We start from the raw sequence: 115,343 nt of genomic DNA, 5'->3' as shown, positions 1-115,343 counted from the left end.
GACTTCGGCGATATCGGCCAGATTGAGATCGTATTGATAGAACTCGGGACGGCGCAGCGGCGAAGTCTCGGCGTCCGCGTCGCGCGCGTGCCTGCCGGCGTCGGCGTGACGCAGAATGTTGAGGCCCTCGGCATACGCGGCCATCAAGCCGTACTCGATGCCGTTATGGACCATCTTGACGAAGTGCCCGGCGCCGAGCGGCCCGCAATGCAGAAAACCCTGCTCCGCCGTGCTGCTGCCCGCCGTGCGTCCTGGCGTGGCGGGCGCGGCGGCTGCGCCCGGCGCGAGCGTCGAAAAAATCGGCTCAAGCCGTTGCACCACGTCGGCCTCGCCGCCGATCATCAGGCAATAGCCGCGCTCGCGTCCCGCGACGCCGCCGCTCGTGCCGACATCCACGTAATGCAGCTTGCGTTCGGCCAGCTCGGCGCCGCGGCGAATGTCGTCGTGATAATAGGAATTGCCGCCGTCGATCACGATGTCGCCCGGCTCGAGCAGGGGCACGAGTTTTTCCAGCGTGCCGTCGACCACCGCGGCGGGCACCATTAGCCAGACCGCGCGCGGCTTGTCGAGTTTGGCGACGAGGTCTTCCAGCGACGAGGCGCCCGCCACGCCCTCCTGCGCGAGCCGCTCGACGGCGGCGGGCTGCACGTCGTAGACAATGCACTGCTGAGCGCCCTTCGTCAGGCGCCGGACCATGTCGGCACCCATGCGTCCCAATCCAATCATGCCTAGCTGCATTTCACCGCTCCCGAAAGTGCCACGTGATGCTGGCTGGTTTCATTCAGATGCCGATGCCGCGTTCACTACCGACCGCCCGGCGACGCGAGCGCGCCACGCGCCGTGTGCACAGGCGCGGGAAGCGCGGTCTGATAACCGCCTGACAACCGCGCTGGCAACCGCTTTGGCAACCGCGCTGGCAACCGCGCTGGCAACCGCGCTGGCAACCGCTTTGGCAACAATACGCCTCTCTGGAGAGGTTGTACGCGAGCTAAAGTTCCGCACGCTGGATCCGTTCAGCTCGCTGCAAGCCTGCGCCAGTCGCAGACCATGCGCTGCGGCTGGATCAAAGCTCGCGCCCTCCACGCAGCGCGCGCCACGCCTGAAGCCTGCCATATTGCGTACTCGCAAAGCGCCGCACGGCTCGCCACATGAGCGGATAGCGATAGCCCGGCACGGCAAACAGGACGAGCGCAGCCAGCGCGAGCAGGCCGCAGAATAGAAACGTGCCGCGATAGCTGAACGCCTGCACCAGCAATCCCGACAACACGCCCGACAGAATGGAGCCGACCCGCGCCGCATTAAAGAACAGCGCCGTGGCCCGTCCAGGCGCGTGCGGCATGAGGTCCTGCACATACGTCATGCCGAGGCACGAGGTCACGGCGACCACGAACGCGTTGAGCATCTGCATGGGAATCAGCACATGCACGTTGCCCGCGAGCGACATGCCCACGAAATACGCCGCGTGAACCGCGGCGCATGCCGCAAGCCAGTTCGGCTTATGCAGCTTCGACGATTTCGCGCCGAGCGCGAGCATCATCGGAATCTCGGACAAAGCGCCGAGCCCGAGCATGACGGAAACGTCGAGATGCGTGCCGTCAAGACCGTGCACGATGTAGAGCGGCAGCACGATCATCGTGGCGTTCGCGGCTAGCCCGAGCAAGGTCAGCGCCGCGACCGCGCGGCCGGTATCGTTCGTCGAAGCCACGCCGGGCAGATCCTCATGCGCATCGGGACCGGGCTCCCTGAGCGGCGGCACGGTGATCGACGCCGACGGCTCGGACGCGGTGTCCTCCACCGTATGGTCGCCGAGATGGCCTTGCGGCTCGCGCATGCGCCAGACAATGGCGGCGCACGCCGCGAAGCTCGCGGCGGCGAACAGGAAAAGCCCGGTGAAGCTGGTCGCCGCGAGCACGAGCGCGCCCACCGACGGCCCGAACACCCACGCCGCCGAGAGAATGGTGCGCAGCGTCGCGCTGGCAAATACACGCTCGGCCGCGTCCGGCACGGGCAGCGCGGCGCGGCTGAAGGAAAACACCATCGAAATGGCCGAGCCGCCCGCACCGATAAACACAATGCCGACGACGAGCAGCAGCCGGTAATCGCGCACCACGCATAACCCGAGGTAGCCCAGCGCGGCGAGCACGAGCGCGACGAGCAAGAGCGGCCGGTGCCGGCCGCTTGCATCGCTCCAGCGGCCGGCGAAGGTGCTCGCGAGCACGCCGCTCGCGGCGATCAACGTCATGAAGACACCGAGCCGGAACGGCGTCATGCCGGCGCGTTCGACGCCGAAGAGCGACAGATACGGAGCAGTGAACGACATGGCCACACCGAGCATCAGCGTGGCGGCGGCAAGCGGCTTGAAGCCGGGAATGTGCAGCAGACCAAAAAAACGTGAGTTTTTCAACACGGGCGGCTGTGGGCTCAGTAGACGCGAGGCTGCGCGGCGCGGCGCGCGGGGCAGGCTTCGTGGCGGGATGAACGGGGCATTATCGACCGGGTGTGCGGCCGCGTAAAGGCGGGGGGGTGCATCCCAAATTTATGGCTTTTTTTTGCGGCGACGGGGATTGGAAATGACAGGCGCGCAAGGGCCGCACCAGGGATCACTGCTTGCATGCGCCGCGCCCGCCCCTCGAACCAATAGCTGGTACTCTTATCAAACCAACGTGCAGCGCGCCTTTGCGGCCGCGCACGCTCGAATTTACAAACACTCGGTGCCCAACCCCATCCGCAGCGGAGCATGCATGGCAACCCGGACAGCCTATTCCACCCACGCCCCGTCACGAGCCGAGGTCGACGCGTTGCCCGGCGCAACCGTCCTCGAGTTCGGCACGGACTGGTGCGGCTACTGCCAAGGCGCGCAGCCTTCCATCGCGAAAGCGTTCGAGGCCCATGCGGGCATACGGCATCTGAAAATCGAGGACGGCCCTGGCCGGCCGCTTGGCCGCTCGTTCAAGGTCAAGCTGTGGCCCACGCTGGTTTTCATGCGCGACGGCGCGGAAGTGGCGCGCGTGGTGCGCCCCACCAGCGTCGAGCAGATCGCGGACGCGTTCGCGTCGCTCTAACCGCACCGAGCGCTTCCATCATGAAGCAAGCCATCCATCACCTGAGCGTCAAGGCCCGCACGCGCGGCCTCGTCGAATTCACCGACGAAGCCCGCCGTTTCGTCGCAGCGCAGCACGTTGAAACCGGCTTGCTGACGCTGTTTTGCCGTCACACGTCAGCATCGTTGCTGATTCAGGAAAACGCGGACCCGTCGGTCCAGCGCGACCTGGAGCGCTACTTTGCAACGCTTGCACCCGAAGACGAGCAACGCTACGAGCACGACGCCGAAGGTCCCGACGACATGCCCGCGCATCTGCGCACCGCGTTGACCCAGGTGCAATTGAGCGTGCCCGTCGAACATGGGCAGATGGTGCTCGGCACCTGGCAGGGTCTGTATCTGTTCGAGCATCGGCGTCATACGCAGCATCGCGACATCGTGTTGCATCTGATCGGCGAATAGGCCGAATCCGCAGCGTCGGGGCGCGCGTCGCGAGCGCAGGTTTTCTTCCGCAACCGGAACAAAGGGAGTGCATCTCATGGACACCCGCAGCGAACTGCAAGCCACCGTCGACGCCATGATTCAACCCGGCAAGGGTCTCCTCGCCGCCGACGAAAGCGGCCCCACCATCGCGAAACGCTTCAAGAGCATCGGCATCGAGTCGACGGAAGAGAATCGCCGCGCCTATCGCAACCTGCTGCTCACCACCCCCGGTCTCGGCGAATTCGTGAGCGGCGTCATTCTCTATCAGGAAACGCTCGGCCAGAAAGCCGACGACGGTACGCCGTTTCCCGAACTCGCGGCGAAAAACGGCATCGTGCCCGGCATCAAGGTCGACCTCGGCAAGATTCCGCTCGCTCATGCTCCCGGCGATGAAATCACCGAAGGCCTGGACGGCCTTGCGCGCCGCTTCGTCGACTACAAGCAGCAAGGCGCGCGCTTTGCGAAGTGGCGCGCGGTGTACAACATCGCGGCCAATCTGCCGAGCCGTCTCGCGATCGAAGCCAACGCCGACTCGCTCGCGCGCTATGCGGCGATCTCGCAGGAAGCGGGCATCGTGCCGATTGTCGAACCCGAAGTGCTGATGGATGGGGACCACACCATCGAGCGCAGCGCCGAAGTCACCGAAGCGGTCCTGCACGAGGTGTTTCATGCGTTGCACCGGCATCGCGTAGTGCTCGAACACATTCTGCTCAAACCGAGCATGGTGCTCGCCGGTTCGGAAAACGCGCGGCAGTCGTCGACTGCGGATATCGCCGCCTACACGCTGCGGATTCTGAAACGCACCGTGCCCTCGGCGGTGCCCGGCATCGTCTTTCTATCAGGCGGGCAATCTCCCGAAGAAGCGACCGCCAATCTCGACGCGATGAATCGCCTCGGACCGCTGCCCTGGAACCTGAGCTTCTCGTATGGGCGCGCGCTGCAGGAGCCGCCGTTGCAAGCGTGGCAAGGCGCGGCCGGCAACGTGAAGGAAGCGCAGCAGGCACTGCTCAAACGCGCGCGCCTGAACAGCGCCGCGGCGCTCGGAAATTACGACGCAGCGCAGGAAAACAGCTAGCGTCAAGGCGGAAAACGTAAAACCAAAGCAAAAGCCGCGGTGTTCGTGAGGCGCTCATCGCGCCTCACTCCCACACCGTTCGCGGCAAGCGAGCAAACGATAAGCGCCTTACTGGCCCTTCGTGTCGCTGCTCGCGTCGGCGCCGGGCATATTGGTCGTGTCGGTTGCGGGCTTCATTTTCTTCGACTTCGACGAATGCTTCTTCATCTTCGAATGCGACATCGAGCTGGAACCCTGCATGTCGCCGCCCTCGCGCGTCGATGCATTGGCGTTCGTGCTCGGGTCGTTGCCGGCCGGGCCGCCGCCGCCACCGCCGCCCGTGCCTTGGGCCATCGCAAGCGAGGACGCCGCGAGCAGTGTGGATACGAGCAATGCCTTCTTGATCTTCATGACTGTTCTCCTGTCGGGATGGAAGCGGAATAGAAGCGGATCGAGCGCGCAGGCGAACCTGCGTGCGCATGCCTCGTCAGGAGTCCAGCAAGGGATGTGCCGCGCCATTGAAAATCGCTCAGGTGTCACTGCTCACGCGCATTGTTCACGATTCACAAGCAACGAGTGCGTGCAGTTCCGCGATATTGAACGGCTTCGCCAATATCGCCACGCCGAGACGCCGGGCGCGTTCGAGTTCATCGGCATAACCGGTCATCAAGGCGATCTTCTGCGAAGGCCAGGTACTGCGTATCTTTTCCGCGAGGTCGATGCCGTTCAGTTTGCCCGGCATCTGGATGTCCGACAGCACCAGTTCGAAACGCTCGCCGCCGGTGAGGACGTCGAACGCCTGATCGGCGGTAGGCTCGTGCCGGACCTCGCAACCAAAGGTCTGCAGCACCGCTGCGACGCCGGCCGCGACATCTTCGTTGTCTTCCACGAGCAGCACCATGCCGGCGTGCCGCAGCGCCGACTGCTCGGCCACCTCTTCTGCCGCGGCCTCTTTCTGCCGGCGTTCGCGATAACGCGGCAGATAGAGGCGCACCGTCGTGCCGCTGCCCTGCACACTGTCGATTTTCGCCGTACCGCCCGCCTGTTCGCACATCGAGAGCACCTGCGCCAGCCCGAGACCCGCGCCCGATCCGCTCAGCTTGGTGGTGAAAAGCGGCTCGAACGCGCGCCGCGCGACCGATTCGGGCATACCCTCGCCATCGTCGGAACAGGCGATCAGCACGTATTCGCCGTCGGGCAGCAGCGTGTCGCTGCCCACCAGCCGGTTGTTCTGGCAGCGGATCACAAAGCGTCCGCCGCGCGGCATGGCATCGCGCGCATTGACCGCGAGGTTCATGATCGCGAGTTCGAGGTCGGTGGGGTCGGCAAGCACTGGCCAGACATCGTCGACGATACTCAGCGCCAACTCGATATGATCGCCAAGCGCCGCTTCGATCAGCGGCGCGGCGCCGGGCATCCATTTCCTGAGGTCGATCGGTTCCTGTTTGAGCGGCTGTTTCTTCGCGACACTCAAAAGACGCCGCGTCAGCGACTCCGCCGTCGCAGTGGCGCGCTGCACCGCGGTCATTTCCTTTTCGAGGTTGTTAAAGCGCTTAAGACGCGCCAACTCGATGTTCGCGGATACGACCATTAACAGGTTATTGAAATCGTGCGCGACGTTGGCAACCAGATTCCCGAGCGCCCCCATGCGCTGCAATTGCCGGCTCGATGCTTCCGCCGAGAGCCGCATGGCGACCTCGCCCTGCCAGCGTTCCCACGCCACCCGTTCGCCGTCCAGTTGACGCAGCGAATAAAGCACCAGTATCCAGATTGCGATGCAGGGCACCGCCGTCAATGAGGCGATCACCACGAAATGCCGCCGCCACGCGTCGACGATCGCGCCGGTTGCATAGGCGCTCGACACGTACAGCGGGTAATCGCCGACGCGCCTGAACGCGACGAGCCGCTCCACATCGTCCACGGGCGATTTAACGCGCACATGCCCCGACCACTGCTTGTCGCGCAAAGCCGCCGCGAAAGCGTTGGCCGCGGGTGCCTTCACGCCGCCGGGCCACGGCGGATAGCGCACCAGCAGATTGCCGTCCGCCCGATAAAGCGCGAGCGCAAGCGACGTGTCGCCGTTCGTCAACTCGCGGTAAAAGCGCGAGAAGTACTCACTGCGCAACGCGACCGACACGACGCCGAGGAACGTGCCGCCCTCGCCGATTCGTCCTATGGCCGTGTTGAACACATTGGTCTGCGAAAGCGTGCCGAGCATCGGCAGCGAGAAATACGGGTGCGGGCGCATGGCGCGCGCGGCGAGAAAGTCCTCGCGTTCGCTCATGGAGATGGCCGGCGCGGGATAAGCGCGGCTCGACACCAGCAGGTCGCCGTTCGCGCCGATCAGGTAGATGGACGCCACTTGCGGAAAGTCTCCGCCAATCTCGCGCAACTGCCGGTTCAACTCCGACGCATGCGCGCGAATCTGTGCGTCGTCCTCGGTGCCGATCAGTTCGACGATGCGCGACGCCATCTGCTGATTCAGGTCGAGCACCTTGACTGCCTGCTCTTCGGTCACGCGCACGAGCCGGTCGATGACATCGTTCGAATCGGCAATTCGCCGCTGGTAATCGAAGTAGCCATAACCGGCGAGACAGGCGAGCGGGAAAAGGATCGATACCGCAAGCACGACAAGAAGCATCCGCCGCGTCGCCGAAAAATTGCGCGACGGCATGGGGAAATCGACTGCGACTCGCTCCGCACGCTGCACGGCCTACGTCTCCACTCAAAGTTCATACAAGTCAGGGAATTGGTCGCACGTATCGTGCCCTGCTGGTCGTGCGCTAATTCCTTACCGGGAATCTACCGCACTTTTCGGCCATGCACATAGCGACGCGCGAACCCACCACAATCTTTCCGCGCAGCTGCGTTCCGCAAACGCTCGGGCACATGAATTGCTCCCCGAGAAGAGATCCCGCGCGCATCGCCGCATCGCCCCGCGGCTTCAGTAAGTCGAGCGCTCTTGATCACTCCGCGAAATGCGCATGCCTCTCACTGTCCGACGCGTCGCCCAGCTTTCGCAATTGCGCGAAGACCGTGCCGAGCGCGTCGTCGTGGACGACCACAAGATCCTCCTTATCCGTGACGGCGATACCGTGCGCGCCTATTCCGCCGACTGCCCGCACGCCGGCGGGCCGCTGGAAGAAGGCGCGCTCTGTCACGGCCGGATTATCTGCCCGTGGCACAAAGGCACGTTCGACGCCGCCACCGGAAAAGTGCTGGAGCCGCCACCGCTCGTGCCGCTGGAACGCTACACGGTGATCGTGGAGGGCGACGACATCATGGTCAGCTCCGACAAGCTGCCCGGCGAAACCGAGCCCGCCCGCACGCCGGAGCCGCACTTCGTCGTGATCGGCGCAGGGGCCGCCGGCGCAGCGGCATGCGCCGCGCTGCGCGAATACGGCTTCACGGGCCGCGTCACGCTGATCGGCGATGAACCGCACGCGCCCTACGACCGCACTTCGCTGAGCAAATTCGTCCCTTCCGCCGAGATGCCTGCCGACGACGTACCGCCGCTTCTCGCGCCCGACTGGTACGAGCGCCACGGCGTGGAGCGGATCGTCGCGAAGGTCGCGCGGCTCGATGTGCCGGCACGAACGATCCACTTCGACACCGGCGGCGAACTCGCTTACGACACCGCACTGCTTGCCACCGGCAGCGCGCCGCGCGTGCCGCGTATTCCCGGCTGCGAGCTGAGCGGCGTGCACGTGTTGCGCCATCTCGACGACGCCGCGGCCCTCGTCGATGCCCTCGGCGACGGCACGGCAGACGGCCTTATGCAAAGCGCCGCGTCGACGCAAGTGGCCATTCTCGGCAGCAGCTTCATCGGACTGGAAACGGCGGCCGCGCTGCGCAAACGCGGCGTGCAGGTCAGTATTATTTCGCCAGATAAGGTGCCTTTCGAAAAGCAGTTTGGCGAGCGTGTCGGCAGCATGTTTCGCGAGCTGCATGAGCGCAATGGCGTCAGGTTTCATCTGCAAGCCAGGGTCGCTTCGCTCGAAGGCGAAGAAGGCAATGTGCACGAAGTGATGCTGGAAAGCGGCGAGCATATTGCCGCTGATCTCGTGCTATTAGCAACAGGCGTTGCCCCCGCCACGGGCTTTGTCGAAGGCTTGCCGCTGCAGAAGGACGGCGGCGTGATCGTGAACGCAGGCATGCAGGCCGCGCCGGGGCTGTACGCGGCGGGAGACATCGCGGTGTTTCCGCTGCGCGAAAACGAGGAGCCGGTGCGAATCGAACATTGGCGCGTCGCGCAGCAACAGGCGCGCATTGCGGCTCAAAACATGTGCGGCGCGCGTAACCGCTACAATGCCGTGCCGTTTTTCTGGACCTATCACTTCGGCAAGAACTTCGAGTACCTCGGCCATGCGAGCGAGTGGGACGAGCTTGTCCTCGACGGCGATTTCGAGCAGCACGATTTTGCTGCGCTCTATATGAAGGACGACAGGGTCGCTGCCGTGCTCGCGTGCAATCGCGACGCTCAAACCGCGCATCTGATCGATGCAATGCGACGGGAGCCGCTCACGCGGGCGCAGGCATTGCGGATTGTCGGGCGCGACTCGTGCGACGGCGCTGATTGGAATCCACCATGAAGGACACCGCCATCGTTCAACTCTACACGTCGATGTAAAAAGCACCCCATGTGGGCCGCGCGAATCGCGAGCCGCTTTGCGCATCACATCTGTTAGTGAAAGGAGAAGCGTCATGCCAGAACCGAAGGAACAACATCCGAATGCCGACAAAACCGAGAAGCAGATCGACAAGCAGGTCGAAGACACGTTTCCGGCCAGCGACCCGCCTTCCACCGGCGGCACCACGAAAATCGTGACCGACGACGAAGACAGTGCGTCCGAAGGCGAGGCCACTGGCAAATAGCCGTCGCCGCTCACTCGCAAAAACGCCCGGACCGCGCAAGCGCCGGGCGTTTTGCCGTGCACTTATTGCTGGCGTTAAGCGCTTGCCGCGGCCAACGGCTCGGCACTCGTTCCCGTGCAGCACAGATGGCACGCGGCGAGCATTTCCTGCAACGAGGTCACGTAGCACTCGGCGCCCATGGCGTTTTGCAGATCGACGCTCCACTTCTCCAGATCTTCCGGCGCCCACAGTCCGACGATAATCGACACTTTCGGCAAGCGCGCGTGAATACGCCGGACCATATAGCGCAAATGCGAAGGAATGCCGTCTATTTGCAAGTAGACGAGGCAGACAAGCGCGACATCGTCGGCGTCCATCTGATCGATCGATGCACGCGAGGCTGCTTCGTGCGGCACTGCGCGCGCCGTGAAGCCATGTTTGCCGAGCAACTGCAGCACAATGGTCGTGGCGAGCGGATCCAGTGGGCCGCGGCCCGGTATGCACAGCACGCGTTGATTCGCGGCGCGCGGCATCGGCTGGGAAATGTCCAGCGCGCGCCTGGCGGCGGGCTCGGACGCAAGCTCGAGCGGTTCTTCATCGGCTTTGTGCGCGCTATCTTCCGCTCGCTCGTCGGCCTCGCCGCGTGGAAGCTGGCTGGCGAACACCATATGCGTGAGCGGCGTCGTAAGCGGTGTATTGCGCCAGGGCGCGAGCGGCCCGACGTCCGTGTTGGTGTCTTCCGCAGACGGCAGCGGCGGCTCGTCCGCATAACTGTCGAGCCCATCGACGAGATCGTTCGTGGTGGACTCGATGCGCGCAAGCTGCGCCGCCGTGACGCTGCCGCGCACCACGTCATTGGCGGCCAGTTGCAGGCCCTTGATCGTCACCTCGTCGTAGTAAGCGGCTAACGAGCGTTCGCGCAGCAGCGCTTCGGCCTGCGCGATCGCTTCGTCGGGGTCGCCCGCGAGAGCGCGTTGATAAAAGTTCTCCACCGGCGTGAGCGCGGGCTGATCGCCCAGCATGACGTCGAGAAATTCCAGACGCCTGATATGCCGGCCGAGCACGAGCAGACAGAGCGTCAACGGCGTCGACAGAATCAGGCCGATCGGCCCCCAGATCCAGCTCCAGAAAATCGCGGCGACCACGACCGAGAACGGCGAAAGCCCGGTGCTGCGGCCATACAGCAAAGGCTCGACCACCTGTCCCACCAGCAGTTCGACTGTCACGAAGAGCGCAATGGACCAGACCGCCATGTCCCAGCCGGGACTGACTGCGGCGGCCAGCGCCGTGGCGAGCGCGCCGGCGATCCAGATACCGACGTACGGCACGAGGCGCAGCAAGGCCGCGAGTATGCCCCACAGAATCGGGCTCGGCACGCCGATAAAAAACAGCCCTGCGCCGATCGCGACCCCGAGCCCCGCATTCAGGCCCAGTTGCGAGACGAAGTAGCGGCTCAGACGCCGCGCGGCCTCGTCCATCACCATGGTCGTGCGGTGCAGATCGCGCGAGCCGAAGAGACGGATTGCGCGGTCGCGCAGATCGTCGCGCTGCAGCAGGATCACCACCATCACGACGAAGACGATGAACGCCGTCTCGAGCGGACTGATGGCCGGCGATAACACCCGGCGTGCGACTTCGAGCGGCGTCGGCACGGGCTCGCGCACTTCGACGGGCACGGCCGCGGGCGCCCGGCCATCCGCCGAAGATGCATCGTGCCGCGGCTCCGGCTGCGACGGTTCGACCGTGGCACGCTGCAGTGCCTGGCCTGCGGCTTTCGCAAAGCGGTCCAGTTTGCCGACAGTCAGCGCATGCGCCGCTTCCATCTTGCGCTCGATCGTCGCCTGATAACGCGGCATGCCCGCGGCGAGCTCGGTCAACTGCATCGTGATCACCGCGCCGAGCACGCCGATTACGGAGACTGACATCACCACCGCCGCGAACACTGACGCAACGTGGCCGAGCTTCAGCCGGCCCAGCGATTTCACGAGCGGCGCGACGAGAAAGCTCAGCAGAATCGCGAGCGTCATCGGAATCAGCACAGCACGCGCGAAATACAGGCACGCGACGAAGCCGGCACCGACAGCCAGCGCAATCAGCGCGTCCAGACCGAACGCGGCAGGCGGTGCGTCGATGCGGGTAGGCGGCGTGGCGCGCGGCGTGTCCTTCATGGCGCTACGTGCAGCGCGTCGTTATTTATTGTGGCGCTCCCTGTCATGCTCGTTATTTTTTGGGTTCCTCTGCAATCGGCCCGCTTTCCACGGGCGGCGCTTCCTTTTCGATTTCACTGCGGGCCTGCTCCCAGTACTCATCGGGTGTGCCTTTGGGCTCGGGCGCGTGCTCCCACAGGTAGTAAGCCCGCGTGCGAATCTGGTCTTCCTGGGAGGTCTGCTCCTGTTCCATTTGATCACCTACGCTTAAAGGTCTCGCGGATGCCGGCATGGCGAGCCGCGCGCATCGTGATGAATGCGCGTGGCCATCGTCAGGAGAGCAAGCCCTATTCCCGCTCAGGGGACAGGCGGTGCGTCGCTTTCCTCGGAGGTGAGCTGCTCTTCGAGTTTTTCGAACACGCGTTGAGTCGCGCGGCTCGGCGCTTCGAGCGCGAACAGCAGCAGCGAACGTGCGGTGACCTGATACTCGTTGCCGGCGCTGAACTGCGGCAGCTCCGCGCGCACCGGCATGTTGGTGTCGAGCAGGCAGGTCCAGCGCTCGCCCTCGGGCACGTCGGGCAATCTGAAGTTGACGACGTCGTGATGCGCGTTCACCACGAGGAGCAGCGTCGCGTCGGACGCGGGACGGCGGATGCCGCTTGCCTGCGCACGCCCGTCGATCACGAGCCCGAAGCAGCGCATCAGCGGATCGGCCCATTGTTCGGGCGTGAGGTCGGTGCCGTCGGGCGAGAGCCAGCGCGCGTCGGTCACATCCAGCGCTTCGTTGTACTCGCCCGTGAGAAAGCGGCTGCGGCGCAGTACCGGCAAACGGTGGCGCAGCGTCGTCAGCTTCCTGACGAACTCGGTAAGCGCGCGGCCGTCGTCGTCGATACCGTCCCAATCCACCCAGCTGATCTCATTGTCCTGGCAATAGGCATTGTTGTTGCCCTTCTGCGTTCGGCCGAATTCGTCGCCCGCGAGGATCATCGGCGTGCCTTGCGACAGCAGCAACGTCGCGAGGAGATTGCGTTTCTGACGCTCGCGTTGCTGGCGGATCTCGGGGTCGTCCGTGGGACCTTCGACACCCATATTCCACGATCTGTTGTCCGAGTGGCCGTCGTTGTTGTCCTCGCCGTTCGCTTCGTTGTGCTTGTCGTTATACGAAACGAGATCGTTCAGCGTGAAGCCGTCGTGCGCGGCGATAAAGTTCACGCTCGCCCACGGACGCCGTCCGCGATGGTTGAACTTGTCGCCCGATCCGGTCAGGCGCGTCGCGAGGTCCGCCACCATGCCTTCGTCGCCTTTCCAGTATGCGCGCACGGTGTCGCGAAAGCGGTCGTTCCATTCGGCCCAGCCCGGCGGAAAGCCGCCCACCTGATAGCCGCCCGGTCCGCAATCCCAGGGCTCCGCAACGAGCCGCACGCTGGAGAGCACCGGGTCCTGCCGGCAACTGTCGAGAAAACCGCCGCCCTCGTCAAAGCCATGCGGCTCGCGGCCGAGAATGGTCGCAAGGTCGAAGCGGAAACCGTCGACCTTCATTTCCGTCACCCAGTAGCGCAAGCTGTCGGTCACCATCTGCAGCACGCGTGGATGAGAGAGATTGAGCGTGTTGCCCGTGCCCGTATCGTTGATGTAATAGCGCGGCTCGTCGGGCATCAGCCGATAGTACGACGCATTGTCGATGCCCTTGAACGAGAGCGTCGGACCGCGCTCGTTCCCCTCGGCGGTATGGTTGTACACCACGTCCAGAATGACTTCGAGATTCGCGTTGTGAAAGGCGTCCACCATGCCCTTGAATTCGCCGACGGATTCCGTCGACGAAGCAAAGAAGCGCGGGTCGGCCGCAAAAAAGCCAATGGTGTTGTAGCCCCAGTAGTTAGTGAGGCCCTTATCGAGCAGATAGCTGTCGTTCACGAACGTCTGGATCGGCATCAACTCGACGGAAGTCACACCGAGGCTTTTGATGTATTCGATCACCGCTTTCTGTCCGAGCCCCGCGAAAGTGCCGCGCAGTTTCTCCGGTACTTGCGGATGGCGCTTCGTAAAGCCGCGCACATGCGTCTCGTAGAAAATCACGCGATCCCACGGCAGCGGATTGCGCTCCGGGTGACTCCATGAAAAGGTCGCATCGACGACCTTGCATTTCGGTACGAAGGGCGCGCTGTCGCGCTCGTCGAACGAGAGGTCCGCGTCTTCCGAATCGAGCGTATAGCCGAAAATTTCCGGCGCCCATTTCAGCTCGCCGATATGCGCCTTGGCGTAGGGATCGAGCAGCAGTTTGTTCGGATTGAAACGATGGCCGTTCTCCGGCTCGTACGGGCCATGCACGCGATATCCATATACCGCGCCGGGTTTCAGGTTCGGCACGAACACGTGCCAGACCTCGTCGGTATATTCCGGCAGTTCGATGCGCTCGATTTCATTTTGCCCCGTCTCGTCGAAGAGACAAAGCTCGACCTTGGTTGCGTGCGCCGAGAACAGCGCGAAGTTCACGCCGCTTCCGTTCCATGTCGCGCCGAGCGGAAAAGGCGTGCCTTCCGCGATGCGCGACGAGTAGTGGGTGGGAGATGACATAGAGGTCCCTGTGAGGAGGATGAGCGCTCGCGCGCCTTTTTAGTGTAGGCGATATGAATATCAGGCTCGCTCGTATAGCAATGTGCGGGCCTGGCCTCCGGCAGGCCGCCCTCGGCGCGGCATGAAATTTGCGTCGACGCGTTTGAAAGCTGACTCCAAGCGCCGCGAGCGGCGCCACATAACAAGGAGAAACATCATGCGTAGCATGCAACTTCGAACGCTGCTTGCAGCGGCGCTCGTCGCGGGTACCCTTGCGCCTTACGGCAGCGCCTGTGCGCAAGGCGCTCCGCAGTCCATCACGGAAAAGCGCACGGACGTCGTGCAGCTCGCAAGCGGCTATCGCGCGTCGAAGCTCACGGGCGCCGACGTGTTCAACAAGAACAAGGACACCATCGGAACGGTCGACGATCTGATCGTATCGCCAGGCAGCGACCGCAGTACGTACGCGATCCTTTCGGTGGGGGGATTTCTCGGCATGGGCAAGCATCTGGTTGCGGTGCCCTTCAACGATCTGCAGATCACCAACCGTCGCGTCGTGTTGCCGGAGGCGACCAAAAAGTCACTGGAAGCGCTGCCGGAATTCAAGTACGCCGATTGAGGGCGTTGTAGCCGGATGAGCGGCGCGCGAGCGCAATGCTTCGGGCGCCGCGAACAGCTTGAGCGCAACGGGGCGCGCGCGGCTTAGGCAAACAGCTTGTCGAGCGTGATCGGCAAATCGCGCACCCGCTTGCCTGTGGCATGCCAGATCGCGTTGCTCACGGCTGCCGCGACACCCACCACGCCGATTTCACCCACGCCCTTGGCGCCGAGCGGATTGACGATATCGTCGTGCTCCTCGACGAACACCACGTCGATGTCGTGAATATCCGCGTTGACGGGCATGTGGTATTCGGCGAGGTTGTGGTTCATCTGACGGCCCAGATCGTGGTCGAACTGGCCTTCCTCGTGCAGCGCCATGCTGATGCCCCACACCACGCCGCCCGCCACCTGGCTCGCCGCCGTCCTGGGATTGACGATGTGCCCCGCGGCCACCGCGCTCACCACGCGTGTCACACGCACCGTGCCGAGCGCCTCGTCCACGCGCGCTTCGACGAAAATGGCCGAATGCGTGCCCATGGAGTAAGCCTGCTGTTTCTCGTGCGGCTTCACGGTCGCCTGCTCCTCGAGCTGGTCGAGACCGGCGCACTCCAGCAACGTGTCGACGTCGATGGCGTCCTGTGCGCCGGCCCCGCACACGAGCCGCGTTCCCATGCGCCGGATGTCTTCTTGCGCAGCGCCCGCGAAACGCGCGCCGCCATATTGCCGCGCCAGTTCGACAAGGCGATTGGAAAGGCGCTTGCAAGCGGCATCGACCGCACTGCCGACTGACGACACCGTCCACGATCCGCCTTCTATCGGCGCCTTCGGCAAGCGCGTATCGCCGAGTTCGAAGACGACGTCCTGAAGCGACACGCCGAGCGCATCCGCCGCGATCTGCGTCATTGCGGTGTAGGTGCCGGTGCCGATATCCGCAGTCGAGCTCGATACGGTCACGCGTCCGTCGCGCGTGAGTACTGCTCGCGCCGATGCTTCGTTCTGCATGGCATCCCACGCACCCGTGGCCATGCCCCAGCCGATCAGTTCGTTGCCCTCGCGCCGGGAGCGCGGCGCGAGCGGCCGCTTATGCCAGCCGAAGCGTTCCGCGCCTTCGCGATAGCAGTCTCGCAAGGCCTTGCTCGAGAACGGCAGGTTCCTGTTCGCATCCCGCTCGGCGTAGTTGATGAGGCGCAGTTGCAGCGGGTCCATCCGCAAGGCTTCCGCCAGTTCGTCCATCGCGACTTCGAGCGGGAAAAGACCTTGTGCCGCGCCCGGCGCGCGCATGTCGGCGGGCGTGGGCACGTCGAGCCTCACGACCTTGTAGCCGAGCGTCACGTTCTCGCATCGGTACAGCTGGCCGGCCCAGTTCACCACCACGTCGCAGTAATCCTCGTATTGCGAGGTCTCCGACACCGCTTCGTGAATCACCGCCTGCAGGCGGCCCTCGGCGGCGGCGCCGAGCGCGACGCGCTGGATGGACTGCGGCCGATGCGCGAATGTGAACATCTGCTGGCGCGTGAGAGTCACGCGCACAGGCCGCTTCAATTCGAGCGCCGCCATAACGGCGAGCGCAAGGTGATACTGCGGTCGCAGACCCGAGCCGAACGCGCCGCCGACGAACGGCGAGACCACTTGCACCTCGTCGTCCGTCAGGCCGAACACGGCCGTCAGATACGACTTCGTATTCACGACGCCCTGGGTCTTTTCATAGACGGTCAGATGTCCCTGTTCGTCCGGCACGACCGTGCAACCATGCATTTCCATCGGATTGTGATATTCAGCCGGCGTACTGTAGAACGCATCGACGCGCGCCGCGGCGCCCGCCAACGCGCTATCGGCGTCGCCGCGCGGTTCGGGCGGCGGATCGAAGCCGCCTTTTTCCGTGGACGGCGGCTCGGCATGCATCAGCGCCTCGCCCATATCCGTCTGATGCGGGGCCGATTCATAGCGCACGTCGACAAGCGATGCCGCATGACGTGCGAGTTCAAGCGACTCCGCGAGCACGAGCGCGACCGGCTGGCCGCTGTACCACACACGGTCGTCCCAGAGGGGCCTCAGCGGGCTTCCGCCGGGCGCGACCTTGTCCTTGTATGGCTTGTCCTCGCGAGGCAGCTGCGGGCGGTTCTGATAGGTCAGCACATGCAGCACACCGGGCAACGCAAGGGCCGCGGATGAGTCGATCGACACGATGCGTCCCGCCGCGATCGTGCTCGATACCACGAAGCCATACGTAAGTCCGGTGGCGGCGAAATCGGCGGCGTATTGCGCGGCGCCAGTCACTTTCAGTCTGCCGTCGACACGCTTGTGCGGCACGCCGCGCGCCCGCAAAGCCGGCAATGTCTCAGTGCGGTTCATCGCGTCGGATCCTCCAGCGAACGTTGCGCTGCCATGGCGAAGGCACGCTCGATGGCGCGCGCGGTCAATTCGATCTTGAATGCGTTGCCGCGGCGGCCACGCGCTTCGCGCAGCAGGTCAGTGGCAAAATCGCGTACCGTGTCGACGGTGAGCGGCTTGCCGCGCAGCGACGCCTCAGCGTCGGCGTTGCGCCACGGTTTGTGCGCGACGCCGCCAAGCGCGCAATGCGCATTGACGATCTTGTCGCCGTCGAGTTCGAGCCCAAGCGCGACCGATACAAGCGCGAAGGCATACGACGCCCTGTCGCGCACTTTCACGTAAGCGTGATGTTCTGCAAAGCCCTGCTTCGGCAATTCGACCGCAGTAATCAGTTCGTCTTCGCGCACGTTCGTGTCGAGGTGCGGCGTGTCGCCCGGCAAGCGGTGAAATTCGGCGAACGGCAGCACGCGCGAGCCCTCAGGACCGCACAGATGAACCGTTGCATCGAGCGCCGCTAATGCGACGCACATGTCGGACGGATGCACGGCGATGCAGTGTTCGCTTGCGCCGAGAATCGCGTGCATGCGATTCACGCCTTCCATTGCCGGACAGCCGGTGCCGGGCTCGCGCTTGTTGCAGCGCGTGCCGGCATCGTAGAAATAGAGGCAGCGCGTGCGTTGCAGTAGATTGCCGCCGACGCTCGCCACATTGCGAATCTGCGGTGACGCACCGGCGAGGATCGCTTTCGCGAGCAACGGGTAACGCGCGCCGATGGTGGCATCGTAGGCGGCGGCGCTGTTCGTCACGAGCGCGCCGATTTTCAGGCCGCCTGTCGCCGTCGGCTCGATCTGCCTGAGCGGCAGACCGTTGATGTCGATGACAAGCTGCGGATGCGCAACGTTCTCGCGCCACAGGTCCACGAGATTGGTGCCGCCCGCGATAAATGCCGCCGCACCATTCGAGCGATGTTGCTGAATGGCCTGCGACACATCGCTCGCACGCGCAAAGGAAAAGCGGTTCATGGCAGCGCCTTTGTGTCCGCGATACCGGCCGCGTCGAGAATTGCAGCAACGATGCCGGCATACGCGCCGCAGCGGCACAGGTTGCCGCTCATCAGCTCGCGCACGTCGGCGGCGGTTTTCGCGCGGCCCTCCTGCAGCATGGCGACGGCGGAGCAGATCTGCCCAGGCGTGCAGTAGCCGCACTGAAACGCGTCGTGGTCGATGAAAGCCTGTTGAACCGGATGCAACTGCTCGCCGTTCGCGAGTCCTTCGATCGTGGTGATCGAGGCGCCGTCGTGGACGGCCGCAAGCGCGAGGCAGGTGTTGATCCGCTGACCGTTCACGATCGCCGTGCATGCGCCGCATTGCCCGTGATCGCAGCCCTTCTTGGTGCCGGTCAAATGGCAGTGCTCGCGCAGCAGATCGAGTAGTGAAGTCCAGGCCTCCACTTCGAAGCTGTGCTTCCTGCCGTTAATGTCGAAGCTCACCGGCAGGCGCTGAACGTCGCTCGGTGCGACGTCGAGCGGCCTTTGCGCAGTGGGAGTGTTCATGAGGATTTCTCCTGACGATGGGTCACGCACAGGAAGCGCAACCGAAGAACTATCCGCGCGCGCAATCGCCGTGCCCGGCAAGATGAGGAAAAATGCGGATGCGCGCAAAGGTCCCGCCAGCGCGGTCTGCCCGGGCTGGCCGACCGCACGGCATGGAACCTTTAATCAAGATGCCTAAATAATCGGCGAGCCGCCCGTGACGGCAATCGTAGCGCCCGAAATGTAACTCGCTTCATCGGATGCCAGCATGACGTAAGCGGGCGCGAGTTCGGCAGGCTGCCCCGGTCGTTTCATCGGCACTTGCTGGCCGAATTTTTCGACTTTTTCCGGCGGCATCGTCGACGGAATCAACGGTGTCCAGATCGGCCCGGGCGCCACGCAATTCACGCGTATGCCCTTCTCGGCAAGCAGTTGCGCAAGGCCGCCCGTGAAATTCTGGATTGCGCCTTTGGTCGTCGCATACGCGAGTAAGCCGGGGTTCGGATGATCGGCGTTGATCGACGTCGTGTTGACGATCGCGCCGCCGCGCTTCATGTGCTGGACCGCGGCGCGCGTGATTCTGAACATCGCGCCGATGTTGGTATCGAAGGTCTTGTCCCACTCGTCGTCGGTGATCGCTTCGAGCGACGGGTAGGTCATCTGGTACGCTGCGTTGTTGACCACCACGTCGAGCCGGCCGAACGCCTCCACTGCCTTGTCCACGATCGCCTTGCAATGCGCGCGGTCCGTGATGTCGCCTGGCACCAGTACCGCCTTACGCCCTGCCTCTTCGACCCAGCGCGCGGTTTCGCGCGCATCGTCGTGCTCGTTCAGATAAGCGATGAGCACGTCCGCGCCTTCGCGTGCAAAGGCAATGGCCACTGCGCGGCCAATGCCGCTGTCGCCGCCCGTGATGATCGCCGCCTTGCCGGCAAGGCGGCCCGAGCCCTTATACGACTTCTCGCCGTGATCGGGCTGAGGTTGCATCTGCGCGGTGCGTCCAGGCGTCTGGTCCTGCTGCTGTCCTTCGAACGGCGGCGTGGGACGTTGGGTGTCGCTCATTACGGTCCTCCAGAATGCTGATGAACATATGCGGCGTGCGAAACGCACGGCGTCGCAACAGTTTTAGCAACCGGCGGGCCCGCACACAGGCGGTAGGAGGGGGATTCGCGCTGCGGCGATATGCATCGGGAATAAAGTGCAAGGCGACGGGACGGAGCGCAACGGCCTGCGAGCGCCTGGGTGCCGCGCGGCAGATGCAAGGATACCGGCCAACCAGATTGGCACCTCAATTGTGCAACCAAGCCGACAACTGAGTCGGTAACCGAGTTCGCGAGCCCGACATCTGTACTCGGGGAACCGCAGTTTTTTCAAACCTCGCGCAGGCTTTACGGCGGTCCCACCGCATGCAAGGCCGCCGCCGATTCCAGCACGCGCAACAAACGCTCGGGCGTCAACGGCTTCGCGCAGTGGGCGTCGAAACCGACGGCACGCGCCCGTGCGCGGTCGTCGCGCGAAGCAAACGCGGTGCATGCCACCAGCAGCATATGGGCCGTCGACGGATGCGCGCGCAAACGGCGCGCAAGCTCGAAGCCGTCGAGTCCCGGCATTTTGATGTCGAGCACCACGGCGAACGGTTGCCACTCCGACGCCATATCGCACACCGCGTGCGGGTCTTCGAGCGCGCGACATTCAAATCCGTCCGCGTTCAACAGCATCTGCAGCGCGTCCGCCGCCTCGCGATAGTCGTCCACCACCAGCACCCGACGGTGTGAAGCCATCGCATACTGTATTGGCCGCCATACGACCACGTCTTCACTGTCGTCGAGCTGGGTATCGAACGTCACCGTGTTCTCCTTGAATCTTGCGGATGCCGCTTCGCAGCACCCGGCGCAGGGTTGCAAGATTCGCTCCCGCGCCGCACTGCGCTATTGACTACATGCTTGCTGATTACATGCTTTCTGACTACATGCTTTATGAATGACTTCGACGTCTAGGCCGCACGATCGTCGATAAAGCCTTTCAGCATTGCGAGCGTATCGGCGTCGTCGATATGCTTGTCCGTGCGCCAGCGCAGCATGCGCGGGAAGCGCACCGCCACGCCGGACTTGTGACGCGTGCTCGCCTGAATGCCTTCAAAGCCGATTTCGAAGACGAGTGTCGGCGTAACGCTGCGCACCGGTCCGAATTTCTCGATCGTAGTCTTGCGCACAATGGCGTCAACCTGGCGCATTTCCTCATCGGTAAGACCCGAATACGCCTTCGCGAAAGGGACGAGCGTGCGCACGCCGTTCGCTTCGTCCCACACTGCGAACGTGAAATCCGTGTACAGGCTCGCGCGGCGCCCGTGTCCGCGCTGCGCGTAAACCAGTACGGCATCGACCGCGTAAGGGTCGATCTTCCATTTCCACCACGTGCCCGAGGCCTTTGTGCGCCCCACGCCGTATAGCGACTCGCGCTCCTTGAGCATCAGGCCTTCCACGCCGCGCGCGCGGCTCTCTTCGCGCAGCGCCGCCAGGGCCTGCCAATCGGTTCCGCAGACGAGCGGCGATACCCGCAGCAGATCGCCCGCGAGCGAATCGCCGAGCGATGCAGCAAGCGTGTCCAGACGTGCACGCCGGTCTGCAAGCGGCGTCATGCGCAGATCTTCGCCGTGGGCTTCGAGCAGGTCGTAAGCGAGCAATGCAGCGGGCGAATCAGCGAGAATTTTTTTGCTCAGCGTCTTGCGTGCGATGCGCGGTTGCAGACGCGCGAACGGCAGCGGCATGGCACCGCCCGGCTCCCACGCGAGTATCTCGCCATCAATGACGAAGCCGTCCGGCAGCGCCTCGCCCAGTGCGACGACTTCAGGAAAACGATCAGTGATGAGATCCTCGCCGCGCGACCACAACCACACGCGTCCCGCGCGCTTGACGAGTTGCGCGCGTATGCCGTCCCACTTCCATTCGATCAGCCAGCGCGACGGATCGCCGAGCGTTTGCGGATCCGCCTGCAGCGGATGCGCGAGAAAAAACGGATACGGCAAACCGAGATCGCTGTCGTGACGCTCGCCTGCAGGCTGAGCGCCGTCCGCGCCGTCGGCGCCGTCCCGCGCCGCCGCCTCGGACACGTCAGGCGCGATGAGGCGCAGATAGCGCGCGGCATCCGGCTTCTGTCGCGAATCGGTCCATCCGACCATGCGTTGTGCGATCCGCTTGTGGTCGACACCCGCCACCTCGGCGAGCGCTCGCACCACCAGTTGCCGCGCAACGCCGACGCGAAAACCGCCGCCTATGAGCTTCGTGAGCAGAAAACGGCCGCTCCAGTCGAGTTCGTCCCAATAGCTGAAGAGCCGCGTGCGCAATGCTTCGGGCGCGAGCCCGCGCAACGTGAGCACACGCTGCTCGATCCATTGCGTGAGTCCCAGTTCGGAAGTGCGGTGCGCGGGCGGCAGAATATGCGCGATAGTCTCCGCGAGATCGCCGACCGCGTGATACGACTCCTCGAAAAGCCACGCGGGCAGGCCCGCGCGTTCGCGCGCGAACTCGGTGAGCAGACGCGTAGGCACCGACTGCCGCGGCTTGCCGCCTGCTAGGAAGTAGGATGCCCATGCAGCATCTTCCGGATCGGCTACCGAAAAATAGCTGGTCAGTGCTTCGAGCTTGTCATGCGTGGACGTCGTTGCGTCGAGCGCGGTGTAGAGAGCAGCGAAGCGTTTCATGAACGGCTCTCAGTGTCGTCGAGCGCACGGGCGCCGGGTTCAAGGCTCGCTTCGACGGCGGCTCGTTCGACGGCACTTTCGGCAACGGTTTCGACGCCGCCGAGCGCATCGGCTTCGACTGCATCGTCGCCGTATTGCGTCGCGAACGCGCCGGCCTCGAGCCCTTGCTCGCGCAGCCATCGCACCATCGGCTCGACCGAGCCATGCGTGACAATGACGCGTTCTGCGCCGGTTGCCTCAATCGCCGTTTGCAGCGCGGGCCAGTCGGCGTGATCGGAGAGGACGAAGCCCCGGTCGACGCCGCGTCTGCGGCGCGCGCCGCGCAAGCGCATCCAGCCCGACGCAAACGCGTCGCTATAGTCGCCGAAGCGTCGGAGCCAAGCGCTGCCTTGCGCCGACGGCGGCGCCACGATCAACGCCTCTTTGAAAACGCCCTTTTCTTTCGGCGGGATTTCGCTGACGAGCCGCACGGGTGACAACCGCACGCCGGCCTCGCGATAGGCGCGATTGAGCGGCTCGACCGCGCCATGGCAAAAGATCGGCCCGATGCCCGCGTCCACGCTCGCAAGCACGCGCTGCGCCTTGCCGAACGAATAGCAGAACAGAACAGAGGCGCGTCCTTCGGACGCGTTATGACGCCACCATGAATCGACGCCGTCAAACACAGCTTGGGGCGGGTCCCATCGGTAGATCGGCAGGCCGAACGTGGATTCGGTGATGAATGTGTCGCAACGCACGGGCTCGAATGCGTCGCAGGTCGGATCGGGGTCGAGCTTGTAATCGCCGGATGCGACCCACACGCGGCCCCGATGCTCGATGCGCAACTGCGCGGAACCCAGCACATGTCCCGCCGGATGCAGTGAAACGGTCACGCCGTTGATGTCGAGCCGCTCGCCATACGCAAGCGTTTGCAGCGAAATGTCAGGCAGGCGGGACAGGAGCACAGTCGCCCCCGCGCGCGAGGCGAGGTAATGCCGATGCCCGAAGCGCGCGTGATCGGAATGTGCGTGCGTGATCACGGCGCGCCCGACGGGCTGCCAGGGATCGATATAAAAATCGCCCGGCGGACAATACAAGCCCTCGGGCCGTGCAATGACGAGATTCCCGGGGCCGGCATGCTCCGCTGCGATATTCGAGGTGGGTTCGGATGCCATGTCGGGAAGATAAAGCAAAGGCTATTCCCGGCACCATTTTTGCGCCCGAGACGCACATGGCTGTTTTCTTGCTTGCCGTTGCGTTCAGGCGCATCCGTAGGCGCCGCCGTCGGCGGCCCGAGATGCGCGCGTGGCGAGGGCCCATGCATTCCATCATCGATCGGCGCACGCTTTACGTTGCCCAACATCCGGGCCGGTTCACGCTCGAAACGCTGAAGGCTTTTCGAGCCAACCAGGGCCTCCTGCTCGCGGGCGCAGTGGCGTATTACGCGCTGCTTTCCATCGTCCCGCTAATGATACTCATCGTCATCGCGCTGTCGCGCGTCGTGCCGCAGCATGTGCTGCTGCCCGCGCTCGGCCATCTGTTGCGATGGCTCGTGCCGGGTCAGTCGCGCGCGCTCGTGCATGAGCTTGCCAATTTTCTCGCCCATCGCGCGGTGATCGGCTGGGTGCTGTTCGTCACCATGCTGTTTTTCAGTTCGCTCGCCTTCACCGTGCTGGAAAACGCGATGTCGTTGATTTTCGTGCATCGCGTCGTGATCCGGCGGCGCCACTTTCTATTGTCCGCGCTGCTGCCTTATTGCTACATCCTCTTCCTCGGCATCGGCGCGCTGATCGTGACCGTCGTGTCGACCGGTCTCGAAGCCGTGGGTGCGGAAGGCGTTGACCTGTTGGGCACGTATGTTTCACTGCAAGGTCCTTCGCGCGTACTGCTGTACCTGCTCGGTCTCGCCGGCGAGATTTTCGTGTTGACGTCGATCTATATGGTGATGCCGGTCGGGCGGCCATCGCTGAAACATGCGCTTTTTGGCGGCATTGTCGCGGCCGTGTTGTGGGAAATCACCCGGCACGTGCTGGTGTGGTACTTCGCGACGCTCTCACAGGTCAGCGTGGTTTACGGCTCGCTCACCATGGCCATTGTCATTCTGTTCAGCCTGGAATGGCTTGCCACGTTGCTGCTGTTCGGCGCGCAGGTGATCGCGCAGTACGAACGCTTCGGCCTCGAACCGGAAGGTGCGCCGAAGGAGCCGATCAAGACGGGCTGACAGCGACCCGGCAGCGCGGGGACACGGCGCGCTACAGCCTCAGGTAACATGGCGCGCATCGCCGCTTTCTGCGCGGCAAGCCTGAAGGACCCGACAATGAGCGTTGCTCAGCGCAACAACCTGAATCGCTGCGTGTACAAGAGCGCGACCCATGCTCGATGAAGCGCTGATCGCAGCGCGCCTGGCCGCGCACGGCATCGTCCCCGATGCGAAGCAACGCGACGCCATCGCAGCGCTCGCCGCGTTGTTCGGCCCGGCAACACGCCGGAATCACTCGCGATATCAAGGTGTCTATTGCCACGGACTGCCCGGACGCGGCAAAAGCCTTGTCGTCGATACGGTGTTCGAACTGGCAGACTGCCGCAAGCGGCGTCTGCACTTTCACGAGTTTCTGCGCGAGATGAACCGGCGCCTTGTGAGCGAGCCGCGTGGCGACGACCGGCTCGGTTCGGTGTCCACGCAATGGCTCGACGGCATCGAACTCTTGTGCTTCGACGAATTCCACGTGCACGATATCGCCGACGCGTTCCTCATGGGCCGCTTTCTCGACACGGCGATCAGGCTCGGCACGCGCATCATGCTGACGTCGAACTATGCGCCCGATGGTTTACTCTCCGACCCGGAGTTTCACGAGCGTTTTGTTCCGACCATCGAGCAGATCAAGCGACACTTTCGCGTCATTCATTTCGACGGCGCACGCGACTACCGTTTCGGCGGCGAAGCGCAGCCGTCGCCGCGCTTCTTTTCCCCGCTCGATGCGGTGACTAGCCGCGCGCTGCAGGACCTTTTTCTGCGCTATGAAAGCAGCGGCGCACTGCAAGCGGCGAAAGTGAACGCCGCAGGCCGCCCGCTGACGGCGCGTGCGGTAGGCGCGGCGCTGCTGTGGGCAGACTTCGAAACACTGTGCGTAGAAAGCCGCTCGCATCTCGACTATCTCGACCTGGCCGAGCGTTGGCAAGGAATCATCGTCGATCATGTACACACAAAATGGCTGACGAAACCGCAAACGCTGCAGCGGCTCGTGTGGCTCGTCGACATTCTTTACGATCGTAAGCGTGCGCTGTTCATCGCGTCGGACCAGCCGATTCATGCCGCGTTGCGCGGCCTCGAAGGCGCGCATGATCTTTCGAGAACGCTGAGCCGGCTTGCGCAAATGCAATCCCGCACCTATCGCAATACGTTGGACGCCGCGATAGACCGGCCAACGTCAACAGAGAGCGAGCCGCAGCGCCACGCATAACGCAGCCGCCGCGCCGTTGGGAACGTTCCGTGCTAGCGCCGTTCAGACGACTCATTCTTCAGCGGATAAACACGCTGCTCTTTTCCCGTCATGATCAGAACCGCTTCGGTTGCCGCCGCACTCTGCGCGGCCTGCCTGACTTCTGCCTGCGTGCATATCGGACCTTCGCGCCTGAAAGCCGACCAGGTCGACTATGCGCGCGCACTCGGCGACGCGAAAAAGCGCGAGATTCTCGCGGCCGTGGTCGGCTTGCGCTATGGCGATGCGCCCGCGTTTCTGACCGTCAGCAGCATCATCGCGGCCTACACGTTCGATGCGAGCGGCGGCGCCACAGCCAACGCAGGCTCGGGCAGCCAGCCGAACTACGCGCTCGCCACCGGCAGCGTGTCCTACTCGAATCACCCGACCTTCACGTTCACGCCGACCACCGGCGAGGCATTCGCCTCCGCGTACATTCGCCCGCTCGCGCCCGCGCTCGTGCTGCCGCTCGCCGAAGGGGGCATTCCGATCGATCTGCTGTTGCGCATTACCGCGCAATCGGTAGGAGGCCTGCAGAACGGCAATGCGCTCGGCGGCGAAAACAGCGCCGGCGCGCCGGGTTTTTTCGAGTTGCTGCGTGCGTTGCGGCGGCTGCAACTCGCGGGCGAGCTGAACGTCGAATCGCGCAAAGTGGGCGACAAGAGCGATCAGATGAGCGTCTTTCTCGTGATGGGCGCAACGACGAGCGGCGACTCGCCGCAAATCACCGCAGATGTCGCCCGGGTGCGCAAGCTGCTGCATCTTTCGTCGAATACGCGCAGCTACGAAATCGTGTACGGACCTTCGTCGGCGTGGCAGAAGGCCGACAAGATTCCGATGGTCACGCGCTCGGTGTTAGGCATCCTGACGGATCTGGGCGCGCAGGTTCAGGTGCCTGCGGAGCGCATTAACGACGGTTCGACAAAGCCGACCGTGGGTCTGATCGGCGGCGAAACGAGGCCGACCATCATCGTCCACTCGGGCAAGACGGCGCCCGATAATGCCTACGTCATGATTCCGTATGGCGGATCGTGCTACTGGGTGGATCGCAACGACTTCGACTCGAAATACGCGTTTACCGTCGTGCAGAATCTGATGGCGCTCGCCGAAGCCGACACGAGCAGCAAGGCACCTGTCGTGACGATTCCGGCGAACTGAACTTTGGGCCTGGGCGGGTGCTAACCGCCCTTTCGCTGGCCTTGCACTCGCGCAATCTGCTGCTTCGCGGCTTCATAGACATGCTCGGGCGTGAAGCCGAACTTCTTCTTCAGATCCGCCAGCGGCGCGGACGCGCCGAACGTATGCATCACCACCTGCACGCCGAGCCTGCCGACGTAGCGGTCCCAGCCGAGCGTCGCCGCCTGCTCGACGGCCACGCGCGCATCGACATCCGGTGGCAAGACCGCGTCGCGATACGCGTCATCCTGCCGCTCGAACAGGTCCCATGAGGGCATCGAGACGACGCGCGCCGCAATGCCCTCGGCTTTCAGCTTCTCGTAGACATCGGCACAAATGGACAGCTCGCTGCCGGTGGCAAGCAGAATGACTTGCGGCTTCTGGCCGTCCGGTGCGTCGGCGAGCACATAGGCGCCCTTCTTCACGCCCTCGGCGGACGCGTAGCGGCTGCGGTCGAGCGTCGGCAGCGGCTGGCGCGACACGACGATGCACGCAGGACGACGCTTTTGCATCAGCGCAACGCGCCACGCTTGTGCCACCTCGTTCGCATCGCCCGGACGCAGCACCGTGAGGCCCGGCACGCCGCGCAGCGACGCGAGCTGCTCGATCGGCTGATGCGTCGGGCCGTCTTCACCGACGCCGATGGAGTCGTGCGTGAAGACGTAGATGGCCTCCACTTCCATGATCGCGGAGAGGCGAATCGGCGGCTTCATGTAGTCGCTGAAAATCAGGAACGTGGAGCCATACGGGCGCAAATTCGACAACGCGAGACCGTTGACCACCGCGCCCATGCCGTGCTCGCGAATGCCGAAATGCAGATTGCGGCCGCCGTAGTTGTCGTACTCGAAGCTGCCCGCACCCTCGAATTTAAGGTTCGTTTTCGTGGACGGCGAAAGATCGGCCGCGCCGCCGATGATCCACGGCACACGCGCCGCAATCGCATTCAGCACTTTGCCGGACGACTCGCGCGAGGCCATGCCCTTCGGGTCCGCGTCGAATGTCGGAATGTCGTTGTCCCAGCCGACCGGCAATTCATGCGCTTCGATCAGCGCGAATTCGCGCGACAGTTCCGGGTATTGCTTGCTGTAGGCGTCGTATTTCGCCTGCCATTCCTCGCGCGCCGCCTTGCCGCGCGCACCGATGCCCTCGGCAAAGCGCTCGTGCACGCCATCGGGCACATAGAAGAATTTGTCTTCAGGCCAGCCGTAAAACTTCTTGGTGAGCGCGACTTCCTGCACGCCGAGCGCTTCGCCGTGCGCGGCGGCGCTGTCCTGCTTGTTCGGCGAGCCCCAGCCGATAATGCTGTTGACTACGATCAGCGTCGGCCTGTCCGTCACGCTTTTGGCCTCGACGAGCGCTGCTTCGAGCGCCGCCGCGTCGTTTGCATCGTCGACGTGCAGCGTATGCCAGTGGTAACCGCGAAAACGGCTTTCGACGTCGTCGCTATAGGCGAGATCGGTGTGCCCTTCGATCGTCACGCGATTGCTGTCGTAGATCCAGATCAGGTTAGAGAGCTTCAGATGCCCCGCGAGCGAGGCCGCTTCGTGCGAGATGCCTTCCATCATGTCGCCGTCGCCGCACAGCGCATAGACGCGGTAATCGAAGAGCGGCGCGTCCGGTTTGTTGAAACGGTTCTCGTACCAGCGCGCCGCCATCGCCATACCGACGCTGTTGCCGAGGCCCTGGCCGAGCGGACCCGTGGTCGTTTCGACGCCGGTCGTCATGCGGTACTCCGGGTGACCGGGGGTTTTGCTGTCGATCTGCCGGAAACGCTCAATGTCCTCGAGCGACACTGCCGGTTGCCCGGTCGGCTTGCCGTCTTCGTCGACGGCCTTCACGTTCGCGAGATGCAGCAGCGAATACAGCAGCATCGACGCATGTCCGACCGACAGCACGAAGCGGTCGCGATTGGGCCATAGCGGCTCGTCCGGATCATAGCGCAACTGGTTTTGCCACAGATGGTAGGCGACCGGCGCCAGCGCCATGGGCGTACCGGGGTGGCCGGAATTGGCCTTCTGAACAGCGTCCATCGACAGCGTGCGGATCGTATTGATGCACAACTGATCGAGGGCGGGATCGTTTTGCATGGGACACTCCTTGTTCGGCCGTTGGGACATTGCCCGCCCGCTCATGCGGCGTCGCAGGCAAACGATGGTCAGGCGCTATTCAAACGGTATTCATGGGACGCGACGCGCGAGGAACCCGGCAAGCCTTGACGATGATGCGCCGATGCGCGCAAATCTGCACGCAGCGTGACATCGCCCGCTGCTGAAAGGATCGTCTCGAGGCCCGCGCAAGCAAAGACGCCCCGCACGAGGGCAAGCGACCGACCTACGCCGCATCCAGCCAGTGCTCGCAAAGCGGACCGTGTTTGCCGTCGACGGGATCGAGCGGCGGGAACGGCAATGCGTGCATCGCGGAGAGTTCCTGCGGCGTGAGCGCTTCGCGGCGAATGTCCCACTGCTGACCGGCCGGGTAGCCGGCCACCACGCGAAAGTGTCCCTGAAACGATTGCAGACAATGACCGGTGCCGGCGGGCAGCAGCAGCACGTCGCCGGCGGAAATGCTCACGACCTTGCCGCCCGGGCCGCCGACGATCACTTCTGCGGATCCCTCGCTTACGCCGAGCACTTCGTGCGCGGTGGAGTGGAAATGGTGGTAGTCGAAAATGCCGTCGCGCCACCGCGGCGGCCAGTCGTTGCGCGCGAACAGCACTTCGAACGCGGCCGCGACATCGCCGATTGCGGGATCGATCGCCTGCCGGTAAACCAGGACCGGCAGCTTGCGATTATTCGGTACCCAATCGTGCGGTTCGAGCATGAAGGCTTCGTACTCGGTTTGCGCGGCGTCGAATGCGTGCTTCGAATCTTCCTGCATATCTGGCTCCTGTGCGTAGCGATGCACGCCCGATGCACGCACATCGGCAACGGGCGACTTTGCATCGACGCATAAAATGCGCCTGCCCCGCCCCTGCGCTACGCATGCGATGCGCGCCCGCGCATCACGCATGCCGCCGCAGCCCACACTACAGCATCACCCTCCGCCTATGCCTTGCAGCACTTTTCCGGTGCCGCCGCATACCGTGCATTGCGCTCCTTCCACTTTGCCGGTTCCGTGGCAGGCGCGGCAGATGTCTTCGCCGACGCCGGGTGCGTCGGGCGGTGCTTCGTCGCCGGGATTCAGAGGTTCGTTGTCCTGTTGCATGTGCCTCTCCATTCGTTTGACACGCTCAGTTCTGATGCGATGCGCGGCCGCCGCCGCCCGCAGGCTCGCCATGCGTGCCGGTGCCGAGCGGAACCTCGGCGGTCTGCTCGGGATGCTGATTCGAGCGAGGCGGGTTGGTTGCCTTATCGACGCCCGTCTGCACGACCGGCTCGATGCCGAGTGGGCTCGGCTCGACGTAATGCGTGCCGCTCGGCTTGTTGCGCTCTTTCACTTCGGGCGCGAGTTCGGCTTCGGCGCGATTGCGGCGGGCTGGGTCGGTCTGCTCCGCAGGCTGCGTGGGCTGCGGGTCGGGCTGCATGTCGGGTTCCATGTTGCGCTCCTTTTTTCCGGATACTGCACACGCCGCAGCAACATATGGGCCTTAAATGCGGGGCCTTAAATGCGGGGCCTTAAATAGGACCTTAAATGCGCGGGCGTCAATGCGGGGCTCAGTGCGCGTTTTTCGCAGACGCATTGGGCACGCCCATTGCGTCGCACACGCTGAAGCTTCGCATGGGTCTTTGTAAAAAGGAGCGCCTTATGTCGGTCACCACCATTCGCGTATCGGATACGGAAGTCCAGGTCGAACGCACGCTTTACACGTTCGCGCAAAAGAGCGATGCAGATGCCTTCGCGCAGTGCGTAGTGAACGATTCGATCGACACCTGCTATCGCAATCATCCGCCGCTGTCCGCGCGGCCCACGGTGCCGGACGAACATCCCGACGATCCGAATCGCGGCAGCACGATCTCGCCCTCGCTCGGCGGCATGCCTTGACGCATGCGCAGGCCGCCGGTCACTTTTCCGGCGAAGCGCGGTCGGCCGCGACGATCTGTTTGCCGTACTCGATGGCGGCGCGGCGCGCTTCGTCGGCCGTGTCGTAGGGTCCGATCTCCGGCGCGCCGTCGAACGGAAACAGAATCCTCCTGTCCGCTTTGCGCAGGACCTTCAGTCCACCTACGTAACGGCCGTCGCCTGTACCGTGATAGCTGGCGAAAATCTCGAACTCGTCGTCAGCAACGTCGGCCTTGTGTCGCGCCATTTCCGTGTCCTTGTCCCTTGTATTCGCGGTGCTCGAGGTTCGATGTCCGGCGAGGCACCCACGCCGTGCCGCGCGATGCCGTGTGCATTGCGCGTGACCGAACGGAGCAACGCCCGTTCCACGTGCGAAAGCCGCTACGCAGAAGGCGATGGAGGGAACGGACGAGACCGCGCATTGCGCAAGAGGCAAGAAACAAAGAGGAGGTAACGATGACCGTGCCGAACCCGCATGACGCAGCGACCTCGGTCATGCACACGCCGACGCCGCCCGAGATCGATCCGGAAGCGCCGCCGCCCCCGAGCATCGACCCGGACCCGCCGCCCGCGCCCGACGACGATCCGGGCGGCCCGCCACGCGCGCCGGAAGGCGACCCGCCCGCCCAGCCGCCGCCGGTGCATGCGCGCGCACCGCGCGCCGCGTACCGGCCGTCGGCTTGTACCTGGGGACCGGATAGCCGCGCTCCCCGGCGCGTGCGCCGAGGCCCTCGGTTGACGAATCAGAACTGGTGCAGCATGCCCACGTAAGCGCCCGTCTGCGATTCGCCGACGAGCGGGCTCGTGTTGCTCGCGGAGTCGCGCGGCGACGCCTGCAGCGAAAAGTTCGCGTTGCTGCTGTTGCGCACATAGCCCACGGTGCCGTAGACGAAGGTGCGCTTCGAGAGGTTATAGGTGGTGCCGAGCACGTACATCATCGCGTGACCGGACGGATCGTGCGCGGCGTCGCCCGTGCCGTCGCCGACCTTGACGTAGTAACCACCCGCGGTCACGGCCCAGCGCGGCTGGAAGTTGTAGGTGGCGCCGAGCCAGTAGTGATCGGCGGTATCGGCCACGCCTGCCGGCGAATCCGGCGCCGAATAATGCGTGTAGGCGCCCTGGATCTTCACCGCGTCGAAATGCACGTTGGCCCCGACGAAGTATTCGCGCGAGCTCTGGAAGATGTTCGAGAACCGTCCATTGCTATCGCGCAGTTCGTCGTAAATGCCGCGCACGTCGAAGAGTTGCGAATGATAGGTCAGCATGATGCCGTCCGAGCGCCCGAACTCGCCGTTCGCGCCGCTGTTGAACGCGCCCGGCTGATTGCCGAATGCATACTGCGCCTGTACGTCGAAGCCCCAGAAAACCGGGCTGTGATATTCGACGTTATTGCTGGTTTGTTGCCAGTTGCGCCCGCGCACGAGCGAAGCCGACGAAAACGCCTGCTGCACGAAAGGATCGAATTCCCACACACCGTCGCTGTCGATGAACAGATTGCGTCCCGCCTGCAGCGTGCCCCATTGCTGGCTGCTCAGCCCGGCAAACGCGCGCCGTGACCACAGGCGTCCACCGCTCGTCGTGCCGTCCATCACCTGCAGGCCCGTTTCCAGATTGAAGATGGCCTTGAGCCCGCCGCCCAGCTCTTCGCTGCCCTTCAGGCCGAGCATGCTGGTGCCCCAGTCGCCGCCCTCCGCGCGCCAGCGGCTCGAATTTCCGCCCGAACCGTTGTTGATGTGATTCATGTATTCGATGCCCGCGTCGAGCCGGCCGTAGAGCGTCACGCTCGTTTGACCGTAGGCGAGCGGGCTGACTACCGCGAGCGCGGCCACCAGTTTCGTATGTCGTCTCATTGTCCCGCCATGATTTCTTGTGATGTTTTCTTGACCTGTTCTGGCGACGCGGGGCCGGCGACGCACAGACCACGCACTCCGCAGACCGAACGCCACGCATTGCCGCCGAACTATAGGTGATGCGGGCTTCTGCCTCTATCTGTTTTACGCAATAGACTCTTGCGGCGCACGCACGTCGCTTGTTCCCGCCGCGGCGCAAACCGGCGAATCGAAAGCCGGCCAAGTTAAGATAGCCGCTCAATCAGCATGAGCCGCGCGGGTCATCCTGCCGGCCCCGTGACGTGCCACCTTTCGCGCCAGCTTTCGCGCCATTTTTCCTGCCGGATTCCGATGAACGCGCCTGATCTGATCGAAGAACAACACCTTGGCCTCTATCGACGCACGACAGAAAGCGCCGTGGAGTGGTGGCGCGTGAGCGTCGCGGACCGGCCCGAGACCTACCGGCTCGAACACGGCGTCGATCACGGCGAGCGGCACGGCGCCGCCGATCTCGATCTGGTGGTCGATGCCGAGAACCTGCGTGCCAAGCTGAAGAAATGGCGCCGCGAAGGTTTCGCGCTGCAAAGCACCGACGACACCGACCTCGCTCCCGGCTCGGAGCGCGACGAATTCATGCCGCAATTGCGGCGCGCCGCGGCGCACGCACGCGCGGCAAAGCAGGATGAGAGGCCGGGCGAAGCGACGACCGTGCGGATCGGCGGTATTGACGTGCCTTGCGGCACCGGCCACCCGCTCGTGCCGCGCGTGAACCCGGCGTACCTGTTTTCCGCGCGCTTTGACGACATTCTCGAAGACATCGCCGAAAACCGGCGCGTCATGCTGATCGGGCACACGGGCGCCGGCAAGACGAGCCTGATCGAGCAGGTCGCCGCGCGCTCGCAGCACGGCGTGTTGCGCTCCAACATGAACGGCCAGACCACCGTCGGCGACTTCGTCGGCTTCTGGACGGTCAAGGGCGGCGAAACGCTGTGGGTCGACGGCGTGCTGCCCACGGCGATGCGCGAAGGTCTGTGGCTGATCGTCGACGAAATCGACTTTGCCGAGCCGTCGATCCTCGCCGCGCTGACCGCGGTGCTCGAGCCGCACGGCCGTCTCGTGCTGAAGGAGAAAGGCAACGAGATCGTCGCGCCCCATCCGTCGTTCCGGCTCTTCGCAACCGCCAACGCGGTGGGCGCCATGAGCCAGTTCCGCCATCTGTATCAAGGTGCGAATCTGATGAACGAGGCGTTCCTCGACCGCTGGCGCGTGTATCTGCTCGACTATCTGTCGCCCGCCGAAGAGACCGAGGTGCTGGTGCGCACGCTCGCGCCGCACATGACGCGCCCGCTGGCCGTCACGCTTGCCGCCATTGCCGCCGACTGCCGCACGGCTTTCGCGCGCGAGGATTTGTCGAGCGCATTCTCCACGCGGCGTCTCATCGACTGGGCCGAACTGATGCTGCGCACCGGCGAGCCCGAGCGCGCGGCCGGCCCTGCGATCTACGCGAAGGTGAGCCCCGAGGATGCCGCGCTGATTCGCGGCATCATCCGCCATCACATCGCGCCGGCGGGCTGACGCCCGCATGAACGCCCGGCATGCACTGCGCGACACTCGCGGCTTCGCGTTCGAATCGACGCTCGGCAAGATTGCGCGTGTGCTGACCGGGCAGTACGGCGTCGCGGTCGTCTTCAGTCCCGACGGCCCGCGCGTCGAACCGGGCCGCATTGTGATACCCGACTACGCGCTGGAAGGCGGCGTCGAGCGCGACGTGCTGATCGGCTACCTCGATCTGCTGGTCGCGCGGGCAAAACATGCGTCGCCGGGCGAACTCGACGCATTGCCGCGAGGCGTCACGGCCAATCTGGCACAGGTGATCGACGATCGCCGGGTGTGCGCGCAACTGCTCGACGAATATCCGGGCGCGCGCTGGTTCATCGGCGCATTGCGCGTCCATGCCGCCGAGCGCGCGTGTCTGCGCTGGCCGAAACTGCATTGGCGCGACCGGCTCGTGTGGCTCGTCGAGCGCGCCTTGTGGGACGAACAACCCACCGCCGCGGAGGCGAGCCACTCGCTGCTCGCCGCCCTGCATGCCGCCGGCGACATCCTCACGCAGGCGCGCGCGAGCGGCTCGACCGCAGAGAGCATCGACGCGGCGCACGCACTGGTCGCGCGCGTGCGCGCCCTGTCGGCGGGCGACGTCAACACAATGACCTTTACGGCCGGCCCGGTGGAAGATATCGACACGGACACGGCGCCCTCGTCCGCTCCATTCGACGATTCGCCGCTGCCGGACGCCGACCCCGCCGATCACGCGGACGAGGCGGACAACGCCGCGACCTCGCCGCCTGCGGACAAAAGCCGCGGCGCGCAGTCGGAGCACGCCGTCGGCATGGCGCAGACGCTGGCCGGCGCACAGCAGCCATCCGGTGACTCGCACGACGCGGCAGGCGGGCCGCGAGGTTTCGCGCGGCCGCAGCTGTCGCGGCCGCTCGCGACCGAGTTCGATGAAATCACCGACCTTACCGGCCAGGGCGACAGTGGCGCATGGCGTGATTTGCGGGCGCGGGCGCGCGCGGACACCGCACCGCTGAAGGACAAGCTGGAGCGTGCGCTCAGCGCCGACGAGCGCATCCGCTGGCGCCGCGAGCAGGAGCGTGGCGAGCTCGACCGCACGGCGCTCGCGCGGCTCGCGACTTCGCCGGGCTACCGCACGCCGTTTCGCACGCAGCGGCCGTCCAAAGGCCGCGACGTGGCGGTGACGCTGCTGATCGATCGCAGCGGTTCGATGGCGGGCCGCAAGATCGAACTCGCGCGGCTCTGCGCCAGTGCCTTGTGCGATGCGCTCACGCAGCTATCGTTCGATTGCGAGGTGCTCGGCTACTGCTCGCTCGAGTCGGCGCCGATGCGGCAGCTCTACGAGCGGCAGCGCGCGGCCGGCGCGGATTTGCGGCGCTACAACCGCTTCGTCGAACGCCTCGATCTGAAGGTCTACAAGCGCTTCGGCGCGACCGATATGAGCGGCATTGCCGCGCTCGACTGCGGCCACGAGAATCCGGACGGCGAGGCGCTGGCCTGGGCGGCCGCGCGGCTCGCGGACCATCCCGCCGGGCGTCGCATCCTGATGGTGTTTTCGGACGGCTATCCGTCCACCGGCGACGGCGACCCGCAGGTGCTGCGCAGCGATCTGCGCGAACGCGTGGCGGCAATCGGCCAGCGCGGCATCGAGCTCGTCGGCATCGGCGTGCTGACCGATGCCGTCGAGGACTTCTATCCGCACAACGTGGTCGTGAGCCGTCTCACGCAATTGCCGTCGACGGTGTTCTCGGTGCTGAGCTCCATGCTGCTCGTGCGCTGACCCGACGCGAGCCTGTTGCCGGGTTTCATGCTCAACGGCTCACCGCCGGTGGCATCGTCGCAATGGGAATCAGGAATTCGGAGAAGCCGGTCAGCATGATCTGCACGCCGATGCACAACAACAGAAACGAAGAAACGCGCATGGCCACCTTGGTGCCTTCGGCGCCGAGATAGCGGGCGAACACCACCGAGCGGCTGTAGACCAGATACACGGTCAGTGCAACCGCGAGTGTGATCACGACCGACGCAATGCCCGACAGCACGAACTCGGAAAGCTTGTGCGTGCGGTTGGCGGTCAGCGCGATGGCCGTGGCGATGGAGCCGGGCCCGGTGGTCAGCGGAATCGTCAGTGGGAAGAACGCCCGAGCCTTTGCGTTTTCGGCGTCCACGCGCTTCACGCCCGGCTGCTCGGCGGGCTGCGTGTCGGGCGCATTCAGCATCTGCCAGCCGCCCACCGCGACCGCGAGCCCACCGCCGATGCGCAGCGCCTCCATCGAAATGCCGAAGAAATGCAGGATCGGCGTACCGATGAAAAACGCCACCAGCAGCACGCAAACGACATTGATCGCGATCTTTCTCGCGAGCGCCGTGCGTTCTTCGGTCGTCAGCGAAGCGGTGCGGTCAAGAAAGACAAAGGCCACGCCGATAGGGTTGATGATGCTGATGAGCCCCGTGAAGCCAAACAGAATGTCCGAGATCAGACTTTCGACCATATGCGATCCGTATCGAGCGGCCGCCCGGGCATTGCGACTGCTGCGGGGCGTGCCGTGCCGTGTGGTTGAACCGGAGGCGCGAAACCTCCAGAGCCTGCGTACGCTGCGTGGCCAGCATCATATCGCGGCGCGATATCAATTCATGGAAAAGGCGTGCCGCTCGGGCATGCACCGCGAGTTCCGGGTTGCGGCGCGCGCGCATTGCAACGCAGCAACAGCTCGCGGGCGCCGCGCCGATCGATGCGCACGCAACTTTCAGACAGCCTACATTTTTTTGAACTACTTTACGTGACGGAAGCATCCGGCATACAGTCGCGAGCGAAGCTGCACTTTCAACGAGACGTACTCACAGTTCGAGGAGTTGCCCCATGTTGCTTCGTGTACTCGCCGCGCTGCCGTTCATCGGCATTCTGCTCGGTGTTCCGTTTGTGAACCGCGTCGAGCCGCTCCTGCTCGGCATGCCGTTCGTGCTGGGCTGGATCGTCGCGTGGGTAGTGTTGAGTTCGATCATCATGGCGATCGTCTATCGTCTGGACCCGTCGAATCGGCAGATTGCGGCCGATAGCGAGGAGGTCCGCCCATGAGCGCACTTGTCATCATTGCAGCCATCACGCTGTTTGCGCTGTTTCTCGGCGTGCGCGCGAAGCATGGCCACGACATGAGCCTCGAACAGTGGACCGTGGGCGGCCGCAGTTTCGGCACCGCCTTCGTGTTCCTGCTCATGGCCGGCGAGATCTACACGACGTTTACGTTCCTCGGCGGCAGCGGCTTTGCGTACGGCAAAGGCGCGGCCGTCTATTACATTCTCGCGTACGGCACGCTTGCGTACATTCTGTCGTACTGGATGCTGCCGCCCATCTGGCGTTTTGCGAAACAGCAGCGTCTCGTGTCGCAGCCGCATTTCTTTACCCGCAAATACGACAGCCCGGCGCTCGGCACGCTCGTCGCGCTGGTCGGTGTGGCCGCGCTGATTCCTTACCTCGTGCTGCAGTTGAAGGGCCTCGGCATTATTGTCGCGACGGCTTCGTATGGCGCGATCTCGTCGACGGCCGCCATCTGGATCGGCGCCGCGGTCGTGACCGCGTATGTGATCGTCTCCGGCGTGCGCGGCTCCGCATGGAACTCGGTCGTCAAAGACCTGCTGATTCTGGCGATCGTTCTCTTTCTCGGGATCTATCTGCCGCTGCACTACTATGGCGGCCTCGGCGAGATGTTCCATGCCATCGACACGGCCCGTCCCGGCTTCCTGACGTTCCCGGCGAAAGGCTCGAGCGTGACGTGGTTCCAGTCCACGGTGCTGCTCACGGCACTCGGCTTTTTCATGTGGCCGCATACGTTCGGCTCGATCTTCACCGCGAAAGACGAGCGCATCTTCCGCCGCAACGCGATGGTGCTGCCGCTCTACCAGCTGATTCTGCTCTTCGTGTTCTTCGTCGGCTTCGCGGCCACGCTGAAAGTGCCGGGGCTGAAAGGCGGCGACATCGACCTGTCGCTGTTCCGTCTTTCCTTGCAGACCTTCGACCCGTGGTTCGTCGGTGTAATCGGCGCGGCCGGCATTCTGACCGCGCTGGTGCCGGGCTCGATGATCCTCACGTCGGCATCCACGCTGCTCGCGAACGACGTGTATCGCGGCATGGTGAACCGCAACGCGTCCGACGCCGCAGTCGCGAATCTCGCGCGCATTCTCGTGCCTGTCGTCGCGCTGGTGGCGGTCGCCTTTACGCTGCACGGCGGCGAAACCATCGTGGCCTTGCTGCTGATGGGCTACAGCTTCGTCACACAGCTGTTTCCGGCCGTCGTCTGCAGCCTCTTTCCGCGCAATCGGGCCACGAAGCAAGGGGCGTTCTGCGGAATCGTGGCGGGCGTCGCGGTGGTGGCGATCACCACGACGATGCATCTGACGATCGGCCAGTTGATGCCGTTTCTACCCGACGCGCTCAAGGACGTGAACATCGGTTTTGTCGCGCTCGCGGTCAATATCATCGTCTTCATTATCGTCAGTGCAATGACGCAAAGCGGGCGCGTCGGGCACACGCACGCATCGGCGCATTGACCGCGCCCTGCTCCAGCCCTGCCGCTGCTCCCGGCAAGAAGCCGTCGCCCCGGGCGACGGCTTTTTTTCGCGCGCACAAGCGCAACGTCAAAACTACACGCACGTGAAAAAACGCCCACCCCGCGGAGCGCGAACGCAGCTTTTGTAACTGGCAGTAAGCCGCGTAACACACTAGCATGAAGGCGCCCCAAGCCTGCGCGTGGCGGGCACAGCGCTTGCTGTTTTATGGCCCTGTGTTTCCGCCGCACTGCACAAGTGCAAAAAACGCGTCCTTTGGGGGCCACCTTGCCGCTTAACGTTCTTCTTGTCGCTTCCGAAGCCCTTCCTCTCGCCAAAACCGGCGGACTTGGCGACATGGTCAGCGCCTATGCCGCAGCCTTGCAGGATACCGGCGTCGACGTCTCGATCCTGATGCCCGCGTATCCGGCGGCGCTCGCGCGCGCCGTCGACGTCACGCCGGTAGCGCGCATGACCGGCCTCCCGGGCGGCGATGCGCGTCTGTTACGCGCGCGCATGCCGGATAGCGGCGTGACGGTGCTGCTGCTGCAAATGGACCACCTGTTTGCGCGCGAAGGCTTGTACCGGGACCCGCAAGGACGCGACTACCTCGACAACCTGACGCGCTTCGCCTCGCTAGCGGCAGCCGCCACCCGGGTAGCGCGAGGCGTTCGCAATCTGAAACGCCCCGACATCGTGCACGCGCACGATTGGCATGCGGGTCTCACGCCGCTCTATATGCGTCTCGCAGGCGTTGCAGCAAAAAGCGTCTTCACGATTCACAACCTGGCCTTCCAGGGCAATCATCCGCTCGCGATGGGCGGCTGGATCGGCGTGCCGCCGGAGTTGCTCGTGCCCGCACTGAGCGACGAACGCAGCATCGAATATTACGGATCCCTTAGCATGATGAAGGCGGGTATCGTGCACGCGGACCGCGTCACGACCGTCAGCCGGCGCTATGCGCGCGAAATTCTCACGCCCCGCTTCGGTCACGGAATGGAAGGCGTGCTGCAGGCGCAGGCGGCCAAGCTTTCGGGAATCGTCAATGGAATCGACACGTCCATGTGGAATCCGGCTGCGGACGCGTACATCGCCCGCCCGTATTCGCTCGACGACACGGCCGGCAAGCAGGCCTGCAAGCGCGACTTGCAACAGGCGTTCGGTTTGACGCGCGACCCGTTCGCGCCGCTCGTCGCGATCGGCAGCCGGCTCACGCAACAGAAACTCGCGGACGTGGTGGCACGCGCGCTGCCCGTGCTGCTCGAGCAGCATCCACGTTTGCAGTTCGCGATTCTCGGCGAGGGCGAGCGTGCGCTCGAAGAGGCGCTGCAGGAGTTGGCCGCAGCGTGGCCGGGCCGCGTGGGCGTGCAGATCGGTTACGACGAGCGGCGCGCGCACATGCTGCATGCCGGTGCCGATATTCTGCTGCACGGCAGCCGCTTCGAGCCTTGCGGACTCACGCAACTCTATGCCATGCGTTACGGCACGGTGCCGGTGGCGTCGCGCGTGGGCGGCCTCGCGGATACGATTGTCGATTACGCGCCGGATCAGGCGCGCGAGGAAGACTGTGCGACCGGCTTCCTGTTCGACGGAGAGGACGTGCATGACGTCGTGCATGCGGTGGGCCGCGCGTTGGCCGCGTTCGTGCGGCCGTCGTCGTGGCATGCGTTGCAGCGCAATGCGATGAGCCGCGATTCGAGCTGGGAAGTGTCGACGTCGAACTATCTTGCACTCTACGCGGATCTCGTCGATGCACGTCCGGCACTGCGCGACACGCGGGTTCGCAAGACACCCGGCCGTTCGCGAACCGCAGCAGCCGGCGCGCGCCAGGCTCGGCGGGATGAGGCATTCAACGCGGGCGCCGGCGAGATGGTGCTGAGCGCGTAGCCGCAGCGCAGGGCTCGCGCGCGCTCGGGCCTCAGGACGCGCGCGAGACAAACGCGTAGCCGTCCTTACCGCTGCGCTTGACCTGGTACATGGCCGCGTCGGCGGCAGCCACGAGGCGGCGATAGTCGTCGACGAGATCCGGATAGGTGGCGATGCCGATGCTTGCGCGAACCATGCCCATGCCCATCTGCTCGTCCGTGCGCACCACGCAGCCAATCAGACGTTGCGCGATGTGACGCAGTTCTTCCTGCGCGGAGAACCGGCGAACGAGCACCGCAAATTCATCGCCGCCTATTCGCGCGACGACGTCGTCTCTGCGCACCGATTCGCGAAAGCGCTTTGAAACCTCGATGAGAAACTCGTCGCCGACGCGGTGGCCGAGCGAATCGTTGACCTGTTTGAAGCCGTCGAGGTCCATGTACAGCACGGCGATCTTCCCTTCGCCCGCGTCGCTCGACGCCTGCATGGCGGCCTCCTCCAGCGCGGCCACGAGCTTGCGCCGATTGGCGAGGCCCGTCATCGGATCGTGCAGCGCGGCGTGCTCGAATTCGTGCGACTGGCCGGCCAGTTGCCGGTTGCGCTTCGCGTACATGCCGAGCGCCGTGATCAGCATGCAGAACAACAGTGCCGCAATCGCAATGAGCATGCGCGAGACGAGCGTGATCCGCTTGCGCATGTCGGCGCTGTGCGCATCGCGCTGCGCGTGCCAGTAGGACGACGCGTTGCCGAGCAACGCGTCCATTTGCGCGAGCGTGGCATCGGGCAACAACACGGACGACGGAATACGCGGCGCGCCGGCGGGACTGGCATTCACCAGCGCGGCGAGCGAGGCGAGGCGCCGCGTCAGTTCGGCTCGCGCCTCGCGGTAGCCGTTCGCCGCGGCGTCGTGCGCGCCCGGTACTTCCTCCCATACGCCGACCCGCGTGCGCGCCGTCTGAGCGTGCTCGACGGCCTCGAGCACGAGGCTCGCGTATTCCTGTTTGACCTGATCGGAAAACACGGTTCTGATCTGCGTGGCCAGATACAACAGGCCGATCAGCAGGCACAGCAGCGACGCCACGGCGACGGTGGCTGGGCCGGGCGTGAGCCGCCAGCCGCCTGCGCGCAAGCGGCCCGGGCGCCAGGCGAAGAGCGGCTCAGGGATGCGAGTAGAGGTCTTGCTGGCTTCCGCTGCCATGTTGTCGATAGCTCACGCGTCGAAAGAACGAACCCATTCGTGCAAAGAGATTGCTTTTCCGCCGCGGGCTCGACGCCGACGCGCGTCGTTCCTGCTGGGCGTATCTCGCTTCACGCGCGGGGCGCGCGGAGGCGAGCTGCGGCGCCGCAGCTTCGGGAGCGCGTGCGACAGTCGGCACGGCGCGAGGCGAGAGGGCTGCTGCCGCCGCTGCGGTCGAGGGTGCGTCGGAGGAGTTGTCCGCCAGCACTTCTTCTTCCTCGTCGGGACGGGAGATCTGCCCGGTCCATGTCGACGGCTTGCGACTCTCGTCAACGGAAGATGCCGACGGCTGCGCCGGAATGGCCGGCAAGTCGAGCAACGCGATGGTGTCCGCGGGCGTGGTGGGGGCAACGCCGGGATTCCGCGTCGGTGCACCGAGCGCGGAGGTCACGAGGGGCGGGCTCGGCGGCGCTGCCGGCACCGTCGCGGCGGGCGGCGCGACGTCGACGTTCATGGCAAGCGGACTGCCGGTTCCCTCCGACGATTTCGCCAGCACGGCCGCCGCGTTACCCGGAGCAGGCATGCGTAGCGCCTGGCGCGCGCGGGCGATGGCCTCCGCGTAGGTCTGCTGATCGCTGTTGAACCACACGCCGTAAGCCACGGTACCGACGACGCCGAACGCAAGCGCGCTCGCCGCCGCCACGCACAGCGCGAGGCGTCCGAAGCGCGGCGTCACGCCGGTTGTTTCAGCCGTTCCGTTATCGAAGTCCACATCGTCGTTGTCCGCGCGAACATGAGGCAAGTCAGGATCGTTGTACATCGTAATACTCCGCAATTCTTCCGTCTGACGCTCCATCAGGCCTGATCACACAATTCGCACGGTCGATGCAAACGCTGCTGGAAGAATGTAACTCTCTCGTCCGATAGCGACAACACGACTCGCTCTGCTTCAAACGTCTGTTCGGCAGATCGCATTAGAGCCTGGAAAAGCAGGTAAAACGTTCAACGCCGCATGCCTATGCGACAAACCTCAGCGCGTTGACCCGACCGGTCCTCCGCTGCGAAGGCCCGCTGCGCGCAGCATTGAAGCCGGCAGCGGGTGCGGGGCCCGTTAACACGCAATAAGCAGGCCTGTTTTGGCGGATTTTAACTGCTGGGCGGCAGGCACGCTTCAAACATGCGCGCAACGCACGCATGAAAATGGTTGCGCGATCCACTAAACGGAGTGCTTTTCTCGCAGCCCCGCGCGCGGCAAAAAGCAGGACATTCTGCTCGCGCGCACCGCCGTTCGCAGTCGCCCCCGCCTTCTCCCCAGAGCGGAAAATTGGCGCGTTTCGCCGATATTTCGGCACAAAACCACTATGGCGAAATCGAAACACTTGGCGGCTCGCGCGCGGCGTGCTCCCACTTACTGGACGGTGATCGTCTCTTTCATATTCGGATGAATGCCGCAAAACACGTTGTACACGCCCGGCTTGTCGAACTTGAACTGGTAAGTATCGTTCTGATCGAGCGCTGCCGAGCGGAACATGCCCGCATCGTTGACGACCGTATGCGGCTCGCCGTCGAGGTTTTTCCACGTCACGGTCGTTCCGGCCTTGATCGTGAGCGCCATCGGCGAAAACATAAAGTTTTTGATGACCACCTGGCCGGGCGTTTCGGCCCACGCGGACAGCACCCCGGCGCCCGCGACGAGCGCGGCGCCGGCAATGAGTCCCCTCCATCCACGGCGAAGGAAATTGTTTCGCATGACTGATCTCCATGAAGTGGGTGGCCGCTACGACACCAGCGTCGCGTCGGCAAGCGTTGCTCCGAGCGGATGACGTGCGATCGTGACGCTCGTCACACCGAGCATCTTCGGAAGCTGAGCGCTTGCAACCGTCATCGGGCCGGGGCCCGGACCCTGCCCTGCAGCCGGTTGCGGATAGGCCGTGGAACGAGCAGTGTGAAAGGTGATGTTGCCCTCCACTTTCGAAACGATCTGATGGATATGGCCGTTCAACACCGTGACCGAGCCGAAGCGTTTCAGATAGCTCATCGCCTCGCCTGCGTCGCCGGTGCCCCAGCCCCACGGCTCATAGATCGTCCACATCGGCATGTGCGCGAAAACCACGATCGGCGTGCTCGATGAGCGCGCCTTGAGGTCGTTCTCGAGCCATTTCAATTGTTCGTCGCCTAAACTGCCGAGCCCGTTCGGCTTGAAGTGCATCACATTGACGAGACCGACGAAGTGCACACCGTCATGGTCGAAGCTGTAATAGCCCTTGTTATCCGACGCTTGACCAAAGCGGCTGAAGTACTCGGTGCCGGGGCCGTCGGTCACGTCGTGCTCGCCGGGGACGGTATGCAGTTCCGTGACCGGCAGTCCGGACAGCAATTGCGCGGCGAGATCGAACTCGGCGGCCTTCGAAAGATGCGTAATGTCGCCGGTATGAATGGCGAGCGCGGGCTTGACCGGCATGGCGTTGACGAACTCGATGGTCTGCTTCAGCGTGCCGGCAACGTCGGGGTTGGCTTCCTTGTTGAAGCCGATATGCGTGTCGCTGATCTGAAGAAAGAGCGGCACACCGGCCGTCGCGGCCGGTTTGCCGTCGGCGGCGAGCGCGAGCTGCATCGGCGTGAGAACGCCGCCCGCGAGAACGAAGAGCGTACCCGCGCCGCCGAAGGCGAGGCATTTCAGTGCGCCGCGGCGCGACGGATCGAAGGAATGTGACGACATGTTGGCCTCACGATAACGGGCCACCAACAGAGCGCCGGCTTATCCAGCGTTCTTCGGGCCCGGTTCGTCAGGCATGACTGCGGCCGCGCGGAATTTATTCCCGGCGGCCGCAAAAAGATCGTTCGCTGTGAGGCAACCTGCCTGGCTGGCTGGCATCGGATACACGATGCCACCCAGGCTGTCGGATTACTTACTGCGCCTGTGCCTTCTGCCGCAGCGCGCCTTGATAGCGGATCGTCGGCCGCAGCGACTGCGTGCTCGGCGCCGGCGCCTTCAGCAACTGGCGGGCAACCATCGCGTTCGCCGAACTGAGCGAGCCGATGCCCGTCTCACGCGACGGGTCCGCGAGACCATGCGCAACGAGCAGTTTCGCTTCGAGTTGCAAGCTCGTGAGCAGCACCGGATCTTTCAGGGCGCTGCTTTGCGCCAGCAACTGGCTCCATGCGTTGTTGCTGTAGTTCGTCACGTAATAGTCGAGGCCGCTCGGATCGGCGAGCACCGCGGAACAGCCGTTCAGCCGCACCTGCGTTTGCATGTCCTTCATCGCGACCGTCTTGCGCGAAGTCAGTCCGTCGCCATAAGCGAGCGTCAACGGAATGGTCCACTGCGTGCCCGGATACTGATTCTGATTCGGGAACGGCTGCTGTTTCAGCGTCACGATGGTCTGATTCGTCGTCAGATCGCACTGGGTGTCGAGCGAAATGAGCGGTACGCCGGTTTGCCGCACGAAGCTGTCGCCGATCGCGACCATCGGCTCGCCACTCGCCTTGCTGAGCTCGTCCCACAGACGCCTGGGCGTCACGTTGCCGAGCGAGTAGTCGGCCAGATACTGCTGCAGCCCCTTGCGCATCGTATCCTCGCCGAGATAGTTCTCGAGCATCTTCAGCACGTGGCCGCCCTTGTCATACGTGAAGGCACTCGCGCTCAGCACGAAGTCGTTGGACGCCCAGCCGTTGAAGTTCGGCTGCACGGGGAACGACGTGGACTTCAGATCCGCGTTGATGACCGCGTACTTGTTCTTCACCTGGTCGACCCAGCTGAAGCGGTCCGGGAAAAAGCGCACCTTCGTCTTGTTCTCGAAGAACGTCGCAAACGATTCGTTCAGCCAAACGTCGTCCCACCAGTCGAGCGTGACGAGATCGCCGAACCATTGATGCGCCGCCTCATGCGTGAGCACAGTCACGCCATAGTCGGACATGCTCGTGCCCGGCGCCGGCAGGATGTCGTCGGCGAATTCGAGAATGGCGCCCCAGTTTTCCATGCCGCCGAAGTTCAGGTCCTTCTGCTCCTTGAACGCGTCGTTGGCGGCGACCGTGTCGAACTTGGTGAGCGGCAACGGGATGCCGGTGTAGCGATAGTAGTAGTCGAGCGCCTGCTTGGTCTGCTGCATCGCGGGCCTCGCCCAGTCGCGCATGCCGGGCGGCGTGAAGATACGCAGGTGCAAGCCTTTGCCGTCGGGCAGCGGGCTCGTGAAGTCGTCTTCGAGAATATCGAATTGACCGCCGCCGAAGAACAGCAGATACGAAGGCATGGGCGGCGTCTTTTCGAACGACACCAGCTTGTAGCCGCTATCCACGTTCACAGCGGGCTTTTCTGCCGCGTTCGACACGACCTTCCAGTTCTGCGGCACTTCCGCGCTCACCTCATAGGTGGGGCGGAACGCCGGCTCGTCCCAGCCGGGGAACCATTGCCGCGCGAGATTCGACTCGCCTTGCGTGAGGATGGCGCCGCTCGTCGTACCGTCGGTCGCCTTCAGATCGACGCGGAACACGCCCTCGGCAGCGGAGCAGCCCGGATACGGATCGTTGCCGCAACTGCCGCCCGTTTTGGTCGCTGGGTCGTCATAGCTCTTGAAGTTGATGATGCCGGTCCACTCCATATGCAGCGAGTAGTTGCCCGCGGCGATCTGCCCGCTGACGGGCCGCAACTGATAAAAGTCGCCGTCGTCCTGCGGCGTCGCGATCAGCGCGATATTGCCGGGCTGAAGCGTGATGGTGCCGTTGGTGAACTTGATGCGATGTCCGGCGATGGTGATCGCGTTGACCGCCTTCTGCACCTTGATCTGGACGTCGGCGCGGCCGTCGAAGGACGACAGCGCGGGATTCGGCCTGAACCACAGCCTGTAGTTGATCGGCGTGACGGTGTTCGGCAGTTCGACCGGCTGCACGGTCTTGTCGATCGACGTGTCCGCGAGCACCGCGCTCGCGGGCGGCACCAATGCCACCTCGGAAGCGCTGGCTGGAGCTTGCGCGGATTTGCTCGTCAACGAAGCGGAGCCGTCTGCTCCACCGCAGCCCGCCAGGGCCATTATTCCGGCTAGCGCCAGACACTGCATCTGCAATCGGAAATTTATACGCATTTTTAATCCTCGACTGACAATATCGGTATAAAGAAAAGTGCGTTGAGTCACTTCAGCCGTGATTCTCTTTTTTCAGCAAAAAAGGTCTCCCGCACTAGCACCGAATTGCTAGCGAGAATAATGGGACGTGTTATGTCCTCAGCACTGAGCGCTGATTTTTATAAAAGCGAAACTTGTCTATTACAAAACTTTCAATATGTCGGCGAGACAAATCATTGCCGCCCCATAGATCGGCGGCCAGCCAAAGCCAGCGCGGCTCCTCGGTTAACCCGATAAACCGTGATCAGTTTGGACGACAGTGCGTAGCCTAGTTTGGCAAACGTTATCGTGTCAACTTCCTTTCACAAACTTTCCTGATTTCGCATTCAATCCATGCAATCCGAATACCCCAGCAATTAACCTGAGTTAATACTCTAAATATCGGATTTCCCCCGCCGCACTACGGAAAAATTTTTATTTTTTGAGTGCGTGGTGTGATAAGGCGAAAAACGGCAAGCCGACGGAATATCGGCGCCGTTTGTGTACTAGCTGTTGAGTCCAGCGAGAAATCGAAAAAGGTCCGGCTGCGCGGTCAGGTGCGCAGCGGTCTGAAGAAGCTGCGGATCTCGGCCGCGAGCAGATCCGGCTTCTCCATGGCGGCAAAGTGGCCGCCGCCCGGCATGTCGTTCCACTGCACGACGTTGAAGGTGCGTTCGAGCCAACTGCGCGGCGGACGACTGATCTCTTTGGGAAAGCGCGCAAAACCGACAGGCGTCGACACGTGCGAGCCGTGCGCAAAACGCATCGGCTGAAGTCGGTTCTCCCAGTACATCTGCATGGCGGGTGCAATGCTCTGCGTGTACCAGTAGAGCGAAATGTTGGTGAGCAACTCGTCCTTCGAAAACACGCGCTCGACATCGCCTTCGCAATCGCTCCACGCGCGGAATTTTTCGGCGATCCAGGCGGCGAGTCCCACAGGCGAATCGTTCAGCGAAGCCGCGAGCGTCAGCGGCTTCGTCGCGTGCATATGGGCGTAGCCGCCCTCGAGCGCGGCCCACTCGTTCCTGTCGCGCAAGAAGCCCTCTTCTTCAGGCGTCAACGGTTGCTGCGCGGCACCGGTTGCCGGCTCGTAGCTGCCCGGCAGGAAGTTCAGGTGAATGCCGTCGACCACCTGCGGATGCCGTGCCGCAAGCGCAATCGACACGCCTGCGCCGAGGTCGCCGCCTTGCGCGCCGAAGCGCTGGTACCCGAGGCCGTTCATCAGCGACACCCACAGGTCGGCAACCTGGAACGCGGACATGCCGGGCCGCGCGGGCGCTTGCGAGAACGCGAAACCGGGCAGCGAAGGCACGACCACATCGAACGAATCCGCAGGATCGCCGCCGAACGCCGCGGGATCGCACAGCCGCTCGAGCAGCGCCTCGAACTCGACAAACGAACCCGGCCAGCCATGGGTGACCACGAGCGGATAAGGCGCGGGGCCGACGCCGCGCCGATGCACGACATGCACGCGCTGCCCTTCGACATCGGCGATGAATTGCGGCAGCCGGTTCAGGCGCTGCTCCGCCGAGCGCCAGTCGAACCGGTTCGCCCAATAATCGGCAAGCTCGCGCAGCCATGCCGGGTCCACACCTTGCTGCCACGCCGGCGAAGGCGTCGCGGGCGCCCAGCGCGTGGCGCGAATACGGAGGCGCAGATCGTCGATGTCGTCTTGCGGCACGGCGATATGAAACGGCTCGATATGCATGGGGGTTGTCCGGGGCGCAATAGTCGATCGAGAGAATTTTGTGGCCGCGAGACGCGCGGCGCCTGGCGGGCATGAACCACGAAACTACCGGCATGGTACACAATGGCCGCATTTCCGTTTCGTGCGCTGGAGATCGACATGCTGGGAGCGCTTGCCGCCCTGCTTACGTTTCAATGCCTTGGAGAAGGCGTGTCTTACGTGTTCCATCTGCCCGTTCCCGGCCCGGTGATCGGCATGTTGCTGCTGTTCGGCTTCGTCATGATGCGCCCGCAAACCGCGGATGCGATCGAGCCCACCGCGCTCGAATTGCTGCGGCATCTGTCGCTGCTGTTCGTGCCGGCGGGCGTCGGCATCATGGTCTCGGCAAGCCGTATTCGCGGGGATGCGGTGGCGGTGATCGTTTCGATTGCAGTCAGCACGACGCTGGCGATTGCGGTGGCGGCGCTCGTCACGCGCGCGTTGATGCGCCGGCAGCAGCGCCGGCAACCGCACGATCGCGCCGACACGGAGGCCGCACAATGACCGCCTTGCCGAAGCTCGGCGCGATCTGGGTCTATCTTGCCGCGAGCCCGTTGCTCGGGCTCACGATCACGTTGATCGCGTATCTGATTGCGCAGACGTTGTATGCGAAGGCGCGCTTCAATCCGCTCGCCAATCCGGTGCTGATCGCGGTGGCGCTGCTGGTGGCGGTGCTCGAAATCACGGGCACGCCGTACCCCACCTATTTCGAGGGCGCGCAGTTCGTGCACTTCCTGCTCGGTCCGGCGACGGTCGCGCTTGCGTTGCCGCTCTATCGTCAGTGGCCGAAGTTGCGCCGCTATGCGTTGCCGCTCTTCGGCGGACTCGTGGCCGGCTCGTTGACGGCAATTGTCTCGGCGATTGGCGTGGCGGCGCTGTTCGGCGCCTCGCATCAGACGCTCGCGTCGCTCGCGCCGAAATCCGCGACCACGCCGATTGCGATGGCCGTCGCGTCGGAGATCGGCGGGATACCGTCGCTGACCGCGGTGCTCGTGATATCGACGGGCGTGTTCGGCGCCGTGTTCGCGCGCGCCATTCTCAACGGGCTGAAAATCGCCGAACCGGAAGTGCGCGGTTTTGCGCTCGGCATCGCGTCGCACGGCATCGGCACGGCGCGCGCCTTTCAGGTCAGCGAGCAGATGGGCGCATTCGCCGGGCTCGGCATGGGACTCAACGGCGTGTTTACCGCGTTTGTGGTGCCGGTGTTGATGCCGGTTGTTGTGCGGTGGCTCGCGGGGTAAAGGTTAGGTGTACACAACGCAAGCAGCCATTCACCTCGCATAGTTTGAAGGACGTGCGCTTTTATGCGATGCTAGCCACGCCCCAGCGCAGGTCACGTCATTGCAGGTCCCCACAAGAGGGTGTGAGAGGCAGACCAATCCTGTTGTCCATTCCCTGTGGAGGAGACATGATTGTGTCATCGCAAGTGCGCAGCATTCACTGTGCCGGCCGCGCACCCGGCTTTTCATCGCAGCCCTTCTTTTGCGCCGCCCGCCTGAAGCCGTTGCATCGCGCCGCCGCCGTGTCGAGCGTTGCCCTTCTCATTGGGCTGTCGTCCGTCTGTCGTGCCGACACGCAGGTCGGCGGCACGCTGCCGCCCGCGCCGGACAAACTCTATGGCGAGCTCTTCGTGGCCGTGCAAACGGCGCAGATCTATCCGGACCAGAAGACCTTCGTCGATGCCACGCCGAACGCGGACCCCGCCGCGATCGTGCAGCTGTATCAGCAACAGAAGAACAATCCCGGCTTTTCGCTTGCCAGCTTCGTGAACCAGTACTTCACGCCGCCGAGCGAGCCGGTCATCACGCCGCCCGCGAACCAGACGCTGCGTGAGCACATCAACTGGCTATGGCCCGCCCTCACCCGCACGACCACGAGCGCGCCGCCCAACAGCTCGCTGATTCCGTTGCCGAAGCCCTATGTCGTGCCCGGTGGCCGCTTTCGCGAAGGCTACTATTGGGACACCTACTTTACGATGCTGGGCCTTCAGGAAGCGGGCCGCGAAGACCTCGTCGACAACATGCTCGACAACTTCGCGTACATGATCGACACGTTCGGTCATATTCCCAACGGCAATCGCACGTATTATCTCGACCGCTCGCAGCCGCCCTTCTTCTCGCATATGGTGGAGCTCGCGGCCAAAGTGGAAGGACATGGCGTCTATCAGAAGTACCTGCCCGCGCTGCGCAAGGAATACGGCTACTGGATGCAGGGCGAAAGCTCGACGCCGGCCGGGTCGGCGACGCGCAACGTGGTCGTGATGCACGACCGCTCCGTGCTGAACCGCTATTGGGACGAACTCGACACGCCTCGCGACGAATCGTATCTGGAAGACATTCAGACCGCGCAAAAGGCAACCGGCCGCAATCCGAACGACGTCTACCGCGAACTGCGCGCGACCGCCGAAAGCGGCTGGGATTTCAGTTCGCGCTGGTTCGGCGACAACATGACGCTCGCGACGGTGCGCACCACGTCGATCATCCCCGTCGATCTGAACAGCCTCATGTTCCATCTGGAAATCACCATCGCGAAAGGCTGCGGCGAGACGCGCGATTTCCGCTGCGTCGGCGAATTCGCGGGACGGGCGGCGAAGCGCGCGCTTGCCATCAACCGCTACTTGTGGAACCCGAACGGCTACTACGGCGACTATGACTGGCAGCTCGCCAAACCGCGCGACAACAAGACGGCGGCCATGGTGTTCCCGCTCTTCGTCGGCGCGGCATGGCCGGATCGCGCGAAAAAGACCGGGGAGCAGGTGCAGTCCACATTGCTGCAGCCTGGCGGCCTCGTCACGACGACCTACAACACCGCCCAACAGTGGGACGCGCCGAACGGCTGGGCGCCGCTGCACTGGGTCGCGATCCAGGGTCTGAAGCGCTACGGCCAGGACGCGCTCGCGCAGCAGATCGGCACGCGCTTTCTCGCCGACGTAAAGGGCGTCTATGCGTCGGACAGGAAACTGGTCGAAAAATACGTGGTGGAAGGCGCCGGCACGGGCGGCGGTGGCGGCGGCGAATATCCGCTGCAGGACGGCTTCGGCTGGACTAATGGCGTCACGCTGAAACTGCTCGATCTATACAGCCCGGGCGAGTGAACCCGGCACACACGCGGCGCGCCGGCCGGCACGATGAGACCCGACACCGCCCGCCAGCAACGATCGGACGCATAAATACTGTATAAAAACACAGTATAATAGCCGGCATGAACCAGTCATTTGCCGGCGGGCCGAACCCCGCCGGGCGTTCGATCATGGCATTCCAGCAAGGCTTGTTTGCGCCCGAGCCGGTCACGCTCTTTACCGACAAGGAAGGCGGCATCCGTTATCTGCCCGAATCCGTTCCGCTTGCGCGCGCGCAACAGTGGTTCGGCGAGGCGCTCGGCAATATCGGCTGGAGCAGCCATCAGCGCATCATGTACGAGCGCGAGGTGGCCGTACCACGGCTCATCGCCACTTTCATGCGCGACGCACAAGATCTGCCGGCGCCGCTTGCCGAAGCCTTCGAGGCGGTGCGAGCGCTCGTCGGCGCCCCGTTCAACCGGGTGGGTCTCAACCTGTATCGCGACGAACACGACAGCGTCGCGCCGCACAACGATAAAACCGCGAACCTCGTGCGCGGCGAACCGATCGCGATCGTATCGCTCGGCGCGACGCGCCGCATGACCATTCGCCCGAAAAAAGGGCCCGGCCGCGCCGTGCACGTCGACCTGGAGGCCGGCAGTTGCCTCGTCATGAGCTACGCGTCGCAGTTCACGCACGACCACGGCATTCCGAAGCTTGCCGAAAGCGTCGGGCCGCGCATCAGCCTCGCGTTTCGCTGCTACGAAGGCCCGTAGGAACAGTCGATAAGCGCGCAGACGCCTGACTACACGGCAAAAATGTCCGGATTCTCCAGCAGCGGCACGAATTGACCGGTGCGGCCGTCGAGTGCGAGCATCACCCCGCTCTCGATGTCGAAAATCCAGCCGTGCAGCTGCAGCTTTTTGTTCGCAAGGCCGACGGCCACGGAAGGATGCGTGCGGATATTCGCGAGCTGCGCGACTACGTTGTCCTTGACGAGCGCGTCGAGGCGCTCGGCGGGCGACTGATAGGTGCGCGACGCGTGAATCGCCTTGGCGGCATCCGCGTGACGCAGCCAGCCCGCGACGGCCGGCAGGTGTTCCAGGTTGGTGTTGGTCGTGATGGCCGTCATCGCGCCGCAGTTCGAGTGGCCGCAAATCACGATGTCGCGCACGCCCAGCACCGCGACCGCATACTCGACCGTCGCCGAGACGCCGCCCGGCTCCGGACCATACGACGGCACGATATTGCCCGCATTGCGAATCACGAACAGCGCGCCGGGCTCCGCCTGCGTGAGCAGCTCGGGCACCACCCGGCTGTCCGAGCAGGTCACGAACAGCGTACTCGGACTTTGCGCGGTCGACAGCCGCTTGAACAAGGCGCTTTGCTGCGGAAACACGTCGCGTTGAAAGCGGATCAAGCCCTCGATGATTTCCTGCACGAAGTTCTCCAGATAGTCAAAGGGCGCGCGGCGCACGGCACGGCCGCGAAGAATTCGCGCGACTATACCGCGTTACCGTGCCCAGAGCCCGCGCCGCACGCCAGTGCAGCCACGGCTTGTCGGTCAAGCCCGCTCCCTGCGGGCCGCCCGCGACGCCGTGCTCACGGGCCGGTCTTGTCGAAGTCGCGCGTTTCGAGTTCCACCGATTGCCCGCCGTTCTTTTCGAGCACGCGCTGCGCGGCCTTTTCGATCTGCGCGCGGTTGGCCTCGAACGTGCCCACCAGATCGTGCGCCGACGGGCCGCCGTTGCCGAAATGGTCGTTCAGTGCATCGAGCGAGACGCTGCACCAGACGTCCTTTCCATCGACATTGGCTTCGAAGGCGACGCGCGCGGCCGCCACCACTTCACGGCGTCCGGTGAATTCGATCCTCATAATGACCCTCCATGTGTCGAAAGAATCTCGTCGGTTGCAATCCCTATGCCACCCCTATGCCACCCCTGCGCCACGCCGGCCCCGCTGGCCGTCCGACAGCGCAAATTGCGCACAAGGTGCATACTCGATGTCCGCTGCCGTCGCACCGCCGTCCTGCTGCGCCCGCCCTGCCGGCGGCGCGGCGCGCAGGCGCGGTGCAGGCGTCGCCCGGCAGGCGCACCCACTATTCTGATACCAACTTCGTCCCATGTCCCGCAATCCGCAATCGTCGCGTCCCCTCGTCATTGCTTCCGTGATGGCTTCCATGGCCATGGTCGCCATCGAAGCCACCATCGTTTCCACTGCCATGCCGCAGATCGTCGCCCAACTCGGCGATCTGCATCTGTACAGCTGGGTCTTCTCGTCCTTCCTGCTGGCGCAAACGGCCATCACCGTCGTGTTCGGCAAGCTCGCCGATCTCTATGGCCGCAAGCCGGTCATGCTGGCCGGCATCGCCATCTTTCTCGTCGGCTCAGTGCTGGCGGGCTTCGCATGGTCGATGCCGGCCATGATCGCGTTCCGTCTGATTCAGGGCGTCGGCGCAGGCGCGATCCAGCCGGTCACGCTGACCATCGTCGCGGACCTGTACCCGGCGCGCGAACGCGGCAAGGTGCAAGGCTATCTCGCGAGCGTGTGGGCGATTGCCGCAGTGGTCGGGCCGATGGTCGGCGGCTTCATCATCCGCAACATGTCGTGGGCGTGGATCTTCTGGATGAATGTGCCGATCGGCCTCGCATCGGCAGCCGGCTTTATTGCGTTCCTGCGCGAATCGGAGCGGCACGCGCGCCCTTCCATCGACTTCGCGGGCGCAGCGCTCTTCATGGCGGCCATCGCCGCACTGATGACCGGACTCACCTACGCGGGCGACGACGACCTCGCGCACGCATCCATGGCCGGCGGCGCATTCGTCGTGTGTCTCGTGCTGTTCGTGCTGCAGGAGCGCCGGGCGAAAGAGCCGATGATCTCGTTCGCATTGTGGAGCCGCCGCCCCATTGCCGCGTGCAACGGCGCGACCGTGCTGTCCGGCATGATCCTGATGGGCTCCACCACGTTCCTGCCGATGTACGTGCAAGGCGTGCTGAACCGCTCGCCGGTGATAGCGGGCCTCGCGCTCACGATGATGATGGTCGGCTGGCCGGCCGGCGCGACGCTCGCCGCCAAGTCGTTTCACCGTATCGGCTTGCGGCGCATGCTGATAGGCGGCAGTACGTTCATTCCCGTGGGCGCGGTGCTGTTGCTGTTGCTTGCGCCGGGCGGCTCGCCGGTCGTCGCCGGGCTGGGCTCACTGGTGATGGGCTTCGGCATGGGCATTTCCAGCGTCAGCTGCCTCATGCTGATTCAGGAAATCGTCAAGATGGACGAGCGCGGCAGCGCCACGGCGTCGAATCTATTTTCGCGCAACCTCGGCAGCACACTCGGCGCCACCCTGTTCGGCGCGGTGCTCAATTTCGGTCTGAGTCATTCGCGAGGCAGCGCGGTGGTCACATCCGATCAACTGAAAAGCCTGCTGCAAAACCAGGCTGCGAGCCTCGGCGGCGGCAACGCTATCCGCATGGTGCTGCATCAATCGCTGCACCTCACCTTCCTGTCGATCTTTGCGATAGCGATTTTCGTGGTCGCGCTGCTCACGCTCGTGCCGGCGATCACCATCGGTGCGGAAAAGAAGATGCCGCTGGAGGCGCTCTCGCCGCTGGAAGACTGACGCGCTGAGATCGCCGAACCATTGAACCATTCGAGGCGGCCCGTGGCGAACCCGCCGCTGCGCTCGCGCAGCGCGCGCCCGGCGCTGCCGCGCGGTCAGCCTTTCGCGTACAGCGTCGAGTTGGCGAAACCGTCCGCGGCGAGCACCTCGCCGACGAGGATCAACGCCGTGCGCTCGATGTGCGTCGACTGAACCTTGCCGAGAATATCGTCGAGCGTGCCGGTGATCTTTTCCTCGTCCGGCCAGCTTGCGCGATAGATCACCGCGATCGGACACGCGCCGCCGTAATGCGGCCGCAATTCGTCGACGATACGCGCAAGGTGCCGCACGCCCAGATGAATCGCCATCGTCGCGCGATGCCGTGCGAGATCGGCGAGCTGTTCGCCCTCGGGCATCGCTGTCTTCGTCGCGTAACGCGTCAGGATCAGCGTCTGCGAAATGCCGGGCAAGGTCAGCTCGCAGCCGAGCGCCGCCGCGCACGCAGCGGTGGCCGTCACGCCCGGCACGATCTCGTACGGAATGGCGAGTTCGCACAGCCGGCGAATCTGTTCGCCAATGGCGCCATACAACGAAGGATCGCCCGAATGCACGCGCGCCACGTCCTGGCCTTTATCGTGTGCGTTTTTCAGCAAGGCCACGATTTCATCGAGATCGAGCTCGGCGGTATTGACCACCTGTATCGCCGAATGTCCGTCCAGCACCGCGGCCGGCACGAGCGAGCCGGCATACAGAATCACCGGACAACTGCGCACGAGGCGCTGCCCCTTCACCGTAATCAGTTCCGGGTCCCCAGGACCCGCGCCGATAAAAAACACCGTCATTCAGTACTCCGTGATTGATGCGGGCGATTCAGTGCGACAGACGCAGCGCGGCGAGCAGATCCGCGGCGCTTGCAAATTCGCGGTCCGCTGCGGGCAACGGCGGGCGGCGCAGCATCACGACAGGCAGACCACGCTCGCGGGCGACCTGGAGCTTCGCTTCCGTCGCACCGCCGCCGCTGTTCTTGCTGACCAGCACGTCGAACGCTTGCAGCGCAAAGAGCGCCCGTTCACCTTCCAGCGTGAAGGGCCCGCGCGCGGCGAGGATGCGAGCGCGTGCGGTATCCGCGTGCGCGTCGAGGCAACGCACGGACCAGAATTGATGCGCGGGAATCTCGTCGAGGTGCGTGAGCGGCTCGCGGCCGAGTGTGAAGAGCGGCCGCCGGAACGACGCAAGCGCCGCCGTGAGTTCGTTCCAGTTATCGACCATGCGCCAGTCGTCGCCCGCCTGCGGCTGCCATGCGGGCCGGCGCAGCGCCCAGCACGCGACACCCGCGGAGCGCGCCGCCTGCACCGCGTTCGCGCTGATCCGCGCCGCGTAGGGATGCGTCGCGTCGATCACAAGGCCGATGTCTTCGTCTTCGATATAGCGCTGCAGGCCTTCGCTGCCGCCAAAACCGCCCACGCGCACCGCGCACGGCAGGTCGTCGGGCACCTTGCCGAGGCCGGCGAGACTGTACACGTCGCGAGGGGCCAGGTGCCGCGCCATCCGTAATGCGTCGCCGGTGCCGCCGAGCAGCAAAATCCGCGTCATCGCGCGGCTCCGATCAGATGGCCTTGCCGGTCGATTGCGAACATCTCGACATTCACCTGCGGCGGCACGATCTCGCGCGCCACGCGCAGCGCGTGGGCACAGACAATGTCGGCGAGCGGCACGTGCTGCGCATGCGCCAGCGCGACGGCCTGCTGGCTCGTGTTCGCCGCGCGAATCGCGGCTTGCAACGCGTCGTCGGCGCCGTGCGCGGCGGCCCAGCCGGCAAGCCGTTCGAGGTCGATGCTCGAATTACGGCTATGCAGGTCGAGATGGCCGGCGGCGAGCTTGCTCAGCTTGCCGAAGCCGCCGCAAATACTCAGACGTTCGACCGGCGCGCGCTTCATATGCTTCAGCACCGCGCCGACGAAGTCGCCCATTTCGATCAGCGCGATGTCAGGCAAGCCGTAATGCGCGCGCATGGCGTCTTCGCTGGCGTTGCCGGTGCAGGCGGCCAGATGCGTGTAGCCGTTCGCGCGCGCGACGTCGATGCCCTGATGAATCGACGCGATATACGCCGAGCACGAAAACGGCCGCACGATGCCGGTCGTGCCCAATATCGACAAGCCGCCGAGAACCCCGAGCCGCGGATTCATGGTCTTCTGCGCGAGCGCTTCGCCGCCCTCCACGCCGACCGTCACCTCGAAGCCGCCGCGATATGCATGCTCGGCCGCGAGTTCGGCGAGATGCGCGGTCATCATCTGGCGCGGCACGGGGTTGATCGCCGGCTCGCCCACTGCAAGCGTCAGTCCGGCGCGCGTGACGGTGCCGACGCCCGGCCCCGCGCGGAATACCACGCCCGGCTCCGCGAGCAGGCGCACGCGCGCGAACACCACGGCGCCGTGCGTGACGTCGGGGTCGTCGCCGGCATCCTTGATCGTGCCGGCCTCGGCGCCCTCGTCCGTCAGACGGCAGAAGACGAGCGGCATCGGCACATGCTGGCCCTTGGGCAGCACGATCTCCGCAACCTCGCTCGCGACTCCCGCGAGCAGCAGACGCGCCGCCGCCAGCGACGTCGCGGTGGCGCAACTGCCGGTCGTGTAGCCGCTGCGCAGCGGCGCGGGTTGTTCGGGTGTTTCGTCGCGCATGGCGGTCAGGCGGATTCAGCGGATTCAGCGGAAGCGGCGCGATTTCTGTCACGCGCAGCGTCGTTGCCGCCCGAGACCTTCACCGCCTCGTACAGCGTGATCGGCAGCGCCTGACGCCACGTGTCGAATCCGCCGAGCGGCTGTGCGTCGGCAAGCGCGATCCGCGTGAGCGTGCCGCCCTGACGTTCGCGCCACGCCGCGAGCACCGCCTCGCCCTGCAGCGTGACCGCGTTGGCGACCAGCCGGCCGCCGTCGCGCAGACTGGCCCAGCACGCTTCCAGCACGCCGGGCACCGTCACGCCGCCGCCGATAAATACGGCGTCCGGCGCGGGCAATCCTTCGAGCGCTTGCGGTGCGCGGCCCGCGACGAGTTGTAGCCCCGGCACGCCCAACGCGTCGCGATTGTGTCCGATGAAACCTTGACGCTCCGCGTGCGATTCAATGGCAATCGCCCGGCAAGCCGGATGCGCGCGCATCCATTCAATGCCGATCGAGCCGCTGCCCGCGCCCACGTCCCACAGCAATTGGCCGGGCGTCGGTGCGAGACGCGCCAGCGTGATGGCGCGCACGTCGCGCTTGGTCAACTGGCCGTCGTGACGGAACGCGTCGTCGGGCAAGCCGCAGGTGAGCGGCAGACGCGGCGCGCCTGCGGTGGCGCGGCATTCGAGCGCGATCAGATTGAGCGCGGCGACTTCGCCCGTGGACCATTGGTCCGCGCGGCCGTCGATGCGCCGCTCGGCCTCGCCGCCGAGATGTTCGAGCACGCTCATGCACGTCGCGCCGAAGCCACGCGCATTCAGCAAGGCCGCGAGCGCCGCAGGCGTGCCGCCGTCGGCGCTCAGCACGAATACGCGCGCGCCGTCGTACAGATACGCGTTGACGCTCGCTAAAGGCCGCCCCACCAGCGACACGGTCGCCACCTCCTGCAACGGCCAGCCGAGCCGCGCGGCCGCGAGCGAACCCGACGAAGGCGCAGGCAGCACGCGCAAGGCGTCAGGCGGCACTCGCCTTGCGAGCGTCGCGCCCACGCCGAACAGCATCGGATCGCCGCTCGCGAGCACGCACACCGGCCGGCCTCGCTCGGCAAGCAGCGGCGCGAGATCGAACGGACGCGGCCATGCGACGCGGCGCGCGGCGAGCCTCGCCGGCAGCATCGACAGATGACGCTCGCCGCCGTAAATCACCGACGCCTCCAGCAACGCGCGCCGCGCGGGCCGTCCCAAACCCGCGAAGCCGTCGTCGCCAATACCTACTACCGTCAGCCACGCCGGCATGCATCCTTCCTCATCTGGTATCTCAAACAATGCGCTGCGCTACGCCGGTCAAAGCGTCCAGCCTCGTTGTGCTATCCGAAAAAAGGCATAATACAGCCGCCGGTGCCCTTCGGGGCCTAACAGGGAACACAGCGCCGAGCAGTTTGCCGCTGTGGCTGCCCCCGCAACTGTATGCAGCGAGTCCGCCTGCGCTGAGCGCCACTGGTTTCACCGGGAAGGCCGCGGCGGACGACGACCTGCGAGCCAGGAGACCTGCCGGCGAGACTGTTCGTGCCAGCCAACATCGGGCGGGGTGTACCGATGCCGCAGCCAAGCCGCAGCATCGCTTGCTCGGGCCGTCGCGCGACGCTAACCGCGGTGTCCGTCTTGAATCGAGCTTCGTCCTCCACTGTTCTGCCCGACGCGGCTTGCGCGCTGCGGCCCTCGGCGTGTCCGGGGCTCGCGCGCATCGTGGCCGCGCGCGACGGCGGCATCTGCCGGATCAAGCTGCCGGGCGGCGAGCTGAGCGCGGCGCAAGCAGACGCGATCGCGCATGCCAGCGCGCGGCATGCGGCGGGCGTGATCGAGCTGACCAATCGTGCGAATCTGCAACTGCGCGGCGTGCGCGGCGGCGAAGAGGCGGCGCTGATTGCCGCGCTGGTCGACGCGAGGCTCGGGCCTTTGCCCGACGGCGAGGCCGAGGGCGAGGCCCGGCTCGATGCCCTGGCCGCCGACGACATCCGCAATGTGATGATCAGTCCCACGGCCGGCCGCGATCCGTGCGCGCTCTTCGACACCCGGCCGCTGTGCGCTGCGCTGCTCGCGCTGCTGCAAAGCGACGCGCGTTTCGCGGCGCTATCGCCGAAATTCGCGCTGCTCGTGGATGGCGGCGAGCGCCTTGCACGGCTCGATCATCCGCATGACGTGTGGCTCGCGGCAGCGCAGGACGGCTCGGGCGAGATCCGTTTTATGTTCGGCCTTGCGGGGTGCCCGCCTGCGGGTGCGACGGAGTCGGCAGCTTGGGCGGCAACTCAGGCGGCAGTGAGCGCAGCGACAGGTGCCGCAACAGGCGGACTCGCGAACGCGCCAGCAAGCTCACGAGCGCAAGCACGAGCAAACGCACCAGCAAGCTCGACGACAAGCGCGGCAGGAGACGCCGCAGCAAAAGCGGCAGTAAATGTGGCAGCAAACGCCCCACCAAGCGCGCCGCCGGCAAATCCCCAAGGCGCGCTAGCCGCGGTGCTGCCGTCGCAAGTCCCGGCGCTCGTGCGCGCGCTGCTGCACACGTTTCTCGACCTCGCCGCCGCCGACGCCACCCGCATGCGTCACCTGCTCGCCGCCCATCCGGTCGATGCGATATTGCAGCACGCACAAACCTATGTCGATTTCCCGCTGACGCGCGACGCCGCGCTCGCCGACTGGCGGCGCAGCACGCCCGCCGATGCGGCGCTGCGCGTCGGTGCACACGGCGAGCGGAGCGCGGGAACATGGCACGTCGGCGGGCAGCCGCTGCTCGGCAGGATCGATGCGCACATCCTGCCCGGCCTCGCCTCGCTGGCGCGGCAGCATGGCGACGGCACACTACGCATCACGCCATGGCAAAGCGTCCTGCTGCCCGCCATCGCGACACACGCGGTACCCGCCGTGCTTGCTGCGCTCAAGAAGCTCGGCCTCGCATGCGACTCCCATGATCCGGCTACGCGCCTCGTCGCCTGTGCCGGTTCGAGCGGCTGCGCGAAGAGCCTCGCGGACACCAAGGCCGATGCGCTCGCGCTCGCGAAGCATCTGCCCGCCGGCCTCGACGTGCACCTGAGCGGCTGCCCGCGCTCCTGCGCTGCCGCGCATTGCGCGCCGTTCACGTTGCTCGCCGCGGCGCCGGGCGTCTACGACCTTTATCGACGCGACGCGCGGCCGGGCTTCGGCGAATGCGTCGCGCGCCAACTGACAATTGGGCGAGCCGCAGCGACGCTCGCGCGGCTCGCCCGAAGTGAACCGATGCATGACCCAGATGAGTGACACCGATGCTTGATTACATTCGCGACGGTCAGGAGATCTATCGCCAATCCTTTGCGACGATCCGCGCCGAAGCCGATCTGTCGCGCATCCCCGCCGACCTCGAGAAGCTGGCCGTGCGCGTGATCCACGCGTGCGGGATGGTCGACGTGATCGACGATCTCGCGTTCTCGCCCGACGCAGGCACAGCGGGCCGCACGGCGCTCGCGCAAGGCGCGCCGATTCTCTGCGATGCTGGCATGGTCGCGCAAGGCATCACACGCGCGCGGCTGCCGGCGAACAACGAGGTGATCTGCACACTGGCGCACGAGCAGGTGCCCGCGCTCGCGCGCGCGCTCGGCAATACGCGCTCGGCCGCGGCGCTCGAATTGTGGCGTCCGCGCCTCGCGGGCAGCGTCGTCGTGATCGGCAATGCGCCGACCGCGCTCTTTCATCTGCTCGACATGCTCGATGCCGGCGCGCCAAAGCCCGCGCTGATTCTCGGCTTTCCGGTGGGATTCGTCGGCGCGGCGGAATCCAAAGCCATGCTCGAGGAAAACAGCCGCGGCGTGCCGTATGTCGTCGTGCACGGTCGTCGCGGCGGCAGCGCAATGGCCGCGGCCGCCGTCAATGCCCTCGCGACGGAGGTCGAATGACGGCCCCGCAGCCACCCAGAGGACGTCTTTTCGGACTCGGCGTCGGGCCGGGCGATCCTGAACTCATCACGGTAAAGGCGCTGCGTCTGCTGAAAGCCGCGCCGGTGGTCGCGTACTTCGTCGCAAAAGGCAAGAAGGGCAACGCGTTCAGCATTATCGAGGCGCATCTGCACGACGCGCAGCAACACCTGCCGCTCGTCTACCCCGTGACAACGGAGGCGCTCGCGCCGCCGCTCTCGTATGAGGCGATCATCGCCGACTTCTACGATACGGCGGCGCAGATTGTCGGCGCTCATCTGGATGCAGGCCGCGACGTGGCCGTGATCTGCGAAGGCGACCCGTTTTTCTACGGCTCGTATATGTATCTGCACGACCGGCTCGCGGCGCGCTACGAAAGCGAGGTCGTGCCCGGCGTGTGCTCGATGCTCGGCGGCGCCGCCGTGCTGGGCGCGCCGCTCGTCTATCGCAACCAGAGCCTGTCGGTACTCTCGGGCGTGCTGCCGGAAGAGGAACTGCGGCGCCGTCTCGCGGATGCCGACGCCGCCGTCGTCATGAAGCTCGGCCGCAATTTCGACAAGGTGCGGCGCGTGCTCGGCGAACTCGGCCTCGCGCAGCGCGCGTTGTACGTCGAGCGCGCGACGATGGGCAATCAGCGCATCGTGCCGCTCGCCGAAGTCGATCCGATGGCGTCGCCGTACTTTTCGCTGCTGGTGGTGCCGGGGGAAAAATGGCAAGGATGATGCCGCCCGCCATCGTCATTCTGGGCGCGGGCGCGCTCGCTGCTGCGCGCAACATTCAGGCGCTGTATCCAGACTCGCTAGTGCACGCGCTGCAAGGTCGCGTGGAAGCCGACGTCGCCTACAGCGAACTGGGCGCGCACCTGCGCGACCTGTACGCGCGCGGCACGCCGATCGTCGCGTTGTGCGCGGCCGGCATTGTGATTCGCTGCGTCGCGCCCCTGCTGTCGAACAAGGGCGCCGAGCCGCCGGTGCTCGCTGTTGCCGAAGACGGCAGCGCGGTCGTGCCTCTGCTCGGCGGCCTTGCCGGCGTCAACGTGATGGCGCGCGAGATTGCCGCCGCGCTTTGCGTATCGCCTGCCATTACGACGAGCGGAGAGGTCCGCTTCGGGACTTGCGTGCTGAATCCGCCGGAGGGTTACACACTCGCCGATCTCGGCCAGGGCAAGCGCTTCGTGTCGGATCTGCTCGCCGGCGAAAGCACGCGAGTGGAAGGCGAGGCACCGTGGCTCGACGACGCGCAACTGCCGCGCTCGGCCTCGGCGCGACTGGCGATTCGCGTGACGCCGCGTGCGTGGGACGGACGCGCGGATGAGCTTGTGATTCATCCACGCAGCGTGGTGGCGGCTGTGACGCTGGGCGATCTGCGGGAAAGCGCTGGGCCTCGCGTGATGAGCCAATTGCCGGCACAGGCTGGGGCGGCTGTCGGCAAAGACGCGAACGCACATACACGCGCTGAAGAAGCGAACATCGAAGCCGCCGCGAGCATCGAGGCGCGCGTTCGCGCTTGCCTCGACGCCCACGGCCTCGCGGTGCTTTCGCTCGCGGCCTTGCTGGCATCGACGGAAGACATGACGAACGCGGCGCTCGCCCAGGCCGCCAAGCGGCTGAACGTGCCGCTGCGATTCGCACCCATGCCTGCCGACGACAACGACAACGGCGCTTCACCGGCGCATCTGTTGCACGCCGCGTTGCGCGTGCCTTACGAAACGCTGCATGACGATCGCAACGAGGGCGTCGCGCTTGCACTAGCGCCGCTCGCCATCGACCCTGGCACGATAGGCCGCGCGCGCGGGCGCCTGACGGTGATCGGCCTCGGCCCCGGCAGCGCCGAGCTGATGGTGCCCGCCGCGCGCAAGGCGCTCGACGAAGCCACCGACATTCTCGGCTACGACACCTACGTGAAAATGGCGGGCCCGCTGCGCGCCGACCAGCGCGTGCACGGCACCGACAACCGCGAGGAAATGCAGCGGGCGCGCCACGCGTTCGAACTCGCAAGCGCGGGACGCTCGGTGGTGATGGTGTCCTCCGGCGATCCCGGCGTATTCGCAATGGCGGCCGCCGTGCTGGAAACACTCGACACGTCCGCGAACAGCGCCTGGGCGGCAGTGGAACTGCGCATCGTGCCCGGCGTCTCGGCGGCCATGGCGACCGCGGCGCAGGCCGGCGCGCCGCTCGGCCACGACTTCTGCATGCTGTCGCTGTCGGACAATCTGAAGCCGTGGAGCATCATCGAAACGCGTTTGCGGCATGCCGCGCAAGCCGACCTCGTGATGGCGTTCTACAACCCGATTTCGCGCGCGCGGCCCTGGCAACTCGACAAGGCGCTCGACATCGTGCGCGAGTACCGGGCGGCGAATACGCCGGTCGTGCTCGGTCGCGACATCGGCAGACCCGGCGGCACACTGCGCACGGTGACGCTCGGCGAGCTGCGCTCCGCCGATGTCGACATGCGCACGATGGTGATCGTAGGCTCGTCGACGACGCGGCAGTTCACCCGAGGCGCGCGGTGGGCGCAATGGGTGCAATGGGTGTATACGCCGCGCTGGTATCAGTGAGCGCAGCGTAACGCGTGCTGCTGGCGCATCGACGTTTCAGGCCGCAGCCCGGATATCGTCGATGGCGCGCTGTCTCACGCCCAGGTCGTCCCACAGTTCCGGATGACACGTGAACACGAGTATCTGATGCCGCGCAGCCGCGTCGATCAAAGCGCGCTTGATCGCGTCGCGCCGGCCGGCGTCGGTGTGCACGGCCGCGTCGTCGAGCATCAGCAGCGTGGGCCGGCCTGACGCCTTCAGCAGATCCGCGTATGCGAGCCGCGTGAGAATGCCGAGCTGCTCGCGCGTGCCGAAGCTCAACGCGTCGAGCGTATCGGCGCGGCCATAGCGGTCGAGCGTCGCCGGGCTCAGATCGTCGCCTAGCGCGATAGTGGATTGCGGAAAAATTCGCTTCAGATAATGGCCGAGGCGCTCGGTCAACGGCGCACGCAATTGCGCGACCGCAGCATCGCGTTCGGCGACGAGCACTTCGTCGAGCAGGCTCAACGCACCCGCCCGCAAGCTCAGTTCGTCCTTGCGGCGCGTGGCCTGCTCGATCTTCGCGTCGAGCGCGGCGAGCCGCTCGCCGAGCCCCGACGCGCCCACGGTCTCCAGCTGGCTGCGCAAATGCGCAATGCGCACCTGCCGCTCGTGCTGCTCGGCACGCGCCAGTTCCGCCGACGCGCGATAGCGCTTCGCCTCCGCCGCCGGATCGTCCAGACGCGCGGCTTCCAGTTCGCGCTCGCGCCCTTCACGCTGCTTCGCGAGCGCCTCGACCTGTACGCGCTGTTCGACGATCTTCGCCTGCCATTGCGCGCGGCGGCTGCGAAACGCCGCGTCGCTCAACTGCGCTTCCTTGCGCTGCAGCTGAAGCGCGAGCGATTCGGCTGTCGCCATGCCGGTGGAGCGCTTTTCCGCGGCGTCGTTCAACAGCGTGCGGGCGCTGTCCAACGTAGCGCGCGCGAGGTCGGCGTTGCGCCGGGCTTCGTCGAGCGGCAACGCGGCGGACACGTCGGGCAAGCCGGCCAGCCGCTCATTGGCCGCCTGCAGGCGCGCGCTCGCCGAGGCGGACGCGGCGCGCAGCGCGTCGATACCCTGTGGCGCATGCGCCTCCAGCACCTTCGCGTGGCTTTTCTGCTGCGCGACGAGCGCCTTCCACTGTTCGCGCCGGTGTTCCGCTTCAGCGAGCGAGGCCACGCCAAGTGCCTGCAACGACTGCGCGTGCTGGGCTTCGAGCGCGGCGAGTTCGGACAGTCGCGCGGGCAAATCTGACACGCCCGGAATCACGCGCAATTCGCCAAGTTCGCCAAGGCCGATGCGCTTCTCCTCATCCAGACGCAACACGCCCTCGCCGCTCACCGGCGCATCGCCCACGGTGATCGCGCCGTTCAGCCGATATTCGATGCGCGTCATCGCCGCTTCCGTGCGCGCGCGCAGCACGGTCAACGACGCGTCGAGTGCGGCGAGCCGCGTCAGCTTCGCCTCGTCGATTTCCAGCGCGGCCGCCGCGCGGGTCGCTTCGACAAGCGCTTGATGCGCTTCGCCCGCGGCGCCGATTGCCGCTTGGAGCCGTTCGACTTCCGCACGATGCAGACCGATCTGGCTGCGCAGATCCGCGGCGCTCACGGCGGCATTCGCCAGTTCCAGCGCGCGGTGTGCATCGGTCGAGGCCTGCTCCAGTTGCGCGACGCGGCTCGCCGCTTGCGCGTATTCGGTCTCGGCCGCGGACACTTTGGCGCGCGCCGCATCGAGTTGCTGACGCTCGCGCGCGACGGCCGTTTCCAGTTCCACGGCGTTCTGCTCGTGCTGCAACGAAAGCGCCAGCTCCGCCTCGCTCACTTTCAACGCCTGCACGAGTCCCTGCACGCTGCGTTCGAGTTCGGCCGCTGCATCGGCACGCTGTTGCGCCAGCACGGCCTTCTGCTCGTGAAGTTCCCAGGGCCGCTTGCGTTGCGCGTCGTCGAAGGATTCCTGCTGCGCGGCGAGACGCGCAATGTTGTCGTCGAACTGCTCGCGCTGCCGCACGAGGTCGTCGCGCTCGGCGCTCAACGCGGTGAGCGCCGCTTCCGCTTCGGCGAGCGCTCCGGTGGACTTCTGCGTGCGCGCGGTCAGCAGTTGCCGAAGCTCGCGCTGCACCACGGCGATCAACGCGTCTTCGCCCGCCGCTTCACGGCTGCCCGACAACTGCGACAGCGCATCGCGCAGATACTGCGCCGCGTGCCCAGTGGAATCGCGCATGTCCTGGGTGCCGCCCTGCTGTACCCACAAGAGGCCCGGCACGCCGGCGTTTTCAGCCTTCAGCGGCCCGCGCGCGGCGCGCGAAAAACCGAGCAATGCCGCAAGCTTGTCTTCCGCTTCGTCCTCGCCGAAGACGCTCTGGCCGATCTTCAATTCGCAGCGCTGGCGCGTGACGAACTGCTTCGACAGGCGGCACGCGGCGCCGTCGAGATCGAAGCTCACTTCGACCGAAGGCTGGCCGCTCGCCTTGCCCCACGGCAGCAGATCTTTCAGATGCGAAGCCTTGTAGCGTTCGAGGAACACCGCGCGCACGGCCTCGGCAATCGTGCTCTTGCCCGCTTCGTTCGGCCCGACGAAAAGATTGAGGCCGGGCTGCAGGTCGTCGATAAAAAGCCGCCCGGTGAACTGCTTGAATTCCTGTATCGCGATGCTTTGAAGCTTCATGCGGACCTCGCCTCACGCGGCAATTCACGTTGAAAACGCGCCAGCAGCAGTAACGCCTCGGCGGCGCGCCTGACCTGCTGCGGATCGGACTGCGGGTCCTCCTGCATGCCGCGCAGACGCGCGACCACTTTCGCCAGATAGCCGCTTTGCGCGCCGAGCTCGGCGAGATCTTCAGTGGTGGGCAGGACCCGCAGTCCGCTCAGGTCGACGCGCAAGGCGCGCACGCGTGCGCGGGCTTCCTCGACGGCGACGTGGAGCGCTTCTGCATCGGCCAACGCGGCCGTGCCGCTCGCCGTGATGCGCAGCACGTCGTGGCTGCCCAACGTGGCGAGCCGCGCCTTCAGTGCGTCGACGTCGGTCGGCACGGCGATCGTTTCGTCCCAGCGGTGCCATTGATACTGCCCGATCCGCACCGGCTCCACGACCGGCTGCGCGCCGGGCTCGCTCACGCTGACTTCGAGCATGAAGCCCGGATCGTTCGCTCGAAAGCGGTCCTGCTCGTGCGTGCCGGCATACCAGGTGCGATCGTCGACGCGCAGGTGGCCATGCCAGTCGCCGAGCGCCAGGTAATCGAGGCGCGCGCTGGCCGCGCGGCTCGGCGCAATCGGATTGGACGAGTCGATGCCTTCCTGCAGGATGCCGCTCACGCTGCCATGCGCGAGCCCGACGCGGTGATAGCCCGGCGGCGTTTCAGCGGTATCGAAGAAGCCGGTCGTGTCGTCGTAAGTGATGCGCTGCGTGAGCGGCGCGCACAGCAGCGCGCAGCGGCACGCGTCGAGCAGGACGACGCCCGGCTCGAGCACCACGCGCACGTTCGGCGGCACGCAATTCAGGCGCTGCGCGCGGGTCCATACGCTTTCGACGAGCGCCGCGTCGTGATTGCCGGGCAGCATGATCCACGGACCCGCGAACGCCTGCAGCGCGGCGAAGAGGCGCCGGATCACCGTGTCGGACACCGTTTGCAGATCGAATACGTCGCCGGCCACGAGCACGGCGTCGACGTTGCGCCCGGCGGCTTGTTCGGCGATGCGGCGCACGGTGTCGAAGCGCGCCTGCGCGAGATGCGCCGCCTCGTCCGGCTCGAACTGGCCGAACTGCGTGCCGATCTGCCAGTCCGCGGTGTGCAGAAACCTGATCACTGTGCCTCCATTGCATTGAATTGCTTGCCGCATGAGGTGCACCGGAAAGACCGGCAGTCGCCGCGGCGGCTCAACCGTGCATGTTACCGCGCCGACGCGGCAAAGCGAGCCGTCACCGCCTGCGCATCACGCGAAACGCGGATCCGCGGCGCGATGCAGCGCAGCGCACGACTATGCGCGGGCGCGCCCCGCCTGCACAGCCCGCGGCACACGGCGCTAAACTCGCGTTTCCAGACCCGGGCTCTCTCGCCGATGAACAAAGCACTCGAACTGAGGAAAGCCAAACGCACGCCGTTGCTGCTGCTCGCGCTCGCGGCCTGCGTTTTCGTCGCGACCGCGCTGATGCCGCGTGGCGTGTGGATCGACGGTATCAAGGCGGTGGCCGAGGCCGCGATGGTCGGCGCGCTCGCCGACTGGTTCGCCGTCGCCGCGCTCTTCAGACGCGTGCCGATTCCACTCGTGTCCGCGCATACGGCAATCATTCCGCGCAACAAGTACAAGATCGCCGACAACCTCGCCGTCTTCGTGCAGGACAAGTTTCTCGACGTGCCGTCGCTCGTCGGTCTGATCAGGAAGCACGATCCGGCGCAAAGCATCACGCGCTGGCTGGCCGAGCCGGCCAACAGCGCGCGCCTCGGCGATTACGTCGTGAAGCTGACGAGCGGCATGCTGGACCTGACCGACGACGCGCGCATCCAGGTGTTCATCAAGGACGCGCTGCGCGACGTGCTCGGCAAGGTCGATCTTTCGCAGTCGATGGGCTCGATTCTCGACACGCTCACAAAAGACGGCCGCCACCAGGAACTGCTCGACGCCGGCATCGACCAGGTGCTCGGGCTGCTGCGGCAGGCCGAGGCGCGCGCGTTTATCGCGGAACGTATCGTCGATTGGGTGAGGAGCGAGTATCCGAAGATGGAGAAGATTCTGCCGTCGGCATGGCTCGGCGAAAAAGGTGCCGACGCGATTGCGAGCGCGGTGAACCGGATGCTGGAACAGATCAGCGAGAATCCGACGCATCAGTTGCGTCAGACATTCGACGACGCCGCGCACAAGCTCATCGTCAAGCTCAAGAGCGATCCGGCATTCCTGCAAAAAGGCGAGGAACTCAAGCGCTATCTGGTGGAAGGCGAAGCGCTCGCCTCCTATGTGAAGGACATGTGGGGCGAACTGCGCGCGTGGCTCAAACGCGATCTGCACAGCAGCGACTCGGCGCTGCATGCGCGAGTCGTCGCGGCCGGTCAATGGGTGAGCCGCGAGCTGGCCAACGATCCGGCGCTGCGCCAGTCGCTCAACGACCATCTCGAAGAGGCCGCGCGCGCGATGGCGCCCGAGTTCGCGCGATTTCTCACGCGGCATATCAGCGATACCGTGAAGAACTGGAACGCCGAGGAGATGTCGCGGCAGATCGAATTGAACATTGGCCGGGATCTGCAATATATCCGCATCAACGGAACGGTGGTGGGCGGTTTTATCGGCTTCCTGCTTTATGTGAGCTCGCAACTGTTCGAGTTGCTGCGGCTGCACCTGAGTTGAGCGCCTCATCTCGCAGAAGGCTTCACAAAACGCCTACAATCCGGGCATAGCGTTTGCTCCGTCGTATGGGTCCCATCGGGCCCCATGGCCCACGCCGCCGCGTTCGTCGCGCGCGGGACCCAAGCGACCGCGCCGCTCAATCGGACAGTGTGCTCATGAAAATATCGTTACCGCCGCATGGGCGGCCAAACCGCGTTTATCCGCCGGGCGCGCCGGGCCTGCATGGCCTCGCCTCGGTGATCACCGGCGTCGTGGTGGTGTCCGCGCTTTACTTCGGACGCGCGGTGCTGATCCCCATCACGCTCTCCGTGCTGCTCAGCTTCCTGCTCGCGCCGCTCGTGCAGACTTTGCGGCGCCTGCACATGGGCCAGTTGCCGTCCATTTTCATCGCCGTGCTGTTCGCGCTCGCCGCGCTGCTTGCAATCGGTGCGCTGATCGGCGCGCAGCTCGTGCAGCTGGCGAGCGACCTGCCGCAATATCAGTTTGCGATCGAACAGAAGATCGAAACCGTGCAGGAGAAAACGATCGGCCGCGCCGATTCGCTGATGAGCCGCGCCGCGGCCACGCTGCAACGCGTCGCGCCCTCGAAGCCGCCGCCGCCGCGACCCACCGGCCGTGCGGCGCGCAATGCGCCCGCAGTGCCCACGCCGGTCGAAGTCCACGAGCCGTCTCCCACGCCGCTGCAGCTCGCGCGGCGGGCGTTGTCGCCGGCCATTGCGCCGATCGAAACGACGTTTATCGTGCTGGTGGTCACAATCTTCATCCTGCTGCAAAGGGAGGACTTGCGCGACCGCCTGATCAGTCTTTTCGGCTCGCGCGACCTGCATCGCACGACGACCGCGATCAACGACGCCGCCGTGCGTCTGAGCCGCTATTTCGTCGCGCAACTCGGCGTGAATCTGAGCGCGGGCGGCGTGATCGCCATCGGGCTCGCGATTATCGGCGTGCCGGGCGCGCTGCTCTTCGGCGTGATCGCGGCGCTGCTGCGCTTCGTCCCGTACATCGGTATCTGGATCGCGGCGATTCTCGCGTTCATCCTCGCCGCCGCGATCCAGCCGCAATGGACGATGGCGGTGTACACGCTGATTCTGTTCATCGTCGTGGATGTGGTGGCCGGGCAGATTGCCGAGCCGCTGCTGTACGGGCACCGCTCCGGGCTGTCGCCGCTCGCCGTCGTGGTGGCGGCCATCTTCTGGAGCTGGCTGTGGGGGCCGATCGGCCTCGTGCTGTCCACGCCGCTCACGCTGTGCGTGGTGACGCTCGGGCGTTACGCCGACCGCCTCAACTTCCTCACGGTGCTGCTCGGCGACCAGCCGGCGCTCACGCCCGCTCAGAACTTCTATCAGCGGCTGCTGGCGGACGATCCGCACGAGGCCATCGTGCAGGCGGAGCGCCTGCTGCGCGAGATGTCGCTGATCGACTACTACGACAAAGTCGCGCTCGAAGGGCTCAAGCTCGCCCGCAACGACGCGATGCGCGGCGTGCTGATGCCCGAGCAACTGGCGCGGGTGAATGAAGCGCTGGTGGACATTGTCGAGAACCTGGAAATCGCCGAGGGCCTGCCGGACCGCCTCATACGTCCCGAACCCGGCGACGCGCTTGCGCTGCACGCTGCTTCCACGGCGGATCTGTCGGAGCAGCACGGCACTTCCGCGCGCGCTCATTCGCCGGCGCAAACCGACGGCGAGAAGACGGCGGTGCTCTGCGTGCCCGGGCGCGGCGCCTTCGACGAGGTCACGACAGCCATTGCGGTGCAATTGCTCGGGCGCCTCGGCTTCGCCCCGATCATGGCGACGCACTCCGGCTACCGCAGCGCTCGCGCCGACGAACCGAGCTACAGGAATGCGTCCATCATCTGCATCGTCACGCTCGACGCGCCGGACTCGCCGCCGTATCTGCGCAATATGCTGCGGCGCACGCGCGAATGGCGGCAGAGAGCGACGCTCGTGGTCGGCGTGGGCGGCACCGCGGAAAACGGGTACGACACGGCACCGCACGCGACGGCCGCTTCTCACTCCGCGCCGACTTTCCGGGCGATGATCGAGGAATGCCAGGTGGCTGCGTCGGCGTTGCATGCGCGCCAGCACTCGCCTGTCACGGGCGGCGGCGAGTAGCCGGTGCGCCGGCTGCGTGCTTCGCATCCGAGTCAAACCTTTGAATCGATCGCCATGCGCCTGTACCCAAATTGAGGACAGGCGCGGGTCGACGCTCCTTCATACTTCGCTCATCGCTATTCCATTCGCCCTGCCTGTCGAAAGAAAAACCACGCCGCGGCGGGCGCGAATTGCAGCGAAGATCGAGGAGACGCGCATGCCCCCCAGCTTCAAACCCTACCCGTTCACGCCGCGCCATTACGAAGGCGTAGTGCCGCCGCTCGTCGACGGGCGCGATCCCGTGCGACGGACCGTGGCGATTGTCGGCGGCGGCCCGGTCGGCATGACGCTCGCGCTGGCGCTCGCCCGGCAAGGCGTGCGCTCGGTGCTGATCGAAGCCGACGACAGCGTCTGCACAGGCAGCCGCGCCATCTGCATCTCGCGGCGCAGTCTGGAAATTCTCAAGCGCATCGGCGCCGTGCAAGGCTTTCTGGACAAAGGCCTGCCGTGGACCGGCGGGCGCAGCTTCTATCGGGACACCGAAGTATTCCGTTTTTCGATGCATCAGGACGCGGAGCAATCGCTTCCGCCGATGATCAACATCGCGCAGTATCAGATCGAGCAGTTCCTGCTGGACGAACTGGAGCGGCATGCGGAGCTGATCGAGATTCGCTGGCAAACGCGCGTCACTGGCATCGAGCAGTCCGCCGCCTCCAACGCGGCGGGCGGCGCAACACTCGATCTGCAGACCGGCGACACTGCATGGCGCATGGAAGCCGACTGGGTCGTCGCGTGCGACGGCGGGCGCAGCACGATACGCGAGGCGCTCGGCCTGAAGCTCACCGGCACGACATATGAAGGCCGCTATGTGATCGTCGATATCGAACTCGACAGCGATCGCGCGACCGAGCGGCTCGCCTATTTCGATCCGCCGTCGAACCCGGGCTCGACGGTTCTCGTGCACAAGCAGCCCGACAACGTATGGCGGATCGACTACCAGCTACGCGACGACGAAGACCCGCAGACCGCCGTCGAACCGGAAAACGTGATGCCGCGCGTGCAGAGCGTGCTGGATTCGATGGGCGAAAAAGGGGCATGGTCGCCGATCTGGATCACCGTCTACAAGGCCAACGCGCTGACGCTCGAGCGTTATCGCCACGGCGCGGTGCTATTCGCGGGCGATGCCGCGCATCTCGTGCCGATCTTCGGCGTGCGCGGCGCCAACTCGGGGATCGACGACGCCGACAATCTCGGCTGGAAACTGGGTTGCGTGGTGAACGGTATCGCGTCGCCCGATCTGCTCGACACTTATAGCGACGAGCGCGTGTTCGCCGCGCGCGAAAATCTGAGCTACGGCATGAAGAGCACGGAATTCATGGCGCCGCCCACCTTCGCATTCGACCTGATGCGAAGCGCCGTGCTGGGACTCGCCGAACATCACCCTGGCGTGCGGCCGCTGATCAATCCGAGGCAAACGCATCCCATTGCCTATGCGGACTCGCCGCTCAATCGGGTTGCGGCTGAGCCAACCGAAAGCTCGACTGCGTCCGACGCAGTCGACCCTTTCACCAGAGGCCCCGCGCCGGGCAGCGTGCTGCCTGAATGCCGGCTCGAGCGCCTTCGCGATGGCAGCCAGGAGGCCATTCACCTCACCGATCTGATTGCGCCCTGCTTCACCGCGCTGCGCTTTGGCGTGGATGCCTCGCAAGACGCGGCATGGCAGCGGATGCAGGACGACCTCGCCAGCCGCGCGATTCCGTTCAGAGTGGTCACCGTGGTTGCAACTCGCACCGAGGCGCGTGCAGACAGCGCCATCGCGATCGATCACACCGGCCGCCTGCATGAGGCGTTCGGTGCCACTCACGGCACCGTCTATCTGATCCGCCCCGATGGCCATGTGCTCGCGCGCTGGCGCAACGGCAGCGCGGCGGCGGTGCAGCGCGCGCTGACGGCGACACTGACGATGCAACACACGGAGACCCAGTCATGACCGATAGCGATCTCGACCGCGTTTATACCGCGCTTTGCCAAGCCCTCACCACCGAAGGCGAAGCGCAGGGGCCCCTCTATCTGGCTCGCCTTGCGCTGCTCTTCATCACCGAACTCGACGATGCGCAACGGGCGTTGTCTTTGATCGAAGCGGCACGCTTGCCTGCGTCTGCGGCGCCTGTGCTCGCGGCGTAGTCGTCACGAAGCTTTGATAAAGGCAAAAAAGCCGTCGCGCACTACGCGCGGCGGCTTTCGGTTGTCATGCAAACGCCGCGTTCAATACAAACCCAGCGTACTCGCATGCAGACGCGCGAGCCCGAGCAGCGCATCCGTATAAGGCGTTTTCACACCGGTCAACTGCCCGAGTTCGCGGACGGCGCTCACAAGCGCATCCAGTTCCACCGCCTTGCCCGCCTGCACGTCTTGCAGCATCGACGTTTTCATCGCGCCGAGTTTGAGCGTGACCGCGTGGCGGTCCTCCGGGTCCTGATCGATCGGAATGCCGAAACGCGCGCCGATTTCCTTCGCCTCGAGCATGATGCTCGTGACGAAGCCGCGCGCCAGTTCATCGCCGAGAATGCGGTCGGTGGTGGCGCCGGTGATGGCGCTGATGGGGTTCATCGTCATATTGCCCCACAGCTTGTACCAGACGTCGCGCTGGATCTGCTCCGACATCGACGCATTGAAACCCGCCGCAATCAGCATGTCGGTCAGCGCCTTCACGCGTTCGCTCGCCTGTCCTGCAGCTTCGCCGATGATCAGTCCATTCCCCTGGTGATGCCGGATCACGCCAGGCGCCTCGACGAGGCAGCTCGCATGCACCACGCAGCCCACTGTCTGCGCTGAGGGAATGGCGGCGGCAATGGCGCCGTCCGGGTCAATCGACTTGAGCCGTGTGCCTGCAAAATCGCCGCGCAGACCGTCGCAGAACCACCACGGCACACCGTTCATGGCGGTCAGCACCGTGGTTTGCGCGCCGAGCAGCGGCGCGATGTGCGCGGCCACCGAGGCCATGGCCGGGCCCTTGACCGCGACCACCACGAGGTCCTGCACGCCGAGTTCCGCCGGATTCTCCGCGGCCCGGACATTCGCTGCATGCGTGGTGCCGCCGTCGATCAGCCGCAAGCCCTCCTCACGCAAGGCGGCAAGAGTCGGGCCGCGCGCCACCACGCCGACCTCGTGGCCCGCCTGCGCGAGCTTCACGCCGATCCATCCGCCGATGGCGCCCGCACCGTAAATCGCTGCTTTCATGGATTCATTCCTTGTAACTCGCGTCGATGCGCTCGACTCGCCTCACGAGTGCATCGAACACGTCCTGTCCCGCGCCGTGACGCGGATCGAATTGCAGCGCGTCGCGCGAGCAGCGCATGGCCACCTCCTCAGGAACTGCTCGCGCCTTACCCATTGAAAACGTCGCCATCTGGATTTCGCACGCGCGATTGAGCGTCCACAGAACCGCGAACGTCTGCGGCAGCGTGCGTCCCCATGCCAGCAGTCCGTGATTGCGCAGAATCACCGCCTGCCTGTCGCCGATATGTTCGACGAGCCGCGGCCCTTCCTCCGCATGCACGGTGATGCCCTCGAAGTCGTGATACGCAATGCGCTCGTGCAATTGCGCGCTGTAGAAGTTGGTTTGCTGCAGCCCTTCTTCGAGACACGCGACCGCGACGCCCGCCGTGGTATGCGTGTGCATCACACAATGGGCACCCGGCACGCCTTCATGAATCGCCGCGTGCACGACGAAACCGGCCGGATTCACGGGATAGCGCGAGCCGTCGAGCACGCGCCCCTGCGCGTCAATCTTCACCAGGTTGCTCGCCGTGACCTCGCTGTAGTGCAAGCCGAACGGATTGATGAGGAACTGCCGCTCGCCACCGCTCACGCTTTCCGGCACGCGCAACGTGATGTGGTTGTAGATCATCTCGGTCCAGCCGAGCATGTCGAAGATGCGATAGCAGGCGGCCAGTTGAACGCGGGTCTGCCATTCGTCGGGATGCATGTCCGTTTTGTCCGGCACACTCGCCGGTGGCATATCAAGTGTCGTCATCGACGTCTCCATGGTGATCTGTTGGCTGTGCCCGCTTTGCCGCCGTGCCTGCGCTGCCACTGCGCCGGCGCGTCCGCCGGCCAGTGTCTCGCCGCGCTATGCGCCCGACACGACCGCCGCAATCGACGACGCGACGTAGTCCGCGTTGCGCGCATTCAGGCCCGCCACGCACATGCGCCCGGAGCGCAACACGTACACCGCATGTTCGCTGCGCAAGCGCTCGACTTGCTTCTCGGTCAGCCCCGTATAGGTAAACATGCCGCGCTGCGCAACGTAACGCGTGCGCATCACTTCATCGACACGGCCCGCGAGTCCCGCGTGAATCGTGCCGCGCATCGCGAGAATGCGCTCGCGCATGGTGGCCAGTTCCGCCTCCCACGACGCGCGCAACGACGCATCGGACAGCACGTTGGCCACAAGGCGTGCGCCATGCGTGGGCGGATTGCTGTAGTTCGCGCGCACCGTGGACATCAACTGGCCCAGCACCCGACCCGCTTCATCCGCGTCCTTGCAGACCACGCTCAGCGCGCCCACGCGCTCGCCGTACAGCGAGAAATTCTTCGAAAACGAATTGGCCGCCATGAGCGGTATATCCGCGTCGGCCAGCATGCGCACGCACGCGGCGTCTTCGTCCAGGCCGGCGCCAAAGCCCTGGTAAGCCATATCGACGAACGCGATCAGCTTGCGACGCTGCAATACCGGCACGAGCTCCGCCCATTGCGCGGCGCTCAGATCGACGCCGGTCGGGTTGTGGCAGCACGCATGCAGGAGCACGATGCTGCGCTCCGGCAACCGGCCGATCGTGTCGATCATATCGGCGAAACGCAGGCCGCCCGTCGCTTCGTCGTAATACGGATAGGTGTTGACCGTTAGACCCGCGCCTTCGAACACGACGCGATGATTTTCCCAGCTGGGGTCGCTGATCCAGATTTGCGAAGCGGGAAAATAGCGCCGCAGAAAATCGGCGCCGACCTTCAGTGCGCCCGAGCCGCCAATGGTCTGCAATGTCGCGATGCGCCCCGCCGCGCGCGCCTCGCTGTTTGCGCCGAACACGAGCGCCTGGGCGGTGTCGCGGTAGAGCGGCAGGCCCGCCATCGGCAGATAGGAGCGCGGACCGATGGCATCGAGCAATGCGGTTTCGGCGCGGCGCACGGCGTCCATGACCGGCAGCTTGCCCGCGTCGTCGAAATAAATGCCGATGCTCAGATTGACTTTGTTCGGGCGCGGATCGAGCTGGAAGTCTTCGTTCAGGCTGAGAATGGGGTCGCCGGGATAGGCGGGAATATGTTCGAACATGGCATTTCCTTGATTGGAGCCCTGCCGTAGCGCTGGTTTTTGCGCAGACAGTGCGCTCACGTCGCGTTCGCAGCCGGGCGAGACCGAAAGTCTAAGCGCCTTTGTGTGCTTCCGTCGATTGGGGCAAGTGTCGATGAACGCGCGGCAATCCACAATCAACGGATTTTTCACGATTCGTAAGTTTCTCTTTAGAATCGCACCATGGCACTTACTCGCGTCACCATTCGTCAATTCGAGGCGTTTCTCGCCATTGTCGACCTGCAGAGCATCGGCGCGGCTGCCGGGCGGCTCGGGCTCACCTCGTCGGCGGTGAGCCAGTTGCTCGCCGAGCTCGAAGCGGAGCTCGGCTTTCGCCTGTTCGACAGGACCACGCGGCGCGTGAATCTGTCGAGCGCGGGGCAGGATTTCCTCGCCTCGGCGGAATCGGTGCTGCGGCACGTGCGCGCCGCCGCCCAATCTGCCGACGATATCCGCAATCGCGCGGCCGGCATTGTGCGGATCGGCGCCCCGCTCGTGCTCGCATCCACCGCGCTGCCCGCCGCGATCGCGGACTATGCGCGCGACAAGCCCAAGGTGGTCGTGCGCATTTGCGATACGGTGGTGGAGCAGTTGGTCGAGCGCGTGGAAAGCGCGGACGTCGACCTCGCGATCGGCCCGGACCGGCCAAGCGGTGGGCGCGTGAGCCGGGATACCGCGTTCGCGAGCCCGTGGGTCATGTGGTGTGCGCCGTCGCATGCGCTCGGCGCGCGCAGGCGCGTGCAGTGGCAGCAGTTGCGGGATGTCCCTATCGTCGCGACGGGGCGCGATCACGAACGTGCGGTCGACCAGATGCTCGCGGATTTGCCCGTTGAGGCGCGCATCGTTCCGGCGGACGTGGTGGACAACGTGACGACGGCGTTCGGCATCGCTGCGCGCGGCCTCGCCGTCACGCTCGCGCCGGCTTATGTGGCGCCACTCGCGCGCACCTTCGGCCTCGTGATGAAGCGGATTGTCGAGCCGGAAACGATCCGCGAAGTCTGTCTGTATCGCTCGACGGAACGCGCGTTATCGCCGCCCGCTGCCGGTTTCGCGGATTTCCTGCTGCCCTGGCTCAGACGCTGGGATCGCGAAACGCAGGCCGATACGCGGGTAAAACGCGCCTGATAGTCCATTCAAGGCGCGGGCCACACGGCGAGTATCAGCTTCGTGGCGGCGCCACGCACAGCGCAAACAGTTGCCGCTGACTTGAAATGCCGAGCCGCGCGTAAGCGCGCTTCTGATAGGTGACGACACTCGCAGGCTTTACGCCCATCCGTTCGCCGATTTCAACTGCGGTGGCGCCTTCGAGTGTGCCGCTCAGCACGTCGAGTTCGCGCGGCGTGAGCGCGGGGCAGATCCGTCTCACGCGCGCGAGCATGGTCGCGGCCGGGCTTTCATGGTGCTGGCCATGAAGTGCGTAATGCGCTCTTGCTGCGTGCGCGAAGAGATGCGCGAGACTTTCGACTCGCTCCATCTCGCCTGCCTCGAAGACGCCGTATGCGCGGTCGCGATACAGATTGATGGACAGCCACACGCTCTCAACAGGTTGCACGAGCAACGAGACGCGGTCCGACACATTGGGCTGCTCGTAACAGGCCGTGCGATACGCTTCGTTCTCGATCTCCTCGCTTTGCTGCTGATGCAGCACCAGCGCGTCGCGCGAGCGCGAGCCGTCGATGATCGCCCGGTTGCCGTCGAGCGCATAAAAATGCGCCGCGTAACGATGGGCCACGTCGCGCAGAAAACGGCCGCCGCGGTGATCCGCCGCCGAAATGGTGCGCGGGCGCGCGCCGGATTCATACGCGAACACGGTGCACTGCGAGACCGGCATGATGTCGCCGGCCGTTTTGAGCATGCTGGCCGCGAGTGCGTCCGCGTCCTCGTGCGAAATGGACATGACGAGCTCGGCCGCACGCGCGGTGCTGATCTGTTCATTTCGACGAGGCGGGGAAATGCGCCAGGAACGCATGATGGCTTCGGGCTTGCGCGGCGTGTATTGGGTAGCGCCAAGCGTAGCACAGCATGCATGCGTTCGTGTGCGCATGCGCGGCAAGGGCACTCACGGCATTTCCGCGGAAAAGGCGCCTAGTTTTCCGCCGCGATTACTTGCCGGAAAACGAGCCGCGTTCCAGCGTCACCATTCGCGGCAGCTCGATGGTGAACACGGTACCGTCGCTTTCGTCGGACTTCACGTCGACACGTCCGCCGTGCATACGCGCGATTTCGTGCACGATATGCAGGCCTAAGCCGAGCCCTTCGCGCGAACGGGAGCCGCCGTTATTCGGCCCGAATGCCTTGAAGAGATGCGGGACAACCTCAGGCGGAATCACGCCGCGGTTGGCCACCGTGAGGCGCACGCAATCCTCCGCCTCGCCGTCGACGTGCACGCTCACATCGCCGGCCGCGCCGTGGTGCAGCGCATTGCTCACAAGATTCGACACCGCCTGCCAGACGAGATCGGTATCCCACGCGCCCGCTGTATGGCCGCGGCTCGTGAACACGATGCGCTTACCGTTCTCGCGCGAAGCGAACTCGTCAATTACGGAACGGCATAGCGTCGCGAGTTCGATCGACCGGGGCTGCAGCGGCAGGCGTCCGCCTTGCAAACGCGCGAGATTGAGCAGTTGATCGACCATCCGCGCCATGCGCAGCGAACTGTTTTTCACGCGCGCCGCGACGGTTGCGGACTGCTGATCAGCGGCGGTGCGCATCAGGTATTCCGCGGACGCGAGCACTGCGCCGAGCGGCGTGCGCAGATCGTGACTCAGCACCGCCATCAGCATTTCGTTGGCTTCGAGCATCTGACGCGTGGTAACGAGCTGTGCGGCGAGCTGGCGCTTCTGCTGCTCGAGTTGAACGAACACATCCACCTTGGATTGCAGAATGCGCGGATCGAACGGCTTGTAGAGAAAGTCCACCGCCCCGGCTTCATAGCCGCGAAACGTGCGCGACGCATCCTGCGCGGTGGCGGTCAAAAAAATGATCGGCACATGCGAGGTTCGCGGACTGCCGCGCATTAACGCCGCCAGTTCGAAACCGTTCATGCCCGGCATATTGACGTCGAGAATCGCGAGCGCCACCTCGTGCTTGAGCAGCAGATCGAGCGCGGCTGTGCCCGAATCGGCCACCAGCACGGCAACATCGGGGCGCGTCAACAAGGCCTTGAGCGCGGTGATGTTGTGAGCGATGTCGTCGACGATAAGAATGTTCACGGGTGGATTCGACATGGCATCGGATCAAAGAGAGGCCGGCCATGCTGCGAGCCGCCGGGCCATGGTTTCGGGAGAATAGATGCAATCGGCCGCGCCGCGCTCGATCGCGGTGCGCGGCATGTCGGGCGAGGTCGCGGTGCCGGGATCCTGCACCCACGTGAGCCCGCCCCACGCGCGCACATGCTGCAAACCTTGCGCGCCGTCGTCGTTTGCGCCGGACAGCAGGAGCGCGAGCAGCTGCTCGCGATACACCGCTGCCGCGGACTCGAACAAGACGTCGATGGAAGGCCTCGAGAAGCGCACGGCGGGATCCGTTGAAAGCGCAACCGTTTTGTCCACCTCGACCAGCATGTGATAGCCAGGCGGCGCGACGTGCACGCGGCCCGGCATGATCTCGTCGCCGGCGTCCGGCTCGATCACCGGCAACACGCACCGGTGGGCCAGCGCGTGCACGAGATAGCTGGGCGGGTCCGGCGGCAGATGCATGACGATCATCACGGCCGGTGCAAAACTTGCCGGCAACGCGGCGAGCAGCAGGTGGATCACCTCCATGCCGCCCGCCGAGCCCCCGATCACGACGAGTTCGCACGCGCGCGCGCGATGCGCGCCCCGCTGGGCGTCGACGTCAGGCCGAATGCTTGGGCGCGGGTTCACGTTGGTCTCAGCGCTTCTGGTAAATACGTTCGCCCGGACGGAATTCGTCGAAGGCATCGTAATGACGGGAAAACCGCAGGGTCTCCTTGCTGCCGAGTCCGAGAAAACCGCGCCGTACCAGCGCGTTTTCGAACAGACCCAGCGCGCGGTCCTGCAAACCGCGATCGAAATAGATCAGCACGTTGCGGCACGATACGAGGTGCGCTTCGAGAAACACTTCGTCGGTGGAGAGACTGTGGTCGGCGAACACGACACGGCCTTTGAGCGAGCCCGCAAAACGCGCGCCGCTATAGGCCGCGTGATAGTAGTCCGACAGCGAGCGCGTACCGCCGGCCGCGAGGTAATTCTGCGTGAAGCCCTGGATGCGGTCCAGCGCATAAATGCCGGCTTCGGCGCGCGCGAGCGCGTCGGGGTTGATGTCGGTCGCATAGAACAGCGTGCGCTCGGTCAGGCCTTCTTCGTCGAAAAGAATTTTTAGCGACCACAGCTCTTCGCCGGTGCTGCAGCCTGCGACCCACACCTTGATCGACGGATAGGTGCGCAGACGCGGCAAGACGTGCTCGCGCAGCGCGAGAAAATAGGCAGGATCGCGAAACATGTCGCTGACCTGCACGGTGAGGTACTGAAACAGCCGCGAAAACTGATCGCCGTCGCGCAGGATACGGTCCTGCAATTGCGACAGTGTGCCGAGGCCGAACTCATCGAGTGCCTGCGCGAGGCGGCGGCGCAGCGACGACATCGCATAGTGGCGGAAATCGTGCTGATATTTGAGGTAAATAGCCTCCAGCAGCAATTTCAACTCGATGTCGAAATCGCTCATGCGTTGCGGTGCGTCCAACTCGGCTTGGCTCATGGCGATCTCCGTCTTGCCGGCTCGCACCCGTGCGTTGGATTCGTGGCGTTTATCGTCGCCGTTCATGGCTGCGGTTCCACCTCTAACGTTGGCGCAGCCAGACACGGCACAGCGCGACCAGCTTGTCCACGTCGATCGGCTTCGAGACATAATCGTCCGCGCCTGCTTCGAGGCACCGCAGACGGTCGTTCGCCATGGCCTTCGCCGTCAACGCAATGATCGGCAGATGCGCAAAACGCGGATTGCGCCGAATCTCGCCCATCGCGGTCAAACCGTCCATCTCGGGCATCATGATGTCCATCAGAATCAGGTCCACTTCAGGGCCGTTTTGCAGTGCGTCCAATGCTTCGCGGCCATTGCGCGCGATCTGCAGCGTCGCGCCGAGCGGTTCGATCACATGCGAAAGCGCGAAGATGTTGCGGACGTCGTCTTCGGCGAGCAGGATCGTACGGCCTTCGAAGGCATTGTCGCGCTGGCGTACCGTGCGCAGCATGCGCTGCTGCTCGGGTGCCAGCGACGACTCCACGCTGTGCAGAAACAGCGTCACCTCGTCGAGCAGACGTTCCGGCGACTTCGCGCCCTTGATAATGATCGACTTCGAATAGCGGCGCAGGCGGTGCTCTTCTTCGTCCGACAGCATGCGCCCCGTGTAGACGATCACCGGCAGTGCCGCGTGTTCCGTATTGGCCGCGAGGCGCTCCAGCAAATCGTAGCCGGTGCCGTCGGGCAGCGCGAGGTCGGTCACCACGCAATCGAACGACAGTTTCTCGAGATGCTGCAACGCCTCGGACAACGTTGCGACCGCAACGATCTCCGTGTTGTCGCTTTGCAGCAGCGCGCGGATGCTTTCGCGCATCGGCGCGTCGTCCTCGATCACGAGGACGCGCTTCAGACGCTGCTGCAGGCGCGCTTCGAGGCGGCGGATCGCGGCTTCCATCGTGGAGCGCGCGGTCGGCTTGAGCGTATAGCCGATCGCGCCCAAGTGCAGCGCCTTGTCCGCATGATCCGTCGCCGACACGATGTGAATCGGAATATGGCGTGTGAGCGGATCGTTCTTCAGCCATTCGAGCACGGTAAGTCCCGAGCGGTCCGGCAGGCCCACATCGAGCAGCACGGCAGCCGGGCGCATGTCGCGAACGAGCGCGAGCCCGCTTGCCGCGTTGCTCGCATGCACGAAGTCGAAATCCAGTTCATGCACGAGATCGCGCAGAATTTCCGCAAACGCGAGATCGTCTTCCAACGCGATGATGAGACGGCCTGCGCGCGTGCGATTGTCGCGGTCGTCGGCAATGGCAGCGCTGCCGGCTTCAGGCGCGCCGGCTGGTTGAGCGGCGCTGCCCGCGCCCGCCAGGCGAGCAGGTGTTGTCGTCATCACACCGTTGGCGGGCGTGATGACCGCCGGCGCCGCCTCGCCCCAGGATGCGCGAGCGAGCAATGCGTTGTCCGTATCGCCGTTCGTGGCCACCGCATGTGCGGACGTCTCATGCGAAACCGCAGCCGCACTTTCGCCGCCCGCCGCAAGCGCCGCACGCGCGTCGAGCGGCAACCATAGCGTGAACACGCTGCCCTTGCCCACCTCGCTCGCCACAGTGATGCGCCCGCCCAGCAAACGCGCGAATTCGCGTGAAATGGAGAGGCCGAGGCCGCTGCCGCCGTACTGGCGACTTGTCGATCCGTCGGCCTGCTGGAATGCTTCGAAAATCATTTCCAACTTGTCGGACGCAATGCCGATGCCGGAATCGCGCACGTCGATTCGCAGCATGTCGTCGTCCGCCGGCGCGACCGACAGCGCAACCTCGCCGCGTTCGGTGAACTTAACCGCGTTCGACAGCAGGTTGCGCAGGATTTGCGTGACACGCTGACCGTCGCTGACGATGCTATCCGGCGCACCCGACAAACGGTCGAACACGAGGTTCAGGTGCTTCGCGCCCGTCATGGGCCTGAACAGTTCCTCAAGCGATTGCAGCGTCGCGTCGAGCGAGACGGTCTCCAGTTCGACGCTCACCTGCCCCGCCTCGACCTTGGACAGATCGAGGATGTCGTTGATCAGCACCAGCAGGTCGCTATTCGACGCGTGAATGGTTTCCGCATAACGCACCTGCTCTTCGGTCAGATTGCCGGTTCTGTTCTGCTGGAGCAGCTTGGCGAGAATCAGCGAGCTGTTCAACGGCGTGCGCAGTTCGTGCGACATGTTCGCGAGAAACTCCGACTTGTAGCGGCTCGATTGCTCGAGACGCTCCGCGTTCGCGGCCAGATCGTCCTGCGCGCGCAGCAGATCGGCCTTTTGCCGCTCGAGCCGATGCGCATATTCCTCGAGCTGCACGTTGGTCTGTTCGAGTTCCGCCTGTTGCGCCTGCAGGCGCGTTTGCGATTCGAGCAGCGCGCGCCCGCGTTCCTCGAGGCCTTCGTTCGAGACACGCAGTTCTTCCTGCTGCACCTGCAGCTCTTCATTCAACTGCTGCGTCTCGACCAGCGCATCCTGCAAGCGTTCGCGGTAGAGCGCCGCCTCGATGAAGTCGCCCATGCTGTTGCTGACAAGCTCGATGAACTCCGCGTCACGCGGCGCCAGTGTGCGCATGAAACCCAGTTCGAGCACACCATTCACCTCGCCCTCGCTCGCGACCGGCATGATGATCAGATGCTTAGGCGCGCTATTGCCCGTTGCGGAAACGACCTGTATGTAGTTCTCCGGCACATCGCGCATCACCACCATGCGGCGCGACGCGGCGGCCTGGCCGACCAGCGTGTCGGCATCCGCGAGATCGCGCGCCGTGGCCTGCTCGCTGTCGCGGCTGAAGCCGTATGTCGCGACGCGGCGCAGCGTGCCCTGCCGCTTGTCGCGCACGTAGAGCGCGCCGACTGCCGCGTCCATGTACTGCGCGAGGCAATCCAGCATGGCGCGGCCGACGAGTTGCGGAGTGGTCTGTCCGACCACGCGCTCGGCGAGCATGCGCTGCCCCGAGCGCAACCACACCTGTCTTTCCAGTACTTCCGTCTGTTCCGCCTGCTGACGCAAGGCCTTGTCGTAGGCACCGGCGAGATTGAGCAATTCGCGACGGCCCATCCATGCCAGCAGACTGTTCACGCTGATGCTAAAGAGCAGGAACACGCTCACCAGGATGACGGTGACGCGCCGCGAGGCTTCGGTGCGTTCCTGACGCAGACGCAATTCGACGGTGAGAAAGTCGTCGAACTGTTTGCGCGTTTCGTCGAATTCCATCTTGCCGCGACCGCTCGCGACGACGCTCGCCACGTCCTGCATTCTGCGGCGCGCGTCGATCAGGTCTTCGGCAAAGCGGTTCCAGCGCTCCTGAATCGCGGCAATCTGCTTGAGCTTTTCGAGCTGCATCGGATTGTCCGCGACAAGACCCTGGAGTTCGTCCATTTGCGCCTTGAAAAGCGGTCCGCCGTTTTCGTATTGGGCGAGAAAACTCTCGTCCCCCGTGAGGAGAAAACCGCGCATCGACGACTCGCGGTCCACTGCAAGACGCAGCATCTGATTGGCCTTGCCGATGACGCGCTCGGAATGCTCGGCAAGACTCGTAGTGGAAACCAGATAGGCGATGAGCCCGACGAACACGCCGATGGTGATCAGGCCGACAAACAAGGGCAACGCGATGTTGCGGCGAATGATGCCGCGAAAATAGTGTTCGTCGACAGCTTGCGATGCGGTCATTTTTTCTATATTCAGCAAGACGGATCGTCGTGATCCGGAATATTTTTCAGGATTCCCGCGCGGTACGGTGCGTGCTTACGCAAACGCTTAATCATACAGGAGGGGTCTCGTTTTTTGCGTGCAGGAGCGCGCTCTGCATGGCTGCATAAAGGCAGAACGCAAAGGCAAAGGCAAAAGACGCACGCAACTTTGGCCGAGCCCATGCGGTCAATGGTGCGAACAGTGCACGCTCGCGTACTCACTCTCCTCCTTTCGTTAATTCAGCCGATGACCGATCACGCCTTCGCTTCCGCCCGTCTTCGCTTGCGCAGCGCACTCGTTGCCGCGTTCATGCTGTGTGTGCCCTGCGCGGCCACAGCCTTCGCTGCCGACGTCTCCCAGGCGAGCGGCGGCATAAGGGAAGGAACAAAGAACGGCATCGTGCATGTTGCTGTGCATGTGGAAACGCCCGCGCAGGCGTCGCCGGTGGTGCCCGTCCCGCCGTCGGAGCAGTACGCCGAGCTGTATCGCGACGTGCAGCTCGCTCATCTCTTTCCGGACAGCAAGACCTTCGCCGATATGGTGCCGCTCGAACCACCGTCGCAGATCGCGCTCGACTACGCCAGCGCGAAGCAGCAGCCGGGTTTTAGTCTCGGCGACTTCGTGAAGCGCAATTTCACGCTGCCTGCGCGAGCGTCGAAGAGTTATGTGTCTGATCCGAACGAGGACGTCGTGAGCCATATCGACACGCTTTGGAGCGTGCTCAAGCGCGAGCCGGACTCGACTGCAAGTCCGTGGTCGTCGCTGCTGCCGCTGCCCGATGCCTACATCGTGCCGGGCGACCGCTTCGACGAAATCTACTACTGGGACTCCTATTTCATCATGCTCGGCCTCGAGGCGAGCGGACGCCACGCTCTCGTGCTCGACGAACTGAAAAACTTCGCAACCCTGATCGATCGTTACGGCCATATTCCGAACGGCAACCGCACGTATTACCTGAGCCGCTCGCAGCCGCCGTTCTTTGCGCAGATGGTGCGGCTCGTGGCCGACAAGGACGGCGACGCCGTGTACGCTCAATACCTGCCCGAGCTGCAACGCGAATACGCGTACTGGATGGACGGCAGCGAGGGCCTCGCCGCGGGCCACGCGAATCGCCACGTCGTGCGTCTCGCGGACGGGTCGCTGCTCAACCGCTACTGGGACGAGCGGGCGGCACCGCGCGACGAGTCCTACCGCGAAGACGTCGTGACCGCGCAACAAACGCCTGAGCGCAATCCCGGGGACCTGTGGCGCAATCTGCGCGCGGGCGGCGAAACAGGCTGGGATTTCAGCTCGCGCTGGTTTGCCGACGGCAAGACGCTCGCCACCGTCGACGTCACGTCGCTCGCGCCCGTCGATCTGAATTGTCTGCTCGTCGATCTCGAACGCGCGCTTGCCAAGGCGTACCGCATGCGGGGCGACGTCACGCATGCGGAGAACATGGCGCAGCGCGCCGCGACTCGCGCCGACACGATTCGGCGCGTGCTGTGGGATCCGCCATTGCAGGCATTCGGCGACTACGACTTCGTGCGTCGCACGCTCACGCACAAACTGACTGTCGCCACGGTTTATCCGCTTTATACGGGCGTTGCCAGCCGGCAGCAGGCGAAGGCCGTCGCGGCGACCCTGCAGCGCGAGTTGCTGCGCCCGGGCGGCCTCGCCACCACGCAGGTCGCGAGCGGCCAGCAATGGGACGCGCCAAACGGCTGGGCGCCGCTGCAATATCTGGCGGTCATCGGCTTGCGCCGTTATAGCGAACCCGCGCTTGCGCAAACCATCGCCACGCGCTGGATCAGCACCAACGTCTCCTACTATCAGCACACGGGCAAGCTCGTCGAAAAATACGATGTGAATGCCGCCTCACCGGGCGTGGCCGCGGGAGGCGGCGAATATCCGCTGCAGGACGGATTCGGCTGGACCAACGGCGTGTTGCGTACCCTCCTCGCGCTTTATCCGCAGGCTGTTCACACCTCGCGGCCGAGCGATATTGCTGCAGGACCCGCGGGTGTGTCTGCCGCGGCGGCGTCTGCCGCTGCGGCGCCGAAAAACACGCACCGGCTCCAGGGGCCGCGCGTGAGCCCGTAATCGCGGCGGTTACACAATCGCCGGGATCACGCTTCACGCCGTGCTTCGTTTAGAACCGGTAATTGATCGATATGTCCGCGACGCCGTTCGCCTTGCGGTGCGTGATCGGACTATTCCCCGCGCTGCCGACGAGTTGCTGGAACGCGCCGTCCGCCGTGGCGAACCAGTGCTTGTCGAACAGCCACACGGCGCTGATGCCGAAGCCCACCGACTTGAAGCCGGCGCTCGCGTGATATTGCGGATACTGCGAGCGCGCGGCCTGATTCTGGTTCACGCCAAACCAGCTGTTCATATAAGTGGAGTCGGCCAGCGTCACGCTCGGGCCGGCGAACCAGAAGAATTTCTTCGAGCTGCCCGGCATCGGCATATAGGCGCCAAAATCGCCGATCCATCCATTGGAGCCGCCAAAATAGCGGCGCACGTCCGCGCGCAATACCAACGGAAAGTCTTTCGATACGACGTACTCACCCGAGAGCTTCAGGCCCGGCGCGGGATTGATGTTGCCCAGCCCGTTCAGTTCCTGCGGATCGTCATGTCCGCGGCGACCCAGGTCGTAGACCGCCGCGAGGCTCGCGCGCCAGTTCTCGCCCTGTGCGAAGTTGACCCCGAGTCCCTCACCGCTTGAGAAAAAGAACAGGTCCTTGTAGCGCACGTCGAGGCTCGGCCCCGCCATCACGTGATACCGGTCCGAGCCTTCATAGCGCGGCTGGAACGACGTTGCGGCACCCACGCGCAATTGCCAGTCGGGGATGGTCGGCTGCCACATCTTTTGCAGCGGCACACCCGCCGAGTACTGCCATTCGCCGAGCGGCGAAGGGGTTTGCGCGAGCGCCGTCCCCGGACCGGCGGCCATGCCGCCAATGGCGAGCGCCGCAAAAGAGCTTGCTGCGATGCCTGTTTGTTTATTGCGGATCTTGCCGATCCGCTTTCTACGGCTGTTCAACACCAATTCCTCCAGTCCCGCGTATCGCGAAGAGGGTTACGTTTTGGGGCCCGGCGCTCCCCGCCACGCGCGGCGAACCCCGGACGAGCGCCGCGTGGCGGCGCGCGGCATGTAAGTTTTTCAGCAACGACACGCATTGCACGGCAAAAAGGCGAACACGCCAGCTCTGCCTGCCGCCACGCACATGCTTTGTGCAATGGGATTCGTCGGATGAGACAGGACGAACGTTTTGCCGACCGAGCAGCTAGTGCAAGATGCGGGCCTACCGCGTGGAGGCCAACCTCGGCGACATGAAGTTGCCGGCTTCCATGCGCAGCGTTATCGCGCGACCTGAACAAGCACCGGCTTGTCGCGATACAAGCTGGGAAAGAGCCGCTTGAGGCTAGCCACCTTCGGTATATCGTTGAGCGCGATATACGCCGAGTTCGGATGCTCGGTAAGGTAGTTCTGGTGATAGAACTCGGCCGGATAGAAGCCCTTGAACGGTTCTAGCTTCGTCACGATCGGCGCCGGGAAAGCGTGTGCTTTGTCGAGTTGCGCGATGTAGCTCTGTGCGACGCGCCGCTGCGTATCGTTCAGGGGAAACACCGCGGACCGGTATTGCGGACCGCTGTCGGGACCTTGACGATCGAGCTGTGTCGGGTCGTGGATGACCGAGAAGTACACCTGAAGCAACTGCCCATAGGTGACTTGCGCGGGGTCGAACGTGACCTGCACCGACTCGGCGTGGCCCGTGGCTCCGCCGCTGACTGTTTCGTAATGCGCGGTGTCGCGCTGGCCGCCCGAATAGCCCGAGACGGCCTGCTTCACGCCACGCACATGCTGGAACACGCCCTGCACGCCCCAGAAACAGCCACCCGCAAACACCGCGGTTTCTTCATGCGCCGATGCTGCCGGGACGGGCTCGTCCAGCGCGGGCGGCGCGATCGGCACGGCGTTCTCCGATGAAAACGCCACGCGTTGCGCAAGCAGCAGCGCGAGTAGGCCGAAGCCGACGCCGACGCGGACGTCGAGCCAGAGCCGCGCCGCGCGGGAGTGGGCGCGCTTGCCGTCGATACGATTGTCGATATTCATGATGTGTGTCCTGATTGAGACTACAGCGTGTGCCATACCGCTCGCCTCGCGCCTACCCGCGTGGGTCTCGCGGGAAGCGAACGGCCCCGCAAATTAGTCGCGCGAAGGCCGCGTGAATGACAGCATGCGCGCGTTTCCCGCTTTGCGCAGGGCAGCGCATGCCGTTGGCAAAGCACTCACAGCGGAAAGCGCGTGGTCGAGAGGATCTCCTTGAGCACCATGAACGAGCGGATTTGCCGTACACCCGGCAAATACAGCAATTGTTCGGCGTGCAGGCGATTGAAGCTGTCGCTGTCGCGCGTGCGGATCGTCATGAAGTAATCGAATTCGCCCGTGACGACGTGGCACTCCATGCAGCCCGGCACGGTCTGCGCCGCTTTCTCGAAGTCGGCAAACGACTCGGGCGTGGACCGATCGAGCACCACGCCGATGATCACCAGCATGCCCGCCCCCGCCGACTTCGGGTCGATCAACGCGACCACGCCGCGAATCAGGCCCGATTCCTTCAGACGCTCGACGCGCCGCAGGCAGGCCGGCGCGCTCAGCTTCACCTTGGCCGCCAGCGCGACGTTCGAAATCGACGCGTCCGTTTGCAACTGGCGCAGGATCGCCCGGTCGATGCGGTCCAGCGACTGAAGCGACTCGGCTGCGGGCGCCGAGGCGGCCTGGCGTGCTGAGGGCTGGCGAACTTTTATTTTGTTCATGGGTTTATTCAGGAAACAAAGTTGAGATTTGTGCTTCTGGCGGTTATTTAAATTACGCCGACAGGATTTTCTTCGCAAGCTCATTTTCCGCGGTTTTTCCTACCATGTGTTGAACGCAGCGGCCCGCTGCCCGCGCCCACACCCTCAACCCCGGAGATGCCATGAACCTGCAACGCTTTCCCCGCTACCCGCTCACTTTCGGCCCCACGCCGATCCAGCCGCTCAAGCGCCTCAGCGATCATCTGGGGGGCAAAGTGCATCTGTATGCAAAGCGCGAGGATTGCAACAGCGGCTTCGCGTTCGGCGGCAACAAGACGCGCAAGCTGGAGTACCTGATTCCCGAAGCGCTCGCACAAGGCTGCGACACGCTGGTTTCCATCGGCGGGATTCAGTCGAATCAAACCCGCCAGGTGGCGGCGGTCGCCGCGCATCTCGGTATGAAGTGTGTGCTCGTGCAGGAAAACTGGGTCAACTATTCGGATGCGGTGTACGACCGCGTGGGCAACATTCAGATGTCGCGCATACTCGGCGCCGACGTGCGCCTCGTGCCGGACGGTTTCGACATCGGCTTTCGCAAGAGCTGGGAAGACGCGCTGGAAAGCGTGCGCGCCGCCGGCGGCAAGCCGTATGCGATTCCTGCCGGCTGCTCGGACCATCCGCTCGGCGGCCTCGGCTTCGTCGGTTTTGCGGAGGAAGTCCGCCAGCAGGAAGCCGAACTCGGCTTCAAGTTCGACTACATCGTGGTGTGCTCGGTGACGGGCAGCACACAGGCCGGCATGGTGGTGGGCTTTGCCGCCGACGGCCGCGCGGATCGCGTCATCGGTATCGACGCGTCGGCGAAACCCGCGCAGACGCGCGAACAGATCACGCGAATCGCCAGTCGGACCGCGGAGAAAGTCGGCCTCGGGCGCGACATCACCGCGCAGGATGTGGTGCTCGACGAGCGCTTCGGCGGCCCGGAATATGGTCTGCCGAATGACGGCACGCTCGAGGCGATCCGCCTGTGCGCGCGCCTGGAAGGCGTACTGACCGATCCCGTCTACGAGGGCAAGTCGATGCACGGCATGATCGACATGGTGCGCAACGACGAGTTTCCCGAAGGCTCGCGCGTGCTGTATGCGCATCTCGGCGGCGTGCCCGCGCTCAATGGCTACAGCTTTATTTTCCGCGACGGCTAACGGCAGCGTGGCGTGCGACGGTCCAGGGTTGAATGCGACCTGTGGGCCGTTGCGTATTCGCGCTCATGCGGTAAGGCGCTTTTTCAGATGTTTGCGCAAGAAGTCGACGAACGCGCGAATGGTCAGCGAGCTCTGCCGATGTTGGGGATAGACCGCGTAGACGCCGGTGGGGCTCGGCAAAAATTCGTCGAGCACGGTGACGAGCCGGCCGCTTCGCAATGCGTCGGCGACGATAAAATCAGGAAGCCGAACTATTCCGAGGCCGGCTACGGCCGCATCACGAATCAGGTCGCCATTGTTGGCGCGCAGCGGCCCGTGCACTTCGAAGCTTTTCACCGCGCCGTCCACGGCGAATTCCCAGGTCACCACACCGCCGTGTCCATAAAGCAGGCATGAGTGACGCGCCAGGTCAGCGGGCGCGGCGGGCCTGCCGCGGCGGCGCAGATACGCCGGACTGCAACACGCGACCAGATTCACATCCACCAGCTTTTGCGCGATCAACGTGGAATCCGGCAACACGCCGATTCGCACGGCCATGTCGAAGCCCTCGCCGACCACGTCGACGGTACGGTCGCTCAACTCCATGTCGAAACGCACGTCGCGATGCTCGCGCAAGAAATCCGCGACGAGCGGCGACAGATGCAGCATGCCGAAGGACATCGGCGCACTCACCTTGAGGAGGCCGCGTGGCCCCGCCCGCCGCAGCGACATGGCCTGCTCGGCGTCCTCGACCTCGCCCAGAATGCGTTTGGCCCGCTCGTAGAACTCCTGGCCCAGGTCGGTCACGGCAAGCTTGCGGGTATTGCGCACGAGAAGCGGCACGCCGAGCGCTTCTTCCAGCGCCATGACCCGGCGGCTCACGAACTGCTTGGACAGCGCAAGGCGCTTCGCCGCGGCAGTGAAGTTATGAGCGTCGACGGTCGCGACGAAGATGCGCATGTCGTCCAGTTGCATGGCGATTGTCCACTAGAAGGAGACGGTCTTTCCAACTATACGCCGATTATATCCGTTCAGGTTGACCTACACTTCTGGTCATGGATCGCGGACAACCTACCCGTCCGGATCGCCCGCAACGAAAGTTGCATGAACGACGAGTCGGGCGCTGGCGCGCTCCACTCGACAGGAGAAACAGATGCTTGAAATCAGACATGCCAATCAACGCGGCCGCGCAGAGCACGGCTGGCTTAGCTCGCGTCACACCTTTTCGTTCGCGCATTACCACGACCCGAAGCAGAACGGCTTCTCCGATCTGCTCGTCATCAACGACGACCGCGTCGCACCGGCCCAAGGCTTCGGCAAGCACCCGCACCGCGACATGGAAATTTTCTCGTATGTGCTGGAAGGCGCTCTCGGGCACAAGGACACGATGGGCACCGGCTCGGTAATCGTGCCGGGCGACATCCAGTTGATGAGCGCGGGAACCGGCGTTGCGCACAGCGAATACAACCATTCGAAGAGCGAGCCCGTGCACTTCCTGCAGATCTGGATTGCGCCGGCGCAAATGGGTACCGCACCGCGCTATCAGCAGCAGCATTTCAGCGCGGAGGACAAGCGCGGCGTGCTGCGCCTCGTTCTGTCGCCGGATGGAGCTAACGGTTCGCTGACGCTGCAACAGGACGCGCGCGTGTATGCCGGCCTGTTCGACGGCGATGAAACCGCGCGGCTGGAACTCGCAAGCGACCGCTATGCGTATGTGCACGTGGCGCGCGGCAGCGTGACGGTAAACGGCGTGCAGCTCGGCGAAGGCGACGGCGCACGCGTGCGCGGCGAAGAAGCGCTGAGCTTCACGCAAGGGCACGATGCCGAAGTGCTGGTGTTCGACTTGCGCAACAACGAGGTGTCGGAGCTGTGGGCGTAAGCGGTGTGCCGCCTCTAACACACGCATGCTCATGAAAGCCGCCCGGTTCGCGCCGCGCGGTTTTTTTGCGCGGCGCTTTCCGGTTGCAGCCGCTGCGACATCGGCGTGATGAAAACAGAAACGGCGGCCCGCAGGCCGCCGTTATTCGCTACGCGTGAAGTCCGATTATCAAACTGCCGCTTCGGCTTCCACCTCGTTCGCCGCTTCGGCTTCCTCACTATTGCGAATCAGATGATCGAATGCGCTAAGCGATGCCTTCGCGCCTTCGCCCACCGCAATCACGATCTGCTTGAACGGCACGGTGGTCACGTCGCCGGCCGCGAACACGCCCGGGACCGACGTCGCGCCGCGTGCATCGACCACGATCTCGCCGTGCTTCGACAGTTCCACCGTGCCCTTCAGCCACTCGGTGTTCGGCACGAGGCCGATCTGCACGAACACGCCTTCCAGTTCGATCTGCTTCACTTCATCCGAACGCAGGTCCTTGTAGACGAGGCCATTGACCTTCTTGCCGTCGCCGGTGATTTCGGTGGTCTGCGCCTGCGTGATAACGGTCACGTTGGGTAGGCTGCGCAGCTTGCGTTGCAGCACTTCGTCGGCTCGCAAAGTCGCGCCGAACTCGAGCAGCGTGACTTCGCGCACGATACCCGCGAGGTCGATTGCCGCCTCCACACCCGAGTTGCCGCCGCCGATCACCGCGACGCGCTTGCCCTTGAAGAGCGGACCGTCGCAGTGCGGGCAGTACGCCACGCCGTGATTGCGATACTCGCGCTCGCCCGGCACGTTGATTTCGCGCCAACGCGCACCCGTCGCGAGAATGATGGTTCGGGCCTTCAGCACCGCGCCGTTTGCGAGGCGCACTTCGTTGATGCGCCCCGGAATCAGCGCTTCGGCACGCTGTACGTCCATGATGTCGACTTCGTACGTTTTCACGTGCTGTTCGAGCGCGGTGGCGAATTTCGGCCCTTCGGTTTCGGTGACGGACACGAAGTTTTCGATAGCGAGCGTGTCGAGCACCTGGCCGCCGAAGCGTTCCGCGACCACGCCAGTGACGATGCCCTTGCGTGCCGAATAGATCGCCGCCGCCGCGCCCGCCGGCCCGCCGCCGACGATCAGCGTGTCGAACACCGGCTTCTTTTCCAGTTCCTTCGCCGCACGGGCGCCGGCGTTCGTATCGAGCTTTGCGAGGATTTCCTTCACGCCGCTGCGGCCCTGGCCGAACACTTCGCCGTTCAGGAACATGGTCGGCACCGCCATGATCTGGCGTGCTTCGACTTCGTTCTGGAACAGCGCGCCGTCAATCGCCACGTGACGGATGCGCGGGTTGATCAACGCCATCACGTTCAGCGCCTGCACCACTTCCGGGCAGTTCTGGCACGAGAGCGAGAAATACGTTTCGAATTGATAGTCGCCGTCGAGACTGCGGATCTGTTCGATCACGGCGTCGTCGAGTTTGACTGGATGGCCGCCGACCTGCAGCAATGCAAGCACGAGCGACGTGAATTCATGCCCCATCGGAATGCCCGCGAAGCGGATGCCGATGCCCTTGCCCGGCTCGCCGATCGAAAACGACGGCTTGCGCTCGCTGTCGTCGCGACGCTCCACGACGCTCACGCGCTCCGACAACGTCGCGATATCGTTCAGCAATGCCAGCAGCTCTTGCGATTTTGCGCTGTCGTCGAGCGACGCGACGATCTCGATAGGCCTGCTAACCTTTTCGAGGTACGTTTTCAACTGAGTCTTGAGATTGGCATCAAGCATGGCTATTCGATTCCGTGACGATGGGGTGTTGGGTTCCCGGCTCCGCGCGCATTCGATAGAACGCGTGCGGCCCGGGGACGCGCGAACCGCTGCATGAAGCGGTCCGCACGGTGATGCGCCGCGAGGGGCGCGACTGCCTGAAGCTTTGAAGCTGACTCAGCTTCGGCTAAAGCCTTATTAGAGCCTGGTTAAAGCCCGACCAAAGCTGATTTAAACCCGTGAACCTGCGAGAGCTTAGATCTTGCCGATCAGGTCGAGCGACGGGGTCAGCGTTTCTGCGCCCGGCGTCCACTTGGCGGGGCACACTTCACCCGGGTGAGCGGCGATGTATTGCGCTGCCTGCACCTTGCGCAGCAGTTCGGCGGCGTCGCGGCCAATGCCGTTGTCGTGGATTTCGCACAGCTTGATCTCGCCTTCCGGGTTGATCACGAACGTGCCGCGCAGTGCCAGACCTTCTTCTTCGATCAGCACGTCGAAGTTGCGCGAAATGGCCAGCGTCGGGTCGGCCAGCATCGGGTACTTGATCTTCTGGATCGTGTCCGACGTGTCGTGCCAGGCCTTGTGCGTGAAGTGCGTATCGGTCGACACGCTGTAGATTTCAACGCCGAGCTTCTGGAAATCGGCGTAGCGATCGGCCAGGTCACCCAGTTCGGTCGGGCAAACGAACGTGAAGTCGGCCGGATAGAAAACGAAAACCGACCACTTGCCCTTCAGGCTTTCTTCAGTGACGGTCACGAACTCGCCGTTGTGATAAGCCTGTGCCTTGAACGGTTTGACTTGACTGTTGATGATCGGCATTTGCTGAGTCCTCTTTCTGAGTGGTGGGAAAGTGGAGTCAGTATCTCAGACCGCGCTTAATAGGTAAAGTGGATTGTTTTAATTCTCTTGATAGATTACATCTATCTACTTCCAGACCTGCGCCTATCGCGTTTCGTCGGCCTTCAGAAGCCGCCACAGCGTCGTCCGGCCAATGCCCAGCGCCCGGCTTGCCGCGGCGCGGTTGCCGCCGCACTGTTCGAGCGCCCTCACGACCTCGTCGCGGCTCGGCGTGAGACGGGGCGCGGCCAACGTGGCAGCAGCGGCAGCCGTCGACGGCGCGCCGTGCCCGTCTTCCCGCTGCATCCGCTCGAATTCAGGAAACAGCGCCAGCAGATCCGGGCCGATGTCACCGTCAGATTCGCCTGTCGTGGCGCCCAGATAAATGGCCGCGCGCGCCAGCAGATTGTCGAGTTCGCGCACATTCCCGGGCCACGCATAGCGCTCGAACAAAGGCGCCAGAAACTTCAGCACCCGCCCGATCGCCGCCTCGGACAATCCATATTGGAGCCCAGTGCGGTTTAACAAGTGCCGGGCCAGCGGAAGCACGTCGGCGCGTCGCTCGCGCAGCGGCGGCAATTCTATCTGAAGCAGATTCAGACGAAAATACAGGTCCGCGCGAAACGCGCCGTCGCCGACGAGCGCAGGCAGGTCGCGATGCGTGGCGGCGATCACGCGCACGTCGACGGGCGTAGCCCGGCCCGAACCCAGCTTCATGACCTCCCGCTCCTGCAGCACGCGCAGCAGCCGGCTTTGCAGCGCGGCCGGCATCTCGCCGATCTCGTCGAGAAAAATGGTCCCTGTGTGGGCGATCTCGAAAAGTCCCGGCTTGCCGCCCCGCCGCGCGCCGGTGAACGCGCCTTCTTCATGGCCGAACAGCTCGCTTTCGATCAAACCTTCCGGCAGCGCCGCGCAATTGAAGGCGACAAACGGATTACCGCGCCGTCGGCTCGCGTTGTGGATGCCCTGAGCGACCAGCTCCTTGCCGGTGCCGCTCTCGCCGCTCAAGAGGACAGTCGCGTCGTGCGCCGCGCCCGCGTGCGCGAGCCGCCGCACGCGTTCGAGCGCCGCCGATGCGCCGACCAGATCTTCCAGCCGATGCCGGGCGACCAGATGCTTCGGCCGCTGGCTCGTGCGCAGCGACCGGTCGATCCGCTGCGCGACGAGCGCGTCCTGCACCGTCACGACCGCGCCCGAGCGCGCGCCCTGCTCCACAATCGGCACGCAATTGACGATGAGCGAGCGTTGGCCGATCTGCTCGATGCGCTCGTCGACGGCACCGCCGCGTTCGAGCGCGTCTCGCAGCCACGGGCCGACCCGTCGCGCGAGCTGCGCCGGCATGTCGCGCCCGCCTTCGAGGCCGAGCAGCTCGAGCATCGCGGGATTGACGGCTTCGAGCTGGCCGGCGTCGTCGAAAGCGGCCACGCCGTCGCGCAAATGCGCGACGATAGTGTTCAGACGCACGCGCTTGGACTCCTTCTGCCGGCTCACGCGCGCGAGTTCGACCGAACGCTCGAAAGCTTCCTCCACCGCGCCGAGCGAGTACAGAAACACGCTCGCGAGTCCCGCCTGCTGCGCGAGGTCGCAGGCCATGCCCGGTCCGATAATGACCCGGCAACCTTCGGCGGCGAGGTTGTTGACGGCGGTCTTGACCTCGTCGACGGAGCGATACGCGCGCTGCGTGAGGTGGACGGTCAGCAAGCCGCCCAGATCGGCGAGTTCGTGCGAGATCGTTTCGTGCAGCACGAGGCCGATGGGCGCGCCAGGCCATGTGGTGGTGGCGTGGGTGATCGCGCTCAACACGTCGAAGCCGTTCACCTTGACCATGACCACCGGCACGCTCAGGTTGTCGCGCAAATAGGCGCCGTTCGAGCCGGCGGCGAGCACGACGTCGACGGAACCGGCATCCACGTAGCTTTGCAGCGTGGTCACCGCCGCGCCGTAGCCTTCGCGAATCGAGAAAAATCTGGCGTGCTCGGCGTAGCGCGGTGCAATCGTCTCGCAAAGCGACTGCAGGCGGCTGATACTGACAAGCGCGACGCCCGGCCGGCCCGAGTCGGTACTGACGAACGGCGGCGTGAAAGTGGACATGCGGAGTCTCCGGGCTGCGGCAAGCAAGGCCAGCAATGAAACGTTCCATGAAACGTTTCATGGAACGATCCGGCCATTGTGCCACGAAACGGCGCAGCGTCCGGTCTGGCTGCAAATGGCTGATTTCAAAGCAAAAGCCTTTCGCCGCATCATCAATGGCATAGTTTCTGCGCTTAAGCGCGTCGTCAGCCGCTCTCAACCTTTCCGGAGACCCACCGTCATGACCACTTCCGCCACGCGCCGCGCCGCCTTCCGCGCCAAAGTCAACCAACGCCAGGGCCTGCTCGTGCCGGGCGCCTTCAATGCGATGAGCGCGCGCGTCATCGAGGATGCGGGCTTCGAGGCCATTTACATCACCGGCGCGGGCGTCACGAACATGTCGCTCGGCTTGCCGGACCTTGGTTTCATTGGACTTGCCGAAGTCGCCGAGCACACCGCGCGGATTCGCGACGCGGTGGCGCTGCCGCTCATCGTCGACGCCGACACGGGCTTCGGGAACGCGTTGAACGTGCGCCAGACCGTGCGGGTGCTGGAGCGCAGCGGCGCCGACGTGATCCAGTTCGAAGACCAGATCATGCCGAAGAAGTGCGGCCACTTCTCCGGCAAGGAAGTGATCAGCGCGAGCGAAATGGCCGGCAAGATCCGCGCTGCCGTCGATGCCCGCGAGGACGGCAATCTGCAGATCATGGCCCGCACCGACGCCGCGGCCGTGCACGGTATCGAAGACGCGATCGAGCGCGGTCACCGCTTTATCGAGGCGGGGGCAGACATTCTGTTCATCGAGGCCACCGAATCGCTCGCGGACATCGAGCGCCTGCCGTCGCTCTTCGAGACGCCGCAGTTGATCAACATCGTGATCGGCGGCAAAACGCCGGTCCAGTCGCGCGAGGCGCTTGCGAAGCTCGGCTACGGCATCGTGCTCTACGCGAACGCGGCGCTGCAAGGCGCGGTGCTCGGCATGCAGCGCGCGCTCGGCAGCCTTCAGGCGAACGGCCGCCTCGACGAAGACGCGACGCTCGTCGCGCCGTTCAGCGAGCGCCAGCGGCTCGTGAACAAGCCGCTCTACGACCGGCTCGACCGCGAATACGCCGCGAAAGACTGAGCGGCGCGCCTCTTCGGAACGTGTTGCCTCGCGCGCGGAACGGCACGCGCCGTGCTTCGCACAGACACTGTGCGCAAAGTTGCGGTCAGCGTGCGGGGCTTGCCGATGCGCGAGGCGGGATTGCGCTAGGATTCAAGGCCGGCCGGAAAAGGTCGCTATCCGGCGACGTCCGGACTCGACGTAGCGGCTTGTTGAACGGCGCACACACGTATTCGAAAGGTAGTCAAACAATGAAGCCCATCACATCGCGAGTCAGTTGCACTGCGCGCGGCGTTGCCGCCTGCGTTATTCACGCACGCTCCGACGACGCTCTCACGCGCAAGCTGCCGGGGGCCCGGCGATGAGCGCAGCGAGCGCGCGTGACAAGCATGTCGGCTGGCTGCCCTACATCGTCGCGGCCACGTTTTTCATGGAGTATCTCGACACCACGGTGATCGCGACCGCGTTGCCGCAGATGGCGCACTCGTTCGGCGTCGGGCCGAACAGCGTGAGTCTCGGCATGACGGCCTACATGCTGGCGCTGGCTATCTTTATTCCGGCAAGCGGCTGGATTGCCGACCGCTGCGGCTCGCGCACCGTCTTCTTCACGGCGATCGGCGTGTTCACGGCGGCCTCCGTGCTGTGCGGCCTCTCGCAGAACGTCGCCGAATTCACCGCCGCGCGCCTGCTGCAAGGCATCGGCGGTGCCATGATGGTGCCGGTGGGCCGGCTGATCGTCGTCCGCAGCACCGAAAAGAGCCGCATGATGCAGGCCATTTCCACCATCACGTGGCCGGCCATTGCGGCGCCGGTGGTCGGCCCGCCGATCGGCGGCTTCATCACGACTTACGCGTCGTGGCGCTGGATTTTCCTGCTCAACGTGCCGTTCGGCCTCGCCGCAATGGCCGTCGCGCTCGCCATGGTGCCGAACCTGCGCGGCAGCGAGCGCAAGCCGCTCGACGTGGTGGGCCTGCTGCTGAGCGGCACGGCGCTCACCGCGATCCTGTACGGCGCGGAACTGGCGAGCCAGCCTGCCGAAAATCCCTGGATCGCCGGCGCGATTATCGCCGCGGGCCTGGTCGTCGGGGTCGTCGCGTTCCAGCATGCGAAGCGCCATCCGCATCCGCTCATCGACGTCTCCACGCTCAAGATTCCGACGTTTTCGGTCACCGTCGTGACCGGCTCGTTCACGCGTATCGGCATCGGCGCCGTGCCTTATCTGATGCCGCTGCTGTTCCAGGTCGGCTTCGGCTTGTCGGCGTTCAAGTCGGGGCTGCTGCTGCTCGCGAGCGCGCTCGGCAATCTCGGCATGAAGGCGCTCACCACGCGCATCCTGCAGCGCTTCGGCTTTCGCATGGTGTCGATCGTGGACGTGACGGTGGCCGGCATCTTCATCATCGCGTGCGGCTTGCTGACGCCCGAGATGCCGCTCGCGCTCGTGCTGATCGTGGTGTTCGTCTACGGCGTGGCGCGCTCCATGCAGTTTTCGACGCTCGCGACGCTCGCCTATGCCGACGTCGCGCAGCCGCAAATGAGCGCGGCCAGCACCCTCTGGAGCGCCGCGGCGCAAATGACGATCGGCCTCGGCATTGCGTTCGGCGCGGTGTCGCTGCGCGCCGCCGCATTCTTCAACGGCCAGACGCCCGGCCACGTCTTCACGCTCGACGATTTCCGCCTCGCGTTTCTGCTGGCGGGCGTGCTGACGCTTCTGTCGGTGATCGGCTACATGGGCCTTGCGCGCGACGCCGGCCAGAGCATCGGCGGCGGCTCGCGCGGCGCGGAAGATCCCGCGAAAGGCTGAGCTGCACCAGCAATCAGGAGACCACGTGACGACTCTCAACGAGCTGCGAATTTCGAGCAATAAAGACGAACTCGACATCGACATGGTGCATGCGTTTCTCTCGCAGGAAACGCCGTGGGCCAAGGGCATGCCGCGCGAGACGCTCGAACGCGCGATTGCCGGCTCGCTGTGCGTGGGCGGCTATGTCGGCGGCAGGCAGGTGGCGTTCGCGCGCGTCGTCACGGACCATGCGACGTTTGCCTATTTATGCGATGTCTTCGTGCTGCCGTCGTATCGCGGCAAAGGCTATGCACATGCGTTGCTCGCGCAGCTCTTTGCGAGCGAGTCGCTGCAGGGCCTGAGAAGAATCATGCTGGCGACGACGGACGCGCACCATGTGTATCGGCCGCACGGGTTCAAGGCTTTGTCGAACCCTGGGCTTTTCATGGAAGTGCATAACCCGGACGTTTACCGAAGCGCCTGACGAGCCCGGCGCAATCACCGGCAAACGAACCGACAAGCGAACCGGCGCCGGCCGCGGCGCGCGGCACGGCCGCCATCAGACGTATGCGCGCTCGCGCATCCATTTGGTCATGATCCACTTGTCACCGGCACGCACCGGCGCGCCGCCGTGCAAGGTCAGCGGATCGAGCTGGCGCTGGCCGTTCATATAGCGGAAGTACACCGCGCCGCCCTGCTTCGCGGCCACGGACAAACCCGCTGCCGGAAAGATCGTTTCGCCGCCGTCGGCCACGTCGTTCAGATAGACGACGAGCGTCGCGACGCGTTGCCCGCCGCGCGCGGTGTGCACTGCGCTGCCGGGCTGATCGGGCGGAAAATAGTCGAAATGCGGCCGGTATTCGCCGGTCGGGCCGTAGTGGAGGATCTGCAAGCCCTCGCCGTTCTCGACCGGCCAGTTCATCAGGCTCGCAATACGCTGGTCCAGCCGCTCGATAAACGCGTCTTCTCCGCGTTGGTACCAGATGCCCTCGCTGGTGCGATTGCGGATCACGCCTTCCTGGCCGGTCGCCGGATCGACGATGGTCGAACGTTTCAGCCGATGCCGCGAACGCTCGATCACCTCGTTGCATTCCTCCGGCGAGAGCACGTTCGCGAACACGATCACCTGCGGGCGGTCGCAGCGCATCAACACCTGCACGTCGCGGTCGAAGGCGCGAATCGTATTGCCCGGCGCGACGGGGCCCGCGTCGTATTGATAGGCTGAGCGCGCCTGCTGCGCAGCCTGCGGCAGCGCGGCTTCCGTTCCGCCCGCCGAGGCCGCGGAGCTCGCCGCCGCCGACGTGGCGGACGCGCTCAGGCCGAACGCGCCGCGCACCGCTTCGCTTGCGGCGTCCGCGGCAAAGCCGGCCTGCACCATGGCCTCGATCATCGAATCCATGGTGCAGCCGCGCGCCGCGTTGGTACGCAGCCATTCCTGCCATGCGGCATCCACTACCGGCATACCTGTCCCCGCTGTTGGATAAAACAAGAATAGTGCATCGGCCGAGGCCCGCATTCAGACGTTATGTTCCTGGCGCCGGTAAATCTCGAGCCCCTTCCTCGCCCGCGCGCGGATCGTGCGCTGCACGAGCGGCGACCAGCCGAGCAATGCCCCGCGCGCGCCCAACGCCTGACGCATCCATGCCCACAAATCGAAACTGTCGCGATGCGCGACGATGAGCCCATCGCGAAACGCAAAGCGCGCCTCGACATGATTGACCACCGGGCGGCCCGTCTGACTGAACACATAGCCCGCGGTCCAATGCGCGCGACCGCTGTGCTCGTCGGCTTCCACGCTGTCAAAGGTCAGCGAAAAATCCTGCGCGCGCGTGACGAGCATGCGCCACATGTCGCGCACCTCGTCACCGCGCAATTCGCCGAACGCGGGGTCGCTGAAGACGACGTCGTCCGCGTAGCAGGCAATCATGGTCTTGGCATCGCGCCGCTGGAACGCCGTGTAAAAGCGTTCGATCACTTGAGTGTTGGGATGGCTCATTTGTTCTGGTAATGGGTTGCCGGCTGCTTCGAAGCGTTGCTTTGCTGCGTGCCTGGTGTCTGCCTGGTGTCTGCTTAAGGCCTGCTTCAGGCTGCGCGAGGCCTGCTTGTGACCGACTTCAAGCCGCTTTTTAAGCCGCTGTGGAAGTCCGCTTCCTGAACACGTGCGGAACCGGGATTGTATCCAATGAAACGCGCACGCCCGTGGACGCCCAAGGGCTAGCCCTCGTGCGCATGAGCGCGAGCGCGGATCGCGGAGAGCGAATCGTCGACCAGCAGTTTGCCCGAATCGAACACCGTGACCATCGCGTCCTGCCAATCCGCCGCGGCAGCGCCGGCGTTCTCCTGCGGCGCGAGCGGCAGCGTGGCGGTGCGGTACTCGCCCGTTCGACGATTGACGAGCAGCGTCAGCCGCCCTTTCATGGAGCGCTTGGTGGTGTCCGTGACCGGGTTTTTCGACACGTCGTGCCAGGCGTCGCCGAGCCGGATGGCGGAACATTTCATCGCAAAGCGCTGCGTATCGCGATTGATCTGCTGCAACAGCGCGCCGCCCATGCCGAACACGATGTTGTCCGCCGCAAAACCCGCGTGGTCCATCGCGGCGAGAATGGCCTCGAGCGAGTCCGGATTCACGCCGTCGCCCTGAATCACGCGCACGTTGTTCAACACGCGCCGCCCCTTGCTGTTCACCGTGGATCCGAACGACGCCTCCAGCGCACGCAAGGTTTGCAGCACGATGCTGCGCGGGTCGCCGGAGTCAGGGCGGATCACGAGCGTGCCGCCGGAATCGAGCACCGCCTGCTTCAGCTCCGTGCCCCACACTTTCAGTGCCGCGAACAGATCATAGGAGTCCGACACCACGGAAACGATTGCGCCCGGCCTTGCGAACTTCGCGATCATGTTCCGGTACGCCTCGGTCTCGCGCTCGCGCCCCCATGAGGTGATCGTGCTGTGTTCGGCGGCCGGCACCGAAAACGCAGCCATGCTCTCGTTGTAGTAGTGATTCGCGGCCACCACGCCGAGCACCGTATCCGATCCCATGAAACTCACGAGGTGCGCCGCGCCGCCTATCGCCGCCGATTCCGCGCTCGACACGCCGCGCGCCCCGAAGTCGTGCAGCTTGAACGGCAGTTGGGTCAGATCGTCACTGCTCTTCAGCAGATAGTCGCGGATCGTCTTGCGCAGATGCCAGCTTTGCGTTGCGACCGTGATCGGATACCACACGCGCAAGAGCAGGGTCTCGAGATAGGACGCGAGCCAGAAAACCTCGCGGTCGTCGCATTCCACGGTGACGAGCACGTTATGCGTGGGCACCGCCGAACCTTCAGGCACCGCGCGAATGCGCACCGGCAGATAACCGCCGTGACGCTCCACGACGTAGCGCCAGCCCGCTTCGTTGAACGGCTCGCCGTGCGCACCGAAGAATGCCTTGGCTTCGTCGATCATCGGCGCGGTAATCGGCCGGCACAGATACGCCTTGATGAGCATCTGCAGGCCGAAAAAGAGCGTACGGTCGTAGCGCCCGCCGCGCGATTCGATGTAGGAAAACATCGCCGACGCTTCCGGCGGATACTGCAGATAATGCGACGCCTTGTATGAATCCGTGTTGAGAATCGGATTCGAGAGAATCGCAGACACGCCGCTAGGACCGCTGAACTCGTTGGCCATGGAGGACCCCGCACTCGGCTCGCCGACAGAAACTGGCTTTACATGATGCCACGAGCGTGCAGCACGCGGCGTGCGGTTGCCGCGCCGACTCCGAGGTCTGGTTCGACACTTATGCAGAGCGCATGCGGCGCCCGCCGTGCGCAGCGGTCCAAAGCGCTGGTCAGTCCGGGTCGCCGTCTTCCCACGCGGGGCTCTCCGCATCGCACCCGGCGTTCCTCTCCTGCGCCACCGGCAGTTCGCAGGCGTCGCGCAGCGCGGGGCGCTGAATCTCCGCCCGCGCGCGCCGTTTGATCGCATCGGCAATCACGAGCGTCATCAGATCGACGGGCGGCGCGGCGAACCCTGCGCGCCGCGCGCCCAAGTAGGCCCGATAACGAAGACGCACGACCGGCGCCGCAGATCGAGTGGCTGACGTGGCTGACGTGGCTGCCGTGGCTGAAGTTGCTGACTGGGCGTGGCGCGGCGCGCGGGCCGGCCCATAAATTGGCGTTTTCATGACATCCCCCGTACGAATGACACGCTGATACGCTGACGGCTGCGCTGCAGCCTTCCAGGTCCGCCGTGCCCACGCGACAGCGCGAACACGGCGCCCGGTCCACCTCGCATTTGCGCCTCTCTGATGGAGGCTTTGGCCTTCTCCCCGCTTCGTCGCGCCGGTTGGTCCAGACCGTACGCTGCCCCTTCCCTGTTATGCACGTCGCTCGCGCAAACGTTTCGCGCGAGGTACCTGTCGTTATTTAGCCAACACCTGCCCCTTCACAGACGAAAAAACCGGCGAGGTCAGAGCTTTGCGTCGCCGGGTGCAGAACAACCGCTTCGCATCGGTTGTTCGCCCCTCTTATTTGACGTCCGTCTGTCAGTGGCCCCGCCGCAGCCTCGTCAGACGCATTGGCATTCCCCGGCCGCGTCCACGAAGTCGTTCTGTTGCTGCCGGTCGTTTCGGCTTTTCCCTCGCTTCGGCCTCATCTTCCTCGGCTGACGGGCAGCAACACATTCGCTGTGACTCGCTTATCGCAATGGCTATGCCATGTGCGCCTAAGTCCTGTCGCACGGGGCATCATCCACGATGCGCCGCTATCCGCCGAAGTGCGGCCCGCTCGAAGCACGCCCAGTGATTCGTATTCGAGACGCTTTGCGGCCCGAGATCGGCGTAAAAGAGACGTATTGCGCGCATGGCATACGCGCTTCATTTGAGTGCCGTATTCCTTGCTCCCCGCGCGCATTCGCGGTTTGCGTGGAAGCCCCGGACAAATAGGCGGACATCGAGGCGCATCAAAACGGTGCCGATTTGGTGGAAACGCATAATGCCGATTCTGTTGCAGGCATGAAACATCGGAAATGGCGGCGTGTGCATGCGCGTGACGCGTTCGTTCACGCGCTGTGTACCCCAGCGCGCATAACCGGGCTTGACGTATTGGAATTGGAGCGGCAGTCGATTAAGCACGCAGTGCCCCGAATTTCCGGCGACTACCGAATAAGCGCCAGTCAAATCAACAAACTTTTCCGCTACTGATTTGTTTGTATAGCATTCCAAAGCGCTTTCGCTTATGTTTAAGTCACGCGCCGCCAAGAGCGCGATCCAATAGGCGAGAGAATTCACAAGCGGTACAAGTGATTCGCGGATGAACTACCCCGGCGGTTGCGACGTAGTTCATCCTGCCTGCCGGTCTTTGCCTGCCGGTCTTTAACAACGTCGAACAGCAGTTTTGAGAGCAGCACGGAATCGGGGGTAATGGACATGACTTTCGCATCTGCGGACACGGAACGCACGGTTCTCTACGTATCGAACTCGCCCGATCAGAAACTCGCGGACTTTCTCGCCCAATCCGGCTGGCATGCCGTGCACGCGAAAAACACCGCGAGCGCGGAGCGCGTGATCGACCGCGACAACATCAAGGTCGGTCTTGTCGAACTGCCGGAAGACTGCACGTCGCAGCAACTCTCCGCGCTTGCCTCGTGCATGCGCCGCCCCGAAACCAACTGGGTCGCGCAAATCGCGCCGGGCCAGGCGGATAACGAACTCGTCAGCCGTTTCATCCTCGATTACTGCTTTGATTTTGTCACGCGGCCGTGGCTGAACGAGCGGCTCGTGTTCGCGCTCGGCCACGCGCACGGGCTGTCGTCGCTGCGGCACGTTCATGTCGCGCCGGAACCGTCGCTCGGGCGGCACGGCATGGTCGGCCAATGCGAGGCCATGCAGCAGCTGTACCGGCGCATCGACAAATGCGGCGCGACCGAAGCGCCGGTGTTCATCGCGGGCGAGTCGGGCACGGGCAAGGAGTTGACCGCACGCGCCATCCATGAGCGCTCGCCGCGTGCGGGCCGTCAGTTCGTCGCCATTAACTGCGCGGCGATTCCCCCGAGCCTGCTGCAAGCGGAACTGTTCGGTCATGAACGCGGCGCGTTCACCGGCGCGCTCCAGCGCAAGATCGGCCGGATTGAAAGCGCGCATGAAGGCACGCTCTTTCTGGATGAAATCGGCGATATGCCGCACGAATGCCAGGCCGTGCTGCTGCGCTTCCTGCAGGAAGGCACGATCGAGCGCCTCGGCGGCAATGGCCCGATTCACGTTGACGTTCGCGTTATTTCGGCGACCCACGTCGATCTCGACAAGGCCGTCGAGGAAGGCCGCTTCCGCGCCGACCTGTATCACCGGCTGTGCGTGTTGCGCCTCGTCGAACCGCCGTTGCGCGAACGCGGCGGCGACATCAAGCTGCTCGCGAACTATGCACTCAGCATGTACAAGCAGGACGGCGCGCGCAAACTGCGCGGGCTGTCGAGCGACGCCATCGTCGCCATGTCGAACTACGCGTGGCCAGGCAATGTGCGCGAACTGATCAACTGCGTGCGGCGCGCCGTCGTAATGAGCGAGGGCCGTTTCATCACCGCGAACGATCTCGGCTTGCCCGCCACGGACAACGGCCCGGCCGTCACGCTCGCGGAAATTCGCAGCAAGGCCGAAAAAGACGCGATCGAACATGCATTGCAGAGGCATGGTTATAAATTGTCGGAAGCGGCGGCTGAACTCGGCATCTCGCGCGCCACGCTGTACCGGCTGATGCACGCCGACCGGCTGCATCCGGAGCCGTCGGGCGGCCATGGGTCCAACGGCGGCACGGATGCCGACGGGGACGGCGAAGCCGAGAGGCGCGCACCTTCGCTGATGTCGGCGGCTTCGGCGTAATTTCTTGCCGTGGGCGGCCGCGCCGCCCCTGTGCGCCCCCTTCCTCCTGACTGGCTAGCGAGCGTCTGGCCAGCGCACCTCACACCCTCCGTCCCTCGCACTGCTTGTACTGCCTGTGCTCCGTTGCTCCTGGCCTTAGCGCTCCTGGCCTTAGCGCTCCTGGCGCTTCTCGCGCCCACTTGGCCCCGCGTGCCACGCACAGGCAAGCAATTTGCTACCGCTTTTTGCCGGCACCGCCTCTTGCCGAATCGGGCCGCCTCACGGCCTCGCGAACTCCACCTCAGGAACTTGTGTCACGAAAGCGGTGTCGGTCAAGACCAGGCCACCATCGCCAGCGCGGCCGATGCGTCCTGCCAGCCGTCCGCACTCCGCAGCCCGTCTCATACCTTATGCGCAAACTACTACACGCCTCTTTCGTCGCTTTGTTTCTTTTCGGCGCCCCGCCCGTGTTCGCCGCCGTGACGCCGGCCACGCCAGCCTCGGCGGCGTCAGGCACCGCCGTCACGCTGACACCGGACGAGGCGCGCCAGGCGCTCGCCGTGCTCAACGACCCGAAGCGCCGCGCCCAGGTCGCCGATACCTTGCAGGCCATCGCCGCCGCCGGCGCGCTCAGCGCCCCGGCTTCCGCCGCGACCGCCGCCTCCGCGCCCGCGGCTGCGAGCGGCGCCGCCGCGCTCGTGCCTGCCGCATTCAAATCCAATGGACTCGCTTCGCAACTCGCGCGTCAGGGCGCGCACTGGGCCGTCCATCTGGGCACGTCGCTGCGCAACTCGGTGACGGCGCTGCTCGATGTCGCCTCGGTGCGCGCGTGGTGGAACTGGCAGTCGACGAGTCCGCAAGCCCGCTCCATCCTCGCGCACGTCGCATGGTCGCTGCTCGCCGCGTTGTTGCCGGCGCTCGTGCTCGAATGGCTAGCGCGGCGTCTGCTGCGCCGCGCGTATCGCGCGCTGGCGGCGCGGCGCGAACACGCCGATCCCGCCGACGCCCCGTTCCTCGACGCGCGCACCGATTTGCCGGTCGATGTCGAGCCCCGACCCGCCGACGCGGCCCACGCCGCGCCGCCCTTGCCCGCTGCCCCGCCAGCCGAGGCGCGCGCCGAAGCGGAGTCCAACGCGGCAACCAGAGCAGAACAAGCCGCCGCCGTGGGCGCGGCCGCTACGCCCGCCACCGGTCAACCTTCGGTCGGGCCGACCGCCACACCGTCCGCAGCCGCCGGCAAGGCAGCCGAAGTGCGTGGCAAGCAGAACGCCACGCATCACTGGACGCTCCTGCAGCGCCTGCCGCGCGCGCTGCTCGTCACGGTGCTGCGGCTCGTGCCGCTGGCGGTGTTCGTCGGCGCGGCGAGCGCCCTCATGTCGATCTTCACCGACGACGGCACGCCGCAAGACCGCGCGCTCGATTCGCTCGTCGATATTTATGTGCTGTGCCGCCTCGTGGTGATCGTCAGCGGCTTCTTCCTGCAGCCGGCCGCGCCGCGCCTGCGTCTGTTGCGCATGAGCGACGCGTGGGCAGCGTTCGTGCACCGCTGGGTGATCCGCATTGTCAGCGTGGTGGGCGTGGGTTCAGCGTTGGCGGAAATCGCGCATTCGCTCGGCCTGAACGACGCCGCGCACCTCGCATTGATGAAAGTCGTCGCGCTCGCCGGCCATGTGATGCTTTCCATCCTGATCCTGCAATGCGCGAAGCCGGTCGGCGAACTGATCCGGCAGCGCGCCGCGGCCCGCAAATCGCTTGAGATGGCGGCCAATGCGCTCGCCGATGCATGGGCGTGGCTCGCGGTGTTCGTCGTGATGGCGCTGTGGTTCATCTGGGCGCTCGACGTGCAGAACGGCTATCACGCGTTGCTGCACCTCGGCGGCATGTCGATCGCGGTGCTGGTGGGTGCGCGCGTGCTCGCCATCGTGATCTTCGGCGGGCTCGCGCGGCTCTTCAACGGACGCGAAGACGCCGGCAAGTCGCTCGTGCATCAGCACGCATACCGCTACTACCCGCTGCTGCGGCGCGTGGTCTCGTGGATCATCGGCATTGCGACGGCGCTCGCGTTGCTCGCGGTGTGGGGCGTCGACATCGGCGAGCTGTTCCGCAACGGCAGCGTGGGCCATCGGCTCGCGTCGGCCATCGTCACGATCGGCGTGGCGGCCGTGATTGCGCTGGTCGTCTGGGAAAGCGTGAATGTGTCCGTCGAACGGCGGCTCGACAGATGGACGACGAGCGGCGATCTCGTGCGCGCCGCGCGTTTGCGCACGCTGCTGCCGATGCTGCGCACCGGCCTTTTCGTCGTCATCGCGCTCGTCGTCGTGCTGACCGGACTGAGTGAGCTGGGCGTGAACATCGGGCCGCTGCTCGCGGGCGCCAGCATCTTCGGCGTGGCGCTCGGCTTCGGTTCGCAGAAGCTCGTGCAGGACTTCATCACCGGCATTTTTCTGCTCATGGAAAACGCGATGCAGGTCGGCGACTGGGTCACGCTCGCGGGCGTGTCCGGCACCGTCGAGTATCTGTCGATCCGCACGGTGCGGCTGCGGGGCGGCGACGGCTCGCTTTACACCGTGCCGTTCAGTTCGGTCTCGACGGTCAACAACACCAATCGCGGCATCGGCAATGCCGGGGTGCGCGTGAACATCGTGTTCGGTCAGGATGTGGATCTCGCCATCAATACGCTGAAGGAAATCGGCGCCGCGCTACGTGAGGACGAAAAATTCAAGGACGGCATTCTGTCCGACTTCAGCTTCTGGGGCGTCGACGCCGTGGACGGCTCGGCGGTCACGCTCGCCGGTCAGATACAGTGCCGCGACTCGGCGCGCTGGGGCGTGCAGCGCGAATTCAACCGGCGTATTCTCGACCGCTTCCGCGAGCGCGGCATCGAAATCGCGAACCCCCAGCGCAACCTGCTGACGTGGGACCCGGACAGCGTGGCGCCGCGCGTGGATGCCGGCGAGCCGCCGCAACAGGAGCCGCCGCAACATAAGCCACCGCGGCAAGAGCAGCCAGCGCCTTCGAGCCGGTCGTCCGCCGACAGCGCTTCGTCCGATGTCTCATCTAAAGGCGCTAAAGGCGCTAAAGGCGACGCGCCGGTCGAAGACCAGATACCTGTCGATTCCAAGCCCGCCGGCGGACCCGGCACGCCCGCGAATCCGGGACCGACCTCGCCGCACGAATGAAGTCCTACTGAACCTGCCACCAGCGGGGCAACAGGCGGCGCACCTCGGGCCGCCTGTAACGGTCGTCGATCAGATGCACGACGCCCTCGTCGTGCTCCGTGCGGATCACGCGCCCCGCCGCCTGCACCACCTTCTGCAAACCGGGGTACAGGTACATGTATTCGTAGCCACTGCCGAAACGCGCCTCCATCGTGCGGCGCATCTCTTCGTTCACTTCGTTCATTTGCGGCAAGCCGAGCGTCGCGATAAAGGCGCCGATCAACTGCTGCCCGACGAGATCGACGCCTTCGGAAAACGCGCCGCCCAGCACGGCAAAGCCGACGCCCTGACTCGTTGTGCGAAAGCGTGCAAGAAAAGCGTCGCGGGCCGCTTCGTCCATGCCCGGCTCCTGCGCCCAGACGGGCACGCCGGGATGCCGCTCGCGCATCAGCGCGACGATCTGCTGCAAGTACTCGAAACTGCTCAGGAAACCCAGGTAATTGCCGGGCTTCACCGCATACTGCCTCGCAATCAGATCGACGATGGGCTCGAGCGAACGCTCGCGATCGCGCCAGCGCGTCGACACGTTGCCCGCCACCTTCACCTGCAACTGTTCTGCGCGAAACGGACCTTCGACATCGAGCCATGGTGTGTCTCTGGCGAGGCCGAGCGTATCGCGGTAGAAATGATGCGGCGTGAGCGTGCCGGAGAACATCACCGTCGTGCGCGCCGCCGCATAACGTGACGCGAGAAACGGCGCGGGAATCACATTGCGTACGCAGATCACGCAACTGGTTTTGTCGCGCGGCGCGTGACGGTCTGTCGTGAGCGTGATGTCGACAATCGAATGCTCGCCGAACTGTTCGGCGAGCGCGACAAAATGCATGGCGTCGAAAAAGAATCGCAGCCCTGTCTCGTCGATGGAAAGCGGCGCCTCGGCAAGCTGATCCGTGACCGCGCCGATCAGATTCTGCGCGGCGGACAGCAGCTTGCCCGGCACCTCGGCGTATACCTGATACGAAGCGGCTTGCGCGCGCTTGACCGCACTCCATTCGCGCTGCAAACGCTCGAGCGGCTTTCGCAACGTTGGCGGCGCGGTCTTGCGCGCGAGCCGCAACGCGGCCTGATCGAGCGACGCCGTATACATGCGGCGCGCGCGGTCGAGCAGATTGTGCGCCTCATCGACCAGCACGCCCACGCGCCACGCGTTGATCTGCGTGAGCGCGTACAGCATCGCACTGCTGTCGTAGTAGTAGTTGTAGTCGCCCACCACGACGTCGGCCCAGCGCGCGAGTTCCTGCGCGAGGTAATAGGGACACACGTCATGGGCGAGCGCTGCTTCGCGCACTGCCGCACGATCGAGACGCGCGCCCGCGAGCGCCGCGCTGCGCGCCGCGTCGAGCCGGTCATAAAAGCCGCGCGCAAGCGGACACGACTCGCCGTTGCAGGCTTTGTCGGGATGTTCGCAGGCTTTGTCGCGCGCTACGAGTTCAAGCGTTCTCAACGGCAACGGCGCCGCGCTCCGACGCAGCGTTTCTATGGCGTCGAGCGCCAGCGCGCGGCCCGGCGTTTTCGCAGTGAGAAAAAACACGCGGTCGATGTGCTCTGCCGCGCACGCCTTCAGCAACGGAAAGATCGTGGCGAGCGTCTTGCCGATGCCGGTGGACGCCTGCGCCATCAGCGGTTTGCCGTCGCGCGCGGCGCGATACACGGACACCGCGAGCTCCCGCTGCCCACTACGAAACTGCGCATGCGGGAACTGCAGTGCACTCAGCGCCGCATTGCGCGCGGCACGATGCGCTTCTTCCTGCACGGCCCAGTCGAGAAACCGTTCGCACTGTTCGACGAAGAAAATTTCAAGCTCGCGCGCGCTATGCGTTTGCGTGAGCAACGTTTCTTTCTGACTGCCCACATCGAAATAAATCAGCGCGACCGTCAAGCCGCCCAGCCCACGCGCGCGGCACAGCAAATGTCCGTACACCCGTGCCTGCGCCCAGTGCAGCGCGCGGTGATTCGCGGGCATGCGCTCGAGATCGCCGCGATGGGTCTTGATCTCTTCGAGGCGGTTCTGCGCAGGGTCGTAGCCGTCAGCGCGGCCCCGAACCGTCAGGTTGCGATGCGTAGCCGTCAGCGTGATTTCGCTTTCGTAGCCGCTCGCACGGCGCCCGGCGACGGTCACATGGCCCGCCATGCCTTCCAGCGAAGTGGGCGCCGGCGTAAACCGCAGATCGAGGTCGCCGCGTCTTGCGGTGAACTCGCACATCGCTCGTACGGCGACGACGTAGGTCATACGGTGCGCTCCGCGGCCAACGCGGCAGGCGCGCCTGCGTCGACGGCCAGATTCTCCAGCGCATCGCTCTGCGCTTCGTCGGCCCAACGCACGTCGAGCACGCGCACCGGCATGCCGTGCTGCATGCAGTACGCGAGCCAGCGGATCTGGTTGTCCTGCAAGCGGTCGCCGGGGCCCTTCACCTCGATCAGTTCATAACGGCGCTCGCCGGGCCAGAAGCGGATGAGGTCGGGTAGACCCGAACGATTGCCGCGCACGTCGCGCAGCAGGCGTTGAAACCACAGCTTCAGATGCGCGGCGGGCAGGCAGTCGAGCGCCGTCGCCACGAGTTCGGGTGTAAGCAGTCCCCAGAACACGAACGGCGACTGCACACCGTCTTTCTCGCGCAGATGCCGCAGAATCGTCTCGCGATACGCGCCGGTATCGAGCTGAGCGAGACACGCGGCGAACTGCGTGGCGCGCCGCGTGTGAAAGTCCGGCGCGTGGAGGTCAGCGGGGCCGCGTTGAAACGGATGAAAAAACGCGCCAGGCAGCGCGGCGAACACGGGTTCCCAGCAGAGCAAGCCGAACAGCGAATTGATCAGCGCGTTCTCGACGTAATGCACCGGCGCAGTTTCACACGTCAGATGGTCGCGCACGACGTATTCGACCGCCAGCGGCGCCAAAGGCCTCGGCAACGTCAACATGCTGCGTTCGGCCCCACGCGCAGCGGGCATACGAGCCGCGGGCTTACCCAGCTTGCGCTGCAAACGCGGCAGCATGCGCGCGACGCGCTGCGCCTCCTCCTCGCTTTCGGGCGAGACGGCAGCCTGCGACGCCAGCGCGAGCGCGGCGTCGAAACGCTCGCTCCGCTCGAGCACACGCATGCGCCGGTGACGCGCGCCGGGCCAGGCGCACATTTCGTAGACGGCCAATGCGGTGGCCCACATTTGCCGCCGTTCGCCATGCTGACCGATGCGAAAGAGCAGCTTCGCGCGGCGCAGGTCCAGCCATGAGTTAGACGTTTGCACGGCGCGAACGCGCGCGACGAGTTCATCTAGCGCGGTCTGTTCTTCATCCGCATTCATCAGCAATCCGAATGACGCTAGCCACGCCAGCTCCTCGCGACACGCGTGCAACGCGAGATAGACGTCGACGTCCGCGCGCTGCTGGAAGGCACGCGACGACGGCCCGAACGCGACCTTCTCATACTGGAACACGCCGAGATCGGCGAGCACGAACTCGGACCAGTCCTGTTGCAGATTGCCGAAGAACATTAGCCGCAGACGCTCGCACAGCGGCGCAATGTCGACGCGAAACACGCAATCGTTTGAATGACGGTGCCATGCGGAGAGCGGACGCGCGGGCGTACTGGCGCTTTCGTCCTCATCGCCCTCCTCGCCCTCCTCGCCCGACGCATGAAACGGGCGCAACGCGTCCAGCAACGCGGGCTTGCGCAGGCTGCGCGCGCCTGGGATCAACTGCAACGCCTCGGTGAAAATGTCCAGCAGTTCGGCCCGCGTAGTGAGCGCGAACAGATCGTCGAGAGTCAAATGAGGCGCCGGATCTAGCCACCCCAGCGCGCTGAGGGGCGCCGCAGCTTGCAGCGGGCAGCCTATCTCGTCGTAAGCGAGGCGGCTCGCACGAAACAGCGTGCCCTTGCGCATCAGCATGCGAACCAGCAACGCGCGCGAAGCCTGCGGCAACAGCGCGAAGGCGTCGAGAAAAGCGCGCTCGCTCGCATCGAGCAGGTCGTCGTAACGTTGCGCGAGCCATGCCAGCGCGCGCTCGAAATTCTGCAGATAGTAGGGAACGCCGGCGGGGGAAGCCGGCGGAGCATCGGTTGCCACGGAGTTTGCAAGACCTGTATGTTTATAAGGGCTATCCATTTAGCTCCACAATTTCACATTATGGTGAAGCTTTGACCTTTGGCGGACGTTGCGCGATCTGGCGATACGTGACGGGTTCGGCCACTACGGCCTGCTC

At 64.8% G+C, this 115,343-nt stretch carries 96 protein-coding genes and 1 riboswitch (1 of these 97 running past the window's edge); of the genes, 38 read left to right on the top strand and 58 right to left on the bottom strand.

Annotation, left to right across the window (positions count from 1 at the left end):
- Window positions 1-738, bottom strand: partial view of a phosphogluconate dehydrogenase (NAD(+)-dependent, decarboxylating) gene (gene gnd / locus HV711_RS09435; protein WP_035483549.1) — the 5' portion only. 300 nt of this gene lie to the left of the window's left edge; 738 of the gene's 1,038 nt are visible here — the first part of the coding sequence; it begins with the start codon at window positions 736-738; its stop codon lies off the left edge, out of view.
- A 325-nt stretch (window positions 739-1,063) separates the two neighbouring features.
- Window positions 1,064-2,407 (bottom strand): sugar efflux transporter, encoded by a 1,344-nt coding sequence (locus tag HV711_RS09430; RefSeq protein WP_035483548.1) that lies wholly within the window; start codon window positions 2,405-2,407, stop codon window positions 1,064-1,066.
- Window positions 2,408-2,741: 334 nt separating this feature from the next.
- On the opposite strand from HV711_RS09430, the gene HV711_RS09425 reads away from it, so the two are divergent.
- The 3 genes from HV711_RS09425 (at window position 2,742) to HV711_RS09415 (ending at window position 4,598) form a co-directional block, all read left to right on the top strand.
- Complete coding sequence (locus HV711_RS09425; protein ID WP_028359928.1) at window positions 2,742-3,062, top strand: thioredoxin family protein; 321 nt, start codon at window positions 2,742-2,744, stop codon at window positions 3,060-3,062.
- A 20-nt stretch (window positions 3,063-3,082) separates the two neighbouring features.
- Window positions 3,083-3,502, top strand: coding sequence for a secondary thiamine-phosphate synthase enzyme YjbQ (locus tag HV711_RS09420; protein ID WP_013590157.1), 420 nt, complete (start codon window positions 3,083-3,085; stop codon window positions 3,500-3,502).
- Between the two features lie 76 nt (window positions 3,503-3,578).
- On the top strand, window positions 3,579-4,598 hold the full coding sequence (locus HV711_RS09415; protein ID WP_028359927.1) for a class I fructose-bisphosphate aldolase: 1,020 nt from the start codon (window positions 3,579-3,581) through the stop codon (window positions 4,596-4,598).
- A gap of 108 nt (window positions 4,599-4,706) precedes the next feature.
- Here HV711_RS09415 and HV711_RS09410 read toward each other — a convergent pair whose 3' ends face one another.
- Together HV711_RS09410 and HV711_RS09405 are read right to left on the bottom strand one after the other, a co-directional pair.
- Window positions 4,707-4,988 (bottom strand): hypothetical protein, encoded by a 282-nt coding sequence (locus HV711_RS09410; RefSeq protein WP_035483546.1) that lies wholly within the window; start codon window positions 4,986-4,988, stop codon window positions 4,707-4,709.
- A 145-nt stretch (window positions 4,989-5,133) separates the two neighbouring features.
- Window positions 5,134-7,287, bottom strand: a complete 2,154-nt coding sequence (locus HV711_RS09405; RefSeq protein WP_013590160.1) for an ATP-binding protein — start codon at window positions 7,285-7,287, stop codon at window positions 5,134-5,136.
- A gap of 274 nt (window positions 7,288-7,561) precedes the next feature.
- Between HV711_RS09405 and HV711_RS09400 the strand changes: the two genes are divergently transcribed.
- Together HV711_RS09400 and HV711_RS09395 are read left to right on the top strand one after the other, a co-directional pair.
- On the top strand, window positions 7,562-9,169 hold the full coding sequence (locus tag HV711_RS09400) for an FAD-dependent oxidoreductase (RefSeq protein ID WP_175145063.1): 1,608 nt from the start codon (window positions 7,562-7,564) through the stop codon (window positions 9,167-9,169).
- Window positions 9,170-9,281: 112 nt separating this feature from the next.
- A complete protein-coding gene (locus HV711_RS09395) occupies window positions 9,282-9,452 on the top strand; it encodes a hypothetical protein (protein WP_013590162.1) in 171 nt (56 codons plus the stop codon).
- A 74-nt stretch (window positions 9,453-9,526) separates the two neighbouring features.
- Here the strand turns inward: HV711_RS09395 and HV711_RS09390 are convergent, their stop codons facing one another.
- From HV711_RS09390 to glgX, 3 genes are all read right to left on the bottom strand, one after another.
- Window positions 9,527-11,599, bottom strand: a complete 2,073-nt coding sequence (locus tag HV711_RS09390) for an AI-2E family transporter (protein ID WP_035483542.1) — start codon at window positions 11,597-11,599, stop codon at window positions 9,527-9,529.
- A 52-nt stretch (window positions 11,600-11,651) separates the two neighbouring features.
- Window positions 11,652-11,831, bottom strand: coding sequence for a DUF2934 domain-containing protein (locus tag HV711_RS09385; protein ID WP_006047061.1), 180 nt, complete (start codon window positions 11,829-11,831; stop codon window positions 11,652-11,654).
- Window positions 11,832-11,935: 104 nt separating this feature from the next.
- The gene (gene glgX / locus HV711_RS09380; RefSeq protein ID WP_035483538.1) at window positions 11,936-14,152 is read right to left on the bottom strand and encodes a glycogen debranching protein GlgX; all 2,217 of its coding nucleotides are present in this window, start codon (window positions 14,150-14,152) and stop codon (window positions 11,936-11,938) included.
- Between the two features lie 196 nt (window positions 14,153-14,348).
- Between glgX and HV711_RS09375 the strand changes: the two genes are divergently transcribed.
- Window positions 14,349-14,750, top strand: coding sequence for a PRC-barrel domain-containing protein (locus HV711_RS09375; RefSeq protein ID WP_028359922.1), 402 nt, complete (start codon window positions 14,349-14,351; stop codon window positions 14,748-14,750).
- A gap of 83 nt (window positions 14,751-14,833) precedes the next feature.
- On the opposite strand, the gene HV711_RS09370 is transcribed toward HV711_RS09375, so the two are convergent.
- The 7 genes from HV711_RS09370 to HV711_RS09340 form a co-directional block, all read right to left on the bottom strand.
- Complete coding sequence (locus tag HV711_RS09370; protein ID WP_035483537.1) at window positions 14,834-17,083, bottom strand: xanthine dehydrogenase family protein molybdopterin-binding subunit; 2,250 nt, start codon at window positions 17,081-17,083, stop codon at window positions 14,834-14,836.
- The gene (locus HV711_RS09365; RefSeq protein WP_035483535.1) at window positions 17,080-18,084 is read right to left on the bottom strand and encodes an FAD binding domain-containing protein; all 1,005 of its coding nucleotides are present in this window, start codon (window positions 18,082-18,084) and stop codon (window positions 17,080-17,082) included. The genes HV711_RS09370 and HV711_RS09365 overlap by 4 nt, the downstream gene beginning before the upstream one ends.
- Window positions 18,081-18,614: a (2Fe-2S)-binding protein gene (locus HV711_RS09360; RefSeq protein WP_013590168.1), complete on the bottom strand. Its 534-nt coding sequence runs from the start codon at window positions 18,612-18,614 to the stop codon at window positions 18,081-18,083. The genes HV711_RS09365 and HV711_RS09360 overlap by 4 nt, the downstream gene beginning before the upstream one ends.
- 174 nt (window positions 18,615-18,788) lie before the next feature.
- Window positions 18,789-19,655: an SDR family oxidoreductase gene (locus tag HV711_RS09355; protein ID WP_035483533.1), complete on the bottom strand. Its 867-nt coding sequence runs from the start codon at window positions 19,653-19,655 to the stop codon at window positions 18,789-18,791.
- A gap of 326 nt (window positions 19,656-19,981) precedes the next feature.
- Entirely contained in the window at window positions 19,982-20,440 is a 459-nt protein-coding gene (locus HV711_RS09350; RefSeq protein WP_035483532.1) for a response regulator, read from the bottom strand.
- A gap of 146 nt (window positions 20,441-20,586) precedes the next feature.
- Window positions 20,587-22,293, bottom strand: a complete 1,707-nt coding sequence (locus HV711_RS09345) for an ATP-dependent DNA ligase (protein ID WP_035483531.1) — start codon at window positions 22,291-22,293, stop codon at window positions 20,587-20,589.
- The gene (locus HV711_RS09340) at window positions 22,290-23,447 is read right to left on the bottom strand and encodes a ligase-associated DNA damage response exonuclease (protein ID WP_035483561.1); all 1,158 of its coding nucleotides are present in this window, start codon (window positions 23,445-23,447) and stop codon (window positions 22,290-22,292) included. The genes HV711_RS09345 and HV711_RS09340 overlap by 4 nt, the downstream gene beginning before the upstream one ends.
- Before the next feature lie 143 nt (window positions 23,448-23,590).
- Between HV711_RS09340 and HV711_RS09335 the strand changes: the two genes are divergently transcribed.
- The 3 genes from HV711_RS09335 (at window position 23,591) to HV711_RS09325 (ending at window position 26,909) form a co-directional block, all read left to right on the top strand.
- Complete coding sequence (locus HV711_RS09335) at window positions 23,591-24,493, top strand: YihY/virulence factor BrkB family protein (protein ID WP_035483529.1); 903 nt, start codon at window positions 23,591-23,593, stop codon at window positions 24,491-24,493.
- A gap of 151 nt (window positions 24,494-24,644) precedes the next feature.
- Window positions 24,645-25,733: a cell division protein ZapE gene (gene zapE / locus HV711_RS09330; RefSeq protein WP_035483528.1), complete on the top strand. Its 1,089-nt coding sequence runs from the start codon at window positions 24,645-24,647 to the stop codon at window positions 25,731-25,733.
- 90 nt (window positions 25,734-25,823) lie between these two features.
- Window positions 25,824-26,909: a hypothetical protein gene (locus HV711_RS09325; protein WP_035483527.1), complete on the top strand. Its 1,086-nt coding sequence runs from the start codon at window positions 25,824-25,826 to the stop codon at window positions 26,907-26,909.
- Between the two features lie 20 nt (window positions 26,910-26,929).
- On the opposite strand, the gene tkt is transcribed toward HV711_RS09325, so the two are convergent.
- The 4 genes from tkt to HV711_RS09305 all read right to left on the bottom strand — a co-directional run bounded on the left by tkt (window position 26,930) and on the right by HV711_RS09305 (window position 30,462).
- Window positions 26,930-29,014 carry a transketolase gene (gene tkt, locus HV711_RS09320; RefSeq protein ID WP_035483526.1) on the bottom strand — a complete coding sequence of 695 codons (2,085 nt, stop codon included), beginning with the start codon at window positions 29,012-29,014 and terminating at the stop codon, window positions 26,930-26,932.
- A gap of 244 nt (window positions 29,015-29,258) precedes the next feature.
- Window positions 29,259-29,804 (bottom strand): cupin domain-containing protein, encoded by a 546-nt coding sequence (locus HV711_RS09315; RefSeq protein WP_035483525.1) that lies wholly within the window; start codon window positions 29,802-29,804, stop codon window positions 29,259-29,261.
- 156 nt (window positions 29,805-29,960) lie between these two features.
- Complete coding sequence (locus tag HV711_RS09310) at window positions 29,961-30,131, bottom strand: hypothetical protein (protein ID WP_013590178.1); 171 nt, start codon at window positions 30,129-30,131, stop codon at window positions 29,961-29,963.
- A gap of 25 nt (window positions 30,132-30,156) precedes the next feature.
- Window positions 30,157-30,462, bottom strand: coding sequence for a hypothetical protein (locus HV711_RS09305; RefSeq protein ID WP_028359911.1), 306 nt, complete (start codon window positions 30,460-30,462; stop codon window positions 30,157-30,159).
- A 209-nt stretch (window positions 30,463-30,671) separates the two neighbouring features.
- On the opposite strand from HV711_RS09305, the gene HV711_RS09300 reads away from it, so the two are divergent.
- Window positions 30,672-30,908: a hypothetical protein gene (locus HV711_RS09300; protein WP_013590180.1), complete on the top strand. Its 237-nt coding sequence runs from the start codon at window positions 30,672-30,674 to the stop codon at window positions 30,906-30,908.
- A gap of 19 nt (window positions 30,909-30,927) precedes the next feature.
- On the opposite strand, the gene HV711_RS09295 is transcribed toward HV711_RS09300, so the two are convergent.
- A complete protein-coding gene (locus HV711_RS09295; RefSeq protein ID WP_013590181.1) occupies window positions 30,928-31,173 on the bottom strand; it encodes a DUF6723 family protein in 246 nt (81 codons plus the stop codon).
- 209 nt (window positions 31,174-31,382) lie between these two features.
- On the opposite strand from HV711_RS09295, the gene HV711_RS09290 reads away from it, so the two are divergent.
- Window positions 31,383-31,697 carry a hypothetical protein gene (locus HV711_RS09290; RefSeq protein WP_035483524.1) on the top strand — a complete coding sequence of 105 codons (315 nt, stop codon included), beginning with the start codon at window positions 31,383-31,385 and terminating at the stop codon, window positions 31,695-31,697.
- On the opposite strand, the gene HV711_RS09285 is transcribed toward HV711_RS09290, so the two are convergent.
- On the bottom strand, window positions 31,670-32,776 hold the full coding sequence (locus HV711_RS09285) for a porin (protein ID WP_035483523.1): 1,107 nt from the start codon (window positions 32,774-32,776) through the stop codon (window positions 31,670-31,672). The two genes, HV711_RS09290 and HV711_RS09285, sit on opposite strands and share 28 nt — an antisense overlap.
- A 330-nt stretch (window positions 32,777-33,106) precedes the next feature.
- On the opposite strand from HV711_RS09285, the gene HV711_RS09280 reads away from it, so the two are divergent.
- Both HV711_RS09280 and HV711_RS09275 read left to right on the top strand, forming a co-directional pair.
- The gene (locus HV711_RS09280) at window positions 33,107-34,330 is read left to right on the top strand and encodes an AAA family ATPase (RefSeq protein ID WP_035483558.1); all 1,224 of its coding nucleotides are present in this window, start codon (window positions 33,107-33,109) and stop codon (window positions 34,328-34,330) included.
- 7 nt (window positions 34,331-34,337) lie between these two features.
- Window positions 34,338-36,110, top strand: coding sequence for a cobaltochelatase CobT-related protein (locus tag HV711_RS09275; RefSeq protein WP_175145061.1), 1,773 nt, complete (start codon window positions 34,338-34,340; stop codon window positions 36,108-36,110).
- Between the two features lie 31 nt (window positions 36,111-36,141).
- On the opposite strand, the gene HV711_RS09270 is transcribed toward HV711_RS09275, so the two are convergent.
- Window positions 36,142-36,822, bottom strand: a complete 681-nt coding sequence (locus tag HV711_RS09270) for a MarC family protein (RefSeq protein ID WP_014971794.1) — start codon at window positions 36,820-36,822, stop codon at window positions 36,142-36,144.
- Window positions 36,823-37,190: 368 nt separating this feature from the next.
- On the opposite strand from HV711_RS09270, the gene HV711_RS09265 reads away from it, so the two are divergent.
- The 3 genes from HV711_RS09265 (at window position 37,191) to glgA (ending at window position 40,759) form a co-directional block, all read left to right on the top strand.
- Entirely contained in the window at window positions 37,191-37,406 is a 216-nt protein-coding gene (locus HV711_RS09265) for a DUF3311 domain-containing protein (RefSeq protein ID WP_013590187.1), read from the top strand.
- Window positions 37,403-38,875, top strand: a complete 1,473-nt coding sequence (locus HV711_RS09260) for a sodium:solute symporter family protein (RefSeq protein ID WP_013590188.1) — start codon at window positions 37,403-37,405, stop codon at window positions 38,873-38,875. The genes HV711_RS09265 and HV711_RS09260 overlap by 4 nt, the downstream gene beginning before the upstream one ends.
- A 285-nt stretch (window positions 38,876-39,160) precedes the next feature.
- Window positions 39,161-40,759 carry a glycogen synthase GlgA gene (glgA, locus tag HV711_RS09255; RefSeq protein ID WP_035485762.1) on the top strand — a complete coding sequence of 533 codons (1,599 nt, stop codon included), beginning with the start codon at window positions 39,161-39,163 and terminating at the stop codon, window positions 40,757-40,759.
- A gap of 31 nt (window positions 40,760-40,790) precedes the next feature.
- On the opposite strand, the gene HV711_RS09250 is transcribed toward glgA, so the two are convergent.
- The 6 genes from HV711_RS09250 to HV711_RS09225 form a co-directional block, all read right to left on the bottom strand.
- Window positions 40,791-41,936: a GGDEF domain-containing protein gene (locus tag HV711_RS09250; RefSeq protein ID WP_028359903.1), complete on the bottom strand. Its 1,146-nt coding sequence runs from the start codon at window positions 41,934-41,936 to the stop codon at window positions 40,791-40,793.
- Window positions 41,896-42,735: a hypothetical protein gene (locus HV711_RS09245; RefSeq protein WP_035485764.1), complete on the bottom strand. Its 840-nt coding sequence runs from the start codon at window positions 42,733-42,735 to the stop codon at window positions 41,896-41,898. The genes HV711_RS09250 and HV711_RS09245 overlap by 41 nt, the downstream gene beginning before the upstream one ends.
- 588 nt (window positions 42,736-43,323) lie before the next feature.
- Window positions 43,324-43,665 carry a cupredoxin domain-containing protein gene (locus HV711_RS09240; protein WP_035485766.1) on the bottom strand — a complete coding sequence of 114 codons (342 nt, stop codon included), beginning with the start codon at window positions 43,663-43,665 and terminating at the stop codon, window positions 43,324-43,326.
- A 27-nt stretch (window positions 43,666-43,692) separates the two neighbouring features.
- On the bottom strand, window positions 43,693-44,634 hold the full coding sequence (locus HV711_RS09235; RefSeq protein WP_013590193.1) for a metallophosphoesterase family protein: 942 nt from the start codon (window positions 44,632-44,634) through the stop codon (window positions 43,693-43,695).
- Between the two features lie 190 nt (window positions 44,635-44,824).
- Window positions 44,825-46,993, bottom strand: coding sequence for a M1 family metallopeptidase (locus HV711_RS09230; RefSeq protein WP_035485769.1), 2,169 nt, complete (start codon window positions 46,991-46,993; stop codon window positions 44,825-44,827).
- A gap of 571 nt (window positions 46,994-47,564) precedes the next feature.
- Complete coding sequence (locus HV711_RS09225; RefSeq protein WP_035485772.1) at window positions 47,565-48,719, bottom strand: epoxide hydrolase family protein; 1,155 nt, start codon at window positions 48,717-48,719, stop codon at window positions 47,565-47,567.
- A gap of 138 nt (window positions 48,720-48,857) precedes the next feature.
- Between HV711_RS09225 and HV711_RS09220 the strand changes: the two genes are divergently transcribed.
- The 4 genes from HV711_RS09220 to HV711_RS09205 all read left to right on the top strand — a co-directional run bounded on the left by HV711_RS09220 (window position 48,858) and on the right by HV711_RS09205 (window position 52,571).
- Window positions 48,858-49,241, top strand: coding sequence for a CidA/LrgA family protein (locus HV711_RS09220; protein WP_013590196.1), 384 nt, complete (start codon window positions 48,858-48,860; stop codon window positions 49,239-49,241).
- Window positions 49,238-49,978 (top strand): LrgB family protein, encoded by a 741-nt coding sequence (locus HV711_RS09215; RefSeq protein WP_035483802.1) that lies wholly within the window; start codon window positions 49,238-49,240, stop codon window positions 49,976-49,978. The genes HV711_RS09220 and HV711_RS09215 overlap by 4 nt, the downstream gene beginning before the upstream one ends.
- A 167-nt stretch (window positions 49,979-50,145) precedes the next feature.
- Window positions 50,146-51,831: an alpha,alpha-trehalase TreA gene (gene treA / locus HV711_RS09210; protein WP_035483805.1), complete on the top strand. Its 1,686-nt coding sequence runs from the start codon at window positions 50,146-50,148 to the stop codon at window positions 51,829-51,831.
- A gap of 107 nt (window positions 51,832-51,938) precedes the next feature.
- Window positions 51,939-52,571, top strand: a complete 633-nt coding sequence (locus HV711_RS09205; RefSeq protein WP_035483806.1) for an alpha-ketoglutarate-dependent dioxygenase AlkB — start codon at window positions 51,939-51,941, stop codon at window positions 52,569-52,571.
- A 29-nt stretch (window positions 52,572-52,600) separates the two neighbouring features.
- On the opposite strand, the gene HV711_RS09200 is transcribed toward HV711_RS09205, so the two are convergent.
- Together HV711_RS09200 and HV711_RS09195 are read right to left on the bottom strand one after the other, a co-directional pair.
- On the bottom strand, window positions 52,601-53,236 hold the full coding sequence (locus tag HV711_RS09200; RefSeq protein WP_028359896.1) for a carbonic anhydrase: 636 nt from the start codon (window positions 53,234-53,236) through the stop codon (window positions 52,601-52,603).
- Window positions 53,237-53,397: 161 nt separating this feature from the next.
- Window positions 53,398-53,670 (bottom strand): DUF1488 family protein, encoded by a 273-nt coding sequence (locus HV711_RS09195; RefSeq protein WP_013590206.1) that lies wholly within the window; start codon window positions 53,668-53,670, stop codon window positions 53,398-53,400.
- A 247-nt stretch (window positions 53,671-53,917) separates the two neighbouring features.
- Between HV711_RS09195 and HV711_RS09190 the strand changes: the two genes are divergently transcribed.
- Window positions 53,918-55,411, top strand: coding sequence for an MDR family MFS transporter (locus HV711_RS09190; RefSeq protein WP_035483809.1), 1,494 nt, complete (start codon window positions 53,918-53,920; stop codon window positions 55,409-55,411).
- 95 nt (window positions 55,412-55,506) lie between these two features.
- Here HV711_RS09190 and cobM read toward each other — a convergent pair whose 3' ends face one another.
- From cobM to HV711_RS09170, 4 genes are read right to left on the bottom strand one after another with little or no spacing between them, the layout of a single operon-like run.
- Window positions 55,507-56,232, bottom strand: a complete 726-nt coding sequence (cobM, locus tag HV711_RS09185) for a precorrin-4 C(11)-methyltransferase (protein ID WP_028359895.1) — start codon at window positions 56,230-56,232, stop codon at window positions 55,507-55,509.
- Window positions 56,233-56,260: 28 nt separating this feature from the next.
- On the bottom strand, window positions 56,261-56,983 hold the full coding sequence (locus HV711_RS09180) for a cobalt-precorrin-6A reductase (protein WP_028359894.1): 723 nt from the start codon (window positions 56,981-56,983) through the stop codon (window positions 56,261-56,263).
- Window positions 56,980-58,068: a cobalt-precorrin-5B (C(1))-methyltransferase gene (locus tag HV711_RS09175; protein WP_035483812.1), complete on the bottom strand. Its 1,089-nt coding sequence runs from the start codon at window positions 58,066-58,068 to the stop codon at window positions 56,980-56,982. Before HV711_RS09175 ends, HV711_RS09180 begins: the two co-directional genes overlap by 4 nt.
- 5 nt (window positions 58,069-58,073) lie before the next feature.
- Entirely contained in the window at window positions 58,074-59,342 is a 1,269-nt protein-coding gene (locus HV711_RS09170) for a bifunctional cobalt-precorrin-7 (C(5))-methyltransferase/cobalt-precorrin-6B (C(15))-methyltransferase (RefSeq protein ID WP_035483813.1), read from the bottom strand.
- 83 nt (window positions 59,343-59,425) lie between these two features.
- A riboswitch (cobalamin riboswitch) is annotated at window positions 59,426-59,616 on the top strand.
- An 83-nt stretch (window positions 59,617-59,699) separates the two neighbouring features.
- Here HV711_RS09170 and HV711_RS09165 point away from each other — a divergent pair.
- The 4 genes from HV711_RS09165 to cobJ are packed head-to-tail and all read left to right on the top strand — an operon-like array spanning window position 59,700 to window position 64,544.
- Window positions 59,700-61,337, top strand: coding sequence for a ferredoxin-like domain-containing protein (locus HV711_RS09165; RefSeq protein WP_279612650.1), 1,638 nt, complete (start codon window positions 59,700-59,702; stop codon window positions 61,335-61,337).
- 5 nt (window positions 61,338-61,342) lie between these two features.
- Complete coding sequence (locus HV711_RS09160) at window positions 61,343-61,969, top strand: precorrin-8X methylmutase (protein ID WP_035483816.1); 627 nt, start codon at window positions 61,343-61,345, stop codon at window positions 61,967-61,969.
- Window positions 61,966-62,709, top strand: coding sequence for a precorrin-2 C(20)-methyltransferase (locus HV711_RS09155; RefSeq protein ID WP_014971814.1), 744 nt, complete (start codon window positions 61,966-61,968; stop codon window positions 62,707-62,709). The genes HV711_RS09160 and HV711_RS09155 overlap by 4 nt, the downstream gene beginning before the upstream one ends.
- Window positions 62,706-64,544 (top strand): precorrin-3B C(17)-methyltransferase, encoded by a 1,839-nt coding sequence (gene cobJ, locus HV711_RS09150; RefSeq protein ID WP_035483817.1) that lies wholly within the window; start codon window positions 62,706-62,708, stop codon window positions 64,542-64,544. Before HV711_RS09155 ends, cobJ begins: the two co-directional genes overlap by 4 nt.
- Before the next feature lie 36 nt (window positions 64,545-64,580).
- Here the strand turns inward: cobJ and HV711_RS09145 are convergent, their stop codons facing one another.
- Together HV711_RS09145 and HV711_RS09140 are read right to left on the bottom strand one after the other, a co-directional pair.
- Entirely contained in the window at window positions 64,581-67,205 is a 2,625-nt protein-coding gene (locus HV711_RS09145) for an AAA family ATPase (RefSeq protein ID WP_035483820.1), read from the bottom strand.
- The gene (locus HV711_RS09140; protein ID WP_028359888.1) at window positions 67,202-68,344 is read right to left on the bottom strand and encodes a metallophosphoesterase family protein; all 1,143 of its coding nucleotides are present in this window, start codon (window positions 68,342-68,344) and stop codon (window positions 67,202-67,204) included. The genes HV711_RS09145 and HV711_RS09140 overlap by 4 nt, the downstream gene beginning before the upstream one ends.
- Before the next feature lie 252 nt (window positions 68,345-68,596).
- Here HV711_RS09140 and HV711_RS09135 point away from each other — a divergent pair, with 252 nt between their 5' ends.
- The 4 genes from HV711_RS09135 (at window position 68,597) to HV711_RS09120 (ending at window position 74,154) form a co-directional block, all read left to right on the top strand.
- A complete protein-coding gene (locus tag HV711_RS09135; RefSeq protein WP_035483873.1) occupies window positions 68,597-69,877 on the top strand; it encodes a DUF445 domain-containing protein in 1,281 nt (426 codons plus the stop codon).
- A 155-nt stretch (window positions 69,878-70,032) separates the two neighbouring features.
- Window positions 70,033-71,991, top strand: a complete 1,959-nt coding sequence (locus tag HV711_RS09130) for an AI-2E family transporter (protein ID WP_035483822.1) — start codon at window positions 70,033-70,035, stop codon at window positions 71,989-71,991.
- 196 nt (window positions 71,992-72,187) lie between these two features.
- Complete coding sequence (locus HV711_RS09125) at window positions 72,188-73,960, top strand: FAD-dependent oxidoreductase (RefSeq protein ID WP_035483825.1); 1,773 nt, start codon at window positions 72,188-72,190, stop codon at window positions 73,958-73,960.
- Window positions 73,957-74,154 carry a hypothetical protein gene (locus HV711_RS09120; RefSeq protein ID WP_028359884.1) on the top strand — a complete coding sequence of 66 codons (198 nt, stop codon included), beginning with the start codon at window positions 73,957-73,959 and terminating at the stop codon, window positions 74,152-74,154. The genes HV711_RS09125 and HV711_RS09120 overlap by 4 nt, the downstream gene beginning before the upstream one ends.
- A gap of 81 nt (window positions 74,155-74,235) precedes the next feature.
- On the opposite strand, the gene HV711_RS09115 is transcribed toward HV711_RS09120, so the two are convergent.
- From HV711_RS09115 to HV711_RS09105, 3 genes are all read right to left on the bottom strand, one after another.
- Window positions 74,236-75,210, bottom strand: a complete 975-nt coding sequence (locus HV711_RS09115; protein ID WP_035483828.1) for a 2-dehydropantoate 2-reductase — start codon at window positions 75,208-75,210, stop codon at window positions 74,236-74,238.
- A 4-nt stretch (window positions 75,211-75,214) separates the two neighbouring features.
- Window positions 75,215-76,006, bottom strand: a complete 792-nt coding sequence (locus HV711_RS09110; protein ID WP_013590223.1) for a class II aldolase/adducin family protein — start codon at window positions 76,004-76,006, stop codon at window positions 75,215-75,217.
- Window positions 76,007-76,102: 96 nt separating this feature from the next.
- Window positions 76,103-77,302, bottom strand: a complete 1,200-nt coding sequence (locus HV711_RS09105) for an amino acid aminotransferase (protein ID WP_035483833.1) — start codon at window positions 77,300-77,302, stop codon at window positions 76,103-76,105.
- 201 nt (window positions 77,303-77,503) lie between these two features.
- On the opposite strand from HV711_RS09105, the gene HV711_RS09100 reads away from it, so the two are divergent.
- On the top strand, window positions 77,504-78,445 hold the full coding sequence (locus HV711_RS09100; protein WP_035483836.1) for a LysR family transcriptional regulator: 942 nt from the start codon (window positions 77,504-77,506) through the stop codon (window positions 78,443-78,445).
- A gap of 34 nt (window positions 78,446-78,479) precedes the next feature.
- Here the strand turns inward: HV711_RS09100 and HV711_RS09095 are convergent, their stop codons facing one another.
- The 5 genes from HV711_RS09095 to HV711_RS09075 all read right to left on the bottom strand — a co-directional run bounded on the left by HV711_RS09095 (window position 78,480) and on the right by HV711_RS09075 (window position 85,715).
- Window positions 78,480-79,289, bottom strand: a complete 810-nt coding sequence (locus HV711_RS09095) for a helix-turn-helix transcriptional regulator (protein WP_014971824.1) — start codon at window positions 79,287-79,289, stop codon at window positions 78,480-78,482.
- A gap of 133 nt (window positions 79,290-79,422) precedes the next feature.
- Complete coding sequence (locus tag HV711_RS09090) at window positions 79,423-80,547, bottom strand: hybrid sensor histidine kinase/response regulator (protein ID WP_013590227.1); 1,125 nt, start codon at window positions 80,545-80,547, stop codon at window positions 79,423-79,425.
- A 9-nt stretch (window positions 80,548-80,556) separates the two neighbouring features.
- Window positions 80,557-81,186 (bottom strand): chemotaxis protein CheB, encoded by a 630-nt coding sequence (locus tag HV711_RS09085; protein WP_013590228.1) that lies wholly within the window; start codon window positions 81,184-81,186, stop codon window positions 80,557-80,559.
- Window positions 81,187-81,193: 7 nt separating this feature from the next.
- On the bottom strand, window positions 81,194-82,039 hold the full coding sequence (locus HV711_RS09080) for a CheR family methyltransferase (RefSeq protein ID WP_035483875.1): 846 nt from the start codon (window positions 82,037-82,039) through the stop codon (window positions 81,194-81,196).
- 82 nt (window positions 82,040-82,121) lie between these two features.
- Window positions 82,122-85,715: a response regulator gene (locus HV711_RS09075; RefSeq protein WP_035483839.1), complete on the bottom strand. Its 3,594-nt coding sequence runs from the start codon at window positions 85,713-85,715 to the stop codon at window positions 82,122-82,124.
- Between the two features lie 267 nt (window positions 85,716-85,982).
- Between HV711_RS09075 and treF the strand changes: the two genes are divergently transcribed.
- Complete coding sequence (treF, locus tag HV711_RS09070; RefSeq protein ID WP_035483841.1) at window positions 85,983-87,818, top strand: alpha,alpha-trehalase TreF; 1,836 nt, start codon at window positions 85,983-85,985, stop codon at window positions 87,816-87,818.
- Between the two features lie 49 nt (window positions 87,819-87,867).
- Here treF and HV711_RS09065 read toward each other — a convergent pair whose 3' ends face one another.
- The 3 genes from HV711_RS09065 to HV711_RS09055 form a co-directional block, all read right to left on the bottom strand.
- A complete protein-coding gene (locus HV711_RS09065) occupies window positions 87,868-88,764 on the bottom strand; it encodes a MipA/OmpV family protein (protein WP_035483843.1) in 897 nt (298 codons plus the stop codon).
- 315 nt (window positions 88,765-89,079) lie between these two features.
- On the bottom strand, window positions 89,080-89,835 hold the full coding sequence (gene msrA / locus HV711_RS09060) for a peptide-methionine (S)-S-oxide reductase MsrA (RefSeq protein WP_014971830.1): 756 nt from the start codon (window positions 89,833-89,835) through the stop codon (window positions 89,080-89,082).
- 176 nt (window positions 89,836-90,011) lie between these two features.
- Entirely contained in the window at window positions 90,012-90,539 is a 528-nt protein-coding gene (locus tag HV711_RS09055) for an Lrp/AsnC family transcriptional regulator (protein WP_035483846.1), read from the bottom strand.
- A 161-nt stretch (window positions 90,540-90,700) separates the two neighbouring features.
- On the opposite strand from HV711_RS09055, the gene HV711_RS09050 reads away from it, so the two are divergent.
- A complete protein-coding gene (locus tag HV711_RS09050) occupies window positions 90,701-91,717 on the top strand; it encodes a 1-aminocyclopropane-1-carboxylate deaminase (protein WP_035483847.1) in 1,017 nt (338 codons plus the stop codon).
- Window positions 91,718-91,780: 63 nt separating this feature from the next.
- On the opposite strand, the gene HV711_RS09045 is transcribed toward HV711_RS09050, so the two are convergent.
- Window positions 91,781-92,671 carry a LysR family transcriptional regulator gene (locus HV711_RS09045; RefSeq protein WP_014971832.1) on the bottom strand — a complete coding sequence of 297 codons (891 nt, stop codon included), beginning with the start codon at window positions 92,669-92,671 and terminating at the stop codon, window positions 91,781-91,783.
- Window positions 92,672-92,849: 178 nt separating this feature from the next.
- On the opposite strand from HV711_RS09045, the gene HV711_RS09040 reads away from it, so the two are divergent.
- The gene (locus HV711_RS09040; RefSeq protein ID WP_035483851.1) at window positions 92,850-93,575 is read left to right on the top strand and encodes a pirin family protein; all 726 of its coding nucleotides are present in this window, start codon (window positions 92,850-92,852) and stop codon (window positions 93,573-93,575) included.
- 168 nt (window positions 93,576-93,743) lie between these two features.
- Here HV711_RS09040 and ahpF read toward each other — a convergent pair whose 3' ends face one another.
- The 3 genes from ahpF to prpR all read right to left on the bottom strand — a co-directional run bounded on the left by ahpF (window position 93,744) and on the right by prpR (window position 98,243).
- On the bottom strand, window positions 93,744-95,336 hold the full coding sequence (ahpF, locus tag HV711_RS09035) for an alkyl hydroperoxide reductase subunit F (protein WP_035483853.1): 1,593 nt from the start codon (window positions 95,334-95,336) through the stop codon (window positions 93,744-93,746).
- Window positions 95,337-95,570: 234 nt separating this feature from the next.
- Complete coding sequence (gene ahpC, locus HV711_RS09030; RefSeq protein ID WP_035483856.1) at window positions 95,571-96,134, bottom strand: alkyl hydroperoxide reductase subunit C; 564 nt, start codon at window positions 96,132-96,134, stop codon at window positions 95,571-95,573.
- Window positions 96,135-96,257: 123 nt separating this feature from the next.
- Window positions 96,258-98,243: a propionate catabolism operon regulatory protein PrpR gene (gene prpR / locus HV711_RS09025; RefSeq protein ID WP_028359870.1), complete on the bottom strand. Its 1,986-nt coding sequence runs from the start codon at window positions 98,241-98,243 to the stop codon at window positions 96,258-96,260.
- Window positions 98,244-98,463: 220 nt separating this feature from the next.
- Between prpR and HV711_RS09020 the strand changes: the two genes are divergently transcribed.
- The 3 genes from HV711_RS09020 (at window position 98,464) to HV711_RS09010 (ending at window position 101,588) form a co-directional block, all read left to right on the top strand.
- The gene (locus HV711_RS09020; protein ID WP_013590241.1) at window positions 98,464-99,345 is read left to right on the top strand and encodes an isocitrate lyase/PEP mutase family protein; all 882 of its coding nucleotides are present in this window, start codon (window positions 98,464-98,466) and stop codon (window positions 99,343-99,345) included.
- Between the two features lie 340 nt (window positions 99,346-99,685).
- Window positions 99,686-101,125, top strand: a complete 1,440-nt coding sequence (locus tag HV711_RS09015) for an MFS transporter (protein WP_035483859.1) — start codon at window positions 99,686-99,688, stop codon at window positions 101,123-101,125.
- Window positions 101,126-101,150: 25 nt separating this feature from the next.
- Complete coding sequence (locus tag HV711_RS09010; RefSeq protein WP_013590243.1) at window positions 101,151-101,588, top strand: GNAT family N-acetyltransferase; 438 nt, start codon at window positions 101,151-101,153, stop codon at window positions 101,586-101,588.
- A 75-nt stretch (window positions 101,589-101,663) separates the two neighbouring features.
- Here the strand turns inward: HV711_RS09010 and HV711_RS09005 are convergent, their stop codons facing one another.
- The 6 genes from HV711_RS09005 to HV711_RS08980 form a co-directional block, all read right to left on the bottom strand.
- The gene (locus HV711_RS09005; protein ID WP_028359867.1) at window positions 101,664-102,566 is read right to left on the bottom strand and encodes a 2OG-Fe(II) oxygenase; all 903 of its coding nucleotides are present in this window, start codon (window positions 102,564-102,566) and stop codon (window positions 101,664-101,666) included.
- 54 nt (window positions 102,567-102,620) lie between these two features.
- A complete protein-coding gene (locus HV711_RS09000) occupies window positions 102,621-103,100 on the bottom strand; it encodes a nuclear transport factor 2 family protein (protein WP_035483861.1) in 480 nt (159 codons plus the stop codon).
- A gap of 218 nt (window positions 103,101-103,318) precedes the next feature.
- On the bottom strand, window positions 103,319-104,767 hold the full coding sequence (locus HV711_RS08995; protein WP_035483863.1) for a nicotinate phosphoribosyltransferase: 1,449 nt from the start codon (window positions 104,765-104,767) through the stop codon (window positions 103,319-103,321).
- A 160-nt stretch (window positions 104,768-104,927) separates the two neighbouring features.
- Complete coding sequence (locus HV711_RS08990) at window positions 104,928-105,152, bottom strand: hypothetical protein (RefSeq protein WP_425195020.1); 225 nt, start codon at window positions 105,150-105,152, stop codon at window positions 104,928-104,930.
- Window positions 105,153-105,953: 801 nt separating this feature from the next.
- Entirely contained in the window at window positions 105,954-106,367 is a 414-nt protein-coding gene (locus HV711_RS08985; RefSeq protein WP_156946560.1) for a hypothetical protein, read from the bottom strand.
- Window positions 106,364-106,507, bottom strand: a complete 144-nt coding sequence (locus HV711_RS08980) for a hypothetical protein (RefSeq protein ID WP_157097413.1) — start codon at window positions 106,505-106,507, stop codon at window positions 106,364-106,366. The genes HV711_RS08985 and HV711_RS08980 overlap by 4 nt, the downstream gene beginning before the upstream one ends.
- Here HV711_RS08980 and HV711_RS08975 point away from each other — a divergent pair.
- Together HV711_RS08975 and HV711_RS08970 are read left to right on the top strand one after the other, a co-directional pair.
- On the top strand, window positions 106,500-107,951 hold the full coding sequence (locus tag HV711_RS08975; RefSeq protein ID WP_013590248.1) for a sigma-54-dependent transcriptional regulator: 1,452 nt from the start codon (window positions 106,500-106,502) through the stop codon (window positions 107,949-107,951). The two genes, HV711_RS08980 and HV711_RS08975, sit on opposite strands and share 8 nt — an antisense overlap.
- A gap of 389 nt (window positions 107,952-108,340) precedes the next feature.
- Complete coding sequence (locus tag HV711_RS08970; RefSeq protein WP_035483866.1) at window positions 108,341-111,109, top strand: mechanosensitive ion channel family protein; 2,769 nt, start codon at window positions 108,341-108,343, stop codon at window positions 111,107-111,109.
- Window positions 111,110-111,113: 4 nt separating this feature from the next.
- Here the strand turns inward: HV711_RS08970 and HV711_RS08965 are convergent, their stop codons facing one another.
- Window positions 111,114-113,378: an ATP-dependent DNA helicase gene (locus HV711_RS08965; protein ID WP_035483867.1), complete on the bottom strand. Its 2,265-nt coding sequence runs from the start codon at window positions 113,376-113,378 to the stop codon at window positions 111,114-111,116.
- A complete protein-coding gene (locus HV711_RS08960; RefSeq protein ID WP_035483869.1) occupies window positions 113,375-115,207 on the bottom strand; it encodes a VRR-NUC domain-containing protein in 1,833 nt (610 codons plus the stop codon). Before HV711_RS08960 ends, HV711_RS08965 begins: the two co-directional genes overlap by 4 nt.
- Window positions 115,208-115,343 lie beyond the last annotated feature (136 nt).

The sequence above is a fragment of the Paraburkholderia phenoliruptrix genome, from assembly GCF_902859825.1.
Taxonomy (GTDB): domain Bacteria; phylum Pseudomonadota; class Gammaproteobacteria; order Burkholderiales; family Burkholderiaceae; genus Paraburkholderia; species Paraburkholderia phenoliruptrix.
The sequence above is the reverse complement of the archived record's forward strand: the minus strand, read 5'-3'. Positions and strand labels throughout refer to the sequence as shown.

Bases quoted from the DNA above. Each gene is read 5' to 3' on its own strand.
- HV711_RS08995 (WP_035483863.1), bottom strand. From the start codon at position 104,767: ATGGCCAACGAGTTCAGCGGTCCTAGCGGCGTGTCTGCGATTCTCTCG.
- HV711_RS09305 (WP_028359911.1), bottom strand. From the start codon at position 30,462: ATGGAACCCGACATGCAGCCCGACCCGCAGCCCACGCAGCCTGCGGAG.
- HV711_RS09175 (WP_035483812.1), bottom strand. From the start codon at position 58,068: ATGCGCGACGAAACACCCGAACAACCCGCGCCGCTGCGCAGCGGCTAC.
- HV711_RS09105 (WP_035483833.1), bottom strand. From the start codon at position 77,302: ATGTTCGAACATATTCCCGCCTATCCCGGCGACCCCATTCTCAGCCTG.
- HV711_RS09295 (WP_013590181.1), bottom strand. From the start codon at position 31,173: ATGGCGCGACACAAGGCCGACGTTGCTGACGACGAGTTCGAGATTTTC.
- HV711_RS09180 (WP_028359894.1), bottom strand. From the start codon at position 56,983: ATGACGCGGATTTTGCTGCTCGGCGGCACCGGCGACGCATTACGGATG.
- HV711_RS09005 (WP_028359867.1), bottom strand. From the start codon at position 102,566: ATGCCGGTAGTGGATGCCGCATGGCAGGAATGGCTGCGTACCAACGCG.
- HV711_RS09260 (WP_013590188.1), top strand. From the start codon at position 37,403: ATGAGCGCACTTGTCATCATTGCAGCCATCACGCTGTTTGCGCTGTTT.
- HV711_RS09280 (WP_035483558.1), top strand. From the start codon at position 33,107: ATGAACGCGCCTGATCTGATCGAAGAACAACACCTTGGCCTCTATCGA.
- HV711_RS09080 (WP_035483875.1), bottom strand. From the start codon at position 82,039: ATGAGCCAAGCCGAGTTGGACGCACCGCAACGCATGAGCGATTTCGAC.
- HV711_RS09325 (WP_035483527.1), top strand. From the start codon at position 25,824: ATGATCAGAACCGCTTCGGTTGCCGCCGCACTCTGCGCGGCCTGCCTG.
- HV711_RS09410 (WP_035483546.1), bottom strand. From the start codon at position 4,988: ATGAAGATCAAGAAGGCATTGCTCGTATCCACACTGCTCGCGGCGTCC.
- HV711_RS09355 (WP_035483533.1), bottom strand. From the start codon at position 19,655: ATGAGCGACACCCAACGTCCCACGCCGCCGTTCGAAGGACAGCAGCAG.
- HV711_RS09425 (WP_028359928.1), top strand. From the start codon at position 2,742: ATGGCAACCCGGACAGCCTATTCCACCCACGCCCCGTCACGAGCCGAG.
- HV711_RS09135 (WP_035483873.1), top strand. From the start codon at position 68,597: ATGAACAAAGCACTCGAACTGAGGAAAGCCAAACGCACGCCGTTGCTG.
- HV711_RS09250 (WP_028359903.1), bottom strand. From the start codon at position 41,936: ATGGCAGCGGAAGCCAGCAAGACCTCTACTCGCATCCCTGAGCCGCTC.
- HV711_RS09220 (WP_013590196.1), top strand. From the start codon at position 48,858: ATGCTGGGAGCGCTTGCCGCCCTGCTTACGTTTCAATGCCTTGGAGAA.
- HV711_RS09285 (WP_035483523.1), bottom strand. From the start codon at position 32,776: ATGAGACGACATACGAAACTGGTGGCCGCGCTCGCGGTAGTCAGCCCG.
- HV711_RS09360 (WP_013590168.1), bottom strand. From the start codon at position 18,614: ATGAACACTCCCACTGCGCAAAGGCCGCTCGACGTCGCACCGAGCGAC.
- cobJ (WP_035483817.1), top strand. From the start codon at position 62,706: ATGATGCCGCCCGCCATCGTCATTCTGGGCGCGGGCGCGCTCGCTGCT.
- HV711_RS09415 (WP_028359927.1), top strand. From the start codon at position 3,579: ATGGACACCCGCAGCGAACTGCAAGCCACCGTCGACGCCATGATTCAA.
- HV711_RS09370 (WP_035483537.1), bottom strand. From the start codon at position 17,083: ATGAACCGCACTGAGACATTGCCGGCTTTGCGGGCGCGCGGCGTGCCG.
- HV711_RS09015 (WP_035483859.1), top strand. From the start codon at position 99,686: ATGAGCGCAGCGAGCGCGCGTGACAAGCATGTCGGCTGGCTGCCCTAC.
- HV711_RS09045 (WP_014971832.1), bottom strand. From the start codon at position 92,671: ATGCAACTGGACGACATGCGCATCTTCGTCGCGACCGTCGACGCTCAT.
- HV711_RS09290 (WP_035483524.1), top strand. From the start codon at position 31,383: ATGACCGTGCCGAACCCGCATGACGCAGCGACCTCGGTCATGCACACG.
- HV711_RS09190 (WP_035483809.1), top strand. From the start codon at position 53,918: ATGTCCCGCAATCCGCAATCGTCGCGTCCCCTCGTCATTGCTTCCGTG.
- glgX (WP_035483538.1), bottom strand. From the start codon at position 14,152: ATGTCATCTCCCACCCACTACTCGTCGCGCATCGCGGAAGGCACGCCT.
- HV711_RS09340 (WP_035483561.1), bottom strand. From the start codon at position 23,447: ATGGCATCCGAACCCACCTCGAATATCGCAGCGGAGCATGCCGGCCCC.
- HV711_RS09265 (WP_013590187.1), top strand. From the start codon at position 37,191: ATGTTGCTTCGTGTACTCGCCGCGCTGCCGTTCATCGGCATTCTGCTC.
- HV711_RS09040 (WP_035483851.1), top strand. From the start codon at position 92,850: ATGCTTGAAATCAGACATGCCAATCAACGCGGCCGCGCAGAGCACGGC.
- HV711_RS09240 (WP_035485766.1), bottom strand. From the start codon at position 43,665: ATGCGAAACAATTTCCTTCGCCGTGGATGGAGGGGACTCATTGCCGGC.
- tkt (WP_035483526.1), bottom strand. From the start codon at position 29,014: ATGCAAAACGATCCCGCCCTCGATCAGTTGTGCATCAATACGATCCGC.
- HV711_RS09390 (WP_035483542.1), bottom strand. From the start codon at position 11,599: ATGAAGGACACGCCGCGCGCCACGCCGCCTACCCGCATCGACGCACCG.
- HV711_RS09120 (WP_028359884.1), top strand. From the start codon at position 73,957: ATGACCGATAGCGATCTCGACCGCGTTTATACCGCGCTTTGCCAAGCC.
- HV711_RS08980 (WP_157097413.1), bottom strand. From the start codon at position 106,507: ATGTCCATTACCCCCGATTCCGTGCTGCTCTCAAAACTGCTGTTCGAC.
- ahpC (WP_035483856.1), bottom strand. From the start codon at position 96,134: ATGCCGATCATCAACAGTCAAGTCAAACCGTTCAAGGCACAGGCTTAT.
- HV711_RS09395 (WP_013590162.1), top strand. From the start codon at position 9,282: ATGCCAGAACCGAAGGAACAACATCCGAATGCCGACAAAACCGAGAAG.
- HV711_RS09115 (WP_035483828.1), bottom strand. From the start codon at position 75,210: ATGAAAGCAGCGATTTACGGTGCGGGCGCCATCGGCGGATGGATCGGC.
- cobM (WP_028359895.1), bottom strand. From the start codon at position 56,232: ATGACGGTGTTTTTTATCGGCGCGGGTCCTGGGGACCCGGAACTGATT.
- HV711_RS09235 (WP_013590193.1), bottom strand. From the start codon at position 44,634: ATGTCGTCACATTCCTTCGATCCGTCGCGCCGCGGCGCACTGAAATGC.
- HV711_RS09095 (WP_014971824.1), bottom strand. From the start codon at position 79,289: ATGCGTTCCTGGCGCATTTCCCCGCCTCGTCGAAATGAACAGATCAGC.
- HV711_RS09155 (WP_014971814.1), top strand. From the start codon at position 61,966: ATGACGGCCCCGCAGCCACCCAGAGGACGTCTTTTCGGACTCGGCGTC.
- HV711_RS09375 (WP_028359922.1), top strand. From the start codon at position 14,349: ATGCGTAGCATGCAACTTCGAACGCTGCTTGCAGCGGCGCTCGTCGCG.
- HV711_RS09300 (WP_013590180.1), top strand. From the start codon at position 30,672: ATGTCGGTCACCACCATTCGCGTATCGGATACGGAAGTCCAGGTCGAA.
- HV711_RS09100 (WP_035483836.1), top strand. From the start codon at position 77,504: ATGGCACTTACTCGCGTCACCATTCGTCAATTCGAGGCGTTTCTCGCC.
- HV711_RS08965 (WP_035483867.1), bottom strand. From the start codon at position 113,378: ATGACCTACGTCGTCGCCGTACGAGCGATGTGCGAGTTCACCGCAAGA.
- HV711_RS09400 (WP_175145063.1), top strand. From the start codon at position 7,562: ATGCCTCTCACTGTCCGACGCGTCGCCCAGCTTTCGCAATTGCGCGAA.
- HV711_RS09310 (WP_013590178.1), bottom strand. From the start codon at position 30,131: ATGCAACAGGACAACGAACCTCTGAATCCCGGCGACGAAGCACCGCCC.
- HV711_RS09270 (WP_014971794.1), bottom strand. From the start codon at position 36,822: ATGGTCGAAAGTCTGATCTCGGACATTCTGTTTGGCTTCACGGGGCTC.
- HV711_RS09345 (WP_035483531.1), bottom strand. From the start codon at position 22,293: ATGAAACGCTTCGCTGCTCTCTACACCGCGCTCGACGCAACGACGTCC.
- HV711_RS09050 (WP_035483847.1), top strand. From the start codon at position 90,701: ATGAACCTGCAACGCTTTCCCCGCTACCCGCTCACTTTCGGCCCCACG.
- HV711_RS09145 (WP_035483820.1), bottom strand. From the start codon at position 67,205: ATGAAGCTTCAAAGCATCGCGATACAGGAATTCAAGCAGTTCACCGGG.
- HV711_RS09335 (WP_035483529.1), top strand. From the start codon at position 23,591: ATGCATTCCATCATCGATCGGCGCACGCTTTACGTTGCCCAACATCCG.
- HV711_RS09130 (WP_035483822.1), top strand. From the start codon at position 70,033: ATGAAAATATCGTTACCGCCGCATGGGCGGCCAAACCGCGTTTATCCG.
- HV711_RS09205 (WP_035483806.1), top strand. From the start codon at position 51,939: ATGAACCAGTCATTTGCCGGCGGGCCGAACCCCGCCGGGCGTTCGATC.
- HV711_RS09090 (WP_013590227.1), bottom strand. From the start codon at position 80,547: ATGTCGAATCCACCCGTGAACATTCTTATCGTCGACGACATCGCTCAC.
- zapE (WP_035483528.1), top strand. From the start codon at position 24,645: ATGCTCGATGAAGCGCTGATCGCAGCGCGCCTGGCCGCGCACGGCATC.
- HV711_RS09075 (WP_035483839.1), bottom strand. From the start codon at position 85,715: ATGACCGCATCGCAAGCTGTCGACGAACACTATTTTCGCGGCATCATT.
- msrA (WP_014971830.1), bottom strand. From the start codon at position 89,835: ATGAATATCGACAATCGTATCGACGGCAAGCGCGCCCACTCCCGCGCG.
- HV711_RS09245 (WP_035485764.1), bottom strand. From the start codon at position 42,735: ATGTACAACGATCCTGACTTGCCTCATGTTCGCGCGGACAACGACGAT.
- HV711_RS09225 (WP_035485772.1), bottom strand. From the start codon at position 48,719: ATGCATATCGAGCCGTTTCATATCGCCGTGCCGCAAGACGACATCGAC.
- HV711_RS09020 (WP_013590241.1), top strand. From the start codon at position 98,464: ATGACCACTTCCGCCACGCGCCGCGCCGCCTTCCGCGCCAAAGTCAAC.
- HV711_RS09170 (WP_035483813.1), bottom strand. From the start codon at position 59,342: ATGCCGGCGTGGCTGACGGTAGTAGGTATTGGCGACGACGGCTTCGCG.
- HV711_RS09215 (WP_035483802.1), top strand. From the start codon at position 49,238: ATGACCGCCTTGCCGAAGCTCGGCGCGATCTGGGTCTATCTTGCCGCG.
- treF (WP_035483841.1), top strand. From the start codon at position 85,983: ATGACCGATCACGCCTTCGCTTCCGCCCGTCTTCGCTTGCGCAGCGCA.
- HV711_RS09275 (WP_175145061.1), top strand. From the start codon at position 34,338: ATGAACGCCCGGCATGCACTGCGCGACACTCGCGGCTTCGCGTTCGAA.
- HV711_RS09420 (WP_013590157.1), top strand. From the start codon at position 3,083: ATGAAGCAAGCCATCCATCACCTGAGCGTCAAGGCCCGCACGCGCGGC.
- HV711_RS09160 (WP_035483816.1), top strand. From the start codon at position 61,343: ATGCTTGATTACATTCGCGACGGTCAGGAGATCTATCGCCAATCCTTT.
- HV711_RS09055 (WP_035483846.1), bottom strand. From the start codon at position 90,539: ATGAACAAAATAAAAGTTCGCCAGCCCTCAGCACGCCAGGCCGCCTCG.
- HV711_RS09385 (WP_006047061.1), bottom strand. From the start codon at position 11,831: ATGGAACAGGAGCAGACCTCCCAGGAAGACCAGATTCGCACGCGGGCT.
- ahpF (WP_035483853.1), bottom strand. From the start codon at position 95,336: ATGCTTGATGCCAATCTCAAGACTCAGTTGAAAACGTACCTCGAAAAG.
- HV711_RS09230 (WP_035485769.1), bottom strand. From the start codon at position 46,993: ATGCGTATAAATTTCCGATTGCAGATGCAGTGTCTGGCGCTAGCCGGA.
- treA (WP_035483805.1), top strand. From the start codon at position 50,146: ATGATTGTGTCATCGCAAGTGCGCAGCATTCACTGTGCCGGCCGCGCA.
- HV711_RS09365 (WP_035483535.1), bottom strand. From the start codon at position 18,084: ATGAACCGCTTTTCCTTTGCGCGTGCGAGCGATGTGTCGCAGGCCATT.
- HV711_RS08975 (WP_013590248.1), top strand. From the start codon at position 106,500: ATGGACATGACTTTCGCATCTGCGGACACGGAACGCACGGTTCTCTAC.
- HV711_RS09315 (WP_035483525.1), bottom strand. From the start codon at position 29,804: ATGCAGGAAGATTCGAAGCACGCATTCGACGCCGCGCAAACCGAGTAC.
- prpR (WP_028359870.1), bottom strand. From the start codon at position 98,243: ATGTCCACTTTCACGCCGCCGTTCGTCAGTACCGACTCGGGCCGGCCG.
- HV711_RS09110 (WP_013590223.1), bottom strand. From the start codon at position 76,006: ATGACGACACTTGATATGCCACCGGCGAGTGTGCCGGACAAAACGGAC.
- HV711_RS09195 (WP_013590206.1), bottom strand. From the start codon at position 53,670: ATGAGGATCGAATTCACCGGACGCCGTGAAGTGGTGGCGGCCGCGCGC.
- HV711_RS09125 (WP_035483825.1), top strand. From the start codon at position 72,188: ATGCCCCCCAGCTTCAAACCCTACCCGTTCACGCCGCGCCATTACGAA.
- HV711_RS08970 (WP_035483866.1), top strand. From the start codon at position 108,341: ATGCGCAAACTACTACACGCCTCTTTCGTCGCTTTGTTTCTTTTCGGC.
- HV711_RS09000 (WP_035483861.1), bottom strand. From the start codon at position 103,100: ATGAGCCATCCCAACACTCAAGTGATCGAACGCTTTTACACGGCGTTC.